The following is a 111,821-nucleotide window of genomic DNA, read 5'->3' on the forward strand; positions in this document are numbered from 1 at the left end:
AGTCCGCACACCGGCCTCCCGCGTGTAGTACCGGATCAGGTCACGCAGGCCCTCTTCGGTTAGCTCAAATTCTTCGGGCTTAAGCCCGTGATCCTTCACCTGCTTGGGCAGCAAGTGACGCGTCGCAATCTCGACCTTTTCATCCTCGGTATACCCCTCAAGCCGAATGATCTCCATCCGGTCCAGCAGTGGTTGAGGCAGGTTCAGACTGTTCGCGGTCGTCACGAACATGATGTCGGACAGATCCAGATCGAGTTCGAGATAGTGATCCTGAAACTTGCTGTTCTGTTCGGGATCCAAGACCTCAAGCAACGCAGATGCCGGATCGCCGCGGAAATCCTGACCGAGCTTGTCGATCTCATCGAGCAGGAAGAGCGGGTTGGACTTGCCAGCCTTTTTCAGATTGGTGACGATCTTGCCGGGAAGTGAGCCAATATACGTCCGCCTATGGCCGCGAATCTCCGCTTCGTCGCGCACGCCGCCAAGCGACTGCCGTACAAACTGCCGGCCGGTAGCCTTCGCAATCGATTTGCCGAGCGAGGTCTTACCCACACCCGGAGGGCCGACGAGGCACAGGATCGGGCCCTTCAGCTTGTTCGTGCGCGCCTGCACAGCGAGATATTCAATGATGCGATCCTTGACCTTCTCAAGGCCATAGTGATCCGCATCAAGGATCTCCTGAGCTTTGGTAATGTCTTTCTTGACCTTGCTCTTTTTGCCCCATGGCAGGCCGAGCAACACGTCCAGATAATTGCGAATGACGGTCGCCTCAGCGCTCATCGGCTGCATGGCCTTGAGCTTTTTCAGCTCGCTTTCTGCCTTCGCCTTCGCCTCTTTAGACAGCTTGGTCTTGCCGATCTTCTCGGTCAGCTCGGCAATCTCGTTAACGCCATCCTCATCGCCATCGCCCAGCTCGTTCTGGATCGCTTTGAGCTGCTCGTTGAGGTAATATTCGCGCTGCGTTTTTTCCATCTGGCGCTTCACGCGGTCGCGGATTTTCCGCTCTACCTGAAGGACAGAGAGCTCGCCCTCCATGAAAGACATGACCATTTCGAGGCGCTTCAGCGGATCAGCTTCGGCCAGCAATGTCTGCTTGTCAGAAACCTTAGCGCCAATCGCGGCGGCAATCGTATCAGCCAATTCGCCAGCATCATCGATTTCGCCAAGTTCCTCGGCAGCTTCATCGCCCAGCTTCTTGTTGAGTTTCGCATAGTCGCCGAACTGTTCGACAACCTGCCGCATCATGGCGGACACTTCGCTGCCCGATGCCGTCACCGGCTCAGAAAAAGTAACGTCTGCGATGACGTGATCAGCTTCGTCTCTCAAGCCGGTTAGCATCGCCCTCGCCGTGCCCTCGACCAGCACGCGCACGGTGCCATCCGGCAGTTTGAGCATTTGCAGTACCTGCGCAACGACGCCCATATCATAAAGGTCATCGCGCACCGGATCATCGCAGCCTGGATCAAGCTGCGACAGCAGGAAGATATCCTTATCGCCCTGCATTGATGCTTCCAGCGCGGCGACCGACTTGTCCCGCCCGACAAACAGCGGAACGACCATGCCGGGAAACACGACGATGTCGCGCAGAGGGAGAAGTGGGAAAGAGGTGCTCATACTATCAAAAATCCATATCTGCGCGCTTCTTTATGAGATTGCGACTTCATCGCGCGCCTGTGTTGTGCCAAGATATGGGAAGCCCATCGCCAAGCTGCAATGGGAGTCTCGAACCGGCTGTGGACTAGCCATGGATCGCATGATCCTCGGGGCGGTTTATCCCATGCCCGGCAGATTGAAGCCAGGTGGCAAGCCCATGCCGCTCTGCATTTCCTGCATTTGCTCGCTTGAAACCCGGTCCGCCTTGTCGCGCGTGTCGTTAAAGGCTGCAGTCACCAGATCCTCAACCATATGCTTTTCTTCCGGTTTCATCAGGCTCTCATCAATGGTCACGCCCAGAATGCGCCCTTTGGCAGTTGCCTTGACCTTGACAAGGCCGCCGCCAGCCTGACCCTCAACCTCGATAGAATCGAGCTTGGTCTGCATATCGTTCATCTGGTTCTGGATGGTCTCGGCGGCCTGCTGCGCCGCCTGCATCATTTCTTCCATGGATTTCATGTTTCTATCTCCAGTATTTTAGGCCGACCTACGCTTTGGAGGATGGAGGTCCGCAACTTCCTTCGCATCTAAGATCTCGGCATCGGGGAACGCTGTCAAAGCAGCTTTCACCATTGGGTGTTCGCGCATGGCCGCCTCTGCATCAGCGCGTGCAGCGTCATCGTGTTCCGCAAGAGATTGAATAGCGCCGCCTTCGCTTTCGGGCGCTTCTTCCAATACCCACCGCTCACCCGTCGCGGCCAACAAGGCATCACGCATCAACGCGGCGACATCGTCGCGATACTTAGCGGCGCGGGTATAGCGCAATTTGCCCGGTTCAATCGCAATCGGGCGGACCTGCAATTTCATGATGCTTGCGGCCAGATGATTTCCGCCCTGCTCAACGCGCTCCACCAATTCGGGCCAGCCGATAGCAGCAACAGACTGCACGGTCGGCGTGCCGCCGCCGCCCTCCGCAGCGCCCGCGGATGGAGCGGGCGCTTGTGATGTCAGTTGCTCAAGCTTCTTCACCAAACCGCCGGGGTCGGGCAGGTCATGCGCATGCATAACCCTCAGCAACGCCATCCGCGCGGATACCAGCGGATCGGGTGCCAGTCGCACTTCCTCATGCCCCTTCAGCAGCAATTGCCAGAGGCGATGGAGTTGCGGCGGCGACAAACGCTTGGCCCAATCGGTCAGCTGCTCGCGTTCCTCTGCGCTGGGCGCATCGGCCTCTTGCTGTCCAACCTGCGCGACTGTGATACGGTGCACCAGATCCATCAGCGCCCGCATCACCGCGAGCGGTTCGACACCCAGCGCATATTGATCATCTAGGCCCGCCAAGAGCGCCTTCGCATCACCCTCCAGCAAGTGCCCCAGCAAGGCCCGCTGTGCGCCTTTATCAGCCAGGCCGAGCATATCGCGGACGCGCGCGGCGGCGACTCTACCCTCTCCGTCCAGATCCGCGTGCGCAATCGCCTGATCCAGGATCGACAGACCATCACGGACCGAACCCTCAGCGGCGTTCGCGATGATATGCAGTGCCTCGTCCTCGGCCTCAACGCCCTCAAGCCCGCAAATCTTGCCAAAGTGATCGCGCAGCAATTCCGCCGGTATCCGCCGCAAGTCGAAACGCTGCGTCCGGCTGAGCACGGTCACGGGCAGCTTCTCAACCTCAGTTGTAGCGAACAGGAATTTCACATGCGCGGGCGGCTCTTCCAGCGTCTTGAGCAACGCGTTGAACGCATTGCGCGACAGCATGTGCACTTCGTCGATGATGTATATTTTATAGCGCGCGCTCACGTGCCGCATAACGCACCGCCTCAATAATCTCCCGCACATCATCAACGCCGGTATGGCTCGCGGCGTCCATCTCGATCACATCGATATGGCGACCCTCAGCGATCGCAGTACACGGTTCACATCGTCCGCACGGATCAATCGTCGGCCCGCCCTGTCCATCGGGACCGATGCAATTGAGTGCCTTTGCAATCAGGCGCGCGGTCGAGGTTTTACCGACCCCGCGAACGCCGGTCATCAAAAAGGCATGCGCCAGCCGGTCCCGCTCAATCGCATTGGCAAGCGTACGCACCATTGGCTCCTGCCCGATCAACTCGGCAAAAGTCTGCGGGCGATATTTGCGCGCAAGAACGCGGTAAGGCTGGCTCTCCGCGCTGCCCTGTGATGCCTGCTCGTTCACTACTGGCGTTTCTGGAGCTGGCGTTTCTGTTTCTGGAGTTGTTTCGGAACTGCCCTGGACTTGCTCTGGCTCAGCTTGGTCAAGCGCATCCGTATCTGGTTCTCTCTGCTCGCTCGGCGCTGGTGCAGGCTCAGGATCGCCAAACATGGAGTTCTGGCCAGCCGCCTCCAATTCAGCCGCCGTTGGCTGCTCTTCCGCGACATCGGCGTCACCACCCCCGTCTTCCCAAGGCAGTGCATCAGCGTTTTGCGAACCCGTGTTTTCCGGTGAATCACCCATGCAGCGATTGGTACGCGCTGGCGGCGCATTTGTCATGAGGTGAGCGAGAGAAATCGGGGCGACTAAAGAGTTAGCCGGTATTGCTCCGGGTGGCCGTCCTCAAATAGCGAAGCGAAAGGACACGAGAACGCGCGGAGGGAGCGGGTGGCTAGGTAATACAAAATAGGGATAAAAAGGAGCCGAGCGACCCGTCGCAATTCACCTGGGCTGCTTCCTTCCGGACCTGACCCGGTGAGCGAACGCAAACGTCCACCCGACTCCCGCGACGCCATATGGAGAGCAGAACAATGATTGGCAAGATGCGATCCCTACCCTACGCTCTCGAAATCGAAATATCTGAAAGGTGCGATTTTGAAACCACACACGCCGCTGGCCGTCCTCGCTGCTCTTTCACTGAGCGGCACTGCAATCGCACCGACTCGCGGCTCAAGACACACCTGATAGCGGACCGGACTTCGGCGCGAACACCAGCGAATGGCGCGGTGACGGTGAATGCGATGATGCACGTTTTGTTGGTGAGGGAATGTCGGCAAGCCTGATCACTGATAATATCGGACGCGATGCGACGGATTGTCGCGCGGCCTATGATCAGGGCAGCATCACCCTAAACCCATTTTTCGACGAACCTGCCGACCCAGCCTCGATAGATTACGGCGATAACACGTCGGAATTCGCACATGACGGATCTTGCGATGATATACGCTTTACCGGGTCATATGCGGTAGAGATGGTCTATCTGGTCGAGGATATCGGCCACGATGCGGCGGATTGTGAAGCGGCAGTTTCTTCTGGGAATGCCCGCTGGCAAGGCGCGGTCGCCAACCCCAATCCAGGGGTGACCGTCACAAACCCGCTCCCTGATAATGGGAACGGAACGATTTAAATCGTTTGGTTGCTTACGACGCGGGGTCAACCCGAATGCCATCCGGGTGACTGCCCTCATTCAGCGAAGCGTAGGACATAAGAACGCGTGTAGGGAGTGGGTGGCTAGGTCACCAAAAAACAAAAAAAGTTACCTGAAATTATCAGCGTAGGCCTGTAGTTTCAGCGATTTACGGGGTGTCGCATGAACTCGCGCCGAGATGCCGTGTTTTTCCGCGTAGGCCTTGGCGGCATCTTTGTTCTGAAATGTGAGCGAAACCTGCGCTTGCGTATCACCGCTGCCCGCCCAACCCATCAGCGGGTCCGGCTTGCGAGCCTCCGACTGCTCGAACTCAAGCACCCATTCATCGGTGCGGGCTTTGCCCGATTGCATGGCGCTTTGTGGTTTTTGAAAAATGCGTGCTGACATAACATTTGCGCCCTAATTCACTCATCTGATTTTGAAAAGGCGTTCTTCGTCCTCAGGCTCGGCTTTTCCGTCCATGGCTCGTCAGGCCAGCGATGTTTGGGATAGCGGCCCTTCATATCCTTGCGCACATCGGCCCAGCTGCCACGCCAAAATCCATGCAGGTCGCGGGTCGATTGGATGGGGCGGCCCGCTGGACTGGTGAGTTTCAGGAGCAAGGGGGTTACGCCGATCATAGGCTGAATATCAAGGCCAAACAACGCCTGCACGCGCACCTCAACGCTGGGTGCGTCATCACCCACATAATCAATCGCATGTCGCGTATCAGCAGGTGATGTGAAATGACGGGGCGCGGCCTTTTCCAAACGCTGCTGCGAGTCCCAATCCAGCGTGGTCAGCGCCGCCTCTGCATAGCGGGCAGGAGGCAACCCCAAGTCGCGGCGCCCATGCAGAAGCGGCAATAACCATTGGCCCGCGCCTTCGCGCAAAGCATCCTCAGACAACGCCTCAATGCCCGCAAAACGGGCTCGGGCCAGAAACCCAGCTGGGAGTAGCGTCCCCAGCCTATCCTTCGCCTTATCGACAAGTATATCCACAACCCGGTCAGGATCAGGACTAGGGTCCGGTCCAGTTTTCAGCAGGATCGCGCCGAGCCGCCGTTCCTAGCGCGCCTCCACCCGGCTCTCGCTCTCATTCCAGCGCAGCACAGATTTTGCGTTGATGCGATTGCTGAGATGCGTTTCCACGTCTTCACTGGTTACCTCAGCAGCCGCGGTAATCCGCGCGCCCTTCGCCTGCCCCTGAGCATCAGCAATGATCAGCCATTCGGCACGAGAAAGCGACGACGTCGGATCAAGAAAGAATCCTCGCCCTCCAGCAGTTACCCAATTTTCTCCAGACGCATCGCGCCGCTTGGCGATCATATCGGGACGAGCGAAGGCAAGGAAAAGCGCAGGGTTCACAATCTCTTCATCAGCGCCCGAAACGAGCTTCTCCGCCTTGCTCGCCCAGCCTTTTGCCAGCTTGCGTGATGCGTTGGCCCGCTTGCCGTTGTCCGCATCCCAACTCGACAAACGCCGCAACAAATCTTCCCCGCGCCCACCAAGGCCGCGCTCCTGCATCAACAGCACCAGTTTCGCCGCCGCGTTCGCCTGCGAAAGTTTGGCGCCGAACAGGATCGCTGCGGCTGACACCGGATCCATTGGCAGTGACGCAATTTGCGCGCCCCACGGCGTGATTGCAGCGGCATCGTCAAGCGCGCCAGGCGCCTTCAAACGATCTTGTGCGCTTGCCAGCGCGCCAGGTGGCGGCGCATCGAGCCATTGCAGACTGGCCGGATCCGCTGCGCCCCATTGCGCCAGCCGCAACAGCATCGGCGCAAGATCGGCAGTTTCCATTTCCGGCGGAGCGAATTCGGGCATGCCACCATGGCCCGCCTCCTCCCAAATACGATAGGCTACGCCGGGGCCCTGACGCGCGGCTCGCCCTGCCCTTTGTGAAGCAGAGGCCTGACTCGCCCGATGCGTGACGAGCCGCGTGGTGCCAGCAAGCCCATCAAACTCTGCGCTGCGCGCAAGGCCGCTATCAACCACCACCGAAACCCCATCCAAGGTCAGCGAAGTTTCCGCAATCGAAGTGGCGAGTATGATGCGACGGCGCCCCTGAGCGTCCTTACGAATAGCAGTGCGTTGATCAGCAGGCTGAACCTGACCGTGCAGAGGCAGGATCGGGACATCTCTAAGGCGCTCTGCGAGCCGTTCTCTAGTCCTCTCAATCTCGCGCACACCGGGCAGGAAGGCGAGAAGATCACCAGTCTCTTCCCCGCGCCAAGCTGTTAATATCGCACGCTCCATCGCCTCTTCGACGCGCAGGTCGGGTGAACTGCCAAGCCATTCGATCCGAAGCGGGTAAGCGCGCCCCTCGCTCTCAATCACAGGTGTAGCGTCACCCATCAGCCCGGCGAAACGCGCGCCGTCAATCGTCGCCGACATTACCACCAAGCGCAGATCTTCTCGAACTATCGCTTGGCTTTCCAGCGTCAGCGCCAAACCCAAATCGGTATCGAGATGCCGTTCATGCGCCTCATCCAGCAGAACTGCAGAAACGCCATCAAGCTCCGGATCATCAACCAGCCGGTTGACGAAAATCGCCTCCGTCATGACCAGAATGCGGGTTCTGGCCGACTGCTTACTGTCCATCCGCGTGAGATAACCCACCGTCTCGCCCGGTGTCTCGCCGAGCATTTTGGCCATACGCTCCGCCGCTGCGCGCGCGGCCACCCGCCTTGGCGAAGTAAGAATGACCAGCCCGTCGCACCATGGTTCGTCAATCAGTGCGGGCGCAACAGCGGTGGTCTTACCAGCACCCGGTGGCGCAACGAGAACCACGCCGTTGCGATCATGCAACGCAGCGAGCACGTCTGGTAAAACGGTATGGATTGGCAGCGTTGTACTCAAGGCATGCCTCGCCAAATTTGGCGCAGTCTAAAACTCTCGCGCAACGGCAAACCGAGCCGCTTCGCCCATGGCAGAACGCGCAGTGCTGTCCGGAAAAATCGAGATCGCATCGATCGCGCGCTGCGCAAAATGTCGGGCACGGCTGCGCGTGTCGGCAACAGCATTGTATTTGTCGATCAGCGCAATCGCCTCCGCCAAATCATCATCGCTGGTACGATGGCCAGAGATCGCGGCTTCCCAGAACTTGCGTTCTTCATCGGTCCCGCGTGCATACGCGAGAATAACGGGCAGTGTCATCTTGCCCTCACGAAAATCATCGCCGCGTGTCTTGCCCATTGCCTCTGCATCAGAGGCATAATCCATCGCATCGTCAACCAGTTGGAACGCCACACCCAGATTGCGGCCATATTCGTCAAGGGCGCGCTCCTGACTGTCATCACACTCCGCAACAACCGCTGCAATCCGGCTGGCGGCTGCGAACAGGGCCGCTGTCTTCGCACGGATAATCTGCAGATACCGTTCTTCGCTCGTTTCGATTTTGCGCTGCGCGGTGAGCTGATCAACCTCGCCCTCTGCAATAATCGCACTCGCGCCGGAGAGGATTTTGAGAACTTTTAGGCTGCCATCCTCTGTCATCAGTTCGAAGCTGCGGCTGAACAGAAAGTCACCAACAAGAACCGTTGCCGGATTTCCGAAGATGATGTTGGCCGCCGCTTTCCCGCGCCGCAGATCGCTGCCATCGACCACATCATCATGCAGCAAGGTTGCCGTGTGAATGAATTCCACCGCTGCCGCTAGCTTGTGATGCCGCGTCCCCTGATAACCCACCAGCTCAGCCCCGGCGAGCGTCAACATCGGGCGCAAACGCTTTCCGCCGCCAGAAATCAAATGCCCTGCAAGCGCCGGGATCAGCGGGATTTCACTCTGCATCCGGTCAAGGATCACGGCGTTGACTGCATTCATGCCCTGAGCCGTCAAGGCCATCATCGGGTCCAGTGAGGGCGGCTCTGCGCCCCGCCGAGAGAGAGGAATTATTTCAGCGCTCATTGCAAAAGCAGCCAATGCGCTGCGACGGGCCGGTTGGCAAGCGATGAATTACTGCTAGCGTGATCGATTATGGCAATAGAAACAAACTCGACAGCGAATGGGGACATGACCGAAACCGGAGGCGCAGATCCCGTGCTCGCGGGATATCGCAAGAGCATTGATAATATCGATGCTGCGCTGATCCACATGCTGGCCGAACGGTTTCGCATCACGCAGGCTGTTGGCGAATATAAGGCAAAGGTGACGCTGCCGCCCGCCGATCCCAATCGCGAGAAAATCCAGATTGAGCGCCTGCGCAAACTCGCGATTGAAAGCGACCTCGACCCGGAATTCAGCGAGAAATTCATCCGTTTTGTGATCGAAGAGGTCATCCGACATCACGAAAAGGCACGCCTTGGATAATCGGCGATCGGTCGGCGCGCCTGGCGAATGGCCAAGTAATAATTGTTGCTAAATAGCCGCAATCGTGTCGTTTTTGCGGTGAATTATTGCGTGAATGCCTATTGAGGGGTTGAGCCGTGTGAACTGGCGCTCTATTGGCTATGGTGCGAGTTTTTAAAGGGGAAATTACCATGAAACTTGGCAAACTGGCTCTGGCTGCTTCGGCAATCAGTCTTGCTGTTGCACCAATCGCTGGTCAGGCAATCGCTTCTGAGCGTGTTGCTGCTCCGGTTGAAGGTGAAAGCGAAGCGGGTGGTTCATCCATCCTGATCGTGCTGGCAATCGCGGCTCTGGGCATCGGCATCTTCGCCGCTGACTCTGACCCGGTTAGCACCTGAGCAAACAGCTTAGCTAATCAAACATGAGACGGGGTCGGGTTTCCGGCCCCGTTTTTGTTTGTGGCATTACTTAGATCGGTCAGGTCGCGAGTTGATCGGAACGCGGCAGACGCAACACGACCATCAGGCCGCCCAAATCTTCGCTTTCGTCCAGCTCAACTGAGCCGCCATAAATCTCCACCACATCGCGCACGATTGCGAGCCCCAAACCAGTGCCCGGTTTGCCCGTGTCGAGGCGCGCACCGCGGTCAAAGATGTCCTCACGATTGGCCTCCGGAATGCCCAGTCCGTCGTCTTCAATCCAGATGGCGCATTGCTCTTCGTCGGGCTCCGCATCGATCGTGACGAACACGCTGCCACCGCCATATTTGGCCGCGTTCTCGATCAGATTGCCGAGGATTTCGTCGAGGTCTTGCCGCTCGATAGCGACATTGGAGTCCCGTCGACCGTCAATGTCAAACCGCGTGTCGGAATAGAGGCGCTCAACCGCGCGCCGCACAGCCTCTGCACTCTGGACCACGCTCGTCCGTGCATGGCCAATTGCGCGCCGACCCACGGCCCTTGCCCGCGCGAGGTGGTGGTCGACATGGCGCTGCATCGTGCGCGCTTCACGAATGGCGGTGTCCGCCAGATCGGGCGCTCGCGCCGTCGCCGCGTTGGTCAGCACTGTCAGCGGTGTTTTGAGTGCATGGGCGAGATTGCCTGCATGCATCCGCGCCTCTTCGGCTTGCTGTTCCGTGTGCGCAAGCAGGCCGTTGATCTCTTCGACCAGCGGCTCGACCTCCAACGGCAATGGCTCCGTAATTCGGTTGGCACCAGTTGATCGCAGCGATTGGATGGCCGCACGCACGCGCCGCAACGGCCCAAGGCCGAACCAGTTTTGCAACGCCACCAGCACCATCAAACCGATCCCCAAAGCGGCAAAGCTCCAGATCAGGATCGAACGAATGCGCGTGATTTGAAAGTCGAGCTCTTCCCGGCTTGCCGCGACTGTAAACCACCACTTGGTCTCGCTACCTGGCAAATAGACAGCGCGTTCGGCAACGCGCAGCGGCTCGTTGGCGAACTGACCGGAATCGCGGAAGTGTATGGCGTCATCCTGATAGCCGGTCTCAACCTCCAGTGTGCGATCCCACAGGCTTCGCGAGGGATAATCCTCAAATCCATCCCCGCTGATTTGCCAGTAAAGGCCGGAGTTTGGCTCGAGAAAACGCTGATCACCGAGAGGACGATTGAAGTACACCTCGCCGCCAAAGTCGATCTCGGCAGACGAAATCATCGCAGTGAGCATGTACTCAAGCTGCTCATCAGCGTTGCGTTCGACCAGATTGACGAGAGTGCGGTCCAGAGCAAAACCGCCAGCAAGGAACAGGATCAGGATCCAGCCAGCAGCAATCGCCATCATCCGACTGGCGATACTGCGCTTGGCAGGCGGCTTTGACACCGGACCCGCCGGGTCGCCGTCGGCAGCAGCGTCTACGGAGCTATGACCATCGCCAGAACGCGCCGTACTGGCGGCATTGTCGCCGCCAGCTAGAACCTCATCATGAGGCTCGCGGTGCGTCTTCGGGGTCGTCGAGGCTGTAACCGAGTCCACGGATTGTCGTTATCACTTCTGCGCCCAACTTTTTGCGGATACGCGTCACAAAGACTTCGATCGTATTGGAATCGCGATCAAAGTCCTGATCATAAATATGTTCGATCAACTCAGTGCGGCTGACCACCTTGCCCTTGTGATGCATCAGATAGCTGAGCAGCTTGTATTCCTGCGCAGTCAGCTTCACCGGTTCACCGCTCAGCGTGACGCGGCCAGAACGGGTGTCGAGCCGGACATTGCCAGCGGTCAGCTCACTTGAGGTGTTGCCTGATGCGCGGCGGATGAGCGCCCTCAAACGCGCAATAAGCTCTTCAGTCTGGAATGGTTTGGCTAAGGTAATCGTCCGCGCCCGCATCAAGCCCGGCAACCTTGTCAGACCAGCTATCGCGCGCTGTCAGAACCAGTACGGGGAAGTCGCGCCCTTCTTTGCGCCACATACCCAACACGGTCAGACCATCGATTTCCGGCAAGCCCAGATCAAGAATGACTGCGTCATAATCCTCGGTACTTCCGAGAAAATGGCCGTCTTCACCATCGGTCGACAGGTCCACAGCATAGCCATTTTGCTCTAGCGTAGACTTGAGCTGCTGGCCGAGTGTCGGTTCATCCTCGACGATCAGAATTCTCATTGCGGTATTCCCCTTAGTGGCTCATCCGCGCGGATTCTATCCGCAGGCCAAACCATATGTTGTTCATGTACATGAACAGGTCAACCTGAACGGAAAATTGTCAGCGGAAGAATTTTGGAAACTATCGGCTACGACGCAGAACCCGGCCGGTACGCGCGTCGACATCGACAAACATAACCTTACCATCGCGAATGAACTTGAGGCGATAGGCCTTGGCCGTGGAATCGTAGGCAGGGCCGAGATATTCTGCGTCACCCATGGTCGGCAAAACACGGCGTTCAATCGTTCGGAGAGAGAGCACATTGCCCGCCCGCATCTCTTTACGCGCATCGCTCTGATCATCACGAGACTGCGCGTGCACGGCGGGCGTCACCAGCATCGGTGACACTAACGCGGCGCAGATCGCGCTGATCAGTAAGGGGCGCTTTGTGCTCATAATGTTGCTGTACTGGCTCAAAAGCGTTGAACAAGGTCTGAATGTCTACGTTGTCATCGCTTCAGATGTGTAAACGCACGTTAACCGCGTGAATGGCGAAGCCTAGGATGGATTTGTCATCTCATATTTGACCGAGATGGATACGCCCGTGCCCACTTCACCAGCCGCGATTGGGGTAGCAGCGGTTTCCATAACTGCATCGGCGCGCATCATCATCGCCTGAGGTCGTGGGCCGGCATTGTTCACGCTCTCTGTCACTTCCAAGACGCGAACATCGGAGTAACCCGATAGTCGCGCATAATCGCGCGCCATTTCCAGTCCGCGTGCAAATGCCTTGGCCCGCGCCTCGGCCTTGACCTCAGAATTGTCTTCCAAAGTGAAGTTGGGTCCAGAGATGCTGTTCGCGCCAACCGTCACCAGCGTATCGAGTGTATCGCCGACCCGGTCCAAATCGCGCAGCCGCACTGATACGGAATTGCTCACCTGATAGCCGGTCAGGATCTGCTGTTCACGCGGCTAGATCATACCGATATTGTGGGCTGACATTGAAATTGCGCGTCTGAATATCGCGTTCGGCAATGCCCATCTTGCGCAGCTCGGAAATCACCGCATCCATCTTTACCGCATTCTGCCGCATCGCGGCGCTGGCGGTTGGCGCACTGGTCACAACGCCTGCACTGATCTGCGCCAGGTCGGGTGCAGATTGGATGGTCTCACTGATCCTCAACTCAACGACTGGCCCGGTCGTTTTGATCTCAATCGTTGCGGCATGCGATGGTGCCACCACAGCGCTCATCATCAAAAACGGGACTGCGTAACGGATCATTGAAAACCTCCTGTTGCTCGCGAAACTCATCGGTTGTGTTGACTTACCAACGTCTGAACAACCTTGCGGGTCCGAGACACTCTCACTAAGCGGCGCAGCCTATGGCGCAACCTCCCATCCTCAGCCTCGAAGGCATCGGCTTGCAGCAAGGCGGACGCTGGCTGTTTGGCGGACCCGGTACTGAGGGGCTGAACCTGCACGTTGGGCCGCGCGACCGTCTGGCGCTGATTGGCCGTAATGGCGCGGGCAAGACAACGCTGATGCGGCTGATCCAGGATTTGATCGAGAGCGATCTGGGCACGCGCAAGGTCAAGCCGAACATGCGTATCGTGATGCTGGATCAGGAACCTGATTTTGGCGGCTATGCAACTTTGATGGATTGGGCTCTTGCAGGCGAAAACGCCCCGGCGGAGCATGAGATCGAGGCGATTGCCGGTCAACTCGGCATCGAAATGAGTACAGTAGTGGATGGCTCTAGTGGCGGCGAAAGACGCCGCGCGGCCATCTCTCGCGCACTGGCGCAAGATCCCGATCTGCTGCTGTTGGATGAGCCGACCAACCACCTGGACCTCAGCGCGATTGACTGGCTTGAAGATTGGCTGACCCGCTATAAGGGGGCGTTTCTCACGATCAGCCACGACCGAACGTTTCTTAAGCGTTTGACCAAAGCGACATTGTGGCTGGATCGCGGAACGCTGCGCCGCAAAGAGGTGGGCTTTGGCGGCTATGAAGCGTGGGAAGAGCAGGTCTATGCCGAGGAAGCGCGGGCCGCTGAAAAGCTCGACGCCAAGCTGAAATTGGAGGCGCATTGGCTGGAGCGCGGCGTGACTGCGCGGCGCAAACGCAACCAAGGCCGCCTCGAAAAACTCTACCAAATGCGCGCCCAACGCGCGGCGATGATCAGCGATAGCGGCACGGCAAAGCTGAAGCTGGCAACGGAAGAAGACTTCAAGAGCAAGTCAGTCATCGTCGCGGACAAGGTATCGAAATCCTACGATGGCCGCGCGATTATCAAGCCGTTCTCTCTGCGCATTCAGCGCGGCGACCGCATTGGTATTGTCGGGGCCAATGGGGCGGGCAAGACAACGCTGCTCAAAATGCTGACCGGAGAGTTGCAACCTGATAGCGGCACGGTGACGATTGCCAAAAACCTGACCGGTGTGATGATCGATCAACAGCGTGCCCTGTTGTCGGATGGCAAGACGGTGCGCGATATTCTGGCCGAAGGTGGCGACTGGCTGGATGTGCGGGGAAATCGCAAACATGTTCAGGCCTATCTCAAGGACTTTCTGTTCGATCCCAAGATCGTCGATACCAAGGTTGGCATATTGTCTGGCGGCGAGCGATCCCGCCTTTTGTTGGCGCGCGAATTTGCCAAGGCCAGCAATCTGCTGGTGCTGGATGAGCCGACCAATGATCTCGATCTGGAAACGCTCGATCTGTTGCAGGAAGTGATTGCCGATTACGATGGCACGGTAATGATTGTCAGTCACGATCGCGATTTTCTCGATCGCACCGTTTCGGTAACTTTGGGGCTGGATGGCAGTGGCCGGGTCGATGTGATTGCGGGCGGTTATGCCGATTGGGAGGCAAAACGGCGCAAGCCTGTCGCTCAAAAGGCCAGGAGCGGCAACAAAGCCGCCGAACCCGTCAATGATGGCAACAACATCGACAATGCGGTCACACCTCAATCAAGCAAGCTATCGTATAAGGATCAGCGCGATTACGAGCTGCTTCCGGCGCGGATAGAAGAGCTGGAGACGGCCATTACACGAGGAGAGGAAATCCTCTCCGATCCTGAATTATTCACTCAGGACCCGCAGAAATTCGCCAATATCTCCAAAGGTTTGGAGAATGCCCGCGCGGAGAAAGACACCGCCGAGGAACGCTGGCTGGAGCTAGCCGAAAGGATCGAGGGCTGACGACTGTATTGCATCAGGAAATTGCCGCCTGCACGCTTTGCGCAGAGCACCTGCCCCTTGGCCCACGCCCCGTGGTGCAATTCTCTGACACATCGCGAATTCTGATCATTGGTCAGGCGCCCGGTACGAAAGTGCATGCCAGCGGTATTCCGTGGGACGATGATAGCGGCGACCGGTTGCGCGATTGGCTGGGTCTCGAAAAATCCGATTTCTACGATGCGAAAAAGATCGCGATCATGCCGATGGGCTTTTGCTATCCGGGCAAGGTCAAGGGAGGCGACGCCCCACCGCGCAAGGAATGCGCCCCGCAATGGCACGACAAAATCCTGTCAGTTCTGCCTTCCGATCGACTGACTCTTGTCGTGGGCACCTATGCACAAAGCCACTATCTGCCCGAGGCCAGGAGGCTCTCCATGACGGCCCGGGTCCAGGCGTGGCGAGACTATTTTCCGGACGTGTTACCTCTGCCCCACCCCGCATGGCGAAGCGCGATCTGGATGAAGAAAAACCCGTGGTTCGAAGAGGACGTACTGCCTGCTTTGCGCCGTCGCGTTGCTGACATAATTCGTCAGTAATAGCTCTATCAGAACACTCAGGAGGCCCAGAATGACAGTCGAACAAGTTGCCCAGGATTTCTTCAATGCGGTTAAAGAGGACCGCGAGGCCGATTACCAGGCGATGTGGTCAGACAACATCGTTAGCATGGAGCCGGGCAACGGCCCGATGAACCGTGTGGAAGGGCGCGAGCAATTGCTCGAAAAGCACAAATGGTGGAATGAGAATGCTGAGATGCATGATTTCAGCATGTCCGGGCCTTTCGTGGTCGGCGAGCAGTTTGCGGTGAATTACTCGATGGATGTAACCATGATGGGCGAGCGCAGCCAATCATCTGAGACCGCAATCTACACCGTTCAGGATGGCAAGATTGCAGAAGAGCGGTTCTTTTACGAACAACAGGAAATGCCGGAGTGATGCTGAGCCGCATCACCTGATCCTGTAAAAGTCCGCCACCCGGTCCAGCGCCAGTTTCAGCACCAGCTTGCCGCTGCGCGCAGGCCATTGCAGTGCCTTTTCCGCTTCGGGCAGGCCTTCGCCTGAGCAAACCACGCGCCAGAGCACGTCTTTCAGACCCTTGCCCGCCTCAAGCATGGCTGCGTCGAAGCGCTGTTTGGCCGCCAATTGTCGTTCTGATGCGGTGAGGTCTGCTTCACCGGTTGAACGGATACGCACCGGCTCCCACCGCATCGTGATCGACGGTGCAAGCTGAGCGCGCTCAAAATCTGCACGAAGCCGCTCGCCAGCATCGAACAGTCGGTCATCGATATGGCCGCGCGCATGCAGCCAGGTGAGCGGCGCTTCTGTGAGATTCATGGTCACGGTGCGACGTTTCCCCTTCGCTCCACTGCCCCGACGTGGCCCCTCCTCGGTCAGTTCCCGCTCAATCAAAACCGGCTTTTGATCCCCTTGGGCCATGTCGTCTCCTTCACCTGTGGAAACCGCCCCTTGCAAAATAACGGTTCCTGTAGGAAAGAGAAAAACCAATTTGGTTATCACGTCTGATCTTCCAACTGACTATCAGGGGCCGAAATATGATCAATCGCATCAGAACCATTCGTAAGGATCGCGGCATGACATTGGCCGATCTGGCTGAGGCCTGCGATCCGCCAACCACGCCGCAGACCGTTGGCCGATTGGAAACGGGCACGCGCAATCTGTCGCTTAAATGGATGGAGAAGATCGCCCGCGCACTCGGCGTTGATCCAGAGATGCTGGTTCGTTCAGAGGAAAATCAAGCTGCGCAAGTGGTTGCCACGCTGGAGGCTGGGGGACCGGAAGCGCTGGAAAACCCGCGCGATGCCTTGCTGGCAACCGATATGGGCGGCGACGGCGCGTTGATGGTCCTCGAAGTCACGTACCCTCATGGCGAGTATCGCCCCGGCGATCAGTTATGGCTGCGCCAGATTGACCCAGAAGACGCGCAGAAAGCTATAAACCGCGACGTTCTGGTACCCAAGAGCGCCTACCGGTTTGCGTTCGGCTGATTGATTGATCGGCAAGCCAATCTGGTTGGCATTCTGCCCCCCGGTCATGGAGAAAAGCAGGAGGTCGTTACCGATCCGCCATGGATTGGCATGGCCGAAATGCTGGTTCGCCGCCTCTGAGCGGCTTGCGAAATGCCGCCTGACAAAACTCGCCGTGTCCTTAGCATTGCAACGCTTTGGCCCAATGCAGCACAGCCTCGTTTTGGCACCTTCGTCGCGCGATCGGTCGAGGCTTTGCAGCGCGAAACACACTGGGATGCGACAGTCATTAACCCCATCGGTCTGCCGCCACTCGCCCTTGGACGTTACGGCGCGATCAAGCGTGCGGCGGTGAGCGGCGAAGAGAGCGGAGTGATGGTGCACCGCCCGACCTTCCAACTGATCCCGGCGATTGGCGCACGATTCAACCCCGGGGCGATTGCACGGAAGGTGCTGCCGCTGGCGCGCAGAATGCACGCAGAGCAGCCATTCGATGTGGTTGATGCTCAGTTCTTCTGGCCGGATGGACCGGCGGCGGCGCATATTGCCAGGGCGCTGGGTCTACCCTTGTCCATAAAGTCGCGTGGAGCCGACATTCATTACTGGGGTCAGCAGGATTTCAGCCGCACAATGATGCTCGATGCTGCCAAGCAAGCCGCTGGCCTTTTGTCAGTCAGCGAGGCGCTAGCCGCCGATATGACAGAGCTCGGTATGCCTCGTGAGAAGATCACGATCCATTACACCGGATTGGATCGCGACCGGTTCCACCCGCGCGAGCAACCGGAACTGCGTGCCCAGCTAGCATCGCAATTGAACCTTCCACTGAATGGCGCTACCCCACTACTTGCCACCGTCGGCGCGCTCATCCCACGCAAGGGGCAGCGCTTTGTCATCGGAGCATTGGCGGGCATTCCAGACGCCTGTCTGCTACTGGTCGGACAGGGTCCTGATGAAACTGAGCTGCGCGCCTTTGCTGATGAACAGGGTGTGAGTGACAGGGTCCATTTCCTTGGCCTGCTGGATCACGATATTGTGCCGCTGATCCTGTCGGCAGCCGATGCGATGGTGCTGCCATCGGCTAGCGAAGGACACGCCAATGCGTGGATCGAAGCGCTTGCATGCGGAACGCCGATAGTGATCTGCGCTGCAGGCGGCGCGCGCGAACTGATGACGCGCCCGGAGGCTGGCGAAGTTGTAGCGCGAGACGCCAATGCAGTTAAGACCGGAATTGAGCGAGTACTTGCCGCTCAATATTCAGCGTCAGATGTCGCCGCGACTGTTGCCGATTTCAGCTGGGCGGAAAATGGACGACGATTGGCTGCTTATTACGACCGTGTGATCGCCGCTTAGCTCTCGCCCCTAACTCTCACCTCGGGCGATCCGTTCCTGCCTGTCCGCCACGGTTTCTTCCGGTACAAAGCTGGTGGAATTCACACCCAGCCAGATGAGCAAAGGCGCGGCCATATAGACCGAGCTGTATGTGCCAACCACCAAACCAAGGAAGATCGCCGCGACCAGTCCAAACAGGCTGGCTGGACCAATCAGCAAGAGCGGCAACAGCGCGACAGCCAGCGTCAGAGATGTCATCACCGTACGCGCCAAAGTCTCATTGACGGACAAGTCCAGCAGCTCGACCAGTGGCATCTTGCGATACTTCTTCAGGTTCTCACGAATACGGTCATAAACGACGATCGTATCGTTCAGCGAGTAGCCGATAATAGCCAGAATCGCCGCGATAATCTGAAGGCTGAATTCCAGTTGGAACAGCGCAAACATGCCCAGCGTCAGCGACACGTCATGGAACAGAGCGAACAGAGCGCCCGCACCAAACTGCCACTCAAAGCGGATCCAGATATAGAGCGCCACGGCAAGCATGGCCGCGACCAGGGCCAGGATCGCATCCTGGCGAAACTCGCCGGAAACCTTGCCCGAAACCGAGTCCACACCATCAATCCGCACACCCGGATGGCCATCGCGCAAGGCAGTGGTGATCGATTGCGTCATCCGGTCCGCAAATTCCTTGTCGCCCTCCGCCTCTGGCGGCAGCTTGACCCGGATTGAGACCTCGTTCGGCGCACCGAAACGTTGGATGATGGGATCACCGATATTGGGCAAAGACCCCACGGTTTGACGGAGCTCTGGAATGGGCGCTTCTTCTTCACCAACAAATGTGGCGCGAATTTCCTGACCACCGGCAAAGTCGACGCCGTAATTGAGCCCTTGCGTGAACACGAGTGCCCAGCTGGCAATAATCAACCCGATGCTGACCACGAAGAACGGCACGCGCAGTTTCAGGAATTTGATGTTTGTATCTTCAGGGACGAGCTTGAGCAGTTTCATGGTTTCTCTCCCCTCACAGATTTATGTCGCTAGGGCGTGTTTTGCGCAGCCAACCGGCCACCCACATGCGCGTCAGCACAACGGCGGTGAACACGCTGGTGAACAGCCCGATAATCAGAACGACCGCAAAGCCGCGGATCGGGCCTGAGCCGAACAGGAACAGCAACACGCCAGCGATGAAGTTGGTTATGTTGGCATCGTAAATCGCACGCGTCGCCTCTTTATACCCATTCTCAAATGCTGCGATGACCCGTCGACCGCGCTTGCGCTCTTCACGAATACGTTCGTTGATCAGGACGTTGGCATCGACGGCTGCACCGATGGTCAAAACAAAGCCGGCAATACCCGGCAGCGTCAGCGTGGTGTTGAGGACAGCCATAATGCCAAGGATCATCATGACGTTGATCACGAGTGCGATCGTCGCGTAAATCCCAAACCGGCCATAGCAAGCCACCATCAGCGCGATCACCGCGACCGAACCAATCATCATCGCGAGCATACCCTTGCGGATCGAGTCCGCACCAAGGTCTGGGCCAACGGTACGCTCTTCAATCACCGCGAGATCAACCGGCAGTGCACCGGAGCGCAGTGAGATTGCGAGCTGGTTTGCAGTCTCAACCGAAAAACTACCTGATATCTGTGCAGTACCGCCAAGGATTGGCTCGTTGATGTTCGGCGCCGACAGGATTTGCCCGTCGAGGATGATCGCGAATGGCTTATTCACGTTCTCCGTGGTCAGTTTCGCGAAACGCGCCCCGCCCTGCTGATCGAATGTGATGTTTACCACGGCCTCGTTAGTTTGCGGATCAACACCTTGCTGAGCATTGATCAGATTGTCACCGCGAATACCGCCGAGCCGCTCCACCGCCAGCGAGGTACCAGCCTGCGGAGAGTCTTCAACAAACGGGAAAATCTGGCTCCCCGGAGGCGCGATGCCCTGCGCCACATCAGTGGGCAGCGCGGTTTGATCGACCAATTTGAACTCAAGCTTTGCGGTCTGACCCAGCAACGCCTTCAGCGCGTCGGGATCTTCCAGACCTGGCACCTGTACCACGATGCGCGTATCGCCCTGACGAATGATCGTCGGCTCGCGTGTACCAAGCGCATCAATACGTTTGCGCACCACTTCGGTCGCGCTATCCATCGCATCCGTCACCGCTTGATCAAGACCGGCACTAGTTGGTTCAAGCACGAAGCGGTTTTCGTCGAGAACCGACAAATCCCACTCGCGAACCAGACCCGTGCCATTCATCAGCGGCAGGATCAGCTCACGCGCACGATCAACCTGACTTGGATCGTCGAGAATGAAACTGAGTTGTCCCTCGCGGGTCGAGACATCGCCAATGCGGATGCGCGGCTCGGCCTGACGGAGAATAGCACGAACGCCTTCCTCCATATTTTCAAGCCGCTGTGCCGCAACCTGCGCGCGATCCGCCTCCAGCAGAATATGACTACCACCAGCAAGGTCGAGACCGAGATTGACCGTGGGATCAGGCAGCGCATCAGGCCATCTGGCATCGGTCATCGACACAAGCGATGGCAAAGCCGCAAGTACGGCAGCGGCAGTAATCAGCCACAGCCAAACTTTCTTCCAAGTCGGGAAATCAAGCATCGTCTCGCGAACCTCTGCGCGTCAATCAGTCGTTCGCTGCGGGCTTGGCGCCCGGCTGAATTACGTCGCCGATCGTGTGCTTCACCGCGCGAACGCGAACACCCTTGGCCAAATCGATCTCGACATAAGTATCGTCGACCTTAACAACTTTGCCCACGAGGCCGCCGGCTGTGACTACTTCATCACCACGCTTCAAGCCTTCGACTTTTTGGCGGTGCTCCTTCTGCTGCTTCCACTGCGGACGCAGGATCAGGAACCAGAAAATCAGGACCATCCCCAAAATCGGGAGCCAGGTTACCCAAGCGGGTGGCGGGGCAGCTGCTGTACCGGCGGCGAGAATTTCTAGCATGGACGAACCTTGTCGGACTTAATTGTGTATTTCGATTGGCTGCAATTGGGTGTGGGCGTAGCGATTGCAAGCCACCTCATACGCTTTTGCAACATTGGTGTGGCCCGCTAGCAGCATTGCCCACTCAGAGCAACGCACACAAAACTAAGGTGATACGCCGCGACCATTGAGCTTCACGCTTGCCATGGCACACACCCCCGCTTATAGCGCCGCCTCCACTGGATCCGGGACGTAGCGCAGTCTGGTAGCGCATCACACTGGGGGTGTGGGGGTCGTAGGTTCGAATCCTATCGTCCCGACCAGTGGGAAATCCTCGACCAAACAACCCCATAGCCGTCCGGTAAAGGACCTGGCTTTCCTACACGAACCTATTTGGTTAGCCCGCTCGTTCTTTTTGATTTAGGAGAACGTTCCATGGCATTGATTGAATCGCTTATTGGCCCAGTTGCATCGATCATCGACAAGATCATTCCCGACAAAGAAGCTCGCGCGAAGGCGAAGCTTGAATTGATCAAGCTGGAAGGGACGCAGGACCTCAAGGCCATCGAGGCGCGCCTCTCTGCAATCGTGGCTGAGGCCAATTCAACAGATCCATGGACCAGCCGCGCCCGCCCCAGCTTTCTCTATGTTATTTACACGCTAATTCTGTGGGCCTTGCCCATGGGCATCCTTGCGGCGTTTCGCCCTGATGTTGCCCGCGATATCGGCGAGGGAATGAATGCGTATCTCGGCGGACTGCCGGAGGAACTCTATGCGCTGTTTGGCACTGGCTATCTTGGCTACACCGCCGCGCGCCAGTGGGGAAAGATCAAAGGCGTTGATAAATAGCATCCCTGCGAACAGACAAAAGTTGAACGGCCAGACGCGCTAAGATCAGGCCACTGCCGACAAACCGACCTAACGGCTTGTAAGCGCCAAGGCGCGTCACCATATTAGGTAGATCGAGTGTCCATCTAATGCGCCATCTTGACTGAGAGACAATTGTGCTCCCGCATTGGGAGAGCACAATTTGGGCATCGAAATAGCTCTCTGTGGCAGAGTCATTGGGCCATTTTACACGCTGCGATCCGCATTAGCGCAGCATTTTGGCCGAGGTCGGCGGACCTACATCGCGCATACTATTCCCAAAAGCGGTTCAAAACAGCGTAGCAGACGGCGCCTGCGTGGCGACTACCTGTGCCCTTAATCTGAGGCCGCAACATACAGCTGAATATCGCCCAACAACCGAGGAAACCCACATGCCCCCCATTATCGAGCAGCGCGAAACGCCCAGTCGCGGTCAAGGCATCTTTGCCCTCAAAACATTCCGGCGAGGGGAAACTCTTTGTGTCGGGCGCCTTGACCACAGCTCAATCGAGAATCATTCCCATGCATCCCAGCTCAGTGCCACCAGATTTGGGTTTCACGCAGGGCTAAGTTCCAAATTCAACCATTCCTGCGACCCGAACTGCGGTATCGTGCTGAATGATACAGGAGCGCATGATATCGTTGCGATGCGCGGTATTGCCACAAGTGACGAAGCGACATTTGACTATGCCATGCGTAACTACTCGATAGAGCATTTTTCAGGACCGTGTCGGTGCGGGAGTGCGAATTGTCGTTCAGCAATTACCGGATGGAAAGATCTGCCACAGTCGCGCAAGGATGCGTATGTCGGCTTTATCGCTCCTTACTTGCTTGAAATGGACAGTCGACGCAAATCAACTGAACGCAAGAAGCTGAAGGTACAGCGTTGGGGTGCAAAACGAGAATTACCAAGAGCAGTTCAGCTCAAACTGTAAGTTTCCCGTTCACGCCCACTTACAACGGCCCGCTTTTCCCTTCTGGCACAACGCGCTAGAGGATCGTTATGGCACAACAGATCTTCGTCCTCAACGGCCCCAACCTGAATCTGCTCGGCACCCGGGAGCCGGAGATTTATGGCTCTGATACGCTGGAGGATATTGCAGACCTGCTTGCCCAGCGGGGGCATGAGCTGGGTCTGCACGTAGATATGCGTCAATCCAATCACGAGGGGCAATTGGTCGATTGGCTGCATGAGGCGCATAAGAAAGGCATCAAAGCAGTGTTGCTCAATGCCGCAGCCTACACGCACACTTCCATCGCACTGCTCGACGCGATCAAGGCGATCGATGTGCCTGTAATCGAGGTGCATTTGTCCGATCCGAGCGCTCGTGAGGAGTTCCGTCACACCTCTTATGTGGGAATGGCGGCCGCCGATGTCGTTCAAGGTTTGGGACCACAAGGCTATGTGGTCGCGCTCGAAAAAGCCGCCAAGCTCTAGCGGAAACCTGTTCCAGCACCTCTTGTCATTGCGCCGCGCTCAGCCCATAGGCGTGGCATAGCAATTACAAGGGTATTCATGGCCGACAGGAAAAGTACCGCTGGCAAGAAAGCTGGCATGAATGTCGACACCGCGCTGGTTCGCGAGCTTGCAGAAATGCTCGGCGAAACGGGGCTTACAGAAATCGAAGTCGAGGATGGTGACCGTAAAGTGCGGGTCTCGCGTGGCGGCGGCGTTGCGGCTTCGGCGCCTGCGCCGATCGCAGCCGCTCCTGCACCAATAGCAGATGCACCAACCGCCGCTCCCGTCGAAGCAGCGGCGACGCCCGCTGCTGATCATGCTGACGCTCTCAAATCCCCGATGGTGGGCACGGCCTACCTTGCACCTGAACCGGGTGCCGCAGACTTCATCAGCGTTGGCGACAGCGTGAAAGAGGGGGACACACTCCTCATCGTTGAAGCCATGAAAGTGATGAACCCGATCACCGCTGACAAGGCCGGCACCATCAAAGCCATTCTGATTGAAAACGCGCAGCCGATTGAGTTTGATCAGCCGCTCGTCGTGATCGGCTAAGGCTGTCCGATGACGATTAAGCGTATCCTGATCGCCAATCGTGGCGAAATCGCATTGCGTATTCACCGCGCTGCGCATGAGATGGGAATTGAAACGGTTGCGGTACACTCCACCGCAGATGCCGATGCCATGCATGTACGGCTGGCCGATCACGCGGTGTGTATCGGCCCGCCATCGGCGACCGACAGCTACCTCAATCATGCTGCGATCATCTCAGCTGCGGAGGTGGCGGGATGCGATGCCATTCACCCTGGTTATGGCTTCTTGTCGGAGAACGCGCAATTCGCCGAGATCGTCGAAGCGCATGAGATCAAATGGATCGGCCCCAAACCAGAACACATTGTCACCATGGGCGATAAGGTTCAGGCGAAGAAGACCGCTGGTGATTTGGGCTTGCCGCTGGTCCCCGGCAGTGACGGCGCTGTTTCTGATCCCGAAGAAGGGCGCAAGATCGCCGCAGAAATCGGCTATCCCGTTATCATCAAGGCGGCGTCTGGCGGCGGCGGACGCGGCATGAAAGTCTGCGAAAGCGAAGACCAGCTCGAAACGCTCATGAAGCAGGCCGGCAGCGAAGCAAAAGCTGCTTTCGGCGATGCCACCGTCTATATCGAGAAGTATCTTGGCAATCCCCGTCACATCGAATTTCAGGTGTTTGGCGACGGCAATGGCCATGCGATCCATCTGGGTGAGCGTGATTGCTCATTGCAGCGCCGCCACCAGAAGGTTCTGGAGGAAGCCCCCTCACCAGTTTTGTCTCATGAAGAACGTATGCGAATGGGCGAAGTCTGCTCAAAAGCTATGCGGGATATGGGCTATCGCGGCGCAGGTACGATCGAGTTTCTGTGGGAAGATGGCGAGTTCTATTTTATCGAAATGAACACCCGTTTGCAGGTCGAACACCCGGTGACCGAAGCGATCACCGGCGTTGATCTGGTGCGCGAGCAAATCCGCATCGCAGCTGGCAAGAAATTATCCGTCAAGCAGGACGAAATCGAGTTCAATGGCCATGCCATCGAATGTCGGATCAATGCCGAAGATCCCTGGACCTTCGCGCCTTCCCCTGGCGAAGTGACCTATTATCATGCGGCGGGCGGCATGCATGTGCGCGTCGATAGCGGTCTTTATGCCGGCTATCGCATACCGCCCTATTACGACAGCATGATTGCCAAGCTGATCGTCTATGGGCGATCACGCGACGGCTGCATGATGCGCCTTAAGCGGGCGCTGGAAGAAATGGTTGTCGAAGGGGTGAAGACAAACATTCCATTGCATCAGGAACTGATCCTGCAAAAGGATGTTCAGACCGGCGATTATTCAATCAAGTGGCTGGAAGAATATCTGGACAGCCGCGAGGGGTAAAGCCTCAAAAATCCACCGTCAGGGTGACCAGCGCAGCATTGGCTGTATGCCCGCCGACGGCCTTCTCCTTAGCATCCAGCGATATCGCACTGCTCTCTGATAGCTTGAGCTTAGCTCTGGGAATGGCGTTTCCGAACGCATCAACTGATGGCTCGGTGTCCACTCTCTGATCCCTGCTCTTTGTTCTGCAAACGACAATCGTCGGGTTGATCGGGTCCGGCTGAGTGCCTTGGCATTGGTCGTTAAGCGTCATCAGATCAATCACAAGCGAGCCGTCTTCACGCTCTTCCATCGGAAGGTGTTGTTCCACATCTGCCTGCACGACCGACACTGCCGGAGGCTGTTCTGGCGGGATGTCTATCATTCTCACCTCCCGTGACTTGCTAGCGCATAATGGTACGGGATGAGGGAGTTGCGAACAAGCGAGCGTGCACTCAGCTTACACAAAGCATCGATCGTAAACTATACTGCATGTATCGATCATATCGCTCAAGACTGCCACGTATGAGCCTGTTTCCAAACAAGCGGCGGCAGATACGGAAGTGCCGATTAACACCGCGCTCGAGACCATTGAAATCGACATGAGATGTGCACGAATATAGGTCATCACAAAGGCACGCCCGTACCGGTGCTTCGCAGTACGGATCGTCAAGGAAGTCTTGACGCTCGCGACATTAGGCGCGGGTGTTAGCTTGCTCGTCAGGAACTCTTGGAAGCTCTGCAAATCGCGGCTGACGATTTTGAGGATGAAGTCAATCTCGCCATTTAGCATGTGCACTTCGCGTACCTCAGGCAGATCACGCATATGCTCCTCAAACTCGCGCAGATCGTCTTCCGCCTGGCTCTTGAGGCTGACCATCGCAAAGACCGTGATCGCATAGCCGAGCTTGGACGCGTCAAGGTCCGCATGATAACCACGGATCACACCATCCTCTTCCAGCGCCCTCACCCGCCGTAAACAGGGCGGCGCAGTCAGGCCAACGCGCTGAGCAAGCTCGACATTGGTGACGCGCCCCTCTTCCTGCAATTCAGCTAGCAATCGGCGATCAATCTCATCGAAATTTGCCATATGGCACGCTCCACCTGCGGCTATCAGTCTACGTATGAGGTCATTTGACGAAACTAATGCCCCGCAAATACGCACTCAAACCTAATATTATTGTTGTTGCCAGCAATTGTCTCGCTTTGCAACGTAAGCCACAGATTCCGTTCAGCGTTCTTTAGGACATTGTAAAGGATAGGCAGTAAGAGAAGTTAAGACGCGCGGCCAGCCCCCGATCGCGCTTTAAAGTGCCCGGAGAGATGATGCATTTTGACGACCGCCTCGCCACCGTATTGCGCCACCGCGCAACCGGCGAGTTCGCGGTACGCACGCAGTATCGCCAGCTGCTTGACCTGCTCGGCGAGCCTCCACGAGGGCGCGATGAGAGCCTTGAGGCGGCCGCGTTTCTGAGGCTAGACGCCTTGGCAAACACGGTACCTTTGGAACACCGCACGCGCATAGTGGCTGAAGGTGGCACGCGCATTCGCAACCCGGCATTGGTTCAATATCTCGGTGAGGCGGAGCCGGACGTGGCCGCTGCCGCCCTCGCGAGAGCGAGCCTAAGCGGCGAGGATTGGTCGCGCATCATCCCAGCCCTGCCGATCCGCGCAAGAGGCTTCTTGCGACACCGTCAAAGCTTGCCCCGCGAAGCCACAGAGATACTTGATCGGCTGGGCGTTCAGGACCGCGTGTTGCCCAGTATTACAGCCGAGCAAGAAGTGCCCTCAGATCAGCCAGGCGAAACCCGAGAACCTGACGAACAAGCAGCCGTTTCATCTGACACTGTGACGGATAGCCCGGGCAACACCGTGCCAAGCTCAAGGGCCAAAGAAAGAACTGAAGAGAAACCCGGAATCCGCGAACTGGTGCAGCGCATTGAGGCCTTCAGCCGCGCCCGTGAGGTGCGCGACACGACCAACGATAATCCGGTCGAAGATGCCCCACTCCTGCCATTGGGAGAGAATGGTGGGAAATCGGGCCGTAAAACCATCATCGCTTTCAGTTTCCGTACCGATAGCAAGGGCCGCATCGATTGGGCTGATCCTGAAGTTGCGCCGATGGTTGTTGGCACCGTCTTAGGCCAGGATTTGCGCGCCGTTCCCGGCCTCGCACGCGCCATTCGCGATCGCCAGCCTGTCGGCAATGCCCTTGCAGAGCTCGATGGGGCAAGTGCTATTGCAGGCGCATGGGCCGTGGACGCCATGCCTCGCTTTCTGCCGGGAGACGGACGCTTCGCGGGCTTCATCGGGCGCTTTCGGCGGGTCACGGAGGACTCTGCGCAAGCCCGTGCCAAGGCAGAAGAGGATCGCGTTCGCCAATTGCTGCACGAACTGCGCACTCCGGTGAATGCTATTCAGGGGTTTGCCGAGGTCATTCAGCAGCAATTATTTGGCAACACTCCGCATGAGTATCGCGCGCTGGCCGCATCAATTGCAGGTGACAGTGCACGGATGCTGGCGGGTTTCGACGAACTAGACCGGCTGGTCCGGTTGGAGAGCAATTCGCAAGCGCCCGAAACCGGCCAATGCGATTTCTTCGAAATTGCCACGCGTCAGGTCAATCAACTGCAAACAGTGCTATCGCCGCGCGTCGCCCGTTTTGAGGCAGTTAGGCCGGCTGGTGCTGCTATTATACAGGTTTCGCAATCTGACGGCGAGATGCTGGCCTGGCGCATCTTGGGAGCGATTGCCTCAGGCATGAGTGCGGGAGAGGAAATCCCGTTGCTGCTGGACAATCAGGAAGGGCAGCTCGCAATGCGGGTCGCGCTTCCCGCCAATCTGAGCAAGGTCGACAACATCTTCTCGACCGAAAACCGCCTCAGCAACAACACGGTGAGTGCAGGCATATTTGGTACCGGGTTTGCGCTGCGGCTTGCTCGCGCAGAAGCCCGCGCAATGGGCGGCGATCTGGCGCGTGTGGATGAAAATCTGGCGCTTAACTTACCACTCTTGACCACCGCACAGAGCGAACCTAGCCCGGAACCGACGCCTGACCGCGCAACCGGCTGACGTTAGCTGGCGCGGCTACGGTCGTGTGGCAAAGTGGGGAAACAGTATTCGCGAGCCATCCATTCTGGATCTGCCGCCAGCGGGCAATATTGCGCGGTTTCAGCGAGGGGTTGGCCAGCGCGCGCTGCTGACTGTCGATACGGAGGAAGAGTTCGACTGGAGCGGCTCTTTCACGCGCGACGAATATAGCCTTAATCATGTATCCTATCTCGCCCGGTTCCAAGAATTTTGCGAAGGGATTGGGGTAAGCCCCGTCTATCTGGTCGACTGGCCCATCGCGAACTCACAGCAGGCGATCGAGATCATTGGCGAGGCAATCCGTAAAGGCACGGCAGAGATTGGTGTGCAACTGCATCCATGGGTCAACCCTCCGCATGAAGAAGACATCAGCGATTTCACGAGCTATGCTGGAAATTTGCCACCTCAGCTGGAGCGTGAGAAGTTTGCGCGGTTGTACGAAGCGATCTGCACCAATTTTGACACGCGCCCGCTCATCTATCGCGCGGGCCGATACGGGCTTGGGCATGCAACGAGAGCCATTCTGAAAGATCATGGGATAGCGATTGATACCTCGGTGCGCGCCGGCTTTGACTACCGCGATGGCCACGGTCCAGACTACACGCGGCACCCGCAAGCGCCGTATTGGATCGATCCAGATCATTCGCTGCTCGAATTGCCGCTGACCACGGTATTTTGGGGAATGTTGCGACGCCAGGGGCGGTTGCTGCAGCCAATGATCGACAAATTGCCACATATCGGCGGCATCGCAGCGCGGCTGGGATTGCTCGAACGGATTTCCCTAACGCCAGAGGGCGTCACGGTTGAGGAAGCGCTGCGGGCCATTGATATTGCGCTGGACGACGGCTTACCCATGCTTGTCCTCAGCTTTCACAGCCCGTCTTTGCGACCCGGGAACACCCCATATATCCGCACAGATTCGGATCTCGACAAGTTCTATGATTGGTGGCGATCGGTCTATGCGTATCTCGATCAACGAGGGGTCAAACCAACGACAGTCGCGGAAATTCTGGATTCTGTTCAAGATTAGCGAATATTCCACTCAGTAACGCTTGCCTCTTCAGCAAACCCACGCTACGCGCCTGCCCTCGCCATTGGCGTGTCCACTGTCGAATCGTTCGATTATTCGGTAGAGGGCCTGTAGCTCAGTTGGTTAGAGCTGGCCGCTCATAACGGCTAGGTCGCGGGTTCGAGTCCTGCCGGGCCCACCGAATGGGTGGACTGGCAGATACGGACACAAACTGAGTGGCGAAAAATCGGTCGGGGAGTGGCGCAGCCTGGTAGCGCACCTGTTTTGGGTACAGGGGGTCGCTGGTTCGAATCCAGTCTCCCCGACCAGATTTTCTTCGCAAGAGTGTGAGGAGCATTCTTGACCAATTCACCTCAGTCCAGAGCCATCGACACTCGTGTTATCTGGGCGATTGCCTTGCCCGCAATGGTTACCAATGTTGCGACCGCCCTGATCGGGCTCGGCGATATGTGGATAGTCGGGCAACTCAACAATGCAGCGACGCAGGGTGCGGTTGATGTGGGCGCGCGCCTGTTTGCGGTGCTCTTCACCGTGATGAACTTCCTGAAAACGGGGACCACTGGCCTCGTCGCGCAATCCGGCAAACGCGATGGCGCAAGTGAGCAGCATCGCGTGCTGTTGCGCGGTCTGACTGTGGGTCTGGGCATCGCGGCACTGTTACTCCTGCTGAAACCGGTACTTTTACCGCTCTTGCTAACAATGCTGGGCGCGGAGGAGACTGTCTTCAGTCAGGCGATGATATACGCGGAAATCCGCTATTGGTCGGCGCCCGCTGTGATGGCCAATCTGGCGCTCATTGGCTTTCTGGTGGGCCGACGGCAGATGCGCACTGTCCTGGTGATCGAGGTCGTCTACAATTTGCTAAATGTCGGGCTGGGCCTGTGGTTCGTTCTCGATCTCGATATGGGAATTGCCGGGATCGGCTGGTCGAGCCTGATTGCTGAAATCGCTAAGTTAGCCCTGATCGTGGTGGTGTTGGCAAAGGCTGGCGATTTGAGGGCACTCGTCACAAGCGCTGGCAAGTCAAACGTACTGCAATGGTCCGCCCTTGCACCATTTCTGTCGGTCAATCGCGATCTTTTCCTGCGGACGCTGGTATTGATGATAGTTCTTGCCACACTGACACGGCTATCCGCCGAGCGTGGCGAAATAGTGCTGGCGGCCAATGGCATCATCTATCAGCTGTTTGTGCTCACTGCCCTGCTGCTCGACGGGTTTGAGAATGCCGCGCAGGTTCTCAATGGTGAACGGTATGGCGCGCGCGACCGGGAAGGTTTCAAACGATACGTAAATGCAATCCTGCTGCGCGGAATGGCCATCGCGGCTATCGTCTCAGTCGCGTTTATCGTGGCCGCCGGTCCAATCCTCGATAGCTTTGCCGCCACGCCAGCGGTGGCCGAGATTGCGCGTGATAACGCGATCTGGCTCGCAATCATCCCGATCGCCGGGCTGGCAGGCTTCGTTTATGATGGCGTATTCGTCGGCGCGAGTTGGACGCGCAAACTGCTGATCTCCATGGGCGGAGCAACAGCCGTGTTTGCACTATCGCTGTGGCTCACATGGCCGCTAGGCAATGCAGGCCTATGGGGCAGCTTCGTTCTGTTCTTGGTCGCAAGAGCAGCGATCCAAGCGTTTATGATGCCAGGCCTGGTGAGGCGCAGCTTCTGACTTCAGAAATCTAGCGCGCTTGCTGTTTTGCCCACGCAAAAAAGTCTTTCTGGTTCTTTTTCAGCTTCTCAGTCGCCACGCGATATCCCTCCGGATCCTTGCTTATAGCGGAAAGCATCCAGTCCGCCTGATGCCGTGACAGCTCGTTCTGGATCTCGCGATGTCGAGCATTAAACGCAGAAAGGCGCTCGCGATCAGAAGACAAACTCGTGTCTTCCCGCGCCTGTGAACCAAGCCGGAGGAGTCCCATTGAGAAGCTGCTGCGAAGCCTTGTGAGTTCGCGAGCATCAATCTCATCACCCTGCAAAACGGCTCGCGAGAGCTTTGCCTGAACCTGTTCAAGCTCTTGAATTGCTGAAAGTAGGTTACCCGCCATCCTGAACCACCCTTGCTTCAGTCTGTTCGACCAAAAATTGTCCGGACAATTTCTTAAGCAGGTGAGCCTCTAATTTAAAGTAAATTTGGCGCAATAGAGCTGACTAAAAGAGCGCGGCAATCCAACCTCTATTCACCGGATTGAATGCTCGCCGGTTCATTCGCGAGTAAACCCACAACCTGCGTCCACACCGCAACATTTTGGCGCAGCTGAGCCTGGTCGATCTTATCGAGCGTATCGTCTGGCGTATGATGCAGGTCAAAATAGCGCGTACCATCCTGCTGCAAATCAATGATCGCCCCGCCCTGATCGCGAGAGATATTGAGGTCCGCGCCCCCACTTGCGACTATTGACGAGTTTGCAACGCCAAACCGCGCGACGGAATTCGCCAGTTTCATGTGTAAAGCTTCATTGGTGTCGCGAAAATTGCTCTCGAAACGCCAGATGCGGTCCGCACCGAAATCGCTTTCTATGCCGACACCAATGGGCTCATCAATATGCGCTTCAGAATATGCGCGGCTACCCCATAGGCCAGTTTCTTCTGCCCCTGCCATAAGCACCCTGATGGTGCGTAGCGGCTGGCCAGAGCGTGCCACATGGAGCGCCGCAGCAGCAACAATGCCGCACCCTGCCCCATCATCAAAAGCACCCGGCGCATTCCACCAGCTGTCGATATGACATGCGATCAAAATCGGAGGCAAGGATGAGTCACGCCCCACAATCTCGCCCACAACATTGCCGCTCATCGTCGTGCCCAGACGTTCTGGCGTTAGCGTCAATTTCAACATGATCGGACGTTTGCCGGCGCGATCAAACATCCTTTCAAGATTTTCGGCATCCGGCAACGGCAAAGCACCGGCAGGGATCGGGCTGACGCCCTCGGGAAATCCAGCTCCGCCCGTGTGGGGGTTGCGATGATAATCAGTACCGACAGATTTGATCACGGTGGCCACTGCGCCCTTCTGTGCAGCGATCCCCGATGCCACCCAACGCGTCGGCCCGGCAAAACCGTATTGCGAGCCGTCCTGCGTCGGCGTCATCGAATGCGAGATATAGGCGATTTTGCCATCAAGGCTCATAGCAGGGGCTGCGGCGAGCGCCGCGACGTTCTCAAATTCGACTACTTCGGCAGTAATCCCCTCAACGCCAGTCGACGCTGAATTGCCGAGCGGCTGGACCACCAGCGGTTGTGGGAATGGGCTCAGGACTTCTGCTTTGTGGAGATCACCGGGCACCCAGGTTTCCATCTCGAACGGCTCGTTCGCGACATTTTGAAAGCCGCGTGCCGTAAGCCATGCGATCGCCCAATCACGCGCCCTTGCCTCAGCCTCTGTGCCGGCCTGACGTGGCCCGACCTCTGTCGTGATCCCCTCAACAAAGTCCCAGGCTATGGTGTCCTTCTCAAGAGCTTCATCTGCGACTGTCGCGAGACGATCAGGGGCTTGTGCCAGTGAAGGAACTGAGAGTGAAAGCGCGGCCAGCGCGAAGAGAGGTTTTTGCATTCCTCCCTGCTAATGACCCCGCCAGGTTAAGTCTAGTATGCCTTCGTTTCTGCCAGAATCGCCTTGTTTGACCGGGCACCTGGAACCAAAGCACCTCGGCACTCTATCTTTCACGCTACACCAAAATCATGATGCCATCATCTGCGTCAACGCAGTTCAATTTGACGCGCAGAGGTGTTGATTATTTGGCTGTCACAACGGGTCGCAGTGGGATCACTTTATCAGCGTCCTCATCTTCAATGACACCATCAACAGAGACCCGGTTTCTGCCTGCATCCTTGGCGCGATACAGCGCGCTATCCGCCCGCTCAAACAATTGTGCGTAGCTTTCGCCAGAGCGGCATTCAGCAACACCAAAGCTCGCTGTAACCGGGACGGCATCTTCGCCAGAACGACCCTGAATGTTCTGAGTTGCTGCCCGAATGCGCTCAGCCAGACGTGCACCGCCATCCACGGGGCAGTTCCAAACGAGAAGGCAAAATTCCTCCCCGCCAACTCGCCCGACAATGTCAGACTGACGGACCTTGCCCTCCAGCAATTCGCCGAAGCTCTTAATCACGCGATCGCCTGAGGCATGCCCCCAAGTGTCATTGATCTTCTTGAAGTGATCGAGGTCACAAACAATCATTGTCACCGCGACGGATCCCGCATCAGCTTTGGCCAGCATTTCCTTGGCATGGCTTTCAAAAACACCGCGCGTATGCAGACCTGACAAGGCGTCGATCCCGGCCTTGTCACGCTCGCTCTCGATACTTTCAGAGATAACCGTGGCAGCCAGACAAAGAGCCATCGCAGTCAGCAAAGTTGCAAGCGCAAGCACATGAATCGCCGTCAGCAGCGCTGCCCCCTGTTCGCCTGCGCCAAAAATCAGCACAGAGAATTCGGTTATCAGCGGACGCACAAAGCCGAATGCGGCCAACAAAGAAGTGACCCAAATCAGCGCCCGGTCCGCCCAATGGGTGACACGCCAGTTCCACAGATTGTGAGCGATGAAGGCGAGCAGAAGCGCCGAATTCACATTCTGCGCCATTTTCACCGCATTGACCTGCCCAATCGAACTCCCGAGCCAAAGGAACACTGATGTCAGTGCAACGGTGAGTACGTACAGGCCCAGCGGAATTGTGCGATCATGGCGTTTGGCCAGTCCCCATATCAATACGAGAAGCCCAGCCATTGAGATCAGGTGATAGCTAACGATGCCCAGCGGGGGGATCGTTTTGCTGATCCAGATATTGACCGCCACACCAAGCGCAATCGATCCATAACAGGCAGCATAGGCAAGCACATACAATCGCTCGCGGCGATTCCACCACAACGCCAGAAACAGCGTCGCGAAAATCATGGCCATCGCGGGCACCATGAAGGAGAGGATCTGTGTCTGCATAGTTCTACCCTCCTTCTATAGCCCCAATCATATCAACGAGCGGTAAATGCTATTGTGCTGCCGCCGGTAAGTATTTGTGCCTAATGCCCCTGGCGCCCAATGACCGTGTATCCGCATTGGTCACAAAAGGTATGAGAATATCCTAACGCCGACCCCTAAAAAGGGTTCTCGCAACAAAGTTTTGCACTTCGCGCTGCAGCCACGCCGATATTTAACGTGTCCGCAGATTGGCGGATTATCGATCCGCGGCGGCGTGCTTCAACCCAAACAACTCCGGCATGGTTTCGGGCATAGGGCCGTCACGACCGCTTTTCTCGGCATTTTGAACCATGTTTCTTCCGCTTGATTTCGCTTGGTAAAGCGACGCATCCGCCCGTGCGAACAAGCGCTGATAGCTCTCTCCGGCACGCGCAGTGGCCACGCCAAAGCTCGCGGTCAGCCGGATATCCTCGCTCAGCGCGGGGTGCTCAAGACGCGTGAATGCCTGCCTTATCCGGTCCGCGAGACGTTCAGCAGCGTCGTTTTCACAATTCCATACCGCGATGCAGAACTCTTCGCCGCCGATCCGGCCAGCCGTGTCGCATCCCCGCACAGTCTGCTCAATCAATTCGCCAAATGCGGCAATCGCCTGATCGCCAGCCTGATGCCCCCAAATGTCGTTCACCTGCTTGAAGTTATCGATATCGGCCACCACAAGGCTGAGCGGTTGTCCTTCGTTCTGAGCGCGCTGTATCAGGCCCCGCATCGTATCTTCAAACGCGCCCCGGTTTCGTAAGCCTGTCAGGGAATCACGCTCTCCACTTTCACGAACCGCAGTCATCCATTCCATGATAGAGGACCCGATCAGCACGATCGCAGTGGTGACGCCCTTCACACTGAGGGCAAGGCCAATCAAGGAATAGTAGATCGAATCGCGATAGACCGCCGTTGGTATCGAGTGCTCGAACAGCAAAGTGAGTGTCGGTCTGACGAAGAAGTCGGCGGCCTGAAAAGCCATGATCGCGATAATCGCGACGTCAATCAGTTCTCTTTTTCGTGAGGCGAGAAGGGTCGTCAAACCCATCGCAAACATCACGCCATAGCCCATATTGATGATGATCAACCGGGATGAGACATCATCTGACAGATTAACCGCGACCGCCAAAGTCAGTGCGCTGATCAGGTAAACTGCGGCGTAACTCCACAGGCTGATCCTTTGACCAGCCCTGTCGCAAACAGACGCGACCATGATCGTCGAGCCGAGACTGTAGAACGCCTGCGTTGCATGAAAGACGTAAGTCGCCTCGGCAGGCGCGAAATGCGTGATCAGAAACCCAACCGCAGACAAAGCATAGGCAATAGCAAAGCCGAGCACGTGCCGTTGCAGGCGCCCAACGCGCCATAGCACCGCGAATGTCGCTGCAAAAAACAGCGCCATCAGAGGCGTCACCAACCCTAAGATTTGCGTTTGCATTGACCCGTTTAGCTCCCGTCCAACCGGGCTAAGCAGATAAGGTTAAGGTCACCTTTAGGAGAAGCGCGTGGTCGGCAAATTATTTGGCGATTGCACGCACCTTTCCATCACTGTTCTTTCACTGCAGAGTCACCTTGCCCCGGCGCGCTTGCACGCCTATCTGAGCGCGCAAAGACACCACACACATTCTCGATCTGAAGGAACTGCCCTAATGGCTGCGCAATACGCATATGTCATGAAGAACATGACCAAGACATTTCCCGGTGCGCCAAAACCGGTCCTCAGCAATATCAACCTGCAATTCTATCAGGGCGCGAAGATCGGTATCGTTGGCCCCAACGGCGCAGGCAAGTCGACGTTGATCAAGATCATGGCAGGCATCGATACCGACATCACTGGCGAGGCGTGGCCGGGCGAAAACATCACGGTCGGCTATCTGCCGCAAGAGCCGCAGCTTGATGAAAGCAAAACCGTGCTCGAAAACGTCAAGGATGGCGCCCGCGAAGTCGCCGACAAGGTCGACCGCTTTAACGAGATCACCGGACTGATGGGCGACCCCGATCGCGATGATTTCGACGATCTGATGACCGAGATGGGCACGTTGCAGGAAGAGATTGATGCGGTGGACGGCTGGACGCTCGACAACCAGCTGGAAATCGCGATGGAGGCGCTGCGCTGCCCTCCGTCAGACATGGGCGTGGAAAGCCTGTCCGGTGGTGAGAAACGCCGCGTCGCCCTCACCCGTCTGTTGATCCAGAAGCCATCGATCCTGCTGCTGGACGAGCCAACCAACCATCTTGATGCGGAAAGCGTCAACTGGCTGGAAAACCACCTGAAAGAGTATGCGGGGGCCGTGCTGATGATTACGCACGATCGCTATTTCCTCGACAACGTGGTGGAGTGGATTCTCGAGCTGGATCGCGGGTCATATTATCCATACGAGGGGAATTACTCGACCTATCTCGACAAGAAGGCCAAGCGGCTGGCGCAGGAAGACCGCGAGGAATCCGGTCGCCAGAAAGCGCTCAGCGAAGAGCTCGACTGGATCAGGCAGAACCCCAAGGGTCGCCAGACCAAGTCCAAGGCGCGCCTGCGCAAGTTTGAGCAGCTGCAGGACGCGCAGAATGACCGCAAGCCAGGCAAGGCGCAGATCGTTATTCAGGTGCCCGAACGGCTCGGCTCCAAGGTTATCGAGGCCAAGGGTCTGAGCAAGGCATTTGGCGACAAGCTGCTGTTCGAAAACCTCGATTTCACGCTGCCACCAGGCGGCATTGTCGGTATTATCGGCCCCAACGGCGCGGGCAAATCAACGCTGTTTAAAATGATCACCGGTCAGGAAGAACCCGATAGCGGCTCCATCAGCATCGGCGACACGGTGCATCTGGGCTATGTCGATCAAAGCCGTGATGACCTGACCGCGAGCAATAATGTGTGGGAGGAAATCTCCGACGGGCTCGATTACATGCAGGTCAATGGTCACGACATGTCGACCCGCGCCTATGTCGGCGCGTTCAATTTCAAAGGCAGCGACCAACAGAAAAATGTCGGCAAGCTGTCGGGCGGTGAGCGCAACCGCGTGCACATGGCCAAGATGCTGAAACAAGGCGGCAATGTACTGCTGCTGGATGAGCCGACCAACGACCTTGATGTGGAGACGCTGCGCGCGCTGGAAGACGCGATTGAGAACTTCGCTGGCTGCGCCGTGGTGATCTCGCACGACCGCTTTTTCCTGGATCGCCTCGCGACGCATATCTTGGCGTTTGAAGGCAACTCACATGTCGAATGGTTTGAAGGTAACTTCGAGGCTTACGAGGAAGATAAACGTCGCCGTCTGGGCGATGCCGCAGATCGGCCTACACGGTTGGCTTATAAGAAATTGACGCGGTGAGTGGTTCTCTATGAAGACTCTTGACCTAACCACTCTTGGAGCAATCTTGTCGTCCGTAGAGTCCGTGTCTTTCGATGAGTATCTCTATCTTCCTCAACACGGCATTTGGTCTACCAACTCACCTGCGATTGCGCTGAAGAGCGAAGAAGTGCCCCCCGAAGAGGAAGATCAACCAGATGCTGGTGTACCAAAATTCGCCAAAAAGAATGGCCTGCGCCAAACCCTTGAGGGAGCAGCTGTTCTAAGTATTATTGAGAACGCCATGATGCAGAAACCGATGGCGACAGTCGACGATCTTTTCGACGCATTTGAATACTACTGGCAGAACGACGCGTTTATCGTTCTTGAATAGCTTAGCCTTCCTTACTTTCGTCATTCCCGCGAAGGCGGGAATCCAGGATGGAACTGTGCGACATCGCTTTCTGGACTCCCGCATGCGCGGGAGTGACGGATAGATTGAGCTCGGTGTGCTGTAGATAAGAAACACCGTCATTCCCGCGTAGGCGGGAATCCAGTCTGAGCGAGCACGAGACCACCTTCTGGACTCCCGCCTGCGCGGGAGTGACGAAGGAAGAGCGGAAGGGACTATGAACCTTAAGAAAGCGGCTCAAACCCAAAGTCCTCCGCCAGATCGCGCCAATCAGGATTGGCCTCTTCGATCAGACGAATCTTCCAAGCGCGGTTCCATTTTTTCAGCCGCTTCTCACAAACGATGGCCGACTCCATTTCCTCGTGTGGCTCAAACCAGACGAGCCGTCTCACATCGTATCGCTTCGAAAAACCTTCGAATGTACCTTCGCGATGCTGATCTATCCGGGCAACCAAGTCGGACGTGACGCCGATGTAGAGCGTTCCATTGCGGGCCGATGCGAGAATATAGACGCAGGGCTGGCGTTCAAATGTCATAAGTATCGCTTACTGGATCCCCGCCTTCGCGGGAATGACGAAATCTGTTAGGTCAGCGCTCATGCCCTCCTCATCCTTTGACCGCACTGTTTCCGAATGGCTTGAGGCTGAGGGGATTGTCGAGATCTGCGTCTTTGGCCTCACCCGGTGACATTGCTGACACGGCCCACGTGCGCGAGTTGTTGATCGCCGCCGCTAAAGACGAACGCGCGGTTTCCTATTCCGAAATGCTGGGCATGCTCGGCCATCGCTTTACCCGGCCCAAGATGCGCGCGCTGTGCAAGACGCTGGACGCGATCGACGCAGACGGCGCGGCAGCGGGCGAACCTGAACTCGCAGTGCTGGTCGTGCGCGAAAGCGACCGACTACCCGGCCAAGGCTGGTGGGTCGGCGTTGCGGAGCGGCATGGCTACACAGGCAATTGGGAAGGTGCACAGGCCGCCAAACTCGTCCGCAAGGTCCAGCAGGCAGCCTTCGATTATTGGCGCGTCAAAGACAGCTAACCCAATTTTCCTACTGCCACCTGCGGCGCTAAGTCGCGCGACATGGAAAACCGCGCCGCATCCTCAAAACCCCATGAATCCAGGCCCGTTGCATGTACTGTTTTGAGCAGCGTGGGAGAAGGCCGGATTTCTTACTCTGGACCGTGTTCCATGTGTTCCATCGTGACGGGGTTACCGCGGCGCAATCCAACACCTGCGCGCTATGGCTTATGGCGAGACCCACCGTCCCGCCCAGCCGTCACCATCGCGGCTAAACTGAGCCCTGCGATGCCCGGTATGCGCGAGAGTGAACCAGTCCAGCTCCTCCAACTCGACCATCAGGATGGCAAAGTTCTCTCGCCCCGAAACGACCTGTTCCTCGGTTGGCTCAACCCCTTCAAACTCGGTTGGCAGGCCGCTGGTCGGCTCGTCAGAGGCGGCACCCGGTCCCTCCCCCATATAACAGCGCCGCGCGAAGTTGGTGCTCTCGGCCCAAGCCGCATCAGCCGCTGGCGTATCCGTCTCAATCCGGGCCGTGCCGCGTACGCGGATCTGAACCTTCTGCGGTTTGTCATAGAACAGCACGCCGACGGGCGCGCCATCCCCGATCACGCCGCATTTGGGCGCGCGCGCATCAGTGTGGAAACGCAGAGTCCAGTATTCAGGGTCAAACCGGCGCATTACCATCACCCGCGCATCCGCATCAGCCGTCGCGACAACCGGCGACTGCATGGGCGATTTGCGATCCTTGCACGCGCGCGAAAGGCGCCCCGATACATCGCGCAGGATACCTTCAAAACTCTCAGACATGCGGCCCTCAACGCGGCAAAGCGCCGGCAAAGTCAAGTGTCCTCCGCCTCCAGAATGGGCGTTCAGTAAATGCGTCGCGAACATGAACAGAAGCCGTAATGACTGGTTAAGGTTCGCGTCAGGCCATCTGCTATATACCACATTTCATCGATACAGAATGTGTCGGCGTCGCAGGTGGTGGAGCGGCTTTCAACAGTTAGGAGAGACGCTCCATGTCTTCTGCACAACACTCAATAGCAAACCTCTCGTTTGCAGATTTCCTGAAAGGAAGCGCGCTCAGCGCATTGGCTGTTGCCTTGGCTTTCGCTCTGCCTGCTTCTGAGGCGGAAGCTGCCGAGGCTGAACAGCGTTTCGAACAGCGCCAGGATCGCCAACAGGCGCGCCAGGAACGGCGTAGCGAGCGCCGTGACACGCGCCGCGGTAACCGCACTGAGCGGCGCGAGACGCGTCAGGGCAATCGTGGTGAGCGCCGACAGGTCCGCCAGGAACGCCGTGGCTCTATACGCGATGGTCAGCGGCAACGCGAACAGGTTCGGGCAGAGAATCGCCGCGAGCAAGCTCGCCGTGGCAATGGCGATCGCAGTGCACGCAGCGGTGCACGTTATATGCCGCAATATCAGGAACGTCGCGCTGATCGTCGCCAGGAAAGGCGCGATACGCGGCAGGATCGCAGAGCGGGCAATCGCGACGCACGTCAGAACCGGCGCGCAGAACGGCGTGATGTTCGCGGTACGCAGTGGCGGGAGAACCGCCGTAACTACCGGGATGGACGCCGCGACGGGTATCGTGATGGTCGCCGGGCTGATCGTCGTCGGGATTATCGTGACAACCGTCGGGCCTATCGTGATGGCAGGCGCGATGGATATCGTGACAGTAGTCGTCGCAAGGGTTACCGGGATGGCCGCAATTATCGCGATGGTCATCGTTATGGCAATCACCGCAAGTGGAACCGCCGGGCGTGGCGCAAGCACAACCGCTATAACTGGCATCGCCACCGGTTTAACAACCGCAGCATCTTCCGACTGGGACGGTATTATGCGCCCTATCGCGACTATCGCTATCGCCGGTTGAGCATCGGGTTCTACCTCGACAACCTGTTCTTCTCGTCGCGGTATTACATCAATGACCCATGGCGGTATCGTCTGCCAGAGGTCTATGGCCCCTATCGCTGGGTCCGCTATTATGACGATGTAGTTCTGGTGGATATCTATAGCGGCGAAGTGGTCGACGTCATTCACGACTTCTTCTGGTGATGTAGATCAACCCGAACAATCAGCCCCCGCCACCCGATCAAGGTTGGCGGGGGTTTCGTTTGCGATGAAGAGCGACCCGCAATCTTGCGAAGCTGATCCGCGCTGGTAACACTCGGCCCATGGCGAAGACGAAGACAATACCGGATCAAGATGCCCTAAAGCGGGTTGGCGCGTCGGTGCGCAAACGGCTTGAAAACGACAGCGCGATTTACAAGGTTCCGACAGAGAAGGCGGAGATTTTCGCTGTCGGCGACTTTCTCTCTGCCGATGAATGCCAGCGCCTGATCGCAATGATTGATATGGTCGCAACGCCTAGCACACTGCATGAGCAGGCTTATGAAGACGGGTTCCGGACATCCTATTCCGGCAATTTTGATCCCGCTGATCCATTTGTGTTGGCAATCTCCCGCCGGATTGATGACCTTTTGGGGCTGAACTCGATGACTGGCGAAACCATTCAGGGCCAGCGTTATCAGCCAGGGCAGCAATTCAAGGCCCACAATGACTGGTTCTATGTTGATCAACCCTATTGGCAACAGGAGCGAAAGCGTGGCGGCCAGCGGTGCTGGACCGCAATGGCTTTTCTCAACGAGGTTGAAGAGGGTGGGCACACACATTTTGCGAATGTTGGCGCGTCGATTGAGCCCAAACCCGGCGTATTGCTGGTCTGGAACAATGCCAAACCTGACGGCATACCAAATATCGACACGCTGCATGCCGGCATGCCAGTGGTGCGTGGCTCAAAGTATGTGATCACCAAATGGTACCGGACGCGGGCGTGGAAGTAGGAGTCTTTTTCCTAGCGCGCTAGCCCTCCACCCTTCCGCCCGGAGCCTACCGGGATATCATCCGGGCGGAAGGGTGGAGGGTGCGGGTGGCTAGGCCATTATCGAGAAAGTGCCTCAGCAATCAACTTGCGACTGTTCGCGATACCATAAAGCGCGATAAAGCTGCCCATGCGCGGTCCCTGATCTGACCCGAGCAATGTCTGATACAGCGCCTTGAACCAGTCGCGCAGATTCTCGAACCCGAACGTCTCGTCCTTTCCGATCTCGTAGACGATTGTCTGGATGTCTTCAGCTGGCGTAGCTGGATCCATGGCTGCGAGCGCTTCGTCGAGCTTGCGCAATGCCGCCGCCTCGCGATCATCGGGCGGGCGCTTGTTCAGCGTCGGCACGATGTAGTCGCGCGTATAGGCGACCGCTGATGCGATAAGCCGATCCAGCTCTGGCCCGCGCTTCACATCACCCAGATATGTATCAAGATATTCCGCCAGATTGGCTTCTGTCGCCTCCGCGCCCAGCACGCTCGCAAGGTTGAGTAGCAGGCCATATGTCACCGGTAGAGTATCACCTGCTCCCAGCGCTTCGCCTACGTTTTCCCCCTCTGGCCAACCGCCATTCGCACGGAGCAAATGCCACACGGGGTTGCCGAGTTGCTTATCCAGCGGCTGCCCCGCTATCCGCTCACGAAATTGCCAATAGTCATCAACCGCACGCGGTATCACGCCAACATGCAACTGTTTCGCGCTTTTCGGATTGGGGAAAATGTAAAAGCCCAGGCTCTCTTCACTGCCATAGGTCAGCCATTCCTCAATCGTCAGGCCATTACCCTTCGATTTGGAAATCTTCTCCCCATTGGCATCAAGGAACAGCTCGTAAATCAGCCCCTCCGGCTTGCGGCCACCAAGCACTTTGGCAATCTTGCCTGACTGTATGCCGGTATCGGTGAGATCTTTGCCATACATTTCATAGTCGACGCCCAGCGCGACCCAGCGCATTGCGAAATCAACTTTCCATTGCAGCTTGGCCATACCGCCCAGCGCGGATTGCTCGATCACGGTGCCGTCTTCGTCAGTGAAGCGGATCGTGCCTGCATCGGCATCGACCACCTCAACCGGCACTTGCAACACATGGCCGGTTGATGGGCTGATCGGCATGATCGGCGAGTACGTCGCCGCACGTTCCGCCCGCAAAGTCGGCAGCATGATGTCGAGAATCGCCTGATTGTTGCGCAACACATTCTTCAGCGCATCATCGAATGCGCCGGAGTTATAGCGATCACTCGCGGCAACAAATTCATATTGAAACCCGAATCTATCGAGAAACTCGCGCAGCATCGCATTGTTATGCGCAGCAAAACTCTCATACTTTTCAAACGGATCAGGAATACGCGAAAGCGGCTTATGCAGACTTTCCGTCAGCAGCGCCTGATTGGGCAGATTATCAGGAACTTTGCGCAGGCCATCCATATCATCGCTGAAAGCGACGAGCCGCGTCTTGCCGTCCTCTGGTCGTGCCCCAATCAACGCCTCAAACGCGCGGCGCACAAAGGTGGTGCGCAACACCTCTTGAAACGTGCCAATATGTGGCAAACCTGACGGACCGTATCCCGTTTCAAACAGGATCGGTGAGCCATCAGGCTTTGTGCCGCTGGGATACCGTTTGAGCAGTCGCTGTGCCTCCTGAAAAGGCCAGGCTTTGGAATCTTTCGCGGCGTCCATCAGATCTTGCATACTCATAGCGCTAGCCCTTCGCTCAAGGCGTATGGGGTTGCAAGCGCGAATTGTCGCTGTGCTTGGCGCTATGGTTTGTCCGGAGAGCTCTCTTCGATCGTCACCCGGCAATGATCTATCAGCAAATTTTGCCCGGTTCCCGCCACTGGTCGAGTATCTCTTGCAAACCAGATAGGTCAGGCTAAGCTGCCGCCATGCGTCCCCCGCGCCATCCCATTTTTCTGAGCATGCTCTTGTGCTCAATCCTGTTGCGCGTGGCTTTGGGTGCGCCCTGTTGCCTACCGGGTTCTACGCACATGTCTGCTGGTGATCAGGTGGGACACGCAGAACACCAAGAGCACGCGCTGCACAATATGGCACATCATGAGCCTGAAAAGATGGCGTCCAGCAACCCGCATGAGGGCCATGGCGAAGATAACACGGCAAATCCGTGCTGTTCTGCATGCGGGCCGACATTGCCATCCAGTGATGTGGTTTTCGCCGCGCGTGCCGCTCCGCAAGCGGACTACACAGCGCAGCGTCTGCGCGATCTGGCTGCACCGGCACCTCCACCTGCTTACGAAGCAACAGGGCCACCGCTCCACGTCTGATTCCAACACAATCAGTTCTACGGAGAATACAGATGAAATACGCTTCTAAAGCGGTACGTTCTGGCTGCTTGCGCGCTCGCGGGCGTGCAATCCCCTGCACTTGCGGATCCCAAAAACGGTGAAGGAGAACACAGCATCAACTCACTCGACCATGCGCCCATTGGGGTCATGGGCGATCACCGCCATGCGAAGGGCGAATGGATGATCAGTTATCGCTTCATGCATATGGACATGGGCGGTGTGCAGATCGGCACCGATGATGTTGCACCAGAAACCGTGGTAACAACTATTCCAAACCGGTTTTTCGGTGTGCCGATGCAGCCGCCGACCTTGCGCATCGTCCCCACCTCCATGCGGATGAACATGCATATGGCGGGTGTGATGTACGGCGTTTCTGATCGCGTGACCGTGATGGCGATGGCCAATTACGTGACCAAGGAAATGGATCACATCACTTTCCGAGGCGGCATGGGCACCGATCAGCTGGGCACTTTCCGCACCAGTCCCGCTGGCTTTGGCGACACCAAGTTGGCGGCGCTGATCGGACTGACGGATAGTGTGCATATCAATGCAGGTGTATCGATCCCGACCGGTTCAACCACCGAGACAGATGATATCCTGACACCGATGGGCGGGAATCCGACAGTTCGGTTGCCCTACCCCATGCAGTTGGGCAGCGGTACGTGGGATCTGGAACCGGGCATCACCTGGCGCGGCAATACCGACACTCTTGGCTGGGGTGCACAGGTGAAAGGGACTGTGCGACTTGGCGACAACGACCAGGGATATTCCTATGGCAATCGCGCCATGGCGACCGCGTGGCTCGGCTATGCCCTGACACCCGGCGTGTCCGTTTCAGGGCGTCTGCAGGCCGAGACGATCGGTACCGAATTGACGGGATTGACCCGATGATCGCAGGCCCTGTGCAAACTGCCAATCCAGACTTTCATGGCGGTGAGCATGTGACCGCCTTTGCTGGGGTAAACTTCGCCGCAACGGGCGGCCCACTGAAAGGCTGGCGGCTTGGCATTGAGGGCGGCATCCCGATGGTTCAGGATTTGAACGGGCCGCAAATGCCCAGTGATTGGTCATTGACCGTAGGCGTGCAAAAAGCGTTCTAAAAAGATCATGTAAGGAGGCGGGGCACAGCGCCGCTCCGCCTCTCAATCGCTAACAAGCATGTTTGCGGATCAAGCCCGGTATCAAGAACGCGTCTGCGAGTATCCAGAGCATCCAACCAGCGAGAACGCACAGCCCTACTGGAGGATAAATCCAAGTCACCAGCAGCCCGCCGAAAAACAGGCTCACCTGATAAATCGCGGACTCCTTTGCACCAATGTAGAACCTGTGCATAGATATCTGGCCAAGAATAAACCACCATAAGTACGCCATGGCCATGCTGCGCCGGGGCTGGCCGTTCTGATATTGAAATGTCTCGTGCAGATTTTGAACCGCTTGTCTTGATCGCTCATTTGCTTCGCGATCTGCATAGTCTTGGCCGTCAGTTGCGCTTTGACGCGCCCGCTCCTGTGCCAGAAACGCATCGCGTTTGCGCTGCATTTCGTCTGCTTCAGCGCTGCTGGCATGAACTTGCACATCGCCAAACCTACGTGTTTGTGGTCGGGCTGCCTCGCCCGATCCCAACCCCTTGCGTCCAAATGTCATTAATACCCCCTTTGCTCCTTCTTGCTCCTTCGCGAAAAAGTAAGCTGTATATCCTAAGAAGATGTTGAACATTGTTCGCGCACTCAGCTGCCTTGTTTACTTTTCGTTCCGCCTCCCGCATCGATACGGACGTGACCGAAACGGACATTGTCCCCCTGCCCTTGCCCGCTTTGCATGCCAGCCATGCTGGTACATGGCTGCGCGATACGCCGAGAGAGAGTGGCACACCGACGCGCGGCGTTTCCAAGGGCGAGGCGGTGATGGCAGCGGCGGATACACCGCTGTTGATCCTCAATGCGCCACTCGTCGCCAGTCGACTTGGCTACCCCGATCTGTCTGGGCTCGACCTGCTGGAACTCTTCGCCTTTATCCATCCGGCAAGGTTCTGCGTGCCTACGCCAAAGGGGCTGGCGGCGGCGCTCGATCTGGACGAGCCTGAAAGCGATGATGCCATACCTGCTATGCTGCAAATGGCGGGGGCGCGGCTTGTTGCAAAGTGTGAGAGCCAGGACTGGTCAGAGCGGGAGGGCGCTTGGAGCGCATTGCAATCCCTCACCAAGCTACGCTGGCCCTGGGCGCAGCTGCTGTCGGCCCATATCAAACGCCCGGAGCGTGCCGAGAAGTGGCTGTTCAGTCGCCTGCCCGAATGGGAGGAGACGCCCGAACGGCCACAACCTGCACAAGTGACCCTGCCAGAACCCGCGATCGAGACACATCTGGAACGGCTCACCGGCGAAGGTGCGGAGCGGCGCGATGGCCAACGCGATTATGCGAAGGCAGCAGGCAGCGTGTTCGCCCCCGATCGGGAGACAAGCGCCCACATGTCCTGCTCGCACAGGCCGGGACCGGGGTCGGCAAAACGCTCGGCTATCTGGCGCCGGCGTCGCTTTGGGCGGAACAATCGGGCGGCACGGTTTGGGTCAGCACCTATACCAAGAATCTTCAGCGCCAATTGCGGCAGGAAAGCTCGCGCGCATGGGCAGATCGGCGTGCAGACGGCACGCGCCCCGTTGTCGTACGCAAGGGTCGCGAAAACTATCTCTGCCTGCTCAATCTTGAAGACGCGTTGCAAGGCGGTTTCAATGGGCGGCCTGCAATACTGGCACAGCTGGTTGCGCGTTGGGCGGCATACTCGCGCGATGGCGATATGATTGGCGGCGATCTGCCTGGCTGGCTTGGCACCTTATTCCGCAAGCGCGGGATTGCGGCGCTCACCGATCAGCGCGGTGAGTGCGTCTATGCCGGGTGCCCGCATTACAAGAAGTGCTTTATCGAGCGTTCGGCCCGCGCCAGCGCGCAGGCTGATCTGGTGATTGCTAATCACGCGCTGGTGATGGTCAATGCTGCGAGAGGGCGCGACCATGCACAACGCCCCACCCGCATCATCTTTGATGAGGGGCATCACGTTTTTGATGCCGCGGATTCGACCTTTGCCGCTGCACTTACGGGCCAAGAAACGATTGAGCTGCGCCGCTGGATCATCGGGCCAGAACGCAACAGCAGAGGCCGCCGCAGGGGTCTCGCGGCACGGCTCGCAGACGTTGCCAGCTATGATTCAGACGGCGGCGACGCGGTTGAGGCAGCTGTGGAGGCAGCACATGCCCTGCCATCAGACGGATGGATCGGGCGGCTGGCGGAAGGTGAACCTTCGGGGCCGCTCGAGGCGCTGCTCGCACAGGTGCGCACCGCAACCTATGCCCGCGATGAGAGCGGCGCTCAAGACGCAGGCTATGGTATCGAGACGGAGGCGGCACAGCTTCCCGGTGAGCTGGTCGAAGCCGCCAGCGAAGCAGCGGACGCTCTCGCGGCAATCCGCCAACCTCTGATGAAGTTGGGCGCGCGGCTCGAGGGTGTGATCGAGGATGCGCCCGACTGGCTTGATGCGCAAGGCCGCGCCCGCATAGAGGGCGCGCGCCACTCGCTTGCATGGCGGATTGATTTGCTAGCCGCTTGGGAGGCCTTGCTCGCAAGGCTTGGTGGCCCCGCCGATCCCGAATTTGTGGACTGGCTCGCGGTCGACCGAAATGATGCGCGAGAGTTTGACATTGGCATTCATCGACACTGGCTCGACCCGATGAAGCCGTTTGCCCATGTCGTACTGGAGCCGGCGCACGGCGTGATGCTGACCAGTGCGACCCTGACGGACAAGGACGAAGGTGGCGCGGATTGGGACAGCGCCATCACCAAGAGCGGTGCGCCGCATATCGAGCTAATGCCAAAAACCGCTTTTGCGGAGAGTCCGTTTGATTATGCCAATCGGGCTGAGGTTCTGATTGTCACAGACATAAAGCGCGGTGATATTGCCGGTCTTGCAGGAGCCTATGCACGCCTGATTGAAGCGACTGATGGCGGCCTATTGGGCCTGTTCACCGCCATTCGTCGGATGCGCGCCGTCCATGGCAGGATAGCCGACCGGCTCGCCCGTGCAGGCCTGCCACTATACGCTCAGCATGTGGACCCGATCGACACGGGCACTCTGACTGATATCTTCCGCGATGACCCGCGCGCCAGCCTGCTCGGCACAGATGCCTTGCGTGATGGAGTCGATGTGCCGGGGCAATCGCTACGTTGCGTTGTGATGGAAAGCGTGCCTTGGCCACGCCCCAATATTCTGCACCGTGCGCGCCGGGCCGCCGCCGCTGACTTGCCGGGCGGGGCAAAGCTTTATGATGACCGAATGATCCGGGCGCGGCTGGCTCAGGCCTTTGGGCGTCTGATCCGCATGCGCGATGATGCTGGCCACTTCGTGGTCCTCTCTTCCGCCTTCCCAAGCAGGCTGCTCTCTGCCTTTCCTGACGGCACTCCAGTGCATCGCCTGACTCTTGACGAAGCGCTGTTGCGTGTCGGCCAAGGTGCTGGTGTTTCGCAGGACGTAATTGGCGATACGCAGACAGATGCAGCGCAAGCAACGCAATGATCGAATCAATCCTCACCATGATCAGACTGATCGCAGCGGGAGCAAACTCGCTGTTTCTTATACTGCTGCTGGCGGGCAACGTCCCTGGATCGCTCAAATTCCCCCTGGCTGGCTTGATGTCTTGATGTTGCAACACCGTCAGCAGAAAGGGGTGCTGGACAGATGACGTTCGGCACCCCATTTTGTTACCTGTGTGTTACGAAGGAATCTTATGAAGCGTCTGGGCCTCTTGCGTCATGCCAAATCCGATTGGGGTGAGAGCGACAAGCGCGATTTTGATCGCGGCCTGAATGATCGCGGTCGGCGTGGTTCGAAAGTCATCGGCGACCACATTCGCAAGCACGGGCAGAAGTGGGATCGGTTGATCGCAAGCCCAGCTGAGCGCGTGAAGCTGACGCTGGAGCAAGGTCTGCCAGAAATGGATGCCGCTTGGGATCGGCGGCTCTACCTCGCATCGGCAGATACTATCATGGATGTCTTGCGCGAATGCGATAACGATGCAGAATCAGTTCTGATCGCCGGGCACAATCCCGGCCTTGGCGATATGGTTTTGGAAATGGTGTCGCCGCTAAATGAGAACAAGGCTTTTGACGAAGCGAAGGTGAAATTTCCAACCGCTGCGTTCGCAGTTTTCGAGCTAGACATCGACGACTGGGCCGAACTCAAATCGAGCAATGGCACCTTAATGCACTTTATGCGCCCTCGCGATTTGGATCCTGAGCTGGGGCCTGAATACTGATTTAACTTTGTAAGATGCGCGGACCAGGGCCCTCTTCAGCGGCTTCGTCCATCGGGTTATAGAGTGCGCATTTCTTGAGGCTCAAACAGCCGCAACCGATGCAGCCATCAAGATTATCCCGCATGCGTTCAAGCTGCGCGATCTGAGCGTCCAGTTCCTTGCGGATCGTCCGACTGATCTTGGACCAATCGCGCGCCGTAGGCGTTCGCTCGTTCGGCAAGCTGGCAAGCGCCTCCTCAATCTCCCCCAATGACAGCCCCAGCTGCTGAGCTATCAAAATGAAGCTCAGCCTGCGAATATCCGATCGAGGAAAGCGTCGTTGATTGCCCGCCGTCCGCCAAGCCTCAACCAAGCCCTTTTCCTCGTAAAAACGGATTGCAGACACGGATAGCCCGGTCCTGCGCGCAAGTTCGCCAATCGGCAGAAGATCACCAGCTTTCATGATTCGGCTCTCTAACGAAGAAAGCCCTTGATCTCAAGTTAGCTTGAGGTTTCATAAGACTGTGCATCCGAGTCGCGCCAACTATTCTGGAGCGCCAAACATGGAGCACACACAATGCTAAAGGGCCAAATTGAACACGCTAATCTGTCAGTCACTAACCCAGAACGTAGTGCACAATTATTCAGGCACTTGCTTGGCTGGAAAGAGCGCTGGCGCGGTCCGAGCCAAAAATATGGCTGGAGCCTACATGTCGGTGCCCCCGGGAATGGTTCGACCTATCTAGCGCTGTACACAGGTGAGCATGTCAAAGGTGATTTTGCAAAAGGCCACCCACTCAACCACGTCGGGTTGCTTGTTGATGATCTCAGTGCCGCACAGGAGATCGTGAAACAACACGGCCTCAAACCGTTCGGCCATGATGATTACGAGCCGGGCGAGCGATTTTACTTCTTCGACTGGGACGGCATTGAGTTTGAAGTGGTTAGCTATGCGAATGGCACCGCCGGAGACGCGGCATGAATGAGCCGATGCTGCGTGAGCCCATATTTGGCGATCTGTTCCGACACTGGAGGCGCTCCAAAGTGAAGGAAGCTACGCATTCCCCACCACAAAACAGGCCGCCGCGACCAGTGCGCCGGTCAGCCGGTTAGATCGGAACCGCGCAAGTGGATTGCCCGGGTCGTCCGGGTCCAGCGTTGCAACTTGCCACGCCAGGTGCGCTGCCGCAGGGATCAGAGCGAGCAAGGCAACCCAATCGTCCCGATACAGCCATAACGCCACCGCCCACAGCGTAATCGCAGCGCCGTAACACAATGTCACGCCCGCGTTGACGTGCGAACCCATGCGCAACGCAGATGAGCGGATGCCAACCAGCGCATCATCCTCGCGATCCTGCAACGCATAAATCGTGTCATAACCGATCACCCAAAGCGCCGCACCTGCATACATCGCTGCCAGCGCATCCCAATTGTCCGCCCGCAGCTGCGTCCAACCGACCAGCAAACCCCACGTAAACACCATTCCCAGCCACGCCTGCGGCCACCAAGTAATCCGTTTCATGAAAGGGTATGCTGCCACGAGCGCAAGGCTTGCAAGCGCAACGATCTGCGCCATTGGCCGCAATTGCAGTAGGACGATCAAGCCGATGAGGCACAGCGCTATGAGCCAGACCCATGCGAGCTTTTTGGATACGCGGCCACTCGCGATGGGTCTAGAAGCCGTGCGGGCGACCTGCCGATCAAGGTCCGCATCGACGATATCATTATAGACACAGCCCGCGCCGCGCATCGCTATACTGCCGAGCAGCAGCCATGAGAGTAGCGCCCATTGCCACCCTGCCCCGGCCAGCCAGACACCCCAAACGCAGGGCCAGAATAGCAGCCACCAGCCAATCGGACGATCAAGTCGCGCCAATTGTGCCAAGTCGCGCGGCATTTGGGGTAGGCGCGCAACAATACCGCGATGCTGGCTATCGGGTACGATAGTTTCGGGTGCGGATGTCTCGCTCATTCCTCTGCCACCCGCCATCCATGCCAGCAAAGCGCGATCATGATCGTGTTGCCGACGAAATCCAGCAGGCCAACCTTGGTGAGCACCGGCACAACAAAATAGAAATAATAATTGAACACGAAAAACGGCAGCAAGACGATCCCGTATGCGAGAAAAGTCAGCCGCGTGAACCGCGCGGTAAATGCAACCAATGCAAAAAGGCACGCCTGCGCGCCGAAACAGGCCATGGCAAAAACACTCAGAAAATCCTCGCTCTGATAGGCAGGCCGGATCGCCAGATCGATCACCGATTGCGGGGCTAACAGCGCCCAACCGCCCAGAATGGCAAATACGGTGCCAATCAAATATTGCGTTACGCGTGCGCTCATACTTGCTCCCTAACGCTGCCAACGCCTAGGGGAAAGGGATGAGCTCTGGTCCTCGCCCGAAAACTCCGAACTGGCCCCCCAAAAGTGCGCCGCGCCTGTTTGTTGAGCACGCAATTGCAAACGGTGAGCAACTGCAAATCTCAGGAAATCAGGCGCACTACCTTAACAAAGTCATGCGGATCACACCCGGCGATGTTGTCATCATTTGCGACAATGTCACTGGCGAATGGGCGTGTACTGTCAGCGAGGTGAGCAAACGCGAAGTTCTGCTCGAAGCAACCGAGATGCTACGGTCGCGTGAGGAGGTGCCCGATTTATGGCTTTGCCCGGCCCTGCTAAAGAAAGACCGGTTTGATGTTGTGCTCGAAAAGGCGACCGAACTGGGGGTGCGATCAATACAGCCCATAGTCATGCGGCGCTGCGTTGCGGATAAACTCAATCTTGACCGCGCGCATACCCTCACGATTGAGGCCGCTGAGCAGTGCGCACGCACCGCCCTGCCCCAAGTCAATGAACCGCAAAAGCTCGAAACGTTGCTGCACAATTGGCCCGAAGACCGCGTCCTGTTTTTTGCTGACGAGGCACGCGATGCGGATCCTGCGGCGACGGCGTTCGCCTCGCGCACAGGCCCAGCTGCACTTTTGATCGGGCCGGAAGGCGGTTTCGACGATGCGGAACGTGACAAATTGCTCGCTCACCCCCAAGTGAAACCAATCACGCTGGGGCCAAGAATATTGAGAGGCGAGACCGCCGCGATTGCAGCGACGGCCCTGTGGATGGGCTCGAATGGGGACTGGGTGAATGCAGAATAAGTCTTCACAATGCGACTTAAGTTGCATAGAGAAACTGAAATGAGCACACGCGAAACGTCTGACAAAGCTGATCCGACCATTGAAAGCCGTGATCAGCTGGTCGCGCCGATGCAAGCCGGCGAAAAGCGCAGAGAAGACTGGCGCATCGGCACCGAGCATGAAAAGCTCGTCTACTGCACCAAGAGCTTCAAGGCGCCGTCTTATGACGAAAAATGCGGTATTTGCGACCTCCTGTTGGCGCTCACCGAGTTTGGGTGGGAGCCAGTCGAGGAAGACGGTCATGTCATCGCGATGCGTAGCGAGGATATGGGCACAGTTAGTCTTGAGCCCGCCGGTCAACTCGAATTGTCTGGCGCACCGCTCGAGAACCTGCATCAAACCTGCAATGAGACCGTACCGTCACCTTGAGCAGGTGAAGGCGATCGGAGAGCGTTGCGGTGTTGGCTTCCTTGGCCTCGGCATGTGGCCTGACAAAACACGCGAAGAACTGCCTGTGATGCCCAAAGGGCGTTACAAGATCATGATGCGACATATGCCCAAAGTCGGCAATCTCGGCCTCGACATGATGCTGCGAACCTGCACCATTCAGGTCAATCTCGACTATTCATCTGAGGCTGACATGGCGCAGAAATTTCGCGTCGGTTTAGCCTTGCAACCACTTGCCACTGCGCTTTTTGCGAACTCTCCCTTTACTGAGGGCAAACCCAACGGGTATCTCTCCTATCGCAGCCATATATGGTCTGACACGGACCCGCACCGCACCGGCATGCTGCCCTTCGTTTTTGAGGACGGCTTCGGGTATGAGCGCTGGATCGATTACATGCTGGATGTGCCGATGTATTTCGTGTTCCGCGATGGCAAGTATATCGACGCGGCGGGGCAGAGTTTCCGCGATTTCCTGAATGGTGAACTGCCCGCATTACCCGGCGAGAAACCGCGTGAGAGCGACTGGTGGGATCATTTAAGCACCGCATTCCCTGAGGTGCGGCTCAAGAGTTTCCTTGAAATGCGCGGTGCCGATGGCGGCCCGTGGAGCCGGATCTGCGCGCTGCCCGCGTTTTGGGTGGGTTTGATGTACGATCAGGGCGCGCTCGACGCCGCGTGGGATTTGGTCAAAGGTTGGAGCATGGAAGAGCGCGAGGCGCTTCGTAATGCCGTGCCTAAGTTGGCTCTTGACGCTCCTCTACCAGGTGGCGGCGTTCTGCGCGATGTTGCTGGAGAGGTGCTGAGCATTGCAAGGTCAGGGCTCGCAGCGCGTGGCCGCTTGGGGCAGGCTGGCGATAATGAAACGGGCTTTCTCGAAACGCTCGACGAAATCGTATCAAGCGGCAAGGTCCCTGCGCAGCGTCTACTCGATCTGTATTATGGAGAGTGGGCAGGCGATATCACGCGGGCCTACGAGCATAGCTTCTAGTGCTCAAAACCGCTGTTATTCCGCTGGCTGTCTAGCCTGAGTATGGCGCGGTTGCCGTTGTCCTCTAAGCAAGCGCTCCAGCTTGGCGAACCGCGATGTGAAAACTCCATGCTCGTTCATCCAAGCATGATAATCGCGATACTTTGCATCCTCAGCGAGCAAATGCGCTTCTTCGGTTTTGGCGCGCCACAGGTAGATTGCGTTGACGCAAATGAGGCAAAACACATTGCGGACCGCATCAGCAGCCGAATTCGACGTGACCAGGAATGGCATCACAGAAAACCACCAGAACAGGTTCTTAGAAAGATAGGCTGGGTGCCGCGTAAATCGATATGGGCCGTGAGTGATCACCCCTCGGTATGTCAGGTTCGAAAAGCGGATGCCAAACACAACGGTTGCTGAGGCATAGACTGCGGTGAGGAACACCAACCATGCCGCCCAGCCCCACAGCAACACATCATTGCCGCTCAGCCAATAGGCCCAATCCTTGGTGTTATTCTCGTAGTTGAGAACAAGCCCGTTGCCGATGATGCCCCAAACGAAGGGTGGGTAGCAAATGAGGGCCGCTAGCCATCCGCCCAAAAACGGATTGCCGCTGCGGATATGGGCATCAAGCGGTACGCGCAGTCAGAATATATCCAACCGTGCCGATCTGGACGTCGATGACGAACAGCAATTCGATCAGCAGTACACCCAAAGTGACAGGGTTGCTCAGGATCGTTTGCATGTCAGCGTTCACGACATAGGCAAAACCGCCGGGAATAATCGAAAGCATAAAGGCAGTGAAAAAGCCTTTGATGATCCAGGCACGCCAATGCTTTTTCACCTCGCTAGCATGCCAGCCATCGCGATTGATCAGCATCGCACCGAAGTGCCAACTGTGATCGCGCGGCTCGATCATCACGCGGTCGAGCCACAGGACATAGGGCACAGACAGCACGACAATAGGCCCAATCGCCCAACCGATCAGAGTCAGGGCGAACTCGTAGTTGCCGCTCCAATACCAGCGGCAAACCGCATAAAGCAGCCCGATGATCAGCCACGTCACCCACAGGCCAAGTATCTTTGTTGCCGAGGTTTCGTAGTCGGGTGCTCGTTGTCCGCGTAGCGACCAATTCAGTCCAGTTGAGGGACGCAAATGCACCTTGTCGACAAACACTGACCACAGCACCATCGGACCAGCCGATGCGGCCAAGGCCAGAACAGCTGCTCGCGCACCAGAAAGCGGCTCATGTGGCCCCTCCAGCCCTATTGCGGAGGCAATCTCCGGCCAGCTGCGACAAAACGCTATCCACGCAAATAGGCCAGCAAGTCCCACCAGTCCAACGAAAGGTGAAACGTCACTGCGCGGTACCGCTCATCCGGAATAGGCTGTGATTGCGCTACATCCATATGCGCGCCCCATACCCGGATATTGGTTAATTGTCCGGCAATTTTCGCGTTTTCGGCCTAGCGGAAGGCGGTGATGCGTCCGCTATCGTCCAGCACATACAACGTGTTGTTCGCCACAACGGGCGCGAGCGAGACTGGCTGCTTCAGATCGACAAAGCTACTCGCAGACCCTTCACCAGTGCTTACGCGCCACATGTCACCTTCGGAATTGGCAAGCCAAAGCGAGTTGCCAGCCAGCACCGGCCCAACCCAAAAAATCTCGCCTTTGCGGTCTTCCTCATCGCGGTACCGCGGCAATTGCGTGAGCCAGCGAACTTTGCCGGTTGATCGGGCAATTGCCAGCAAACGCGCGTCGTCAGTCAGCGTGAATATCCACTCACCAGCAATGGCCGGGGTAGAAATACCCGCAAGATTTAGCTCCCAAATGCGCTGACCAGTCACCAACTCATAGGCTGCCATCCGGCCACCTTGACCAAGCGCATATACCCGGCCAGCATCAACAATCGGATCAGCATCAATATCTGTCAGCGAACCCACAGAAGTCGATATGCTGGTGCGGGCCAAAGCATCGGCCCACAGCGTGCGGTACGTTCTCGTACCGGTATGCCGCGAGTTCGCCCGAACTGTATCCGGCGATTACAGTCCCTTGGCCGACCGCCGGTGCCGCAACACCAAACACACCAGCCTGTGTCGATGAACCAGATTCCTGCCACTGTTGCGCGCCATCGACCGCGTCGAGCGCAATGATCTGGTTATCCTGAGTCATCACGAAGACCGATCCAAACGCGATGGTCGGCGATCCACGCAATGGCCCAGCTGGGTTCACCTTCCAGATTTCTGCGCCAGTAGCCGCCTCCAGAGCGCGAACTTCGCCCGCGCCGTTAGTCGCGTAAACCCTAGCCGCCATCAAAGCTGGCCCCGCCACCAAAAGTCGACGGACGCATATCGCTTTCAACGTCAGCCCTTACTGACCAGACTTTTGAACCGCTCTGGGCGTCAAAGGCGTGGATTGTGCCCTCGCTGTCAACCACGAACAGCTTGCCATCGCCAATCACCGGCGATGCGCCCAAGCGAATACGGTTCGTTGACCCTGCGATGGTGGCCGACCAAGCTCGCGTTGGCGCATCGCCAATCGCCAAGTGGCCATAAGCTTTGCTTGCTGTGCCGCCCGCCTGCGCCCATTCTTCATTAGTCTGCGCCGGCGGCAAGACCACGCTGACACTGGCTAGTGATGGGTCAACTTGCGCACCGGTCTCAATACGCGAGAGGATGGGTTCACGGTTACCGATGGTCGGCGTTTCTTTCTCGCCATCTCCACCGCCAAACAATCCGCCTGCGCACGCGCCAAGGCTGGCAATCAATGCGCCGCCGAGGACTGCTTTCGCTAGCGAGGTCTTAAACTGGGTATGTTTAGAGCCGGTCATTAAGGTCATCTCTCAGGTTATTTTCTCTGCGCCGATATTGATCGGGGCGCTATTGGGCTGCAGCTTGCGCATCTGTCTCGACGCTATCAACATCGACGCCCTGCTCTTCCAGCAGTTCATCGACGCTCTCAATCGCATCAACGCCCAGCAGACTTGCCATCTGGCGAGCACGCGATTTGAGGCTTTCGGGAGTCTGATCGTCTTTTGCAATTTGTGCGAACAGCGCGCCAGCCTCATCATTATTGCCCTGGTCGAGATGCGCCATAGCCACAAGTTCACCGGCGCTGCCAAAGAACGGATTTCCCGGCGCGGCCAGCGGTTTGAGTTTGGCGATCACGTCTGCGGGGCTCATTGTGTCATAAGACGCAGCGACCTCGCGGATCCGCGCCAGATCGCGTAGTTCCGCTGGGGCGCTCTGATCCTCAGCAAGTGCCGCGAAAATCGTCGCTGCTTCTTCACTGCGGCCCTCTTGTGATGCTATCGCGCCACGCAGCATTTGCGCATTGGCAGAAGCGCCATCCTTGCCTTCGCCAGCAAGCGTTTCCAGCTGATCGAAGCCAGTCTGCAAATTACCCGCCTCAACCTGATCGATCGCGCCGACTAGAATTTCGCTGTCGGCCTCGCGCGCGGCATCCTGTTGGTTCTGCCAGAACAAAAACCCGCCAAAAGCAGCAAGCGCAAGCACGACGACGCCTACGGTCTGCTTGCCATAGTTTTTTGCAAAACTTTCCAGATCGCCCTGACGCACCGCATCATCTACTTCGCGCAGCAGCGCCTCTTCTTCGGCCGCCTTGCGGCGTGCAGCAGCCTCTTCTCGTTCAGACGCCGTTGTGGGTGGGGTGTTGCTGGCCACGTGCTGAAACAATCCTCTGGTAGCTCAAAACAATTCTCGAAGGCCTTTAGTCGGCACATTTGCCGAGGGCAATGGGCGGGAGCTTTTCAGATAAGGCCTGTCCCCGCCTCGGTGCTGTGATCGGTGAGTGAGCTGGGGTGAATAGAGCATGAAAGGGCAAGTGAGCGCGATTCTAGATCGTGGTGGAATCAATCGTCGACATATATAGCCGCTCGTAACTCGTGATCATCGCAGCCTCATCAAATTGCGCACGCGCTTTCTTCTGATTGGCTTTACCCAGAATCTCCCGCAATCGCTGATCGGAGGCGAGCGCGCCGAATGCAACGACCAGATCATCATTGGCGTAAAAAGGCCGAAGGAACTGTTGGTTCTGATCTGCAAGCATGACGCTGATATCACCGACATCGGGCGCGGCAACAGGCAGCCCCGCCGCCATCGCTTCAACGACTGAGATCGGGAATTGTTCGCTATCGCTAGACAACGCAAAAATATCGAACAGGCCGACCACTTTTGCGGGGTCACGAACAGCCCCCGGCAGATGCACCCGGTGATTGACCCCCAACCTGTCTGCTTCGGCGAGAATGCGCTCTCGCTCGGGCCCATCACCCAGAATTACCAATTTCCAATTGTCAGGCAATGAGGAGAAATCACGCACCAGGCTGTGGCAGGTTCTTGACTTTCCTGAGGCCCGCCAGCGTACCCACCCATTTTTCATCAGGCTGCTTTACCAGGCCGGGGATTTCGTCGTGCTTTGGCTGTTCGGCGAAGCTTTTGGTGACAATTCCGTTTGCAATGCGCTTCACACGGCCAACCGGTTGGCCCCATTCCGTCAATGCAATGCCCTCAAGTGTTTCCGATGGAACGACCAGCCGCGATGCTTTGCTCAGAGCGACCTTGCGGAACCAATTGCGTCGCCTTTTGCGCTTGACGACCTCTTGTTCGTCAAAGCCATCTTCATGATGAATTAACGGCGGCAATCTCATCCCTACGCCAAACAACGCATGGGCCATCACTGCATCCATTGCACCCCAATTGTATGTGCAAATGAGATCGTATCCATGCATCGCCCGCGCAATCTTTCGCAGGCGTCCGGGCAGTGGCTGGCCTTTGAGGGAGGGGAAATCCGGTTGCACGGTCACTTTCAGTCCGCGATTGAGACGTTCCGCTGCGCCCAATGCCTCTGGCTCAGCCGATACAATAGTGTGCTGCATCGCCGCCCCGAAGGCATTGATGAGCTGCACAGTGCGGAGCTCCTTTCCACCCGGCGCAAAGCTCGATTGAAGATGCAGAATGTGCGGCTTTTTCTGATTCATGCAATGTTTGACAGCATTGCGTCGATAGCAGCGCGGACTTCTAGTTCATCCAACGTCGGGGCATGACCGATTTGTTCGACCGTCACCGTTTTTGCATCGGGTATGCGGCGCCGCATCTCTTCGAAAGTATCTTGCGCGAACAGACCTGATAACTCGCCGCGCACCAGCACCAGTGGCTTTCCGGAAAGTGCCTCATAAGCGGGCCACAAATCGGGCGGAACAGCCGCAGCATCAGCGGCCATAATCGGCTCAGCGATCTTCATATCATAGTCGAAATTAATCCGACCATTGCTGCATAGCGACATGCTGCGCTTGGCCATGGTCAACCAGTCATCGAGCGTAAAACGCGGGAAGTTGGCTCCATGTAATTCCTGCAGGCTGCGCGCGGCATGCATCCATGTCGGGAAGCTGCGCGCCTGCCCGACATAGGATTTGATCGCATCGAGTCCTGCGGTTTCTATGACGGGGCCAATATCATTCAGCAACGCGCCCGCGATCCGCTGAGGAGCGAGGCTGGCCAACGCCATGGTCATCAGGCCGCCCATTGAGGTGCCGATTGATACGAAGCGATCAATGCCCTGATCATCCAATAGGGCGATCAGATCGCCGACATAAGTTGGCAATGCATACGTTTCGCTATTGCCCGCATATTCGCTCTTACCCCGCCCGCGCATGTCGGGTGTCAACACACGCCAGCCATGAGCGCTGAGATGATCTGCGAGATCGTCAAAATCGCGGCCATTGCGGGTGAGCCCATGCAGGCAGATAACCGGCGGTCTGGCGGGATTGGCATCGGTACCGCGTGCTGGATAATCGCGGAAATGTAAGCTCAACCCATCGGCGCTTTGCCAAGTCTTGCTGTTGAAGTGTTTTGTCATGAGAAAGAGTTGGAAATCCCGAGAAACCCGAAGAAACGCAGCACATTTTGTGGCTGCGCCTCTTGAACGCAAAAACCGTTGCGCACACTATTGCTTCATGCGCGACGAACCGCAACCCGCGACCTATCGCGCCGACACCCCGATTGCTGATTTGGCATCATGGCTGGGCGATCCTGTTGCACCTGCCGATTTTCCGGAAACCAAGCTGAGATTTCGTAACGATCGCTGGGCCGCGACGGTTGGCCTGAATGATCTAGGTGATTCGGACTGGACTCGGCATTTTGGGAGGTTTGAGGCGCTTGCCGACAATTTGGCGCAGCCACTGGCCCTGCGGTATCACGGGCATCAGTTTCGCAATTACAATCCTGAGATCGGCGACGGACGAGGTTTTCTGTTTGCCCAGCTGCGCGACAGCGACTGTCGGTTGCTCGACCTGGGCACCAAGGGATCTGGTCAGACACCTTGGAGCCGCCATGGCGATGGGCGACTGACGCTGAAGGGCGCCGTCCGCGAAGTGCTGGCGACGGAGTGGCTGGAAGCGCTTGGCGTCAGCACATCCAAGACGTTTTCGATCGTCGAAACGGGTGAGCAGTTGATGCGCGATGATGAGCCATCGCCGGCGCGCTCGGCAGTTTTGACCCGCCTTAGCCATGGGCACATCCGCATCGGCACATTCCAACGCCTGTTGGCTTTGGAAAAGCCTGACGAAATGGTGCAATTGGTCAACTATTGCCTGTCGCAGTTTCCCGGGCCAATGCCGCCCGAGGATACGACAGAGCGCGATAATCCCGCCGTCATTCTGATGCATCAGGTGGTTGAACGTCTGGCCGATCAAGCCGCGGCCATGATGGTCGCTGGCTTTGTTCATGGGGTTCTCAACACCGACAACATGAACATAACGGGCGAATGTTTTGATTACGGTCCGTGGCGGTTTCTGCCAACTTGGGCCCCAGGGTTCACTGCTGCCTATTTCGATCATGCGGGTCTCTATGCGTTTGGTCGCCAACCCGAGGCACTGCATTGGAATTGCGGCCAGTTTGCTGTGGCGCTCCGCCTAATTTGTGATGCGCCGCCATTGATTGCCGCGCTTGAACGGTTCGGGCCACTCTACATGGAGGCCGTCGGACGGCGTTGGTGCTGGCGTCTTGGGCTCAAACCACAAGGTCTGGAAAAAAACGCCCAGCTGGTCGGAACCTGCGAAGCGGCGATGCAGGACAGCAAAGTCTCCCCAGATCATTTTTTTCATACTCACCGTGAAGGTCGCGCAGCGTCAGGAGAACTAGCCCGAGCGCTGTCAGGCTATGAATTGGTGAAAATTGAGCATCCCTATTGGGAGGAGAGCACGAAGCCATTCGCCCTGCATATCGAGACTGTCGAAAATATCTGGGATGCCATTGATCGCGACGATGATTGGAGCACGCTTAATTCGACAATTGAAAACATGCGTGAAATTGGGCGAGCACATGGCGAGCCTCTCTTGCCGTTGGGCCACGAGCCAGATAGAGGATCGTTAACAGCGTAGCTATCTTTCGGAATATTCGTGTCAGACACTGAAATTGTATCGTTCGAGCCTGCAACCGGTACGGAGCTGTGGCGGGCACCAATTGATGACGTTGATGCGGCAGTGGCCAAAGCACGCGAGGCTTTTTCAAGCTGGGCGAATGAGCCACTAGCCCGCCGGATTGAGCTTATGCGTCGGTTTGCCAATGAAGTGCGTGCAGCAAACGACCAATTTGCGGAAATCATCGCCCGCGAAACTGGCAAGCCACTTTGGGAAGCGCGCACCGAAGTCGAAGCGGTCATGAATAAGGTCGAGATTTCCGTCACTGCCTATGCAGAACGGACCTCGCAAAAGAAGCTGGACAGCGCATTGCAGGGGACCGCAGCAGTCCGGCACAAACCGCATGGCGTGATGGCGGTCTTGGGGCCGTATAATTTCCCGGCGCACCTGCCCAATGGACATATCATTCCCGCGTTGATTGCTGGCAATACAATCGTATTCAAGGCCAGCGAAAAGGCGCCAGCAGTCGGCGAGTTTCTCGTGAAATGCTTCCACACCGCAGGTGTGCCAGAGGACGTAATTCAGCTGGTCGTTGGCGGACCCGATGAGGGTAAGGCGCTCGTCGAGCACGATGACATCGCCGGTGTGCTTTTCACCGGCTCGGCGCGCGCAGGCATTGCGATCAACCGCAAACTTGCGGCCAATCCGGGCAAAATTCTCGCTCTCGAAATGGGCGGTAACAATCCGCTCGTCGTGACTAGCACGCCCAAGATTGACGATGCGGCGGTCACCATCATCCAGTCAGCGTTCACGACTGCGGGACAGCGATGCACCGCTGCGCGGCGACTGGTCATTGTTGAGAGTATGTATGACGAGATCGTTGAGGCAATAACGCAATTGTCAAAGCGTCTGATCGTTGGAGAGCCGATGGCTGATCCGCAACCCTATATGGGCTGCGTAATTGATAATCCGACTGCGGATTTGCTGTGCGAAAGCTACGTCGCCCTAATGAGCCGTGGCGGTAAACCCATCACGCATATGCGGCGCCCGGATTCTGAAAAGCCGTTTCTGATGCCGTCAATCATCGACACAACGGAGATGGACGAACGCCCCGATATTGAGCTGTTCGGGCCGCTGCTGCAGATCATCAAAGTTCCTGATTTTGATGCTGCGATCGTAGAAGCGAACAATACGCGTTACGGCCTATCGGCATCTCTGATTGGTGGGAATCCCAAAGACTATCAGCGGTTCTGGAACGAAGTGCGCGCAGGCATCATTAACTGGAACCGGCTAGACCAATGGCGCGTCATCAGCCGCACCTTTCGGCGGATTGGGATTGTCGGGCAATCATCGCCCCGCAGCATTCTATGCAGCGGACTATTGCGCTTATCCGGTGGCGAGCACGGAGATGGAGCAGCCGCGCGCAACCCTGGGTATTGGGCTTCGCGACGACTGATCGCCTCTTTTCCAGGCTCTCAACAGCGCCGCGCGCGCATTTTTACTGAGCGCTGGTTACGAGATCGATTTCCGTCACGCCTGATGGCAGGCGGCGGCCATATACTACGTAAGCCGAAGAACCCTTCGTACCGCTGAGGATATTGTCACCTGCGGCGCGGACATGTTCAGCGGAATAGCCACTGCCGACCGCGCGTGTGTGATAAAATGCCAGCACATCGTTGAGTGGCACAGGCGAGCGGAAGGTTACCACACGCAAAGCGCATGCGCCTTCATCCGTGCCGGCTGCTTCTACAGTGCTCCCACGCGGATAAACCGGGAAAGTTTCGGGGAGTTTCGCGGCCCAGCTGGTCGTGTACTCCACTTTCTCGCCGCAACTCGCGCCGCCCGGTGCAATCGCAGCTTGCGCGGCCTGACGCATCCCTGCGGTCACATTGTCATTGCTCGCAAGCGCTCTCGGAGCAGGAGCGGGCTTGATCGCATCATTCCCGCCAACCAGTTCCGCGGCGCGAGCACGCGCTGCGGCAATTGCTTCTGGCGACCGGTTAATCGTCGGGAGTGAACCATCACCCGATCCAGACAACGCCGCATTCGCTTCATTACTGCCTGCAAGATCAGGGTCGGTCGCCAGGTTTTCGTTCAGGCCCTGCTGGCTTGCTGGATCCATTTCTGGATCAATATCGCCGTCGGGTGCTTCGCTGCTGCATGCCGCAAGCAGAGCAATCGGGGCTGATAAAGCTAGTACATTCAGGCGCATGGCTGACCTCATAATTCCTAATCCGAATTCTTTGTGCCAGCATTCTGCTTGATCTTCCAGCCGTAGTGAGCACTTGCATCAATCCGGGACAAGGCTCTGCCCAACAATGAAAGCGCCCTCCCCACACGAAACCGTGCGAGAAGGACGCCCCTTGCGGCCTAGTGGTACCGCTGATCAGCCGTGGGTGGGCACGACCGAACTTGTCGGATTTCGCTTAGCGACAGCGGCGGTTGCCGCGGTCAATTGAACGGCCGAGAATCGCGCCGCCAGCCGCGCCAAGAATTGCGCCAAGCGTGCGGTCTCTCGCAATTTCGCGGCCAATCAAGGCGCCAGCTGCACCGCCGATAAGGAGGCCGGTCGTGCCGTCTTTGCGTTTGCAGTAATAGCGACCGTCACGACCACGCCAGACGCGGGTGTTGCGGTATACTGGCTCATCATAGCCGTAATCGTCATCATCATAGTCGCGATAGTGGCGGTGATGACGCTTACGCTTATGCTCATAGGTCAGTTCGCCAAAGCTTGGCGTTTCAGCAAACTGGACAAACGAATTTGTGGTTGGTTGCATCGGTGCAATTTCGGCAGCGGACGCAGGCATCGCGACGGCGAAGCTTGCTGTCGCAACTGCAAGACCAGCTGATTTCATTAAATGTGTCATGGCGTTTCTCCTCCAGGCGGACGGGCATTGGGGCATCATCGGGAGACCGAAGGGCCGTTGGGGGTCTGAGGTATTTAGCTCCTCGAGCTCCCGATGTGTTAATGAATAAGCCTCTCAACCTGAACGGAATGCAACCGCGCTGTCAGATTGAAGATTTGCGATAAATTGAGCGAAATTGACCGATGAAATGAGCGCTTGCGCCAGGTATCTGGCAGGCCTAGCCCCCATTCATGACGCAATCAGGCAATTCCAGTGGTGGAAATCCAGCGATCTCTGCTTCGCCCCAAAGCGATCTCGCCTACAAGTTCGGGGTTACCACAAGCACTCGGTGCCTACGTCCTTTGGGGACTGCTGCCGCTTTACCTGATCCTGGTGGCCAGCGTCCCTCCGTTCGAATTCGTTGCCCTGCGGATTATATGGTCTGTGCCTGTGTGTCTCGTCATCATTGCGGCTCGCAATCAGTGGCCCGCCCTGAAGGTTGCGCTGAAGAACTTCGCGACCCTTCGTTGGCTTTTCCTCAGTGCGACGCTGATCGGTGCAAACTGGCTTATTTACATATGGGCGATTCAGAACGGATATATCTACGCTGGCAGTTTAGGCTATTACATCAACCCACTGTTGAACGTTGTTTTGGGCACCGTTTTGCTGGGTGAGCGCCTTTCGCGACTGCAATGGTTTGCGGTCGCGCTAGCGGCCACGGGGGTTGCACTCTTGTTGGCTGGCGCGCTCACGACCTTGTGGGTCAGCCTCAGCCTGGCGTTCACCTTCGCATTTTATGGGCTGGTGCGGAAACAGGTCGATGTGGGCGCGGTTCCCGGCCTGACGATAGAAACCATGATCCTGCTGCCATTCTCATTTGGCATCGCAGGCTATTTCGCGACGACCCAAGGGTCATCATTCACTGAAACGCCTTCGCTTAGCCTGATCATCATGGCGGGCGGGATCGTTACTGCCGCGCCGCTATTGCTGTTTGCTGTCGCGGCCAAACGCATGGACTACTCAAAACTAGGCTTCATTCAGTTCCTCGCGCCCAGCATCATCTTTATTCTGGGCCTGACTGTGTTTGAGCAGCCATTACAACCCGTGCAAGCCGCCTGTTTTGCCTGCATTTGGATCGCCGCTGCCGTTTTCGTTTACGACCTGATCAAACAGTCTCGACAAACTGCCAGTTGAGCGTTTGACCAGCGTGAAACGGTACGATCTCTGCCGCGCCGCCATCAACCTGATCCGGGACAGTCACGTGTGTTCGCTCAAGTGTGATGGTGGTTTCATTGAGCGGTAGTCCATAGAAACGTGGGCCATTTTCAGAAGCAAAGGCTTCGAAATGTTGGATCGCGCTCTCTTCCTCAAACACAGTCAGATAGCTTTCGAGCGCGAACGGCGCATTGAATATGCCCGCGCAGCCGCACGCGCTTTCCTTGTCATGCCGGTGATGCGGCGCGCTATCTGTGCCTAAGAAGAACTTGGGCGAACCTGATGTCGCGGCCTTGCGCAATGCCAGACGATGCTCCTCGCGCTTCGCCACGGGCAGACAATAATTATGCGGCTGAATGCCACCCACCAGCATCGCGTTGCGATTGATATGGAGATGCTGAGGCGTGATTGTCGCGGCTATGTTCGGGCCGGATCGCATTACGAAATCGACCGCTTGCGATGTCGTGATATGCTCGAAAATTACTTTCAGATTGGGCAGACGGGCAACCAGTGGCTCAAGGGTGCGGTCGATAAATTCCGCCTCGCGGTCAAACACATCGATATGACTTTCAGTCACTTCGCCATGGACACATAACGGCATACCAATTTCCGCCATGCGTTCGAGCACCCCGCCGATCTTGGCGACATCAGTCACACCGCTGTCGGAATTGGTCGTCGCGCCTGCTGGATAGAGTTTGGCAGCGGTGAATACGCCATCAGCAAAACCTTGTGCCAAATCATCTGCATCGGTGCTGTCAGTCAGATAGGCAACCATAAGAGGCGTAAAGTCCATGCCATGTGGCACCGCCGCAAGGATACGATCGCGGTAAGCCGCTGCCATCGCCGCTGTCGTTACCGGCGGGGTTAAATTGGGCATGACAATCGCGCGGGCAAATTGGCGCGCTGTATGCGGGACCACCGCCCGCATTGTCTCGCCATCGCGAAAATGGAGGTGCCAGTCATCGGCGCGACGGATGGTTAGCGAGTCAGGCAAAGTATCAGCTGAGGAATTCATGCCATTGCCTATGGCGCGCGCGGCCCTATCTGTCACGCATGACTGCAACACTGCTCACCAACCGCGCGATTGTTCGCGTGTCTCCGCACGATGATGGCGAGAATGTCGCCGACTTCCTGCAAGGTTTGGTCACCAATGATGTGACAGGCGATATGCCTGTATATGCTGCATTGCTATCTCCGCAGGGTAAAACACTGTTCGATTTTATCGTGTGGCGCGATGGCGAGGAATTGCTGCTGGATTGCGAAGCAAAGCTGGCAGAGGAGTTGATAAAGCGGCTCTCGCTCTATCGATTGCGCCGGAAGATTGCGATTGCCCGCGATGATGACTTGGCGGCGCACTGGGCCAAAGACGGCACCGAAGGACAGCCCGATCCACGCCTGCCGGCGCTCGGAAATCGCTGGATTGCAGCTGCTGGCGACGCAGAAGCAGCAGACGACGCATGGCTCAAACACCGCCTCTCGCTCGGCGTACCAGAAACCCGTGCCGAATTGGGTGACATCCTTTGGCTCGAAACCAATGCGGTCGAGCTCAATGGCGTGTCTTTCGACAAAGGCTGCTATATTGGTCAGGAAAACACCGCGCGGATGAACTGGCGGTCGAAGGTCAACCGCAGGCTGGTCGTACGCCCAATCGATGAAACGGATGAGAAACGCCAGAAAGCGGCATATCCTGACCTTGGGCTGGCCGTCGATCATTTACGCGTCGCCGATCTGGACCCCGCAACCCTACCCGATTGGCAAGCGAGCGCGATTACCGCTGAGGGCTGAGACGCGCCATTGAGGTTTCGAGCATAAGCTGAGCGCGGTTTCTCGCCGCATCGGCAGGAAGGCCGAGCGACTTGGCCAGCGCTTCGCCAATCAGCGCATCACCCATGGCTATCAGAACAAGGGCATGGGTTTCTTCGTGCACACGCATGATATCGTCGTGTGTCTCGGCCTCTTCGGGCGCGATTTCGTCAACCAGTTGATGAATGGTCTCAACAATCGGGGTCAATGCATCCTCATTGCCGGTCAGGATCATCCAACTGGCAAGCGCGCCTGCACCTTCCTTGTCGAAGGCATCGAAGGCCAGATCGACCACCTCACGCGGTGAGCCAAGACCGGCACGGCTTGCCCGCACAGCATCAGCTATCGTGGCGCAAACAGTTTTCGCCAAATGACCAGCAAGGGCTTTTTGCAAACCCGCCGCTGAGCCAAAGTGATGTAGCAGATTGGCATGTGTGCGCCCGACTCGGGATGCCACAGCCTTCAGAGTCAAAGATTGGGGGCCGGTTTCGATCAACAGACCTCGCGCCGCTTCCAATGCGGCAAGGCGAGACTCTTCGGGTGACAGTCGCTTTCGAGTGCTCATTGCCAATATTCCTAATGACTTACCGGACACGAAGCAACCAATCGCCGCTCTAAGTGACGCTGATTGATCGTGCGATCATATATTGACATTAGTGTCAGTAGTAGATTACTTATAACAATGTCAGTATTAATTCGGCTACCAATCCACCTGAGGAAACTTGCATGAACGCGCACACTTCCATCGAAACACCCGAAAGCCAGAAGGTGCCAACACCCCACGATCTTGAGATTGTCGTCCGTGATGAGCGCTTCAATCGCAATGACACACCGAAGCGGTGGTGGGCCGGCGATGCGTTTGGCACGGCTTGGCACAACGCACTGTCCGCAACTTTCCCGCGTGGCGAGGCATTCTTTATCGAGGCGGTGAAGGCCCATCGCGAAGGTGCTGACCCAAAACTGGCCGAGGAGATCCGCGCATTCGTCAAGCAAGAGATCAATCATACGCGAGAGCATATTGCCTTCAACAAACTCGCCGAGAATGCTGGATATGACATAAAGGCGATTGATAAGCGCGTTGAGGAGATGCTCGCGCTAACCAAGGGACGCCCGGTCATCATCAATCTTGCCGCGACGATGGCGCTAGAACACTACACCGCGATGATGGCGCATGAATTTCTCGCCAATCCTCGGCATTTCGAGAATGCCGATCCAGAGGTCCGCGATATGTGGCGCTGGCATGCTGTTGAAGAGGTCGAGCATAAAGGCGTTGCCTACGATACCTGGAATCACGCCACCCGTGACTGGACACCATGGCGCCGGTGGAAACTGCGCAGCCTGATGATGGTCATCATCACTGGCCGCTTTTTCAAAAACCGCTGGCAGGATACGATCAATCTACTCGCGCAGGATGGCATTACCGGCTGGAAGGCACATTGGGGCCTCTTCAAGTATCTCACAGTGTCGCCCGGCATAGTCCGCAGGATTTTCCCGGCATGGCTTTCATACTTCAAGCCCGGCTTCCATCCTTGGGATCATGACGACCGTGAGCTGATCGGCAAATATGAAGGTGAGTTCCCCGACGCCCTAATGCCTGCTGAGTAGGCCGACCCAACATTCAAGTTCACCGAGTAAGGGCTTCCTCCTCCTTACCCATACGGAAGGCCCCGTTTTTATCGGCGGGGCCTTTTGTTCGACGAACACATGGTGCTGGCCAGTCAGTGTTGGCCAGTCAGTGCTGGTCAGTCAGGCGGCCTGATACATCACTGGAACTTTATCGTCATTGCCGCCGCCGTGCCGTGCCGCGGCAAGAATGATCTCGAAACACGCCACCTGATCATGCCGCCCGCGTGCCAGGCTATATGTCGGGCGAACATCACCGGTAGCCTTGAAACCTGCTTTTTCAAGAACCCGACCCGATGCAGGATTGTCGACAAAATGGGATGCAACGACGCGGCTGTAGCCGATCGCCCGCGCTACTTTGAGAACGGCGCGTGCAGCCTCTGACGCATAGCCATTGCCCCAATGTGAGCGCGCGATCCAATAGCCCATCTCGACCTCACCATTTGTGAGATCGAGCCCGATACAACCGATCAGCGCCGCGTCTGCAGCCCGCGTAACAAGGAAACGCGGAAACATCGGATTAACTGGCAGAGCAACGAACCTGCGCGCATCATCTGCGCCGTAAGGCCAGGGTGCGCTGGCCAGATTGCGCACCACACCTTCATCCGCGATTGCGGATAGAACCTGCTCCCAGTCTTCGGGCCAAGGTGGTCTCAACAGCAATCTTTCGCTGCGATGGAACATGAGCTTTCTCTCCTCATCGCCCCGCTTCGGCCTTTATCGGCCCTGCGTGACGGTTGCATTGCGACGAAAAATTATTTCGTCAGTATGTGAAGGAGAAACAAAAAAAGGGATCAGGGCTCCCTAGTATATCAGGAAAGCCCCATCTCCCTCTTTGGTTGTCAGCGATTTGCCGACTGGGACCATCCTGTTTGGACGATCCCTTTATCAAATCGTCCGGTTATTCGGCTGCTTGGGCCATCATGTCGATTGAGACATATTTGCGGCCAAGTTTGCCTTTGTGGAATCGCACAATGCCGTCATTGAGAGCGAACAGCGTGTGATCCTTGCCCATACCCACATTGGTGCCCGGGTAGAATTTCGTACCGCGCTGGCGCACGATAATATTGCCGGCGACCACTGACTGGCTGCCGAACTTTTTCACGCCAAGGCGACGGCCTGCTGAATCGCGACCGTTACGCGACGAACCGCCTGCTTTCTTATGTGCCATCGTCCGTGATCCTTACTTCTTGTCAGTCTTCTTGGCCGCTGCCTTTTTGGCAGGAGCTTTTTTCGCTGCGGGCTTTTTCGCAGCTGCTTCTTTCTTTGGTGCGGCCTTTTTGGCCGGAGCTTTCTTAGCCGCCGGCTTTTTCTCAGCTGCTTCCTTCTTAGGAGCGGCCTTTTTAGCTGCAGGCTTTTTCTCTTCAGTCTTCGGTGCCGCTTCCTTCTTTGGGGCAGCTTTCTTGGCTGGAGCCTTCTTGCCTTCACCAACATCCGTGATGCGCAGCAATGTCATCTGCTGACGGTGACCAGCCTTGCGGCGATAGTTATGGCGACGACGCTTCTTGAAGACGATCGTCTTTTCGCTCTTGGCCTGCGCGATAATTTCAGCGGAAACGCTCACTTTCGCAGCGTCAGCGATTTTGTCGCCTTCGCCAGCCAACAGAACGTCGCCCAGAACGACAGTGTCACCCGCTTCACCAGCGAGTTTTTCAACTGCAATCTTGTCTCCGGCGGCGACCCGATACTGTTTACCGCCTGTGCGCACTATTGCGAACATGGTGCTTGTCTCTCAATCAAATTGCTATGCCCGCCGCGTTTGCAACAGGCGCGTGCCGAATCCCGCCGATACGCGGTCTTCCGGAAAGATGGGTGCCGTTAAGGGAAAGGGTGCCTCAAGTCAACGGCGCTACGGGGCTTTTTTGCATCCGTGCCTTTTCAATTGTCTGGGCTATCATGCCAGCGTGCCCATGGTATGTAGCGCAGCGATGTTGAATAAACGATCACTTATCTGCTCAGTGCTTCCCATCTCGCTTCTCGCAGGGTGCGTGAGCGCTGACACATCCTACCCATCACTGGCAATCCGTGATTTTGAGCGCGCCGAGGGGCAGTTTGAGCCCGCCGAGAAACAACAACTCGATGTGCCCGAGATCATTACGAACTTCGATGGCGATCTGGAAACTCACCTCGCTGGCTTGCTGTCGCAAGCGCAAGCCGCTCATGAACGTTTCGAGAAGAACAGACAGAGCGCGCAATCGACCGTTCTTGCTGCGCGAGGCGCTAGCGTGGAAAGCAATGCATGGGCGGCTGCGCAGGTAGCGGTCGCAGACCTCGATTCGCACCGCAGCCAAACTGCGATTGTCCTGGCTGAGCTTGATACGTTATTCACCGCAGCCTCCATCCAATATGAAGATAATGCGCAGATCTCTGACACCCGCAGTCAGGTCGCTGCGCTGATTTTACAGGAAGATGCAGTGCTTAACGGACTTCGTAGGGCGCTGCGTTGATGTCCCTCGCATGTGAAACCTGCCCAATCAGAGAGAGAGCTGCGTGTGCAGTTCTGTCCGACAGCGACCGAGAAGATTTGGCTCGATCAGGACGAACCCGCAAACTCAGGCGCGGCGAAACCCTATTCTCTGCAGGCGACGACACCTCGATGTGCGCAACGCTCCAAACGGGTGCTCTCAAGATTTCACAAACCGACGCCAGTGGTGAAGAGCACATTCTGGCGCTGGTTCACCCATCCGGTTTTGTCGGAGAGATGTTTCGCCCCTTTGCACAATCAGACGTCATCGCACTGACTGACAGCGAGCTATGTCTATTCGCGGGTTCGACCATCGAACAGACGATTGACCGCCATCCCGAATTGGCCAAGGCCTTACTGCGCCGAAGCCAGGAAGATCTGCATGCTGCACGCGATCTCTTGGCGCTTACGGGCAATCATTCGGTACCGCTCACAAATTGGGTGGTTTGATCCTCGCTTTCGCGCGCGCGGCAAGCGATTCGCCATGCCATCCAGCCAGCTATTTTGAGTTGCCACTAAGTCGTGGGGAAATCGGCAACATGCTGGGTCTCGCGATTGAGACCATTAGCAGGCAGCTTTCCCGGTTCGAGAAGAAGGGAGCCATTCGCCGAACCGGCTCGCGCGGGATCGAATTGCTCGACCCCGCGCTGCTCTCCACCACGACTTAGCGACTAAGTGCTAAACTCAGACTGATCACCTTCGCGATCAGGAAACGATGGCTGCGATAGTGATGGTGGCTAGCCCCCAACACACGATTAGCACTGGCAGAATGAGCATCTGGACGGCAGCGTCTTTGCCCGAAAGCAATCCAGTATTGGTCATGATGCCGCCGTTCATGAGTTTGCTCAGAGTTTTTTGCTTTTTCTGCCCCGTCTTTGGCTCAAGACGCGCCCATAGCGCCGGCACCCCAAAACCCGCAACGATAAAAACTGCGAAAATGACCATAGGCAAAATCATGCCAGAGCTTGGAAAGCCAATCGCCATAATGGCGATGAAGCCAAGATAGAGCGCGACGGTTGCACCATACAGCGCCTTTGGCATTTCAAAGCTGCGATCAACCTCAACGGACTTGCGTTTGCTGCTCTCCGGGGCCTCGGCACGAACAACGGCTTGTTCAGCGATTTGCTCACGAGTGAGAAGTTTTGACATGATGTATGCTCCCTTGCGTTACGAGAGCTTTGTCGCGCGCTTTTGCTTAGCGCGCTTTGACTTGAGTCAAATTTCGCCGATTTTTGCGCGATTATTTCCAGCGAGCGAGGTCGGTATGGTCCCGCGCGCGCGGCTCAATCCAATGCCATCCACTACCAGAAACGTCAGTGCGCTTCTCACGCTTCCAAAACCAGGCCGCACTTTTGAGATGGTCCATCATGAAATCGACCGCCTCAATCGCCTCGCGACGATGGCGGGCGGCGGCGGCCACACAGACGATAGGTTCACCGGGCTGTAACATTCCAATGCGGTGGATGATGATCAGGCCCATCAACGCAAATCGATCGGACGCCTGATCCGCCAGAGCCTCCATGCCGGGAAGAGTTAGTGGCTCATAGTGCGTAAGTTCCAACGCCTCGACGCCAGAAGCACGAACCTGGCCAATGAAACTGGCAATCCCGCCTGCATCGGGCAATGCCTCGGCGAGCGCGTCGCATTCCATCATTGGCTTGAGCGGTTCGTTATCCAGCCGCACGACACGCATGGCCTTCAGCCGCCACTCACGGGAGGAAGCAAGGCGACCTCGTCGCCGTCCTTCGCGGCAAGAGCGCGTTTGTCGCTCAGCACTTTGCCCGCACAGGCCACGTTTACGCGGTCATCGCTAAGCTGATCAGCGACCGCTGGGCCAATTGCGTTTATCAATCCTGCCCAGTCTAGCGGCCCGTCGACCTCACGCTCCGCCTCGCCAGCGATATCCTGAAGCGGTCCCAAAAAGAGTATGCGCACGCTCATCATCCACCCGTCACGGACATATGGCGCAGCTGCGAAGGCGCTTCACCGGCTTCGGAAATTGCAAAATGATGCTTTTCAGGTTTGATGGCCAGGGCGCGGTCAAGCGCGTTATTCAAACTGGCGTCGGTGTCATCTTCGCGTAGAGCAGCGCGCAAATCCACACGTTCGCCGCCACCCAAACACGGATAAAGCTGACCAGTGGTTGTAACGCGCAATCGGTTGCAGCCATCGCAGAAATTTCCGGTCAACGGAGTGATAAGCCCCAAGCGCCCGCCGGTTTCGGTAATATCGAAATAGCGAGCTGGTCCGCCAGTACGATGATGAGAGGGTGTCAACGTCCAGCGCTCATCAAGCTGATCTTTTACAGCAGTCAGCGGCAGATAGTGATCGATCCGATCGCCATCCACTTCCCCCAGAGGCATGACTTCGATCAGAGTGACCTCATGACCTTCTCCATGCGCCCAGGCGATTAGATCGGGCAGTTCAACCTCGTTGAGGCCCCTGAGTGCAACGGTATTGAGTTTGATCGACAGACCCGCTTCTTCAGCGGCGGCGATCCCCTCCAAGACTTGCGGCAGGGCGTCGCGTCGCGTGAGTTTAGCGAACTTTGTTCGATCAAGTGTGTCGAGCGAGATATTAACTCGGCGAATTCCGGCGCTGGCCAACGCGTCTGCGTATGATGCGAGTTGTGTCGCATTGGTGGTGAGGGTGAGCTCCTCCAACCCGTCACCGATCTTGCGTCCAAGGGACTGTACGAGATCAATCATGTCGCGCCTGACCAATGGCTCCCCGCCGGTCAGCCTGATCTTGGTCACCCCGCGCGCGATGAAAGCAAGCGAGAGCCGATGCAATTCTTCAAGGCTCAGCACCTCGCGCTTTGGCAGAAACCTCATCCGCTCTGGCATGCAATAGGAACAGCGCAAATCGCAGCGATCAGTCACCGACAATCGCAGATACGTAATCCGTCGCTGAAACTGGTCAATAAGCGGGGCCGACGTCATAGGGAGATGCTTACCTTATTCGGCGGCTTCAAGATACTGCCCAGTGATACCGGGCGCGCCTTTGAGATAATCCAGGATCGGTTTAGCGTCATTGTAGTTGGTAGCAGCCACAACATTAACCCGTGTCGGCGCATATTGCCGCGCCAGATCACGCGCCATCGTTCGACGCCAGTCGCGATGATCATAGGGCGCAGATGGCAACAGGATCATTAGCCCATCGCAAGCTTCGTTGGCGATTTTTTCCGTAACGTGAGATAGATAGCGCCGTGTAAATGTTGCGGCTGCGTCCAACGCGGCGGCAGGCAATTCGTCAACAATGTGCACTATCTGCGATGTCACTCGCGCCGTTCCCGATGCAGGGTGATGCCGATCTTCTCATTGGCCTCAGCAATCGCAAGCTTGACGATCTTCACTGTAATCGCCTCAATTCGCGCGTCTTGTACAAACAGCGTCTCACACACGTGATCAGCCACCGCCTCTATCAGTTTAAAGTGAACCCCTTCTGGCAGCGCCTCAGACGCCGCGAACTTCAGATCCATGTAGTTCTTGCTCGCATCCAGCGCGGTATCCGCATCGTAGCGGTCAAGCGGCTTCAATCGCACTTTGATGGTAAAGCGTAACGGTTGGGGCTTGCCGGTTTCTTCGGAATAAATGCCGGTGAGCACATCATGCTCAAAATCGGCCACTTCAAGGATCAGCGAATCGTTCATTGCGCGCCTATACCGGATTTGACCACCTTGCGAAGATCGCGGTGGGCAGCATGCGCGCGCCCTCCCCCACTTCGCTTACCGCTAAGTCGCCATGCTCGATCGTGCCAGGGAGGTCGGCAAAGACCTCATTTAGCAGACCGCCAAGCGCCAAGCTGCTCATTCGCACTGCGTAGACGGTCAAAAACAGAAAGCGGCTGTGGGCGTCAAGCAGCCTGCGGCAATCGCGAACGAGGTCTGGCAGGCCCTCTTCCAACCGCCAGGTTTCGTTTTTGGGGCCTCGCCCAAATTTTGGCGGGTCGAGAATAATCCCATCATAACGGCGCCCGCGCCGCACCTCACGCGCTGTAAACTTTGCAGCGTCATCGACCAGCCAGCGAATGGGCTTGTCTTCCATGTCCGAAAGTGCGGAATTTTCCCGCGCCTGCGCGACCGATTTCTTGCTCGCATCGACATGCGTAACACGGTACCGTGCCTGGATAGAGCGAGCGACCCGACGCCAGTGTATCCAAACAGATTCAAAGCTTCGGCATCGCTGCGACCATCCAGTTGCGCCCTCATCCAGGCCCACACCGGTGCCATATCGGGAAAGAAAGCAAGGTGGCGAAAAGGCGTAGGCTGAGCCGTGAACGTCACCTCGTTCCAGGACACGGGCCAGCCCTGTTCAGGCAAACTATCAATTCCATGCCAACGCCCTCCGCCATCTTCATCGGCACCGGGCAGGAATTCACCATTCGCCTTCCAATCATCGCTGCGCGGTGCCCACATTGCCTGAGGTTCTGGACGGACAAAACGATAGTCGCCAAAACTCTCATACTTGCGGCCATGGCCGCTATCGAGCAGGCGATAGCCATCCCAGCCCTCGCCCACCATCAGTACAGGATCGTGACGCAGGTCAGCCATCAGGCAGAAGCGCTCGCATGATTCGTTATGTGATCGCGTACGGCATCATAGGTTCCTGGCAATTCCACATAGGATTCTTCGCGCGAAAACAGATCGCCGATCCGCGCGGGTAGCACCGGACGCACACCGGTCGCCCGTTCCACCGCATCACGGAACTTCGCCGGGTGCGCCGTTGCCAGCGTGACCATTGGGGTACCCTCAGGCAGAACGGTCTCCCGCGCCGCGTAGAGCCCAATCGCCGTATGCGGATCGATTACTTGCCCGGCTTGCTCATGTGCCCAGCGCAGCGCCTGGGCCATCGCGCTTTCGTCAGCTCTCGCACTGGTAAATAAGGTCGATGCTCCGTCGCGCTGCGCATTGGTCAGGTGCATCGCGCGCGCTTTTTCAAAGCTACGCATCTGCTCGGCCATCGCGCTGCCATCGCGGCCGCCAACATCAAACAGCAGCCTTTCGAAATTCGAACTGACCTGAATATCCATGCTCGGTGCCGCAGTGGGTGTGACTGACCCGGTAGAATAATCGCCATTGGTCAGTGCGCGGTGTAGAATGTCATTCACATTAGTTGCCACCACCAGCTGTTCAATCGGCAGCCCCATGCGCGCAGCCACATGTCCCGCAAACACATCACCGAAATTGCCAGTCGGCACGCTGAACGCGACTTTCCGCTCTGGTGCGCCAAGCTGTAACGCAGCAGCGAAATAGTACACAACCTGCGCCAGCAACCGCGCCCAATTGATCGAGTTCACCGCGCCAATGCGATACGTCGCAGTCACATCACTATCGTTGAAAATGCGCTTTACCATCGCCTGCGCATCGTCAAAACTGCCATCAATGGCGATATTGTGCACGTTCGGCGCAAGCACAGTAGTCATCTGGCATCGCTGGACATCGCTGATCCGTCCCCTGGGATGGAGCATGAAAATCTCGACCCGATCACGGCCCGCAACCGCATCGATCGCCGCGCTGCCGGTGTCACCGCTCGTCGCGCCAACGATGGTCAGATGGCTGCCGTCGCGTTCCAGAAATTCCTCAAACAACAGCCCCAACAATTGCAACGCCACATCCTTGAATGCTAGCGTCGGGCCGTGAAAGAGCTCTAGCAGCCATTGCCGCTCATCCAACTGCACCAACGGTGTGACCGCCGCATGGGCGAAACGGCCATAGGCTTTCTCGCATAGCTCCAGCAGACGGTCAGGAGACAAGCTGTCGCCTACAAATGGCTGCATCACCCGCGCAGCGAGTTGAGGATAGGGAAGACCGCGCATCGCCGCGATCTCGTCAGTCGTAAATTGCGGCCATTCACGCGGAACATAAAGCCCGCCGTCATTGGCAAGGCCAGCCAGCGTGACCCCAGCGAAATCCAGCGCCGGCGCGCTTCCTCTGGTTGAGATATATTCCATAGTGTTTGCGCGGTTAGCTGCGCGGAAGCAGGTGGGCAAGCAATCGCGAGTTTATCCGAGAGAAGTCTAGCAAGCGACGCCACCCGCACCCTCCGCCCTTCCACCCGGAGTTTGCCCCGGTAGGCTCCGGGCAGAAGGGCGGAGGGAGTGGGTGGCCAAGGCACATACTAAGACAAATCCTTGCTCCGTTTCCTCAGAGCAACAACGTAGATCACCAACGCCGTGAGCGCGAAAAAAAACCATTGTCCGGCATAGGCAAGGTGATTGTTCGGCAAGTCTTTGGGGTCGGGCTTCGCTAGTGGCTCGAGGCCTGCAACCGGCTCTGACAGCTGCAAACGAACGCCCAATTCGCCGCCCGGTGCGATAAGACCTGCCGCCTCTCCGCCATTCCAATCCGGCGCTTTGGGGTCCCGCGAAAAACCAACCTTGAATTCATTGATGCCTCGCGGTGTGTCGCACGTAATCACATGCACGAGGCCGCTTTGCCCCTGAGCATTATTGCCAGCAATCGAAGTAGCGCCGCGTACTTCGGAGCATTCCAAGGATGAGCGTCGGAAAAATACGGCATCATCCGGCTCTTCGCCTGACGCGACCCGCGATGTATCAGGAAAAACGACCACATCGGGATTAGCTAGCGCCGCCTCATACTTGGCGATGAGTGCCTCTTTTTCGTCCGCACGGCCTAGCTGCCATACGCCCAGCGCGATCATTGTCGCGATTGCCGCCGCAACCAGGATCGTCGGAATGATTGGAATGTCGCGCATATTCATAAGTCCGACTTATCCCGCTCCGCTTCAAAACGCGCATAGAGCAATACGGTCTTCAGCAACCGAACACTGCCCAAAACCGCGCCGATGGTCAGGGGTATCCAGATGATCGCATGCAGCCACAGCGGAGGCCGCAAGGCCTCATCGACCCACCATGCCAATCCGATCAAGATCGCAGCAATGAGCAGAGTCAGAACCCCAGCCAAACGGGCGCCGCGTTCCAGCTTGCCAAACTCCAGCCCACAGATTGTGCAGCGATTAGCAACCTCCAAAGGCGCATCGAACAAAGTTCGCGATGCGCATTGAGGGCAACAACCGAAAAGGGCAGCCTCCACGATCGAGGGCTGCCCTTTCTGAGAGTGTGAACTGTCGTCAGTCACAGGTACATAATGGGTCAGATCGCTTCTGCGCCCCAACCGCCCCAGACATAAACGGCGATGAACAGGAATAGCCATACCACGTCGACGAAGTGCCAATACCACGCAGCAGCTTCAAAACCGAAATGCTGCTTCGGAGTAAAGTGGCCCGCATAGGCCCGCACCAGACAAACAGCGAGGAAGATCGTGCCCACCAAAACGTGGAAACCGTGGAAGCCAGTCGCCATATAGAAAGCTGAGCTGTAGGTGTTCTGACCGAATACGAACGGCGCGTGGCTATACTCATATGCCTGCACCATGCTAAACACGACGCCAAGCGCGATGGTCGCCCAAAGGCCTTTCTTGAGGCCCTCTCGATCACCATGGATTAGGGCATGGTGCGCCCAGGTTACGGTGGTGCCCGAGCACAGCAAGATCAGCGTGTTGAGCAGCGGAAGTGAGAAGGCATTCAGTACCTTCATACCTTCAGGCACCAGCGTACCCAAAGCCGTCTCGCCTTCGGAAATGAACCGGTTTGTGGTTAGCTGTTCGCCATCGATAAAGCTAACTTCGAGCGGTGCAGGAAACAGAGCGAAGTCGAACCAGCTCCAGAACCACCCGACGAAGAACATCACCTCCGAGGCGATGAACAGGATCATGCCATAACGCATGTGAAGCTGAACCACCGGCGTGTGATCGCCGCGCTCCGCCTCTTTCACAACATTGCTGAACCACGCAAAGAATGTCGCAATGAGACCAGCAATGCCCAGTCCCAGCACCAGATGCGCCGATGCCATTTCGTGCATGTACAGCACCATGCCGCTGGTAAAGGTCAGCGCCGAGATCGAGCCGATCAGCGGCCAGATATCGGGTTCAAGAATGTGATAGTCGTGATTGACGTTGCCAGCCATGGGTTACCCCGTCCTCTTAAAATTCTTCGCTACGTCTTTAGAGCGCAGCGCGTACATAATCTAGGCCTTATCAGCCCGGTTTAACTTTCTTCTGCGGAAGCCTAAGGCACTGCAGCAGCCTGATTCATTTCCGGTTGTTCAGGCGCCCGGTGGAAGGTGTAAGACAGAGTAATCTGTTCCACATCCTTCGCGTTATCATCCTCTAAAATCGCCGGATCGACGTAATACAGCACAGGCATGCGGATTTCTTCGCCGGGCTGCAGAGTTTGCTCTGTAAAGCAGAAGCACTGGATCTTGTTGAAATAGCGTCCAGTTTGTTCCGGTTCGACGTTGAATGTCGCGGTCCCGGTGATCGGGACATCGCTGTTATTCTTCGCGATGTAGAATGCCATATCGCGCTGACCGATGCGAACCGAGTCTGTTGATTGCTCAGGTCGGAAAGTCCACGGGACCTCGCGCGATGTGCTCGCATCAAAACGGATAGAAATCGGCGGCGCGCCCGCGAGCGCAGCCTGCTGTTCCGCCAGGGCAGCTTCGCCTTCGGTTGCCTGCTGCGTCGTCCCGCCAAAGCCGGTAACACGGCAAAACAGATCGTATAGCGGCACCGCCGCATAGCCCATGCCTAACATTGCGAGCGCGCCAATAATAGCGAAGGCGCCGGTGCGGGTATTGCGTTCATCCATAGAGGCGTCGGTGGTCGGAGCAGTCGCCATGCTATTGGGCTCCAATCCGCGCAATTGTGATGAGGTAGAACAAAATCACTGCACCAATCAGCAAGCCACCCATCACAAGGTTGCGGCTCTTTTGACGGCGTTTAAACTCGGCTTCTTCCTCTGGGGTCATCATGCAATACCATTCTGACGCATCACCGCGTCAACCACCAAAGCCGCGAACAATGCAAACAGGTACAGAATGCTGAATGCAAAGAGCCGCTTTTCCGGCTTCATCCTATCGTGCTCGACAGATTGCCGAAATGCGACCGGAACTGAAAGCGCAACGAATGCACTGCTCAGCGCAAGCGCTGCAAGCCCGTAGAACGCCCCAGCTCCGCCGATGAACCATGGTGCGACCGCGACAGGCAGCAAGAGCACCGAATAGATTAGTATCTGCGTGCGCGTAGACTTCTCACCGCGCGCGACTGGCATCATAGGGATACCGACTTTCTCGTAGTCGATCTTCACGAACAGCGCGAGCGCCCAGAAGTGCGGCGGCGTCCACATGAAGATGATCGCGAAGAGCAAGATCGGCATCGCTGTGACCTCGCCGGTCACAGCAACCCAACCGATCAACGGTGGAAATGCGCCCGCACCGCCACCAATAACAATGTTTTGCGGAGTGCGTGGTTTCAGCCAAATTGTGTAGATAACGGCGTAATAGACAATCGAAAAGGCGAGGATGCCCGCCGCGAGCCAGCCCACGGCTAGGCCCATGATCCCAACCGAAAATGCCGATAGAGCAATGCCAAAGTCGCGCGCATCGTCAGGGCGAAGTCTACCAGACGGCAATGGACGCGCCTGAGTACGCTTCATGCCCGCATCAATGTCTGCTTCCCACCACATATTCAAAGCGGTCGCGCCCCCGGCACCCAGTGCGATGCACAGGATCGCGCTGAAACCGAGGATTGGGTTGATGCTACCAGGGGCTGCGAGCAAACCGCATAGGCCCGTGAAAATCACCAGCGTCATGACACGCGGCTTCGTCAGCGCGAAGAAGTCGCGCCAATCAGCCGGAAGTGTCTGCGTCGTGGTGCCGGTCATTTCCATCTAGCTCTGGCCGATTGGCCAACTCTCTCAATATGCGGAAGGCGCACCTGAACGGCGCGCCCTCCCAATTTATTTCACTCCTGAAGCGCCCATCCCATAACGCCTCAATTGCTTAAACAGCTTACGCAGTCGCCGGTTCGCCATCACGCGGCATGTGATCGTGATAATCGTGATGATCTTCGATCACAGGCAGCGTTTCGAACTGGTGGAATGGCGGCGGGCTCGACAAAGTCCACTCGAGCGTGGTCGCGCCTTCACCCCAAGGGTTATCTCCAGCCTTGCGGCCTGCAACAAATGCGTAGGCAAGGTTCACGAAGAAGATCACCATTGAGAGCGCCATAATGGCATAACCAAAGGTGCTGACCTCGTTCCAGAAAGTGTACGCCTCTGCATAGTCAGGATAACGACGCGGCATACCTTGCATGCCCAAGAAATGCTGAGGGAAGAAGATGATGTTCACGCCGATGAAGAATACCCAGAAATGCAGGTGCGACAGCAGCTCGGAGTGCATCTTGCCGCTCATTTTCGGGAACCAGTAGTAGAAGCCCGCGAACAGCGAAAACACAGCACCCATCGACAGCACGTAGTGGAAGTGCGCGACCACATAGTATGTGTCATGCAGGTTATCGTCGATGCCGCCATTGGCGAGCACAACGCCAGTCACACCGCCAACGGTGAATAGGAAGATGAAACCGAGCGCCCAAACCATTGGCGATTTGAATTCAAGTGAACCGCCCCACATCGTGGCGACCCAGCTGAATATCTTCACGCCGGTTGGAACCGCGATGACCATAGTCGCAGCGGTGAAGTACATCTTCGTATTCACGTCGAGACCGACAGTGTACATGTGGTGCGCCCAGACGATGAAGCCAACCACGCCAATCGCAACCATCGCATAAGCCATGCCGAGATAGCCAAACACAGGTTTACGACTGAAGGTCGCGACAATCTGGCTGACCATTCCGAAGCCCGGCAGGATCATAATGTACACTTCTGGGTGACCGAAGAACCAGAACAAGTGCTGATAAAGAACAGGGTCACCGCCGCCAGCAGGATCAAAGAATGTCGTGCCGAAGTTGCGGTCCGTCAGCAGCATTGTGATAGCTGCAGCGAGCACTGGCAGCGCCAGCAGCAGCAGGAACGCTGTGACCAGAACCGACCATACGAAGAGCGGCATTTTGTGCAGCGTCATGCCCGGCGCACGCATGTTGAAAATGGTAGTGATAAAGTTCGTCGCACCAAGGATCGAGCCAGCGCCCGCAAGGTGGAGCGAGAAGATTGCGAAATCGACTGCCGGACCAACCGAACCGGTGGTTGAAAGCGGTGCATAAACCGTCCAGCCAACGCCCGCACCCGGTCCTGTACCACCCGGCACAAAGAGCGACAAGAGCAAGCTCACAAAGCCAGCAACGGTCAGCCAGAACGAAATGTTGTTCATGCGCGGGAACGCCATGTCCGGAGCGCCAATCATAAGCGGCACAAACCAGTTACCAAAGCCGCCAATCATCGCAGGCATGACCATAAAGAAAACCATGATCAGGCCGTGCGCGGTGATAAAGACGTTCCACATATGTAGCGAAGCATTGAGATCGCCTGCCTCGGCACCCATAAACTCAGCCCACCAGCCGAGATATTGAATGCCCGGAGCCGCAAGCTCCATCCGCATAATGCCAGAAATCGCACCGCCGATGATACCCGCACAAATCGCGAAAATCAGATATAGCGTACCGATATCTTTGTGGTTGGTTGACATAAACCAACGGGCGAAAAAGCCGGGCTTGTGATCCGCATCATGGGCGTGATCATCAGCGTGGGCCTGGAACTGTTCAGCGGTGGTAGCCATCGTGATCTGTCTCTCTCGTCGGCGTAAAATCAAGTAGTTTCTAGAGCGTCTTGCGCAGCTTCTGCGCCGTCTTCGTTTGCTTCCGGCGAGGCCTCAAGCTCGACACCATCCATAGTGTCATCCGCATCAGCGCCATCTGCAGCACCATCTGCACCGGGCATTGAGCCACCATTTTCGCGGACCCATACCGCAAACTCCTCCATCGGCAGCGCCTCGACAGTGATCGGCATGTAGGCGTGACGTGCGCCGCACAGCTCTGAGCACTGACCATAATATACACCAGGTTCCTCGATAACGAGAAGACGTTCGTTCAAGCGGCCCGGAACAGCATCAATCTTAAACCACAGGCTTGGCACGGCAAAAGCATGGATCACATCAGCAGCAGTTGTCTGGATACGCAGCGGGACACCGGCAGGCACCACCATGCGATTATCCACGGCCATCTGGTAAGGCTCACCACGCGCATTTGCGGTCTCCTCATCCATCATGTTTGAGACCACCTCAAATTCGCCGTGATCGGGATAAGTATAGGTCCAATACCACTGATAGCCGGTCGCCTTGATCGTCACCGCATCTTCTGGCGGTGTCTCATACTGGCGGGCAAGCAGAGAAATTGAAGGCACCGCGATAACCACCAGAATGATAACCGGAACAGCGGTCCACACAACCTCGATAAAGGTATTGTGCGTTGTCTTCGATGGTGTCGGATTTGCCGCCTTGCGATAGCGAACAACCACCCACAGCAGCAGACCCAGAACAAACAGGCTGATGACTGTGATAATCGGAAGCAGAACGACATCGTGCATCCACAGCGCGTACCGACCATCGGCGGTATACTGATCCTGGAAAGTCAGGCTCTTCAGCGCATCGTCTTCATATGCGGTCGGCATGCCCTTACCCTCGGTCGGGGCCATCGGCACATACGCACCCTCGCTCGCGACTTCTGCCTCTACTGCACCTGCATCGGCGGGACCTTCATCACCAACTGTGACCGCATCGACAGGGGCTGCCTCCTGAGCATATGCTGCATTGTTCAAGGATGCCAATGCCAGTGCGGCGCTCATCACAGCGATTGCGGCCAAAAGGCGATATTGGATAGCTGAGATCGTTTTAGAGATGCTCATATGTAGTCTGCTGTCACTCTCTTACTCGGGCAGGATAGCCCAGAATTTGGCGTGCTCACGAATTGTATAAAGACATGCAACCCACGCCATCTTTCCGGTGCCCTATAACAGTGTTGCCAGATGCCTCAAGTCAATGGCGGAGAAAAATACGCAACCTTGCTTGTTCAAGATTCATGCATCTTGCCGCAACTGGTGCACAATCCGCTTGCACTATCTCGCGCAACTCGCTTTGGAAGACCGTATGACAGACGAAGATATTCTCTCGGAATTTCGTGCCAGCGAAGCGTTGCTGGAGGGGCACTTCAAACTCTCCTCTGGGAGGCATAGTGGGCATTACTTGCAATGTGCACGGGTACTGATGAACCCTGATCGGGCTGGGCGACTCGCCCGCGCTCTGGCACAGAAAATCCCGCGCGAGATCCGCAGCGAGATCGACACCGTAGTGAGCCCTGCCATGGGAGGCATCATTATCGGCCACGAAATGGGTCGTGCGCTCGAGAAAGACGCTTTGTTTCTCGAACGCCCCGATGGGGAATTTCATTTGCGTCGCGGTTTTCGTCTTGAGCCAGGTGCAAAGGTTCTGATGGTTGAAGATGTCGTGACCACTGGGCTTTCGAGTCGCGAAGCCATAGCCGCCGTTGCAGCAGAGGGCGGAGAAGTCATCGCGGAAGTATCTCTAGTTGATCGATCTGCTGGCGAAGCGGATTTGGGCGTGCCCTTCTTCCCTCTGATTGAACTCACCTTCCCCAGCTTTGCCGATGACGAGATACCAGAAGAACTGGCCGCGATCCCGGTAACCAAGCCAGGTAGCCGAAGTTAGAATGGCCGCCCCCCTGCGTCTTGGCGTAAACATTGATCACGTCGCAACCATCCGCAATGCGCGCGGTGGCGATCACCCTGATCCCGTACGCGCTGCGGAGATCGTAGCGGCAGTTGGTGGTGATGGCATCACCGCGCATTTGCGCGAAGACCGTCGCCACATCCGCGATGCTGACTTGCAGCGCATTCAGGATGCGACGGATCTGCCGCTCAACCTCGAAATGGCTGCTACGCAAGAGATGCTGGACATCGCACTGCGCCACAATCCACATGCGGCCTGTATCGTGCCTGAGAAGCGTGAAGAGCGAACCACTGAAGGCGGACTTGATGCCGCTGGCCTACACAACACGCTGGTACCGATCATTAGCGCGCTGAAGGATGCGGGCATTCGCGTGTCGCTATTCATCGAAGCAGAAGAACGACAGCTCGACGCGGCGCTGCGTCTTGGCGCCCCAGTCGTTGAGTTTCATACGGGCGAATACGCCCATGCTTTTCTCGACGGAGACAGCGAACGCATTACGAGCGAGTTGAAACGGATCAGCGATATGTCTGCGTTAGCGGCGAAGAACGGCATTGAGCCGCATGCTGGCCATGGCCTCACATATGAGAACGTGCAGCCGATCGCCGCCATCCCGCAGATCGCCGAACTCAACATCGGCCACTATCTGGTCGGCGAAGCGGTGTTCGTCGGGCTTGAAGCTGCTGTGCGAAAAATGCGCAACTTGATGGACGATGCGCGTTGACGGAAAGGCTTGACCCAAGGCAGGCAAGCTGGGCGATCATGGCCATCATACCATTCCTCTTAAGTATCGGATTGCTCGGTTTCGCTCTCAACAACCGCATTTTTCTGGAGTTTGCGATTGGATGGCCAGCGCTGCAGGTTTTTGGTTATGTCGGCGCGCTCACGCTCGCTAAGGGTAATCTGACCCACTATCTCTTCAAGTCACAAGTACTGCTCAACTACATGGTGTTTGCGCTGCTCGTCATGATCCTGGCAAAGGTGTTTTGAGAATTCTTTTGATAGCGACCAAGCCACCCGCGCCCTCCGTCCTTCCACCCGGATTATGTCCCGTTAGGCTCCGGGTGGAAGGACGGAGGGCGCGGGTGGCTTGGCACGAAACCGGAAAACTCCCATGATCATCGGACTTGGCTCTGACCTTTGTAATATTGAGCGCATACAAAACTCTCTCGATCGGTTTGGCGAGCGGTTTGAAAACCGTGTGTTTACCGAGGTAGAGCGCGCCAAAGCTCGCAAGCGCCCCTTCACCATCGCGGGCACATACGCGAAACGCTTTGCCGCCAAAGAGGCCTTTTCCAAAGCAGTCGGCACCGGTTTTCGCCGCGGGGTGTTCATGAAAGACATCGGTGTCGTAAATGCGCCATCGGGCGCGCCGACCCTCTCATTATCGGGCGGTGCAGCAAAGCGGCTTGAAGAAATGATCCCACCGGGCCATGAGGCCTCCATTCATCTGACTCTCACTGACGATCATCCATGGGCTCAGGCCTTTGTGATTATTGAGGCAATCCCCAAAGACAATTCATGACCACAGATAACCATCCTGCTGCTGACCTGAAAAACAAGCGCGAACCTGCTGAAGAACCTATTAACTGGTTCGCCGAAATTCGCGGCCTTGCGCTGATGCTTTTGGCTGTGGTTGCGTTTCACAGTTTTGTGGCGAAACCATTCTACATCCCATCCGAGTCTATGATGCCGACACTACTCAAGGGCGATCGGCTGGTTGTCAGCAAGTATCCCTATGGCTGGAATTGGTCGTCGATCAGCTTTCACCTTGCGCCGCGCGCTGATTGGCGCGTTTGGGCTGACGCGCCGGAATATGGTGATATCGTCATTCCTGTGCACCCGGAACGCGATGAGGACTATATTAAACGTGTGGTCGCCCTGCCCGGTGACACAATTGCAGTGCGCAACGGCCAGATCATTCTGAATGGCGAGCCGGTGCCACAATCTGTCGAACCCGCGATCGAAGTGCCGGTTGACATCAACTCACCATGCAGTTCGTTTGACTACCCTAGCATGAAAAGCAAAAACGATGCGGGCGAGCCTATCTGCGAAATGCCCGTATATCGCGAAACACTGCCTAACGGCGCAAGCTATCTGATCATTGACCATACCGACCAGGGATTGGACAATTTCGATCCGGTCACAGTGCCGGAAGATCATGTATTTGTGATGGGCGACAACCGTGACCATTCCGCAGATAGCCGCGCGAGCCTAGTCGCCAAGGGACTGGGCGGCGCAATTCCGCTTGAAAATATTGGTGGGCGCGCTGAATTCATTACCTTCTCACTCGATGGGACAACCAATTGGAACCCAATCAGTTGGTTCACATCACTGCGCAGCGGACGCGCCTTGGTCAACCTTACGACCGGCGAAAACCGAAAACGTCAGCGAATAAACAACCGCAATGGCGCGCAAGTTTCTTTATCTTATTGCGGTTATCATCGTGGCGCTGATTGCCGGCGCCATTGCCCTCGCCATTTGGTCACGCGAGGCGACTGCAATTGCATTCGTGCCGCGCGGCGAGTTTGTTGAACAAGAAGCGCTACAGGCGAACGCCTATCAAGACCCGAACATGTGGTATTCACGCCCTGGCATCGGGACAAGCGACCCCTCACGATATCAACCGGCCATCGCGCAAGCAGGCGAAGATATCGCAGAGCGAGAGCCATCGCCAGATACGCCAGCGGCAGAGCGGAGTCTCGCCGACAACACCGATCCCTTCGACACTGTCGGATCAAGCCGCGCAGAGATTCTCGACCCGACTGAGATTCCGGATTTCGCCGTCTTCTTTGTGCATCCGACAAGCTACATCCCGCTTGCGGTGACCGAAGATGCACGGTGGAATGCTGCGCTTGGCAACGATGAGGCAGAGGCACGCGCAAAGCTGTTCCTGCGCGGAATGGCCAGCGCGTTCAATCGTGCCGACGAAATCTGGGCACCGAAATATCGGCAAGCAGTGGCCGGTGCTTTTCTGACCGATAAGCCAGAGGCGCAACAGGCTATTGATGCAGCCTATGCCGATGTGCGGGAAGCTTTTCGCTATTTTGTCGAGAGTATCGACGATGACAAAGCAATCGTGCTTGCCGGACACAGTCAGGGTTCGCTGCACATCCTGCGCCTGCTCCGCGAAGAAGTTGCGGGGACCGAACTGGAAACCCGCGTCGCAGCCGCTTACCCGATTGGGTGGCCGATTTCGGTAGAGGATGACTTACCTGCCCTGCCACTGCCTGCATGTGCATCAGCAAATCAGCCCGCCTGCCTGACGACCTGGTCGAGCTTTGCGGACAATCCGGACACCTCGATGATCATGGACCGCTATCGTTCCACGGAAAGCCTGAGTGGCGGCCCGCGCGGCGATGGCCCCATCCTGTGCGTCAATCCGTTGACCGGGGTAGTGGGTGACGAGGCCCCAATGGATGCCAATTTGGGCACTCTGGTCCCCAATAACGATATGTCAGCGGCAGAATTGGTTGCAGGTGCTGTTCCGGCCCGCTGTGACGATGCAGGCTTGCTGATTATCGGCGATCCACCTCAATTGGGGCAGGGTGTGCTGCCAGGCAACAATTACCACGTGTATGATATCCCGTTGTTTTGGGCGAACTTGCAGGAGGACGTGGTGCGCCGCGTATCAGCATGGGTGGAAGCGCGCTGATTACAGAAAAGGCGCCGGAGTTTTCTGCGGCGCTTGCTGATGGCGGCGTTCTGCTGGCATTGGATTTAGGCACAAAGACTATCGGGATCGCAACATGCGATGCAGGTTGGCGCTTTGCCACCGCTGGATCGACGCTACCGCGCGGCAAATTTTCAAAGGACGCAGGCAAGTTGAGGGATTTGGCGACCGCGCGAAACGTAACGGGCGTTGTCCTCGGATTGCCGCGCAACATGGATGGCAGCGAAGGGCCGCGCGTGCAATCGACCCGCGCATATGCACGGAACCTAGCCGAAGCCCTTGGCCTACCAATTCTATTATGGGACGAACGTTGGTCAACCGCGAGCGCGGATGCAGCGATGATCGGACAGGATATGAGCCGCGCCAAGCGCGCGGAGAAAATCGACAGCCATGCCGCGGCAATCATCCTGCAAGGTGCAATTGACCGGTTAGCCGGAGGAACTCTCTGACGCCGTTACTCGGCAGGCTCCAGCATACGGCGGCGGACTAACGCCTCTTGGGAAACCATGCGCGAGCTGCTGGTTTCGGCCTCTCGCCATAAATCATCCGCTTGCTCTTCATCCTGCGTCAGAAGAGACCGCGCCTCATAACTGGCCAGTCGCATACGGTCACTCGGGTGGGTCCGGCCAAAATGATCCGCCAGATCAATCGCATTGCCGCTACCCAATCCGACCGCACAGCGCAAAAACGCTTCGGTCGAAGTCGGGTTCAAGATGCCGGTGATCTCGCCGGTTTCCAGCTCGAAACCATATTGGTCGAACCACCCCTGACCCGGGTCAATCTGCATGATATTGAGAGAAACGGACATGCTTTCAGGCGCAATCTGCGAATGGATGTCACGATGGGCACGGTATAGCATTAACTTGCCTTCGTGCAGAGTGCTGCGTTCGACAAACTTGAGACCCGGTTTCTCACCTACAAACCCTGCGGTCTGATCGTATTCATATTCATAGTAGTCACTGGCATAGCCAGGACCGAAATAACCCGCCGTCAGAAAGCTGAAATTGTGGTCATGCGGCACGCCGTAGACAAAAGTTTTGGCACCGCTGGTTTGGAAACAGGCGTCGCGCGCCGATGGCCAGATATTGGCTCGTAAAAAACAGCCGCCACGCAGTCTTGAGAGAACTATAGCCTGTGGACCATAGCCCGTCTGCTCCCCTATTGAGCCATCGCCGTCACGCAATTGCTCAACCAGCAAATCACCCAGAAAGTTGCGGTTATTGGCCAGACGCCTTAGCGCTAATGCTCCGTGTGCGAGGCTCTCTTCATCAGTAACATCGACACCTGCATCGCCAAGCATGTCGAGGCAGTCGGGTACAGAAATTTGCCGAGTGTCTTCGCATTCAAGTAATAACGGCATGCTTTGCCTTCCGTCTATTTTTGCAAGAGTTCAGCCAGTTGGGGATGCGTTTCGATGAGACGTGCACGCAAGGTTCCAGCAAACTCGCTGAGCGCGTCACTCGGGTTGGATGCAATTTTACATAGCGCCGCGAAGCCGCCAGCTGTGTCTAACGCGAGAAACTCTCGCACCGCTTGCCAGCGCAAATGCTCACTTCCCGAAAATGCAATGCGTTCAAACACGTCACCGGCGTCGGTGCGGCCCATCTTGCCCAGCAATGCCATCGCCAGTTCCTGATGACTTTCCTTGCGCAATCCGCTCGCCCGGTGGACCAGTTTCCCGTCAGAAATGCGATACTCCCTCGCGGGATCAGGTTTCACCGGCGTTCGTCCAAGTCGCAGCATCACAAGTCGCCCGTGAACACTGCTCACAATCTTGGTTTTTCGCTCGCCGACAAGTCGCAGTGTGCCGCCTTCTCTGAACGTAACGGGCTGGCGATCCAGCACAGCCTCGCCATCGTCTTCTCTAATTATCTCGAAAATCGCGCCCCGTGCCGATCCTGCCAGATAGCATTCGTACCGTTCACCGCCGGAAAAGCACACCGACTGCGGGGTCTTACGCCGTTCGATTGGTAGCTCTTCATATGTGACGAGCGAGAGAATTGCGCGGCCCGACTGCCCCAATTGCATCACACTAACCCCGTCGGAGTACTGATGCCGAAACGGCACATGCCCAAGTGGCTCTTTAAACAGCGCATCACTGATCGCATCTGTCATGGCGTTAACGATGGCTCTCGCGCGTTCAGGCTCATGCATCAGAGTGTCGAGCATCGGGCAATTGGCTAAGGGAGTGCTTCTTCCAAAGGCTTCCAGCTCTTCAAACATAAGCGAGACATCCTGACGCTTCCGCCAAGCGTGAAGGGCGTTCTCAAGCTCTCGCTGCGCACGCTGCTGCGGGACAGAGCTATCCCGCAGCAGACGCAGTTTTGGGTCAATCCGCATGACGTCGCAGTCAGCAGATTAAAGTACGGCGTCAGGTGGCAACGTTTCGTAGACATACGTCATGATAATCACCACGCGGTCATCGACAGTGGCTGTTGCCAGATCCGACAGACTCCCAAAAATGCCCGAGGCAGCTTCCAAGCTAGGCAGGCTTTCCAAGTCAATTTTTGGCAGATTCATCGTCTTTCTCCGTTTGGGGTCACGAGCACGACGTTGCGTTGCGCCCGGTATTTCGAAAAGTGACGACACCGCCGGAGAGTTTGAAATTAAAACATTGTAATTGGGAAAAGTCAGCTGCAGAGCCGCACTGAGATGAGCAAGCTCCAGCACTTTGATCCAGCACTCGCTGCGCCTTTTCTTACAACCCGAGCTCACAATGGTTGGCTTGGCCTAAAGTACTGTGATCACGGCGAAGATTGGGTGAAGCTTGAGCTTCCCTGGCGCCAAGATCTGGTTGGGCAAGACGGCGATGATGTCATCGCATCTGGCCCTGTCATCAGCCTGATGGACATGGCCAGCGGGCTCGCAATCTGGAACACCAAGAAAGAATTTACTGCAATCGCGACATTGGATTTGCGGGTTGATTATGTCCGCCCTGCCCGTGCTCAGTCCAGCATCTTTGGGTGGTCACAATGTTATCGGCAAACGCGATCGGCAGCCTTTGTGCGCGGCTATGCCCACGATGGTGATCCCGATGACCCGGTCGCGAGAATTCAAGCGGTCTTCATGTCGATCAAGACCGACAAGCGGTTGGTGCCAGATGGCTGAGCTGTCCGAAAGCGCACTCCTCACTCCTTACGCACGCTCTTTGGGCGTGGAATTTGATCGTTGGGAGGCAGAAACCCCGATCCTACGTGCAGAATACGCCGAGCGTCTCTCGGGACGGCCCGGAGCCTTACACGGAGGCGCGATCAGCGGATTGCTGGAAACCGCTGGCTATGCCGTATTACGCAGTGCCCTTTCGGCTGAAGGGCCGCATCAGCTCAAGCCGATAAACATCACGGTACAGTTTTTGCGAACGGGAAATCTGGAAACGACATACTCGTGCGGACGCATTGTGAAACTGGGCCGACGCACTGCCAATATCAGTGTCGAAGCGTGGCAGGATAAGCGCGATAAACCTATCGCGTCAGCGATCATGAATGTCATGATCGTGCGCGGCTGAGGACGATCTATCTGGGGTCACGCAAACTTATCGATTGCGTTCTTCAAGCCTGCGTCGTCGCGCTTCGATCTCCTGCTCAACCCGGTCAAATCGATCTTGCGCGTCATCGCGCATTTGCTCGATTTGTTCGCCAACGACATTGAGGCCATCTTCATTCAAGGTGATATCAACCGGAACACCTTCAATCTCGGTTGAAAGCACCAATTCACCATCGCGGATGCGCAAATTTGCATCATCGCCAAGAGGTATATCTTCCAGTTCTGGCACATCGAGCGGTTCAATCGGGCCACCTGGGTCTGCATTGTCCGTCGCCGCAGGGCGCGGTGTTGGCGTACTGGTTACCGCCTGACGCATGAAGTTGCGCCATATCCGTGCCGGCATTCCGCCACCGCTAATCCCATCGAGCGGGGAATTGTCATCATTGCCAATCCACACACCCACCACCAGACGCTCATCACCTTGGCCAGCATAGCCCACGAACAGCGCGTCGCGATTGTTCTGGCTCGTACCAGTTTTGCCGAAATTCGGTCCCGCCAGGGTAGCGGCCTTGCCCGTCCCATTGTTCACCGCATTACGCAGCATATCCTCAATTTCATCGTGCTGTCCGTCGGAAAGGCTGGATGGGCCATCCCACAAATCATCCCACCAGCTGCGCTCTTCCCGCACAAATGCGGTGGGTTCGACCGGGAACTCATTGGCCGCAATCCCTGCATAGGCCGAGGTCAGCTTGATTAAAGTCATGCTGGTCGAACCGAGCGCTATGCTGGGGTCACCTTGAGGCAGGTTTGCGCCGATCCCGTAATCGCGTGCAGTCGCGATCACTTTCTCTGAACCCAGCGCGTTGAACAGGCGGAGGGTCGCGACATTGCTCGATTGGGCTAGCGCGTTTCGCAGGGTGATTTCATCAGAATACCGCCCATTCGCGTTCTTCGGCCTATAGCTGCCCTCAGTGATTTCGGTATTGGCCACGGTGCTTTCCGGCGCCCACCCATCGCGCAGCGCCGCCAAATACACGAATGTCTTAATAGTGGATCCGGGCTGTCGTTTGGCCTGGCTGACACGGTTAAACGGACTTTGTGCATAGTCTTTGCCGCCGACCATGGCGACCACTTCGCCGTTGGGTCGCATCGCAACCAAAGCCACTTGCGCCTCTCCCAAATTTGCGCGCGCGACAACGCGACGCGCCAATTGCTGTAGCCGGGAGTCGAGAGTGGTCGTCAGGGTCTGACGCGCATAGCCAGTTTCGGTGCGTTCCCGCGCCTGCGGCAGCGCCCAATCCGCAAAATAGGTGCCGGTTGGCAAATCGCTCTTCAGCCGAACATCCAGCGCTGGTGGGCGAATGCGTTCAGCCTCTGCCGCGCTTATATAGCCCGCAGCGACCATCGCATTGACGACCATTTTCATCCGTCGTTCCGCACGCGGGTAATGCTTCACCGGATTATAGCGCGAAGGCGCCTGCACCAATCCAGCTAGCATCGCGGCTTGCGAACGGGTGAGGTTTTCCGGTTTGCGATAGAAGAAGTGCAGACTGGCCGCACGCAGGCCATACACATTGTCGCCGAAATAGGCGTTCGATAGATATCGCGCGAGGATCTCGTCCTTGGTCAGCCAGCTTTCGAGCCAGAATGCGATCAGCATCTCCCGCGCCTTGCGGCTCAGCGTTTGGTCAGGCGTCAGAAATGTGAACTTGGCCAATTGCTGTGTAATAGTGGAACCGCCCTGCATCGGCCCACCAGATACTCTGGCCCAGACTGCACGACCAAGGCCGCGTGGATCAACACCCCAGTGCGAATAGAAACGGCGATCCTCAATCGACAGGAACGCCTCCACAACATGCGGAGGTAACTCATCAATTACCACGGGTTGGTCGGTAATCGCACCGTTACGTGCAATCGGGGTGCCGTCGGCGGCCAGCAGGGTTATCTGCGGCGGTGCGATCGGCTCCAACGACTTGTTTAACGGCGCAGTGAAAGCGAGCCAGCCGACCGTCAGGATAAACAGGAAAATGAGCCCAGCCACAATCCGCAGCGCCCACCAGCGCTTGCGGCGCTCGCGCCAATGCGATGGCTGCCACCAGCGGGTCCGACGCCTTTCATCCTCCGCCTTGAAGTGCGCATCCAGCCGGTCAAGCCGTGCATCCCAATCATCATAGGATAGTCGTGAAGATCGCGATGAAGATGAGGCGAAGCCATCGTCCGGACCGTCATCATGCAGAGAATAATACCCTCCGTACCGGATGATGTTCAGGCGTGCCCTGGCCCCGTTTGAAAAAGCGATTGATGAACGACATGGAATAACTGTATTAGCGGAACAACACAGTTATTGGCAAGACTTGGGTGAACTATGGCTGTACCGCCAATGGTCTAGCCTTTGCTGACAACACTTTCAGGCAGGTCTTCGCCAAAGACGCGCTGATAATATTCAGCCACCAGCATCCGCTCTTCCTCGTCGCATTTGTTCAGGAAAGAGAGGCGGAAGGACATGCCAATGTCTTTGAAAATTGCGTAATTCTGCGCCCAGGTAATCACGGTGCGCGGACTCATGACGGTTGAGATATCGCCATTGATGAAGCCTTGCCGCGACAAATCGGCCACCTTGATCATGTTTGCAAGCACTGCCGGATCGGTATCGGGATTCTTTGCCGCAACAATATCCTGCTCAACATCCGCGGGCAGATAATTGAGGCCAACGACGATATTCCAACGGTCCATCTGCCCCTGGTTGATTGCCTGCGTGCCGTGGTACAATCCGCTGGTATCGCCCAGCCCGACAGTATTGGCGGTCGCGAAAAGTCGGAAATTGGCGTCGGGGCGGATCACTCGGTTCTGGTCAAGCAGGGTCAACTTGCCCTGCTGTTCTAGCACACGCTGGATCACGAACATCACGTCTGGGCGGCCAGCGTCGTACTCGTCAAAAACTAGCGCGACAGGGTGTTGCAGAGCCCACGGCAGCAGGCCCTCGCGAAACTCGGTCACTTGCAGGCCGTCACGCAGAACGATTGCATCGCGTCCAACCAGATCAATACGGCTGATATGCGCATCGAGATTGATTCGAATACATGGCCAGTTCAGCCGTGCGGCGACCTGTTCGATATGAGTCGATTTGCCGGTACCATGATAGCCCTGAACCATCACTCGCCGATCATGCGCAAAGCCCGCCAGAATCGCCAGAGTCGTGTCAGGATCGAACACGTAGGATTCGTCCAGATCGGGCGTACGCTCATCGGGTTTGGAAAAGGCGGGCACTTTCCAGTCAATATCGATGCCAAAAACTTCGCGCACATCAACTTCCGTGTCGGGTGTGGCGAGAACGGTTTTATCGCGGGAATCGAGCGGCGTGTCAGTCATGTCATTCATTACACTCGCGAGTTAGGGATTTATCCTTCACCAGCCAACCCCTATATTGGGGATTATGCCACCTCGCCCTTCAGAGTTTTTTCGCGAACGTTTGGTCTCCGGCGTCCGATCCGTCTTTAACGACGTCGATAGCGGGCAAAAACCGGTGCCGCCGTCCGACGATGCGCTGTTTGAAAAGGACAGCCCGATCCGTATGGTCCATGCCGATGTGGTTAGCATGATGGTCGGCGGGATCCGCAGCCTGCTGATCCAGATGCTGCACCCAAGTGCGCTGCAGGGTGTGCTCGATCACTCCAATTTTCGGCAGGATATGCATGGCCGGCTGCGCAGAACGGCGCGTTTCATTGCAGTCACCACGTTCGGCCATCGTAATGAAGCACAAGCAGCGATTGAGCGCGTTAACCTGATACATATGCAGGTGAAGGGAACACTGCCTGATGGAACGCCATATTCCGCACGCGACCCGCGCACCCTTGCGTGGGTGCACGTTGTGGAGGCGACCAGTTTTCTTGAGGCCTACCTGCGCCATGTCCGCCCAGATATGCCGGGTCACGAACAAGATGAGTATTACCATCAGTTTGCAATGATCGCGCGCAGGCTGGGCGCTGATCCTGTGCCAATTACGCGGCGCGAGGCCGAGGCGCTATTTCGCGATTTCCGCGATGAGTTGAACGCCAGTCCTGAAGCCCGCGAGGTTGCCAATTTGGTTTTGAACCAGCGCCCCAAGGGCGCCCCGCCAATGGTTCAGGCATTGCTGGGTACTGAGGCTGTTTCACTGCTTCCTGCGTTTGCTCGCACGATGCTCGCGCTTGAGGATCCCGGCCTTGCCGCCCTTCCGGCGCGCGCAGCGACATGGGGAATGGGCAAGACCTTACGCTGGGCCTTTCGGCAAAATTGACGCTCAATTGTCGCGAATTCGTGCTAGTTTCTACGCCGGAAGGGAGATTAGCTATGTATGTCCAAGGATTTCTGATCGCGGTCCCTGCGCATAAAAAAGCAGCGTACCGAGAATTGGCGGAAAAGTCTGCTGGCAAGTTCGCCGAATATGGCGTGACCGAAATTGTCGAGACTTGGGAGGACGATGTTACTGACGGGAAAGTCACGGATTTCCGCCGCGCAGTAAAGGCGGAGCCTGGCGAGAAGATCGTGTTTTCATGGATGATCTGGCCCGACAAGGAAACCTGCGAGGCGGCTCACAAAAAGATGGAACAGGATGAGTTTTGGACACAGGACATGGGCGAAATGCCGTTTGATGGGATGCGCATGATCTATGGTGGTTTTGAGCCAATGTTCACGCTCGACCGCGATTGAACGGGGCGCCCAATATGGCAGACTTCACGTTTTTCGCGCATCCACAAAGCCGTGCATGGGTCGCTTGGTGGGCATTGAATGAGGTCAGTGCTGACTTCGATCTGCAATTGATTGAATGGACTGACAAACCACAGGCGCTGCTCGACGCAAACCCAATGGGCAAAGTTCCCACCCTGATCCATCACCTTGGCGGCGATGATCATGTGATTACCGAAACGGCGGCGATTTGCCACTATCTGGCAGAGGTTCATTCAAACTCTGACCTGCTACCAAATGATGTCGAACGCGCATCGTACTTCCGGTTGATGTTCTACGTCGCCGGGCCAGTGGAGCAGGCACTGGTCGCGGACGCTATGGGTTGGAAAGCGGACGACCCACAAAAGCAGGCAATGCTGGGTTTTGGCAATTACTCCAAGGCCATGGACACGCTGGAGAATCTGCTTTCGGGCCGTGACTTTGCATGCGGTGATCGATTTACCATGGCCGACGTTTATGTAGGCGCGCAGGTCGATTGGGGCCTGCGATTTGGCACCTTACCGGATCGCCCGGTTTTTAAGGCCTATGCTGATCGCGTCAGGGCACGCGACGCCTATAAGCAGACGGAAGCGGAATGCGCGGAGCATATACCTGCACAAGCTGGCTAAGCGAAAGCACGGCTCTTCCTCAGCAACTGATACGCCTCGACTACCTTGCTGAGCCGTCCTTCAAATTGGCGGTCGCCGCCATTGCGGTCTGGGTGATAGCGCCGAACGAGTTCTGAATAGCGGCTTCGCAAGCGCTGCCTGTCGGTATCGAGGCCAAGGCCCATAGTCTCAAGCGCACCCGCTTCTTCTTTCGAAAAGCGCCCATCCATGGCCATGGCTGCCTCACGTTGCGTGCGGCTTTTTATGCCATTCGCCCGTGCCGAAATCGCATCCAGTGGATCGTCAAAATCCGCCCAGCGAGGCATGCCGTCCACTCCAGCTGTCGGCCTGAAGGATGGGCTTTCGGTACGCCATCCGGATGTCGGACCTTGCGCATCCAATATCTCTTCTGCGCTCATGCCTTCGAACCAGTCATAGCCAGCATTAAATTCGCGAATGTGCTCAAGACAAAACCAACGCCATTGACCCGGACCATTGAACGAATGCCCAGCAACACCGGGTGCACGAAATTCTCCAGGTTTCTGGCAAACTGGATGATCGCAAACCGCGTCCACCCCTTCGTGCCTTCCATGGAATCTGCTTTGCGACATTGGCTATAGGATGGGGATAATAATGCGCTAAGTGAAGCCCCCAATAAGCCATTAAAACAGGAGAAATCACCATGGGCGGATCAGTAGCGACCGAAATGCACGACTTGCTCACCGCGGCATTCGCGCCAACAAAACTCGACATCGTTAATGACAGCGCCAGCCACCACGGGCACGCAGGTGACGATGGCAGCGGCGAATCTCACTTCACTATCGTCATTGAGGCGGCCTCTTTCACGGGTGTCTCAAGATTGGAACGTCAGCGAATGATCAATCGTGCCCTGGGTGACATTCCCGGCGAACGCGTGCATGCAGTCGCGGTTAAGGCAAGTTCGCCAGACGATTGAGGGCAAAGAGGGATCAATATGGGGTCGCAGCTTTATCATGCTGACCCGCGCGCTATGCGGGGCATGCACTGATGCTTTCGCGCACCTACTGCCCCTCGCCGCGCCTGCGCCCTTACATTCGGCGATTCTATGTATTCGAAGCTGAATTGCCCGATGAGATCGTCATTGAGGACTTTCTTCTCGCAGAAACCGCCTTTGTACGCTGCCTAATCAAGGGGAATTGGTCCGGCGAAGTTGCACCGGGCCGATGGTCGGACCACAGCCGCGTGCTGTTCTTCGGGTCTAACGAGTTGCCATTTCGCGTGCGCGTTCAGGGCAGCTTTGCCGTAGCTGGCTTCGCAGTTCGGCCTAGTGCATGGCATTGTCTGTCAAAACTCCCCCATTCCGACTTCGTCGACAAACTCATTTCTTTGGAGGATTACGCGGGCGTCCGCGCCACCGAAATGTATGATGCAGTTGCTGCTGCTCCTGATGATGAGGGCAAAGTCGCAGCGATGGAGCACTTCATTCTTGATAGGATTGAAACCATCGCAAACCCAGAACCTGATGCTCAGATGGCGGTTTTCGAGAGGATCGCCCGCCTCCACAGCACAATGCGGATTGAAACCGCCGCCGACCATCTGGGCTTGTCCACCCGGCAAATGGGGCGGCGTTGTAAATCCTCATTCGGTTTGACGCCGAAATCCGTGCTCAGACGTAGCCGTTTCCTCGACATCGCCACGGCCATGCGGGGGTTTTCAACGCCGTCAGAGGGCGATCTGGCCGAGCTACGTTACTATGACCAGTCGCACCTCAACCGCGAGTTCAAACGTTTCACGAAAATGACCCCGCGCATGTTCAAAGAGACGATGACTCCGCTACAAACGGCAGGTCTCAAACTGCGCCAGGAAAGTCTTTATGAGGATTAGGAGAACATAGTCTTGGCCTTCTCTGACAAAACCATCTGGATTACCGGCGCAAGCAGTGGGATTGGTGCAAGCCTTGCCACCGCGTGGGCCGAGCGGGGTGCCAGCATTGTGCTGTCCGGTCGGAATGCGGAACGCTTGAAGGAGGTCGCTGAAAAATGCGCCTCACAAACTCTTATTCTGCCATTCGATGTCCGCGACGAGGCAGCACTAACAAATGCGGCCTCAACGGCGATAGATTGGAATGGCGGCGTGGATATAGCTGTGGCGAACGCAGGTGTTTCGCAGCGCAGCCGCGCACTCAAAACAGACATGCAAGTCTATCGCGATATCATCGAAATCGATCTGACGGCACAAATCGCGTTCAGCCAAAGCCTTGTCGGTCATATGGCCGAACGCGGTAGCGGCGGCTTGGTGTTCATTTCATCCATTGCGGGCAAGGTCGGTGTTCCAATGCGCACCGCGTATAGCGCTGCCAAGTTCGGCCTGGCTGGCTACGCCGACGCGCTGCGGGGCGAATTGTCGATTAACGGGATCGACGTGCACGTTGTCTATCCCGGTTCCATCGCTACGGATGTCAGTCGAAACGCGCTAACTGCTGACGGCAGCGCACGCGGGCGAAGTGACAAGGTCATTGATGCCGGAATTCCACCTGATAAGGCTGCCAATATAATGGTTGAAGGCATCGCTAAGGGAGAGCGTGAGATCATCGTGGCGCGCGATATGGAAGAACAAATGGGCGAGATGCGCCGCACGCCGGACACGCTGTTCGATCAAGTCGCGGCTATGGTCGCAAGCGGTTATATGGACCGGATGGAAGAGGATAGATGATTGCGCTTGAGCAAAACCGGGTCGAACTTGCCAATGGCATTCACCTGGACGTGGTCGATGTCGGCCCGAAAAATGCGCCAGCGCTCATTTTCCTGCATGGCTTCCCCGAAAATCACCGAACCTGGCGGCATCAGATTGGCCATTTCAGCGACCGTTTTCGCTGCATCGCGCCGGATCAGCGCGGCTATCGCGGATCATCCAAGCCGCAAGAGGTCGATGCGTATACGCCCGATAAGCTCGCGGGTGACATATTCCTGCTGGCCGATGCTTTGGGCGTCGAGACCTTTACTATCGTTGGCCACGACTGGGGCGGCGCGATTGCATGGGGTGTTGCTTTGGCGGGGCAGGCAAACGGACGGGTGGAACGCGCGATCATCGCCAACGCCCCGCACCCGATCATTTTCCAAAGGATGCTCTGGATAGATCAGGAACAACGCGAGGGTAGCCAGTATATCCGCGCTTTCCGTGATCCGGCGAATGATGAACTGGTTCGCGAGAGAGGTCTGACCGGGCTGATGCTGAAGGCTGTCAAATGGGACAAGCCATCGGCTATGCCTCAGGAGGAGCGCGATATCTTGCTCAATGACTGGCAGGACCGAGATGCCGCGTTTGGCATGCTCAATTATTATCGCGCAACACCTCTAACTGTGCCGACAATGGACGAGCCGTTCGAAGTGCCAACGGACTTCAAATTCGCGTCAGTCCCAAACCTTGCCATTCCCACGCTTGTCATCTGGGCGATGGATGACCTTGCCCTGCCTTCGCGCAATCTGGAGGGACTTGAGGACATGGCCGATGACTTAACCATCGCAAGGGTGCCTGATTGCGGCCATTTCGTACCGTGGGAAACACCCAAACAGGTGATTGTAGCTATGGAGGAATTTCTGGCTCGCGAGAGTTAACTGACGAGCCATTCGACCCAGGCGCCGTGCGGATGAGCAGTCGCCAGCAGATGCGGTTCGCCGTTTCCAGGCCAAAAACGCGCTATCAACTCATGTTGAAAGGTCTCGCGGTTAGTCTCCAGCATGAGCCACGCCAGCGGTTTGTCCTTGCTTGCCTGCTCCGCCGTACGAGCCATTTCAGCCTGAACCATCGCTTGCTGCTCGGGCGGCACGTATTGCCAGACAATCGAGTGAAACAACACGCGGGTCACGCCAGACTGCTGTGGCTGTGCCAAAGCTTCCGTCACAAAACTCGCAGCATCGGACTGCACAACATCTGGAGCACGTTCGCCAGCCAACGTTACCGCCGCATCGATCCGCCCCATCCTTTGCGAGGCTTCGGGCCAGACATAGCTCTTTAGCCTCAGAACCGCTTCGGGATTAGTGAGATCGACCGGATCGACATCACACCCACGGATCGAAACAATCTCTGGGCTATTTGCGGGTGGGCAAGACCCTTTCCATTCTGGTACAATCTGCATCGGGCTATCGGGAGGCCCCACTTCCACCCCGCCGACGTTATAGCGATATCGCTCCATCATCGTGTTTATGCCTGCACTCGCGCCCAGCTCCAGCATATCGAAACGTGGCGCAACGTGATCGCACAGCCACATCAACCCTGCCATAAGGCTGGCAGATCGCCCTGCTTCATTGGTTTGTGGGGGACCATCGAGCCACGGCAAGAGCCGCGTGTCATATGTCTCGACCAGTTCGCAAACCAACGCATCAACGCTCGCCTGATCGGTCATCCGTCCGGCATAAACATCGGCTAGGCGGGTGTCAGCACCAGTCAGCACCAAATTGTGCAACCCACCCGCAATACGCAGCGGCATTGCATCTTTCACCACCAAGCCATGCCAACCAGCGATCCGGCGGCCTGTAGCGGTTTCCCCTTCCAGCAACGCTAGACATGCACGAATGACTTTCGCGGTTCCGTGTGCCCCGCCCTTTTCCGCATGGCTTGCCTGCCATTCAATCCCCTGGGGCACAGAAGCCATGTCCATCAATGCACTATCTGCCATCCAAAGCTCCTTTCACATTGCCCTTTAGCAGAGCTGTGCCTATTTGCCCGTTGCATGTCGAAACAGCTTACCTTTGCCGTGCCCAAGGGGCGAATTCTGGACGAGGCGTTGCCAGTCATGGCGCGCGCCGGCGTAGTTCCGGAAGATGCCTTTCACGATAAGGCTAATCGCTCTCTGACCTTTCGTACCACGCGCGACGATATGTGCCTGATCCGGGTGCGCGCATTTGATGTGGCTACGTTTGTCGCCCATGGCGCAGCGCAAGTGGGCATTGTCGGTTCTGATGTGATTGAAGAATTCGATTACACCGACCTGTACGCGCCGGTCGATCTGGACATTGGCCACTGTCACTTGTCCGTGGCTGAGCCGTACCGATCAGGCTGGCTCCGTACGCGGTGCAAGCCATTTGAGCATTGCGACAAAGTATCCAAACATCACGCGGCGCCATTTCGAAAGGCAAGGCATCCAAGCTGAGTGTGTGAAACTGAATGGTGCAATGGAAATTGCACCGGAGCTGGGTTTGGCAGGTCGGATCGTCGATCTGGTTTCGACCGGGCGTACGCTCAAGCAAAACGGCTTGGTCGAGACTGACAAGATCATGGACATTTCTGCTCGGTTGATCGTTAATCGTGCCGCGCTGAAAACCGACGCGCGCGTCGCGGAACTGGTGGAAGCATTCCGTGCCGACGCGAGCGAGCGGAAGGCAGCGTAATGCAGTTTCTTAATGTCAGTGATGCCGGTTTCGAGAAAGCCTTTACGCAGATTGTTCGGGACAGGCGAGAAAGCGACACGAGCGTCAGCCGCGACGTAGCGGACATCTTGCACGAGGTACGTCAACGCGGCGATGATGCGGTGGTGGAATACACAACCCGCTTCGACCAGCATCATTTGACCCACGACGTTGACTGGCGCGTTTCAGCGGAGCGATGCGAGGCCGCATACCGAGATCTGGATGTCGAATTGCGTGATGCCCTGCAATTGGCTGCAGACCGCATTCGCGCTTATCACGAAGGGCAAGTGCCCGAAGATCGCGACTACACTGATGCGATCGGCATGCGGCTGGGTGCGCGCTGGACGCCAGTAGAAGCGGTACGGGCTATATGTACCGGGTGGGCGAGCTGCGTACCCTTCTTCATTGTTGATGAACGCGATCCCTGCAAGGGTTGCTGGCGTTGAACGCTTGGTTGTCACCACCCCGACACCCAAGGGTGAAATGAATCCGTTGGTGCTGGCTGCCGCGTATATCGCCGGTGTCGACGAGATTTGGCGGGTGGGCGGCGCACACGCCGTTGGCGCACTTGCTTATGGAACTGATCGGATCAAGTGCGTTGATGTGATTACAGGTCCCGGGAATGCCTATGTCGCCGAGGCCAAGCGGCAGCTGTATGGCGTAGTCGGCATTGATATGGTCGCCGGGCCGAGCGAGATTCTGGTGATCGCAGATAAAGATAATGATCCTGACTGGATCGCAGCTGATCTGCTGAGCCAAGCCGAACACGACCCATCGAGCCAGTCGATCTTGATTACAGATGACGAGACTTTTGCGCGCTTGGTTGAGGACGCCGTCGACGTGCAATTGGGGACTTTGGAGACCGGAAAGCGTGCCCGCGAAAGTTGGGATGAGCATGGGTTGATCGTCGTTGTCGATAGCCTTGCAGACGCCGTACCCTTGTCCGATCGTCTGGCCGCCGAACACACGGAACTCGCGGTGGCTGATCCAGAAGTACTGTTCAAAACCATGCGCCATTCTGGCAGCGTTTTCTTCGGTCGGACCACCCCAGAGGCTGTCGGAGACTACATCGCTGGCCCAAATCACGTGCTGCCAACCGGACGCCGCGCACGTTTCTCCAGCGGGCTGTCAGTGCTCGATTTTATGAAACGCACGAGCTTTATCGATGCAAGCGAAGAAGCGCTGAAAGCAATAGGGCCAGCCGCCATAAAACTGGCGGAGGCTGAGGGGCTGCCCGCTCATGCAAGATCTATTGAATTGAGATTGAAATGAATACTGCTCCGCGTTCCCAGGCTCGTTCGGCTGCACGATTGGCCGCAGTTCAGGCGCTTTATCAGCAGCAGATGGAGAGCACTGCGCTCACCAAATTGCTTGATGAGTTCCATCAGCATCGGCTGGGCCGCGAGATTGAAGACGATCACTATGCCGATGCAGAGGTCGATTTCTTCGATGATGTGGTGAGTGGTGTCGATGCGCGGCGTGAAGAGATCGACGTGCTGTTAATGGCGCGTCTTGCCGAGGGCTGGACGCTCGCGCGTCTGGACAAGACCATGCTGCAGATTTTGCGCGCTGGCACCTATGAGCTGCTAGCCCGCGCTGACGTGCCCAAAGCTGCGGCCATCAGTGAATATGTTGATGTCGCGAAAGCATTCTTTGACGACCGCGAGGCGAAATTTGTGAATGGCATTCTTGATGCAGTGGCGAAGGAAGTCAGGGATTAAACGGACGGTCCGTTCATGCTGAGCTTTTCGAAGCATCGCACGTCTCTTTGTGACATACCAAAAGTGAAGAACGGCCCTTCGACAGGCTCAGGGCGAACGGCTATTGGGTCCGTCAGATGACCGAGACTGACTTCATAACCGCGTTACGCAAGCTCCCGCTGCATCTTGGCGCTCGCGGGCTTGGTGATGATTGCGCAGCTCTAGAGTTTGGCAACGAAACGCTCATCCTGACGCATGACGCGATGGCCGAGGGTACACATTTCCGCAGCGATGCGGATATGGCGGACGTTGCGTGGAAACTGGTTGCGACCAATCTGTCCGACTTGGCAGCAAAGGGCGCGGAACCGATTGGAGTCATGCTGTCTCACACACTCTCGAAAGGCGATGAAAGGTTCCTGGAAGGCCTTTCTGCTGTCCTCAACAAATATGGCGTTCCTCTTTTGGGTGGAGACACGATTTCCACCGATGGTCCACTCACGCTTGGCCTCACGGCAATCTACTGCGCAACACACACGCCGGTGCCATCGCGCGTCGGCGCGGAGGTCGGCAACGACATTTACGTAACTGGGCCGCTCGGCCAGGCGTTGCTGGGCTTTGAGGAAGACAGCGCACACCTTGACGCCTACAACCGCCCCACACCCTTGCTGAAGGAAGGCCAGGCGCTCGCGCCTTACGTCACTGCCATGATGGACATTTCAGACGGCCTCTTGCTCGATTGCTGGCGCATGGCGGTCTCCAGTCTTGATGTTGCATTCGAACTAAAACGTGAACTCATCCCGGTTGCAGACGAAAACAGATCTCGATGAATGCATCCGATGGGGTGATGATTATCAGTTGCTATTCACCGCAAACCCGGGGGTCCAACTGCCCGTGACTGCAACTCGGATCGGATCGGTAACTGCGGCAGATTCTGCCCCATTATTGCTCGATGGTGAGATCTTCGCGACATCAGACGGATTGGGCTATCAACATGTCTAGCCGCTCTGCGCACTCTCTCGACTGCGGACACGACTGACATTCCCCTTGCCAGCACGTTAATGGACGATATACCTTCGCAATCAAGCGCATCCGCAAAAGCGAGAGCGCTTTTTATGTATTAGAGGGGAGTTTTTTGTGAACTTAGTTCTCATTTCAATCGCACTGGGCGTGCTGGCCATCATTTATGGCTTTGTGACCAGTCGACAGGTTCTCGGCGCAGATGCCGGAAACGCGAAAATGCAAGAGATTGCTGGCGCCATTCAAGAAGGTGCGCAAGCTTATCTCAATCGTCAATACACCACCATTGGCATCGTTGGCGTAGTTGTCGCGATCCTTGTCGGGGTTTTCCTTGGTGCAGTTCCGGCAATCGGCTTCGTCATTGGCGCGGTGCTGTCCGGTGTTGCAGGCTATATCGGGATGAACATCTCTGTGCGCTCTAACGTGCGCACAGCCCAAGCAGCGAGCACAGGTTTGCAGCAGGGATTGACCATCGCATTCCGCGCTGGCGCGATCACTGGCATGCTGGTGGCTGGCCTTGCATTGCTTGCGATTGCGGTTTTCTTCTATGTCCTCGTCGGCCCGATGGCCCTCGCGCCGGATAGCCGCACCGTTATAGACGGGCTGGTCGGCCTCGCCTTTGGCGCATCGCTAATCTCGATCTTTGCGCGTCTTGGCGGCGGCATCTTTACAAAAGCTGCAGACGTCGGCGCTGACCTTGTGGGCAAGGTTGAGGCAGGCATTCCAGAAGACGATCCGCGCAACCCAGCGACTATCGCCGACAACGTGGGTGACAACGTCGGTGACTGTGCTGGCATGGCCGCAGACTTGTTCGAAACCTATGTGGTAACTGTGGGTGCAACAATGGTCCTCATGGCCTTGCTGCTCACCAGCATCGGCGATCTGCTGCTTCCGCTGATGGCTTTGCCGCTTTTGATCGGCGGCGCATGTATCGTAACGTCGATTATCGGCACCTACTTTGTCCGTCTCGGCAATGGGACGAATGTCATGGGTGCGATGTATAAGGGTTTCATCGTCACCGCCGTACTTGCGGTGCCGCTGATCTGGTTTGCAACCTCTTACGCACTGGGTACCGTTGGTACGGACATGAACACAGTGCTCAATCCGGGGCTGGGCAAGGTAGAATTTACCGGCCGTGACCTGTTCTATTGCTCGCTGATTGGCCTCGTACTGACCGGCGTTATCATCTGGATCACAGAATATTATACCGGCACAAACTTCCGCCCGGTAAAATCAATCGCCAAGGCTTCGGAAACGGGCCACGGCACCAACGTGATCCAGGGTCTGGCGATCAGCCTTGAATCGACGGCACTGCCAACCATTGTCATCATCGCTGCCATCATCGGCGCGTACCAGCTTGCTGGTCTGCTCGGCCTTGCCTTCGGTGCGACAGCGATGCTGGCGCTTGCCGGAATGGTTGTGGCGCTCGACGCTTATGGCCCGGTCACCGACAATGCCGGTGGTATTGCCGAAATGGCCGGTCTGGACGAAAGCGTTCGGGAAAAGACCGACTTGCTCGATGCCGTCGGTAACACCACAAAAGCTGTGACCAAGGGGTATGCGATCGGTTCAGCTGGTCTGGCGGCGCTCGTGCTGTTCGCGGCGTACACCGCTGACTTGCGGGCGTACTTCCCAACTGCGGAGGTCGATTTCAGCCTTGAAAATCCGTACGTGATCGTCGGGCTGCTTCTCGGGGCTTTGCTGCCATATCTCTTCGGAGCGATGGGCATGACCGCAGTTGGTCGTGCCGCTGGCGACGTGGTTGTCGATGTGCGTGATCAGTTCGCCAAAGACAAAGGCATTATGGATGGCACCAGCCGTCCTGATTATGCCCGGACGGTTGATCTCGTGACGAAAGCTGCGATCAAGGAAATGATCGTGCCTTCGCTGCTTCCCGTTCTGGCACCGATCGCGACTTACTTCGTAATCTACCTGATTGCCGGTCAAAACGAAGCCTTTGCAGCACTGGGCGCATTGTTGCTCGGTGTGATCGTTGGCGGTCTGTTCGTCGCGCTTTCCATGACCGCCGGTGGCGGCGCATGGGACAATGCGAAGAAGTATATCGAGGATGGCAATCACGGCGGCAAAGGCTCAGAGGCTCACAAGGCTGCTGTCACCGGCGATACCGTCGGCGATCCCTACAAGGATACCGCTGGCCCCGCCGTCAACCCGATGATCAAGATCACAAACATTGTGGCTCTGCTGCTGCTTGCCGCGCTTGCGGGTACGCACTAAGCGCGACCCGTCGTTGATCGGAATTGCCCCGCTGGACTTCGGTTCGGCGGGGTTTTTCTTTGCCCTTAAGATATTGCTGCTAAACACCCTGCCGTGGGCGATATGGGGCGCAAATCACACATGCACGGCAATGCCGGGGATCACGAGGCGGAGCTGCGCCTTGTTGTGTTGGCCGCGCGTGATCTCGACATGGCAGCCATCGCGCCAAACTGGCAAGCACTCGCTATGGAAGCGAGCGAGCCGAACCCCTTTTTGGAGAAGTGGTTTCTCGTTCCATCACTTAAGCACTTTGATCCAGAGGGTAACGCGCAGCTCGTTCTGACTTACTACGGCCATCGCCTTGTCGGATTGATGCCGATCATATCCTCCAAAGATTATTACAGTCTACCGCTTCGACACTTCGCGAACTGGCAGCACGACAATATGTTTTGTGGGACTCCCTGGTTGCCGCTGGTTTCGAACAGGCGTTTTGGACAGCGCTGGTCAAATGGGCCGACGCGCAAGCTGATAGAGAGCTATTCCTTCATCTGCGCGATGTACCTGCGCGGCGGGCCGCTCCTTACCGCATTACTCGAGACCGCCTCGCCCCGTATTGTCGCGCAATCTCAGCGGGCGATGCTCCGATCAGGTCGCAATCCGCAAGAACATCTTGAACGGGCCTTCTCTAAAAAGCGTAGAAAAGAGCTGGGCCGAAAACGCAGACGCTTAGAAGAAAGCGGCGATTTCGCTTTTCAGCGGTATAGTGATGATACGAACTTATCAGATTGGATCGACGCCTTCCTCGACCTTGAGAAGCAAAGTTGGAAGGGGGATGAGAATTCAGCTTTAGCCAGCACAGTCCAGACAGCCAGTTTCTTTCACGACGTGGTGAAAGGCGCAGCCGAAGCGGGCAAGCTGGAGAGACTGGCCTTTCAATTGGATCGCAGGCCTGCAGCAATGCTTGCTCAGTTTCATACTGCGCCCGGTGCCTTCAGCTTCAAAACCTGCTTTGATGAAAGTCTGCACTCTCTTTCCCCCGGCATGCTCTTGCAGGTCGAAAACCTTGAGCTGCTTAACAACCCTGAAATCGAATGGTGCGATAGCTGTGCGGCGCCGGATCACCCAATGATTGACCGGATATGGTTTGATCGTCGGGAAATCGTAAGTGTGTCAATTCCGGTCGGGCGCGGAGTTCGCAGATTGGCGGCGCGCGCGCTGACTGCTATTGAAGCACGCAGAATGAAGGCAAGACCATGACGGCGCATGATCACACGCTAACTCCAGACAGCTCTGAGAAGGTGTTTTCTTCAGAGGCGCGGGCAAAGTTTGCTGAGAGCTATCCTGAAACGCCGCATGTCCTGCCACATGGTCTTGCCAGTCATGATCTACTGACCCTGCCAGCCTTGGCGAGTTTGGCCAGTGCGCTGCCCGAGGGCAGCATCGAATATAATCGCGGTGACTTGCCAATCGGTGTTGACGGCAAACCTGATAGCAGCGGAATGTCGATTGAGGAAACGATCCTGCACATCGCCAGCGCCAATAGCTGGGCAGTGCTGAAAAATATTGAGCAAGTACCTGCTTACGAAGCTCTGCTCGCTGGACTGCTGAACGAAGTTCGCAGCGAGATCGAAGCAAAGACGGGCGCGATGCTGCGACCGCAAGGCTTTGTTTTCATTTCAAGTCCGAATGCCGTCACGCCCTATCATTTCGATCCGGAGCATAATATTCTGCTGCAACTCGTTGGCGGTAAGGTGATGACGCAGTTTCCCGCTGGCGATCCACGCTATGCGCCTGACAGCGTGCATGAGGCCTACCACACCGGCGGCGCACGGGAACTCACTTGGAATGATGATCTGGCAGCTGGCGGAAGTGAGTTTGCTCTCGGCCCGGGAGAGGCTGTTTTCGTGCCCGTCATGGCGCCCCATTTTGTGCGCAATGGACCGGAAAGCTCGATTTCGCTCTCGATTACCTGGCGCAGCGATTGGAGCTTTGCTGAGGCGGATGCCCGCGCTCTCAACAAAAGGCTGCGCGAGTTTGGCATGAAGCCCGCTGCGCCCGGCCGCTGGCCGTCGAGCAACATGGGCAAGGCCTATGCGATGCGCGTATTGCGGCGTCTGGGGCTATCCGGCTGATCCGCGTTGACGGCACGTCGTCCGCGTCGCAATGCAAGCGCCATGAACGAAACACCCGATCCCGAAAAGCTGGTCGCTGGACTTGTGCAATTGCTGACCGTGCGCCGCGATGGCGAAGACGAGTTTACTGGCGCACAACAGCCCGGCGGAATGGGCCGCGTCTTTGGCGGGCAGGTGATTGCACAGGCTTTGCAATGCGCCCAGGCAACCGCGCCGGATGAGTTCGCCGCGCATAGTCTCCATGCATACTTTTTGCGCGGCGGCGAAGAAGGTGTTGATCTGAAATATGAAACTGCGCGCGATTTTACCGGACGCAGCTTTGCAAATCGCCGCGTCGTGGTGAGCCAAAAAGACAAGCCGATTCTCAATCTGACTGCCAGTTTTCAACGTCAAGAGGACGGTTTGGAACACGTAGATGCCGTAATGCCCGACGTGCCGCCGCCCGAAAGACTAAAGCCTGATATGGACATCCGCCGTGAATATGCAGACAAAGCGGGTATCACCGATACCGCCCGCGAGATTATGCTGCGCCCGCGCCCGATTGATATGCGTACGAGCGACAAGCTGCATTGGATGAATGATCAGCCGCGGGAACCGAACGCGCATAGCTGGTTTCGAGCGGTAGCACCTTTGCCAGATGATCCGGCCATGCATCGCGCTGTGATCGCCTATGCCAGCGACTTCACACTCCTTGGCACAAGCGCCCTGCCCCATGGCCTGTCATGGATGCGCGGCGAACTGGTCGGCGCTAGCCTGGATCACGCGATCTGGTTTCACCGTGAAGCACGCGCGGATGAGTGGTTGCTCTATGCCACAGACAGCCCCTGGTCCGGATCTGGCCGGGGCTTTAACCGCGGGCGCATATTCAATCGTGCGGGTGAACTTGTCGCGAGCATCGCGCAAGAGGGTATGATCCGACGACGGGATCGGGGCTGAAGGCTTCATTTGCAAAGTCGGTCAATGCGCTAGAAATACCGGCAGCTTGGGATCGGACAGCGCCTTGCGAGTCACTCCGCCCAGGATCATCTCCGACAAACGTGAATGCCCGTAGGCACCCATGACGACCAGACCACATTTGCGCTTCTCAGCTGCTGAGAAAATGAGATCAGCGACCGCTCCGCCTCCCTTCGGCAGCTCGACTAGCTCCGCCTTGATGCCATAGCGGCTAAGGTACTCGGCTCCATCAGTTGGAGGGAAATCGGAGCGATCCTCCTTTTTCGCTTCATCGACATAAGCCAGGGTCACCTCTTTGGCAGTGAGCATAAGTGGCACCGCTTGCCGCAGCGCCAGACATGCTTCTTGCGACCCGTTCCAAGCCACCATGACGGGTGCGCTTGTGTCGAGCGAGCTCGTCGTGTCAGGCACCACCACCACCGGGACGTTAGCGCGGATCAGCAAGTCCCCAATCATGCGAGACGGCCGTCCCTCGGCCTCGCCAATACCGTGTGCCCCCACTACAATCACGTCATGCAGGGCGGATTGTTCGAGGAGGTGAAATTCAGCCATTCCATAGTGAAATTGCCATTCCCAAGACACATCCTCATTAGCTAGATCAGCTTTGATTTTCTCCTGCAGTTTTTCAGCTGCCTTCTTAATTTTCGGCATCGCAGCGGCCATCACTGAGCCATAGAAATCGCCGGGAGCGTAGACTTCGTAACTGA

Annotated in this window: 111 protein-coding genes, 3 tRNA genes, 1 other RNA gene and 14 pseudogenes (2 of these 129 cut by a window edge); 64 read left to right on the forward strand and 65 right to left on the reverse strand. The window is 56.9% G+C overall.

Going from position 1 to position 111,821, the window contains the following annotated elements:
• From lon to ffs, 4 genes and pseudogenes are all read right to left on the reverse strand, one after another.
• Positions 1–1,614: pseudogene (gene lon / locus ACZ1GM_RS11330) on the reverse strand (endopeptidase La) (it extends 784 nt beyond the left edge of the window).
• A 156-nt stretch (positions 1,615–1,770) separates the two neighbouring features.
• The gene (locus ACZ1GM_RS11335) at positions 1,771–2,112 is read right to left on the reverse strand and encodes a YbaB/EbfC family nucleoid-associated protein (RefSeq protein ID WP_472676551.1); all 342 of its coding nucleotides are present in this window, start codon (positions 2,110–2,112) and stop codon (positions 1,771–1,773) included.
• 18 nt (positions 2,113–2,130) lie between these two features.
• Positions 2,131–4,069, reverse strand: a pseudogene (locus ACZ1GM_RS11340) (DNA polymerase III subunit gamma/tau).
• A 169-nt stretch (positions 4,070–4,238) separates the two neighbouring features.
• Positions 4,239–4,333, reverse strand: an RNA gene (ffs, locus tag ACZ1GM_RS11345) — signal recognition particle sRNA small type.
• A gap of 259 nt (positions 4,334–4,592) precedes the next feature.
• On the opposite strand from ffs, the gene ACZ1GM_RS11350 reads away from it, so the two are divergent.
• On the forward strand, positions 4,593–4,952 hold the full coding sequence (locus tag ACZ1GM_RS11350; protein WP_472676552.1) for a hypothetical protein: 360 nt from the start codon (positions 4,593–4,595) through the stop codon (positions 4,950–4,952).
• Positions 4,953–5,081: 129 nt separating this feature from the next.
• On the opposite strand, the gene ACZ1GM_RS11355 is transcribed toward ACZ1GM_RS11350, so the two are convergent.
• The 3 genes and pseudogenes from ACZ1GM_RS11355 to ACZ1GM_RS11365 all read right to left on the reverse strand — a co-directional run bounded on the left by ACZ1GM_RS11355 (position 5,082) and on the right by ACZ1GM_RS11365 (position 8,860).
• Positions 5,082–5,360 carry an ETC complex I subunit gene (locus ACZ1GM_RS11355; RefSeq protein ID WP_472676553.1) on the reverse strand — a complete coding sequence of 93 codons (279 nt, stop codon included), beginning with the start codon at positions 5,358–5,360 and terminating at the stop codon, positions 5,082–5,084.
• A gap of 17 nt (positions 5,361–5,377) precedes the next feature.
• Positions 5,378–7,813, reverse strand: a pseudogene (gene hrpB / locus ACZ1GM_RS11360) (ATP-dependent helicase HrpB).
• 27 nt (positions 7,814–7,840) lie between these two features.
• Positions 7,841–8,860, reverse strand: coding sequence for a polyprenyl synthetase family protein (locus ACZ1GM_RS11365; protein WP_472676554.1), 1,020 nt, complete (start codon positions 8,858–8,860; stop codon positions 7,841–7,843).
• Positions 8,861–8,965: 105 nt separating this feature from the next.
• On the opposite strand from ACZ1GM_RS11365, the gene ACZ1GM_RS11370 reads away from it, so the two are divergent.
• A complete protein-coding gene (locus tag ACZ1GM_RS11370; RefSeq protein WP_472676555.1) occupies positions 8,966–9,262 on the forward strand; it encodes a chorismate mutase in 297 nt (98 codons plus the stop codon).
• 170 nt (positions 9,263–9,432) lie between these two features.
• Positions 9,433–9,639 (forward strand): hypothetical protein, encoded by a 207-nt coding sequence (locus ACZ1GM_RS11375; protein ID WP_472676556.1) that lies wholly within the window; start codon positions 9,433–9,435, stop codon positions 9,637–9,639.
• Between the two features lie 79 nt (positions 9,640–9,718).
• Here the strand turns inward: ACZ1GM_RS11375 and ACZ1GM_RS11380 are convergent, their stop codons facing one another.
• The 5 genes and pseudogenes from ACZ1GM_RS11380 to ACZ1GM_RS11400 all read right to left on the reverse strand — a co-directional run bounded on the left by ACZ1GM_RS11380 (position 9,719) and on the right by ACZ1GM_RS11400 (position 13,127).
• Complete coding sequence (locus ACZ1GM_RS11380; RefSeq protein WP_472678557.1) at positions 9,719–11,044, reverse strand: sensor histidine kinase; 1,326 nt, start codon at positions 11,042–11,044, stop codon at positions 9,719–9,721.
• Between the two features lie 139 nt (positions 11,045–11,183).
• Positions 11,184–11,865: pseudogene (locus ACZ1GM_RS11385) on the reverse strand (response regulator transcription factor).
• A gap of 121 nt (positions 11,866–11,986) precedes the next feature.
• Entirely contained in the window at positions 11,987–12,301 is a 315-nt protein-coding gene (locus ACZ1GM_RS11390; RefSeq protein WP_472676557.1) for a PepSY domain-containing protein, read from the reverse strand.
• 102 nt (positions 12,302–12,403) lie between these two features.
• On the reverse strand, positions 12,404–12,802 hold the full coding sequence (locus ACZ1GM_RS11395) for an SIMPL domain-containing protein (protein ID WP_472678558.1): 399 nt from the start codon (positions 12,800–12,802) through the stop codon (positions 12,404–12,406).
• Positions 12,803–12,809: 7 nt separating this feature from the next.
• Complete coding sequence (locus ACZ1GM_RS11400) at positions 12,810–13,127, reverse strand: SIMPL domain-containing protein (protein WP_472676558.1); 318 nt, start codon at positions 13,125–13,127, stop codon at positions 12,810–12,812.
• Between the two features lie 101 nt (positions 13,128–13,228).
• Between ACZ1GM_RS11400 and ACZ1GM_RS11405 the strand changes: the two genes are divergently transcribed.
• The 3 genes from ACZ1GM_RS11405 to ACZ1GM_RS11415 are packed head-to-tail and all read left to right on the forward strand — an operon-like array spanning position 13,229 to position 16,021.
• Positions 13,229–15,049 carry an ABC-F family ATP-binding cassette domain-containing protein gene (locus ACZ1GM_RS11405; RefSeq protein WP_472676559.1) on the forward strand — a complete coding sequence of 607 codons (1,821 nt, stop codon included), beginning with the start codon at positions 13,229–13,231 and terminating at the stop codon, positions 15,047–15,049.
• Between the two features lie 50 nt (positions 15,050–15,099).
• Complete coding sequence (locus tag ACZ1GM_RS11410; protein WP_472678559.1) at positions 15,100–15,624, forward strand: uracil-DNA glycosylase family protein; 525 nt, start codon at positions 15,100–15,102, stop codon at positions 15,622–15,624.
• Between the two features lie 31 nt (positions 15,625–15,655).
• Positions 15,656–16,021, forward strand: a complete 366-nt coding sequence (locus ACZ1GM_RS11415) for a SnoaL-like domain-containing protein (RefSeq protein WP_472676560.1) — start codon at positions 15,656–15,658, stop codon at positions 16,019–16,021.
• A 12-nt stretch (positions 16,022–16,033) separates the two neighbouring features.
• Here the strand turns inward: ACZ1GM_RS11415 and ACZ1GM_RS11420 are convergent, their stop codons facing one another.
• Complete coding sequence (locus ACZ1GM_RS11420) at positions 16,034–16,522, reverse strand: DUF6456 domain-containing protein (RefSeq protein ID WP_472676561.1); 489 nt, start codon at positions 16,520–16,522, stop codon at positions 16,034–16,036.
• Positions 16,523–16,638: 116 nt separating this feature from the next.
• On the opposite strand from ACZ1GM_RS11420, the pseudogene ACZ1GM_RS11425 reads away from it, so the two are divergent.
• Together ACZ1GM_RS11425 and ACZ1GM_RS11430 are read left to right on the forward strand one after the other, a co-directional pair.
• A pseudogene (locus ACZ1GM_RS11425) lies at positions 16,639–17,211 on the forward strand (helix-turn-helix domain-containing protein).
• Positions 17,212–17,223: 12 nt separating this feature from the next.
• Complete coding sequence (locus ACZ1GM_RS11430; protein WP_472676562.1) at positions 17,224–18,420, forward strand: glycosyltransferase; 1,197 nt, start codon at positions 17,224–17,226, stop codon at positions 18,418–18,420.
• 9 nt (positions 18,421–18,429) lie between these two features.
• Here the strand turns inward: ACZ1GM_RS11430 and secF are convergent, their stop codons facing one another.
• From secF to yajC, 3 genes are read right to left on the reverse strand one after another with little or no spacing between them, the layout of a single operon-like run.
• Positions 18,430–19,410 (reverse strand): protein translocase subunit SecF, encoded by a 981-nt coding sequence (secF, locus tag ACZ1GM_RS11435; protein WP_472676563.1) that lies wholly within the window; start codon positions 19,408–19,410, stop codon positions 18,430–18,432.
• A 13-nt stretch (positions 19,411–19,423) separates the two neighbouring features.
• Positions 19,424–21,022 carry a protein translocase subunit SecD gene (gene secD, locus ACZ1GM_RS11440; protein ID WP_472676564.1) on the reverse strand — a complete coding sequence of 533 codons (1,599 nt, stop codon included), beginning with the start codon at positions 21,020–21,022 and terminating at the stop codon, positions 19,424–19,426.
• 25 nt (positions 21,023–21,047) lie between these two features.
• On the reverse strand, positions 21,048–21,371 hold the full coding sequence (gene yajC, locus ACZ1GM_RS11445) for a preprotein translocase subunit YajC (protein ID WP_472676565.1): 324 nt from the start codon (positions 21,369–21,371) through the stop codon (positions 21,048–21,050).
• Between the two features lie 225 nt (positions 21,372–21,596).
• Between yajC and ACZ1GM_RS11450 the strand changes: the two genes are divergently transcribed.
• From ACZ1GM_RS11450 to accC, 6 genes are all read left to right on the forward strand, one after another.
• Positions 21,597–21,673 (forward strand) — tRNA-Pro (locus ACZ1GM_RS11450).
• Between the two features lie 112 nt (positions 21,674–21,785).
• Positions 21,786–22,199: a holin family protein gene (locus ACZ1GM_RS11455; protein ID WP_472676566.1), complete on the forward strand. Its 414-nt coding sequence runs from the start codon at positions 21,786–21,788 to the stop codon at positions 22,197–22,199.
• A gap of 410 nt (positions 22,200–22,609) precedes the next feature.
• Positions 22,610–23,152 carry an SET domain-containing protein-lysine N-methyltransferase gene (locus ACZ1GM_RS11460; RefSeq protein WP_472676567.1) on the forward strand — a complete coding sequence of 181 codons (543 nt, stop codon included), beginning with the start codon at positions 22,610–22,612 and terminating at the stop codon, positions 23,150–23,152.
• 68 nt (positions 23,153–23,220) lie between these two features.
• Positions 23,221–23,655, forward strand: a complete 435-nt coding sequence (aroQ, locus tag ACZ1GM_RS11465) for a type II 3-dehydroquinate dehydratase (protein WP_472676568.1) — start codon at positions 23,221–23,223, stop codon at positions 23,653–23,655.
• 78 nt (positions 23,656–23,733) lie between these two features.
• On the forward strand, positions 23,734–24,228 hold the full coding sequence (accB, locus tag ACZ1GM_RS11470; protein WP_472676569.1) for an acetyl-CoA carboxylase biotin carboxyl carrier protein: 495 nt from the start codon (positions 23,734–23,736) through the stop codon (positions 24,226–24,228).
• Between the two features lie 9 nt (positions 24,229–24,237).
• Positions 24,238–25,587, forward strand: coding sequence for an acetyl-CoA carboxylase biotin carboxylase subunit (gene accC, locus ACZ1GM_RS11475; RefSeq protein ID WP_472676570.1), 1,350 nt, complete (start codon positions 24,238–24,240; stop codon positions 25,585–25,587).
• Between the two features lie 4 nt (positions 25,588–25,591).
• On the opposite strand, the gene ACZ1GM_RS11480 is transcribed toward accC, so the two are convergent.
• A complete protein-coding gene (locus ACZ1GM_RS11480; RefSeq protein ID WP_472676571.1) occupies positions 25,592–25,951 on the reverse strand; it encodes a hypothetical protein in 360 nt (119 codons plus the stop codon).
• Between the two features lie 255 nt (positions 25,952–26,206).
• Positions 26,207–26,656, reverse strand: a pseudogene (locus ACZ1GM_RS11485) (Lrp/AsnC family transcriptional regulator); the annotation flags it as partial.
• 233 nt (positions 26,657–26,889) lie between these two features.
• On the opposite strand from ACZ1GM_RS11485, the gene ACZ1GM_RS11490 reads away from it, so the two are divergent.
• The 5 genes from ACZ1GM_RS11490 to ACZ1GM_RS11510 all read left to right on the forward strand — a co-directional run bounded on the left by ACZ1GM_RS11490 (position 26,890) and on the right by ACZ1GM_RS11510 (position 31,354).
• On the forward strand, positions 26,890–28,638 hold the full coding sequence (locus ACZ1GM_RS11490; RefSeq protein ID WP_472676572.1) for a sensor histidine kinase: 1,749 nt from the start codon (positions 26,890–26,892) through the stop codon (positions 28,636–28,638).
• A gap of 25 nt (positions 28,639–28,663) precedes the next feature.
• A complete protein-coding gene (locus ACZ1GM_RS11495) occupies positions 28,664–29,686 on the forward strand; it encodes a polysaccharide deacetylase family protein (RefSeq protein WP_472676573.1) in 1,023 nt (340 codons plus the stop codon).
• A 104-nt stretch (positions 29,687–29,790) separates the two neighbouring features.
• Positions 29,791–29,864, forward strand: a tRNA-Ile gene (locus ACZ1GM_RS11500).
• A gap of 53 nt (positions 29,865–29,917) precedes the next feature.
• Positions 29,918–29,994 (forward strand) — tRNA-Pro (locus ACZ1GM_RS11505).
• Positions 29,995–30,025: 31 nt separating this feature from the next.
• Complete coding sequence (locus ACZ1GM_RS11510) at positions 30,026–31,354, forward strand: MATE family efflux transporter (RefSeq protein ID WP_472676574.1); 1,329 nt, start codon at positions 30,026–30,028, stop codon at positions 31,352–31,354.
• A gap of 10 nt (positions 31,355–31,364) precedes the next feature.
• Here ACZ1GM_RS11510 and ACZ1GM_RS11515 read toward each other — a convergent pair whose 3' ends face one another.
• The 4 genes from ACZ1GM_RS11515 to ACZ1GM_RS11530 all read right to left on the reverse strand — a co-directional run bounded on the left by ACZ1GM_RS11515 (position 31,365) and on the right by ACZ1GM_RS11530 (position 36,069).
• On the reverse strand, positions 31,365–31,730 hold the full coding sequence (locus tag ACZ1GM_RS11515; RefSeq protein WP_472676575.1) for a hypothetical protein: 366 nt from the start codon (positions 31,728–31,730) through the stop codon (positions 31,365–31,367).
• 128 nt (positions 31,731–31,858) lie between these two features.
• Positions 31,859–33,232 carry a M20/M25/M40 family metallo-hydrolase gene (locus tag ACZ1GM_RS11520; RefSeq protein WP_472676576.1) on the reverse strand — a complete coding sequence of 458 codons (1,374 nt, stop codon included), beginning with the start codon at positions 33,230–33,232 and terminating at the stop codon, positions 31,859–31,861.
• A gap of 181 nt (positions 33,233–33,413) precedes the next feature.
• Positions 33,414–34,616: a GGDEF domain-containing protein gene (locus tag ACZ1GM_RS11525; protein WP_472676577.1), complete on the reverse strand. Its 1,203-nt coding sequence runs from the start codon at positions 34,614–34,616 to the stop codon at positions 33,414–33,416.
• Between the two features lie 235 nt (positions 34,617–34,851).
• A complete protein-coding gene (locus ACZ1GM_RS11530; protein WP_472676578.1) occupies positions 34,852–36,069 on the reverse strand; it encodes a GGDEF domain-containing protein in 1,218 nt (405 codons plus the stop codon).
• A gap of 211 nt (positions 36,070–36,280) precedes the next feature.
• Between ACZ1GM_RS11530 and ettA the strand changes: the two genes are divergently transcribed.
• Both ettA and ACZ1GM_RS11540 read left to right on the forward strand, forming a co-directional pair.
• Positions 36,281–37,957: an energy-dependent translational throttle protein EttA gene (ettA, locus tag ACZ1GM_RS11535; RefSeq protein WP_472676579.1), complete on the forward strand. Its 1,677-nt coding sequence runs from the start codon at positions 36,281–36,283 to the stop codon at positions 37,955–37,957.
• Between the two features lie 10 nt (positions 37,958–37,967).
• A complete protein-coding gene (locus ACZ1GM_RS11540) occupies positions 37,968–38,309 on the forward strand; it encodes a DUF7716 domain-containing protein (protein WP_472676580.1) in 342 nt (113 codons plus the stop codon).
• 242 nt (positions 38,310–38,551) lie between these two features.
• Here the strand turns inward: ACZ1GM_RS11540 and ACZ1GM_RS11545 are convergent, their stop codons facing one another.
• Entirely contained in the window at positions 38,552–38,863 is a 312-nt protein-coding gene (locus tag ACZ1GM_RS11545) for a GIY-YIG nuclease family protein (protein WP_472676581.1), read from the reverse strand.
• A 116-nt stretch (positions 38,864–38,979) separates the two neighbouring features.
• Between ACZ1GM_RS11545 and ACZ1GM_RS11550 the strand changes: the two genes are divergently transcribed.
• The gene (locus ACZ1GM_RS11550; RefSeq protein ID WP_472676582.1) at positions 38,980–39,366 is read left to right on the forward strand and encodes a ribose-phosphate pyrophosphokinase; all 387 of its coding nucleotides are present in this window, start codon (positions 38,980–38,982) and stop codon (positions 39,364–39,366) included.
• 207 nt (positions 39,367–39,573) lie between these two features.
• Here the strand turns inward: ACZ1GM_RS11550 and ACZ1GM_RS11555 are convergent, their stop codons facing one another.
• A complete protein-coding gene (locus tag ACZ1GM_RS11555) occupies positions 39,574–40,155 on the reverse strand; it encodes a flavin-binding protein (RefSeq protein ID WP_472676583.1) in 582 nt (193 codons plus the stop codon).
• A gap of 212 nt (positions 40,156–40,367) precedes the next feature.
• Here ACZ1GM_RS11555 and ACZ1GM_RS11560 point away from each other — a divergent pair, with 212 nt between their 5' ends.
• Both ACZ1GM_RS11560 and ACZ1GM_RS11565 read left to right on the forward strand, forming a co-directional pair.
• Positions 40,368–41,408 carry an RcnB family protein gene (locus tag ACZ1GM_RS11560; RefSeq protein WP_472676584.1) on the forward strand — a complete coding sequence of 347 codons (1,041 nt, stop codon included), beginning with the start codon at positions 40,368–40,370 and terminating at the stop codon, positions 41,406–41,408.
• Positions 41,409–41,527: 119 nt separating this feature from the next.
• Positions 41,528–42,196 carry a prolyl hydroxylase family protein gene (locus ACZ1GM_RS11565; protein WP_472676585.1) on the forward strand — a complete coding sequence of 223 codons (669 nt, stop codon included), beginning with the start codon at positions 41,528–41,530 and terminating at the stop codon, positions 42,194–42,196.
• A 98-nt stretch (positions 42,197–42,294) separates the two neighbouring features.
• Here the strand turns inward: ACZ1GM_RS11565 and ACZ1GM_RS11570 are convergent, their stop codons facing one another.
• Positions 42,295–43,929, reverse strand: a complete 1,635-nt coding sequence (locus tag ACZ1GM_RS11570) for a lysine--tRNA ligase (RefSeq protein WP_472676586.1) — start codon at positions 43,927–43,929, stop codon at positions 42,295–42,297.
• 347 nt (positions 43,930–44,276) lie between these two features.
• Between ACZ1GM_RS11570 and ACZ1GM_RS11575 the strand changes: the two genes are divergently transcribed.
• The 3 genes from ACZ1GM_RS11575 to ACZ1GM_RS11585 all read left to right on the forward strand — a co-directional run bounded on the left by ACZ1GM_RS11575 (position 44,277) and on the right by ACZ1GM_RS11585 (position 45,634).
• Positions 44,277–44,513: a hypothetical protein gene (locus ACZ1GM_RS11575; protein WP_472676587.1), complete on the forward strand. Its 237-nt coding sequence runs from the start codon at positions 44,277–44,279 to the stop codon at positions 44,511–44,513.
• Positions 44,514–44,597: 84 nt separating this feature from the next.
• Entirely contained in the window at positions 44,598–45,425 is an 828-nt protein-coding gene (locus ACZ1GM_RS11580) for a transporter family protein (protein ID WP_472676588.1), read from the forward strand.
• A complete protein-coding gene (locus tag ACZ1GM_RS11585; RefSeq protein WP_472676589.1) occupies positions 45,422–45,634 on the forward strand; it encodes a hypothetical protein in 213 nt (70 codons plus the stop codon). The genes ACZ1GM_RS11580 and ACZ1GM_RS11585 overlap by 4 nt, the downstream gene beginning before the upstream one ends.
• Before the next feature lie 49 nt (positions 45,635–45,683).
• On the opposite strand, the gene ACZ1GM_RS11590 is transcribed toward ACZ1GM_RS11585, so the two are convergent.
• Positions 45,684–46,178 carry a TM2 domain-containing protein gene (locus ACZ1GM_RS11590; RefSeq protein WP_472676590.1) on the reverse strand — a complete coding sequence of 165 codons (495 nt, stop codon included), beginning with the start codon at positions 46,176–46,178 and terminating at the stop codon, positions 45,684–45,686.
• 146 nt (positions 46,179–46,324) lie between these two features.
• Here ACZ1GM_RS11590 and ACZ1GM_RS11595 point away from each other — a divergent pair.
• Positions 46,325–49,095: pseudogene (locus ACZ1GM_RS11595) on the forward strand (ATP-dependent DNA helicase).
• 211 nt (positions 49,096–49,306) lie between these two features.
• On the forward strand, positions 49,307–49,834 hold the full coding sequence (locus tag ACZ1GM_RS11600; protein ID WP_472676591.1) for a SixA phosphatase family protein: 528 nt from the start codon (positions 49,307–49,309) through the stop codon (positions 49,832–49,834).
• A 1-nt stretch (position 49,835) separates the two neighbouring features.
• Here the strand turns inward: ACZ1GM_RS11600 and soxR are convergent, their stop codons facing one another.
• Complete coding sequence (gene soxR, locus ACZ1GM_RS11605) at positions 49,836–50,276, reverse strand: redox-sensitive transcriptional activator SoxR (RefSeq protein ID WP_472676592.1); 441 nt, start codon at positions 50,274–50,276, stop codon at positions 49,836–49,838.
• Between the two features lie 114 nt (positions 50,277–50,390).
• On the opposite strand from soxR, the gene ACZ1GM_RS11610 reads away from it, so the two are divergent.
• Positions 50,391–50,795: a VOC family protein gene (locus tag ACZ1GM_RS11610; RefSeq protein WP_472676593.1), complete on the forward strand. Its 405-nt coding sequence runs from the start codon at positions 50,391–50,393 to the stop codon at positions 50,793–50,795.
• Positions 50,796–50,867: 72 nt separating this feature from the next.
• Here ACZ1GM_RS11610 and ubiA read toward each other — a convergent pair whose 3' ends face one another.
• Positions 50,868–51,785, reverse strand: a complete 918-nt coding sequence (ubiA, locus tag ACZ1GM_RS11615; protein WP_472676594.1) for a 4-hydroxybenzoate octaprenyltransferase — start codon at positions 51,783–51,785, stop codon at positions 50,868–50,870.
• On the reverse strand, positions 51,782–52,153 hold the full coding sequence (locus tag ACZ1GM_RS11620) for a hypothetical protein (protein ID WP_472676595.1): 372 nt from the start codon (positions 52,151–52,153) through the stop codon (positions 51,782–51,784). The genes ubiA and ACZ1GM_RS11620 overlap by 4 nt, the downstream gene beginning before the upstream one ends.
• A gap of 38 nt (positions 52,154–52,191) precedes the next feature.
• On the opposite strand from ACZ1GM_RS11620, the gene ACZ1GM_RS11625 reads away from it, so the two are divergent.
• Together ACZ1GM_RS11625 and ACZ1GM_RS11630 are read left to right on the forward strand one after the other, a co-directional pair.
• Positions 52,192–52,965, forward strand: coding sequence for a 16S rRNA (uracil(1498)-N(3))-methyltransferase (locus ACZ1GM_RS11625; RefSeq protein ID WP_472676596.1), 774 nt, complete (start codon positions 52,192–52,194; stop codon positions 52,963–52,965).
• Positions 52,966–53,004: 39 nt separating this feature from the next.
• A pseudogene (locus ACZ1GM_RS11630) lies at positions 53,005–54,379 on the forward strand (glutamate--cysteine ligase).
• Between the two features lie 15 nt (positions 54,380–54,394).
• Here the strand turns inward: ACZ1GM_RS11630 and ACZ1GM_RS11635 are convergent.
• The 6 genes and pseudogenes from ACZ1GM_RS11635 to ACZ1GM_RS11660 all read right to left on the reverse strand — a co-directional run bounded on the left by ACZ1GM_RS11635 (position 54,395) and on the right by ACZ1GM_RS11660 (position 60,239).
• A pseudogene (locus ACZ1GM_RS11635) lies at positions 54,395–55,700 on the reverse strand (methyltransferase family protein).
• 128 nt (positions 55,701–55,828) lie between these two features.
• Positions 55,829–57,195 (reverse strand): annotated as a pseudogene (locus ACZ1GM_RS11640) (outer membrane protein assembly factor BamB family protein).
• 49 nt (positions 57,196–57,244) lie between these two features.
• Complete coding sequence (locus tag ACZ1GM_RS11645; protein ID WP_472676597.1) at positions 57,245–58,048, reverse strand: tetratricopeptide repeat protein; 804 nt, start codon at positions 58,046–58,048, stop codon at positions 57,245–57,247.
• Positions 58,049–58,220: 172 nt separating this feature from the next.
• Positions 58,221–58,703, reverse strand: a complete 483-nt coding sequence (locus ACZ1GM_RS11650; RefSeq protein ID WP_472676598.1) for a glycosyltransferase — start codon at positions 58,701–58,703, stop codon at positions 58,221–58,223.
• The gene (locus ACZ1GM_RS11655; RefSeq protein ID WP_472676599.1) at positions 58,696–59,361 is read right to left on the reverse strand and encodes a glycosyltransferase; all 666 of its coding nucleotides are present in this window, start codon (positions 59,359–59,361) and stop codon (positions 58,696–58,698) included. The genes ACZ1GM_RS11650 and ACZ1GM_RS11655 overlap by 8 nt, the downstream gene beginning before the upstream one ends.
• Positions 59,358–60,239, reverse strand: a complete 882-nt coding sequence (locus tag ACZ1GM_RS11660; RefSeq protein ID WP_472676600.1) for an alpha/beta fold hydrolase — start codon at positions 60,237–60,239, stop codon at positions 59,358–59,360. Before ACZ1GM_RS11660 ends, ACZ1GM_RS11655 begins: the two co-directional genes overlap by 4 nt.
• A gap of 97 nt (positions 60,240–60,336) precedes the next feature.
• Here ACZ1GM_RS11660 and ACZ1GM_RS11665 point away from each other — a divergent pair, with 97 nt between their 5' ends.
• Positions 60,337–61,761 carry a protein adenylyltransferase SelO family protein gene (locus ACZ1GM_RS11665; RefSeq protein WP_472676601.1) on the forward strand — a complete coding sequence of 475 codons (1,425 nt, stop codon included), beginning with the start codon at positions 60,337–60,339 and terminating at the stop codon, positions 61,759–61,761.
• Positions 61,762–61,779: 18 nt separating this feature from the next.
• Positions 61,780–63,196, forward strand: a pseudogene (gene astD / locus ACZ1GM_RS11670) (succinylglutamate-semialdehyde dehydrogenase).
• A gap of 42 nt (positions 63,197–63,238) precedes the next feature.
• Here the strand turns inward: astD and ACZ1GM_RS11675 are convergent.
• Both ACZ1GM_RS11675 and ACZ1GM_RS11680 read right to left on the reverse strand, forming a co-directional pair.
• Complete coding sequence (locus ACZ1GM_RS11675; protein WP_472676602.1) at positions 63,239–63,952, reverse strand: hypothetical protein; 714 nt, start codon at positions 63,950–63,952, stop codon at positions 63,239–63,241.
• Positions 63,953–64,166: 214 nt separating this feature from the next.
• Complete coding sequence (locus ACZ1GM_RS11680; RefSeq protein ID WP_472676603.1) at positions 64,167–64,607, reverse strand: glycine zipper 2TM domain-containing protein; 441 nt, start codon at positions 64,605–64,607, stop codon at positions 64,167–64,169.
• A gap of 252 nt (positions 64,608–64,859) precedes the next feature.
• Between ACZ1GM_RS11680 and rarD the strand changes: the two genes are divergently transcribed.
• Entirely contained in the window at positions 64,860–65,780 is a 921-nt protein-coding gene (gene rarD, locus ACZ1GM_RS11685) for an EamA family transporter RarD (protein WP_472676604.1), read from the forward strand.
• On the opposite strand, the gene pyrC is transcribed toward rarD, so the two are convergent.
• Entirely contained in the window at positions 65,752–66,795 is a 1,044-nt protein-coding gene (pyrC, locus tag ACZ1GM_RS11690; protein WP_472678560.1) for a dihydroorotase, read from the reverse strand. The genes rarD and pyrC overlap by 29 nt on opposite strands.
• 59 nt (positions 66,796–66,854) lie before the next feature.
• On the opposite strand from pyrC, the gene ygfZ reads away from it, so the two are divergent.
• On the forward strand, positions 66,855–67,586 hold the full coding sequence (gene ygfZ / locus ACZ1GM_RS11695) for a CAF17-like 4Fe-4S cluster assembly/insertion protein YgfZ (RefSeq protein ID WP_472676605.1): 732 nt from the start codon (positions 66,855–66,857) through the stop codon (positions 67,584–67,586).
• Here ygfZ and ACZ1GM_RS11700 read toward each other — a convergent pair.
• A complete protein-coding gene (locus ACZ1GM_RS11700; protein ID WP_472676606.1) occupies positions 67,570–68,169 on the reverse strand; it encodes a TetR/AcrR family transcriptional regulator in 600 nt (199 codons plus the stop codon). The two genes, ygfZ and ACZ1GM_RS11700, sit on opposite strands and share 17 nt — an antisense overlap.
• 161 nt (positions 68,170–68,330) lie before the next feature.
• Between ACZ1GM_RS11700 and ACZ1GM_RS11705 the strand changes: the two genes are divergently transcribed.
• The gene (locus ACZ1GM_RS11705) at positions 68,331–69,209 is read left to right on the forward strand and encodes a metal-dependent hydrolase (RefSeq protein WP_472676607.1); all 879 of its coding nucleotides are present in this window, start codon (positions 68,331–68,333) and stop codon (positions 69,207–69,209) included.
• Between the two features lie 141 nt (positions 69,210–69,350).
• Here ACZ1GM_RS11705 and ACZ1GM_RS11710 read toward each other — a convergent pair whose 3' ends face one another.
• The 3 genes from ACZ1GM_RS11710 to rplU all read right to left on the reverse strand — a co-directional run bounded on the left by ACZ1GM_RS11710 (position 69,351) and on the right by rplU (position 70,947).
• Complete coding sequence (locus tag ACZ1GM_RS11710) at positions 69,351–69,911, reverse strand: GNAT family N-acetyltransferase (RefSeq protein ID WP_472676608.1); 561 nt, start codon at positions 69,909–69,911, stop codon at positions 69,351–69,353.
• Between the two features lie 217 nt (positions 69,912–70,128).
• Positions 70,129–70,398 (reverse strand): 50S ribosomal protein L27, encoded by a 270-nt coding sequence (gene rpmA / locus ACZ1GM_RS11715; protein ID WP_472676609.1) that lies wholly within the window; start codon positions 70,396–70,398, stop codon positions 70,129–70,131.
• 12 nt (positions 70,399–70,410) lie between these two features.
• Positions 70,411–70,947 carry a 50S ribosomal protein L21 gene (gene rplU, locus ACZ1GM_RS11720; RefSeq protein WP_472676610.1) on the reverse strand — a complete coding sequence of 179 codons (537 nt, stop codon included), beginning with the start codon at positions 70,945–70,947 and terminating at the stop codon, positions 70,411–70,413.
• A 268-nt stretch (positions 70,948–71,215) separates the two neighbouring features.
• Between rplU and ACZ1GM_RS11725 the strand changes: the two genes are divergently transcribed.
• From ACZ1GM_RS11725 to ACZ1GM_RS11735, 3 genes are all read left to right on the forward strand, one after another.
• Positions 71,216–71,674, forward strand: a complete 459-nt coding sequence (locus tag ACZ1GM_RS11725) for a hypothetical protein (protein WP_472676611.1) — start codon at positions 71,216–71,218, stop codon at positions 71,672–71,674.
• A gap of 149 nt (positions 71,675–71,823) precedes the next feature.
• Positions 71,824–72,141 (forward strand): Crp/Fnr family transcriptional regulator, encoded by a 318-nt coding sequence (locus ACZ1GM_RS11730; protein ID WP_472676612.1) that lies wholly within the window; start codon positions 71,824–71,826, stop codon positions 72,139–72,141.
• The gene (locus ACZ1GM_RS11735) at positions 72,138–72,359 is read left to right on the forward strand and encodes a helix-turn-helix domain-containing protein (RefSeq protein ID WP_472678561.1); all 222 of its coding nucleotides are present in this window, start codon (positions 72,138–72,140) and stop codon (positions 72,357–72,359) included. Before ACZ1GM_RS11730 ends, ACZ1GM_RS11735 begins: the two co-directional genes overlap by 4 nt.
• A gap of 37 nt (positions 72,360–72,396) precedes the next feature.
• Here the strand turns inward: ACZ1GM_RS11735 and ACZ1GM_RS11740 are convergent, their stop codons facing one another.
• From ACZ1GM_RS11740 to coxB, 15 genes and pseudogenes are all read right to left on the reverse strand, one after another.
• Positions 72,397–72,840, reverse strand: a complete 444-nt coding sequence (locus tag ACZ1GM_RS11740) for a hypothetical protein (protein WP_472676613.1) — start codon at positions 72,838–72,840, stop codon at positions 72,397–72,399.
• Between the two features lie 91 nt (positions 72,841–72,931).
• A complete protein-coding gene (locus ACZ1GM_RS11745; RefSeq protein ID WP_472676614.1) occupies positions 72,932–73,384 on the reverse strand; it encodes a molybdenum cofactor biosynthesis protein MoaE in 453 nt (150 codons plus the stop codon).
• A gap of 5 nt (positions 73,385–73,389) precedes the next feature.
• Positions 73,390–73,632 carry a MoaD/ThiS family protein gene (locus ACZ1GM_RS11750; protein WP_472678562.1) on the reverse strand — a complete coding sequence of 81 codons (243 nt, stop codon included), beginning with the start codon at positions 73,630–73,632 and terminating at the stop codon, positions 73,390–73,392.
• Positions 73,632–74,633, reverse strand: a complete 1,002-nt coding sequence (gene moaA / locus ACZ1GM_RS11755; protein ID WP_472676615.1) for a GTP 3',8-cyclase MoaA — start codon at positions 74,631–74,633, stop codon at positions 73,632–73,634. Before moaA ends, ACZ1GM_RS11750 begins: the two co-directional genes overlap by 1 nt.
• A gap of 15 nt (positions 74,634–74,648) precedes the next feature.
• Complete coding sequence (locus tag ACZ1GM_RS11760; RefSeq protein ID WP_472676616.1) at positions 74,649–74,972, reverse strand: Rossmann fold domain-containing protein; 324 nt, start codon at positions 74,970–74,972, stop codon at positions 74,649–74,651.
• Positions 74,969–75,343, reverse strand: coding sequence for a dihydroneopterin aldolase (locus tag ACZ1GM_RS11765; RefSeq protein ID WP_472676617.1), 375 nt, complete (start codon positions 75,341–75,343; stop codon positions 74,969–74,971). The genes ACZ1GM_RS11760 and ACZ1GM_RS11765 overlap by 4 nt, the downstream gene beginning before the upstream one ends.
• Before the next feature lie 7 nt (positions 75,344–75,350).
• Positions 75,351–76,243, reverse strand: a pseudogene (locus ACZ1GM_RS11770) (RsmD family RNA methyltransferase).
• Entirely contained in the window at positions 76,243–77,643 is a 1,401-nt protein-coding gene (gene thrC / locus ACZ1GM_RS11775) for a threonine synthase (RefSeq protein WP_472676618.1), read from the reverse strand. Before thrC ends, ACZ1GM_RS11770 begins: the two are co-directional and overlap by 1 nt.
• Positions 77,644–77,810: 167 nt before the next feature.
• On the reverse strand, positions 77,811–78,407 hold the full coding sequence (locus ACZ1GM_RS11780) for an SURF1 family protein (protein WP_472676619.1): 597 nt from the start codon (positions 78,405–78,407) through the stop codon (positions 77,811–77,813).
• A gap of 2 nt (positions 78,408–78,409) precedes the next feature.
• Positions 78,410–78,745 carry a DUF983 domain-containing protein gene (locus ACZ1GM_RS11785; protein WP_472676620.1) on the reverse strand — a complete coding sequence of 112 codons (336 nt, stop codon included), beginning with the start codon at positions 78,743–78,745 and terminating at the stop codon, positions 78,410–78,412.
• A 59-nt stretch (positions 78,746–78,804) separates the two neighbouring features.
• The gene (locus tag ACZ1GM_RS11790; protein WP_472676621.1) at positions 78,805–79,677 is read right to left on the reverse strand and encodes a cytochrome c oxidase subunit 3; all 873 of its coding nucleotides are present in this window, start codon (positions 79,675–79,677) and stop codon (positions 78,805–78,807) included.
• 101 nt (positions 79,678–79,778) lie between these two features.
• Positions 79,779–80,390, reverse strand: coding sequence for a cytochrome c oxidase assembly protein (locus ACZ1GM_RS11795; protein WP_472676622.1), 612 nt, complete (start codon positions 80,388–80,390; stop codon positions 79,779–79,781).
• Between the two features lie 129 nt (positions 80,391–80,519).
• Positions 80,520–81,434, reverse strand: a complete 915-nt coding sequence (locus ACZ1GM_RS11800; protein ID WP_472676623.1) for a heme o synthase — start codon at positions 81,432–81,434, stop codon at positions 80,520–80,522.
• 127 nt (positions 81,435–81,561) lie between these two features.
• Entirely contained in the window at positions 81,562–83,283 is a 1,722-nt protein-coding gene (gene ctaD, locus ACZ1GM_RS11805) for a cytochrome c oxidase subunit I (protein ID WP_472676624.1), read from the reverse strand.
• A 29-nt stretch (positions 83,284–83,312) separates the two neighbouring features.
• Positions 83,313–84,407: a cytochrome c oxidase subunit II gene (gene coxB / locus ACZ1GM_RS11810; RefSeq protein WP_472676625.1), complete on the reverse strand. Its 1,095-nt coding sequence runs from the start codon at positions 84,405–84,407 to the stop codon at positions 83,313–83,315.
• A gap of 241 nt (positions 84,408–84,648) precedes the next feature.
• On the opposite strand from coxB, the gene pyrE reads away from it, so the two are divergent.
• From pyrE to ruvX, 7 genes are all read left to right on the forward strand, one after another.
• Complete coding sequence (gene pyrE / locus ACZ1GM_RS11815) at positions 84,649–85,227, forward strand: orotate phosphoribosyltransferase (protein ID WP_472676626.1); 579 nt, start codon at positions 84,649–84,651, stop codon at positions 85,225–85,227.
• A 1-nt stretch (position 85,228) separates the two neighbouring features.
• Positions 85,229–85,969, forward strand: coding sequence for a pyridoxine 5'-phosphate synthase (locus tag ACZ1GM_RS11820; RefSeq protein WP_472676627.1), 741 nt, complete (start codon positions 85,229–85,231; stop codon positions 85,967–85,969).
• Between the two features lie 38 nt (positions 85,970–86,007).
• Positions 86,008–86,235 carry a pyridoxal phosphate biosynthetic protein gene (locus tag ACZ1GM_RS11825; RefSeq protein WP_472676628.1) on the forward strand — a complete coding sequence of 76 codons (228 nt, stop codon included), beginning with the start codon at positions 86,008–86,010 and terminating at the stop codon, positions 86,233–86,235.
• Between the two features lie 124 nt (positions 86,236–86,359).
• A complete protein-coding gene (gene acpS / locus ACZ1GM_RS11830; protein WP_472676629.1) occupies positions 86,360–86,770 on the forward strand; it encodes a holo-ACP synthase in 411 nt (136 codons plus the stop codon).
• Positions 86,767–87,780, forward strand: coding sequence for a signal peptidase I (gene lepB / locus ACZ1GM_RS11835; RefSeq protein WP_472676630.1), 1,014 nt, complete (start codon positions 86,767–86,769; stop codon positions 87,778–87,780). The genes acpS and lepB overlap by 4 nt, the downstream gene beginning before the upstream one ends.
• Complete coding sequence (locus ACZ1GM_RS11840) at positions 87,692–88,900, forward strand: DUF3089 domain-containing protein (protein ID WP_472678563.1); 1,209 nt, start codon at positions 87,692–87,694, stop codon at positions 88,898–88,900. Before lepB ends, ACZ1GM_RS11840 begins: the two co-directional genes overlap by 89 nt.
• Positions 88,882–89,367 carry a Holliday junction resolvase RuvX gene (gene ruvX, locus ACZ1GM_RS11845; RefSeq protein ID WP_472676631.1) on the forward strand — a complete coding sequence of 162 codons (486 nt, stop codon included), beginning with the start codon at positions 88,882–88,884 and terminating at the stop codon, positions 89,365–89,367. Before ACZ1GM_RS11840 ends, ruvX begins: the two co-directional genes overlap by 19 nt.
• Before the next feature lie 5 nt (positions 89,368–89,372).
• Here the strand turns inward: ruvX and ACZ1GM_RS11850 are convergent, their stop codons facing one another.
• From ACZ1GM_RS11850 to ACZ1GM_RS11860, 3 genes are read right to left on the reverse strand one after another with little or no spacing between them, the layout of a single operon-like run.
• Positions 89,373–90,278, reverse strand: coding sequence for a transposase (locus ACZ1GM_RS11850; protein WP_472676632.1), 906 nt, complete (start codon positions 90,276–90,278; stop codon positions 89,373–89,375).
• A 14-nt stretch (positions 90,279–90,292) separates the two neighbouring features.
• Complete coding sequence (locus ACZ1GM_RS11855; RefSeq protein ID WP_472676633.1) at positions 90,293–91,258, reverse strand: hypothetical protein; 966 nt, start codon at positions 91,256–91,258, stop codon at positions 90,293–90,295.
• Positions 91,259–91,276: 18 nt separating this feature from the next.
• Complete coding sequence (locus tag ACZ1GM_RS11860; protein ID WP_472676634.1) at positions 91,277–91,438, reverse strand: hypothetical protein; 162 nt, start codon at positions 91,436–91,438, stop codon at positions 91,277–91,279.
• 132 nt (positions 91,439–91,570) lie between these two features.
• On the opposite strand from ACZ1GM_RS11860, the gene ACZ1GM_RS11865 reads away from it, so the two are divergent.
• Both ACZ1GM_RS11865 and ACZ1GM_RS11870 read left to right on the forward strand, forming a co-directional pair.
• On the forward strand, positions 91,571–92,026 hold the full coding sequence (locus ACZ1GM_RS11865; RefSeq protein WP_472676635.1) for a PaaI family thioesterase: 456 nt from the start codon (positions 91,571–91,573) through the stop codon (positions 92,024–92,026).
• Positions 92,019–92,423 (forward strand): PaaI family thioesterase, encoded by a 405-nt coding sequence (locus ACZ1GM_RS11870; protein ID WP_472676636.1) that lies wholly within the window; start codon positions 92,019–92,021, stop codon positions 92,421–92,423. The genes ACZ1GM_RS11865 and ACZ1GM_RS11870 overlap by 8 nt, the downstream gene beginning before the upstream one ends.
• Positions 92,424–92,450: 27 nt before the next feature.
• Here the strand turns inward: ACZ1GM_RS11870 and ACZ1GM_RS11875 are convergent, their stop codons facing one another.
• Positions 92,451–94,442, reverse strand: a complete 1,992-nt coding sequence (locus ACZ1GM_RS11875; protein WP_472676637.1) for a transglycosylase domain-containing protein — start codon at positions 94,440–94,442, stop codon at positions 92,451–92,453.
• Positions 94,443–94,786: 344 nt separating this feature from the next.
• Entirely contained in the window at positions 94,787–95,779 is a 993-nt protein-coding gene (gene cobS / locus ACZ1GM_RS11880; protein ID WP_472676638.1) for a cobaltochelatase subunit CobS, read from the reverse strand.
• Positions 95,780–95,834: 55 nt separating this feature from the next.
• Here cobS and ACZ1GM_RS11885 point away from each other — a divergent pair, with 55 nt between their 5' ends.
• From ACZ1GM_RS11885 to ACZ1GM_RS11895, 3 genes are read left to right on the forward strand one after another with little or no spacing between them, the layout of a single operon-like run.
• The gene (locus ACZ1GM_RS11885) at positions 95,835–96,677 is read left to right on the forward strand and encodes an oxygenase MpaB family protein (protein WP_472676639.1); all 843 of its coding nucleotides are present in this window, start codon (positions 95,835–95,837) and stop codon (positions 96,675–96,677) included.
• A 53-nt stretch (positions 96,678–96,730) separates the two neighbouring features.
• Complete coding sequence (locus ACZ1GM_RS11890) at positions 96,731–97,090, forward strand: DUF1428 domain-containing protein (RefSeq protein ID WP_472676640.1); 360 nt, start codon at positions 96,731–96,733, stop codon at positions 97,088–97,090.
• 14 nt (positions 97,091–97,104) lie between these two features.
• Positions 97,105–97,734, forward strand: a complete 630-nt coding sequence (locus ACZ1GM_RS11895; RefSeq protein ID WP_472676641.1) for a glutathione S-transferase family protein — start codon at positions 97,105–97,107, stop codon at positions 97,732–97,734.
• Here the strand turns inward: ACZ1GM_RS11895 and ACZ1GM_RS11900 are convergent.
• The gene (locus tag ACZ1GM_RS11900) at positions 97,731–98,324 is read right to left on the reverse strand and encodes a J domain-containing protein (protein WP_472676642.1); all 594 of its coding nucleotides are present in this window, start codon (positions 98,322–98,324) and stop codon (positions 97,731–97,733) included. The two genes, ACZ1GM_RS11895 and ACZ1GM_RS11900, sit on opposite strands and share 4 nt — an antisense overlap.
• Positions 98,325–98,395: 71 nt before the next feature.
• On the opposite strand from ACZ1GM_RS11900, the gene ACZ1GM_RS11905 reads away from it, so the two are divergent.
• The 4 genes from ACZ1GM_RS11905 to ACZ1GM_RS11920 all read left to right on the forward strand — a co-directional run bounded on the left by ACZ1GM_RS11905 (position 98,396) and on the right by ACZ1GM_RS11920 (position 101,306).
• Positions 98,396–98,668, forward strand: coding sequence for a BolA family protein (locus ACZ1GM_RS11905; protein ID WP_472676643.1), 273 nt, complete (start codon positions 98,396–98,398; stop codon positions 98,666–98,668).
• A 71-nt stretch (positions 98,669–98,739) separates the two neighbouring features.
• A complete protein-coding gene (locus ACZ1GM_RS11910) occupies positions 98,740–99,576 on the forward strand; it encodes a helix-turn-helix domain-containing protein (RefSeq protein WP_472676644.1) in 837 nt (278 codons plus the stop codon).
• A gap of 12 nt (positions 99,577–99,588) precedes the next feature.
• Positions 99,589–100,404, forward strand: coding sequence for an SDR family NAD(P)-dependent oxidoreductase (locus ACZ1GM_RS11915; RefSeq protein ID WP_472676645.1), 816 nt, complete (start codon positions 99,589–99,591; stop codon positions 100,402–100,404).
• Positions 100,401–101,306, forward strand: a complete 906-nt coding sequence (locus ACZ1GM_RS11920) for an alpha/beta fold hydrolase (protein WP_472676646.1) — start codon at positions 100,401–100,403, stop codon at positions 101,304–101,306. The genes ACZ1GM_RS11915 and ACZ1GM_RS11920 overlap by 4 nt, the downstream gene beginning before the upstream one ends.
• Here the strand turns inward: ACZ1GM_RS11920 and ACZ1GM_RS11925 are convergent.
• A complete protein-coding gene (locus tag ACZ1GM_RS11925) occupies positions 101,303–102,367 on the reverse strand; it encodes a DUF2332 domain-containing protein (protein WP_472676647.1) in 1,065 nt (354 codons plus the stop codon). The genes ACZ1GM_RS11920 and ACZ1GM_RS11925 overlap by 4 nt on opposite strands.
• A gap of 54 nt (positions 102,368–102,421) precedes the next feature.
• On the opposite strand from ACZ1GM_RS11925, the pseudogene hisG reads away from it, so the two are divergent.
• The 8 genes and pseudogenes from hisG to ACZ1GM_RS11965 all read left to right on the forward strand — a co-directional run bounded on the left by hisG (position 102,422) and on the right by ACZ1GM_RS11965 (position 111,096).
• A pseudogene (gene hisG, locus ACZ1GM_RS11930) lies at positions 102,422–103,079 on the forward strand (ATP phosphoribosyltransferase).
• A pseudogene (gene hisD, locus ACZ1GM_RS11935) lies at positions 103,079–104,369 on the forward strand (histidinol dehydrogenase). The pseudogenes hisG and hisD overlap by 1 nt, the downstream one beginning before the upstream one ends.
• Positions 104,366–104,818, forward strand: a complete 453-nt coding sequence (gene nusB, locus ACZ1GM_RS11940) for a transcription antitermination factor NusB (protein ID WP_472676648.1) — start codon at positions 104,366–104,368, stop codon at positions 104,816–104,818. The pseudogene hisD and the gene nusB overlap by 4 nt, the downstream one beginning before the upstream one ends.
• A 116-nt stretch (positions 104,819–104,934) precedes the next feature.
• Entirely contained in the window at positions 104,935–105,624 is a 690-nt protein-coding gene (gene thiL / locus ACZ1GM_RS11945; protein ID WP_472676649.1) for a thiamine-phosphate kinase, read from the forward strand.
• Between the two features lie 307 nt (positions 105,625–105,931).
• A complete protein-coding gene (locus ACZ1GM_RS11950; protein ID WP_472676650.1) occupies positions 105,932–108,049 on the forward strand; it encodes a sodium-translocating pyrophosphatase in 2,118 nt (705 codons plus the stop codon).
• A 102-nt stretch (positions 108,050–108,151) separates the two neighbouring features.
• Positions 108,152–109,285, forward strand: a complete 1,134-nt coding sequence (locus tag ACZ1GM_RS11955) for a GNAT family N-acetyltransferase (protein ID WP_472676651.1) — start codon at positions 108,152–108,154, stop codon at positions 109,283–109,285.
• A complete protein-coding gene (locus ACZ1GM_RS11960) occupies positions 109,282–110,160 on the forward strand; it encodes a transcriptional regulator (RefSeq protein ID WP_472676652.1) in 879 nt (292 codons plus the stop codon). Before ACZ1GM_RS11955 ends, ACZ1GM_RS11960 begins: the two co-directional genes overlap by 4 nt.
• 42 nt (positions 110,161–110,202) lie before the next feature.
• Positions 110,203–111,096 (forward strand): acyl-CoA thioesterase, encoded by an 894-nt coding sequence (locus ACZ1GM_RS11965; protein WP_472676653.1) that lies wholly within the window; start codon positions 110,203–110,205, stop codon positions 111,094–111,096.
• A gap of 21 nt (positions 111,097–111,117) precedes the next feature.
• Here the strand turns inward: ACZ1GM_RS11965 and ACZ1GM_RS11970 are convergent, their stop codons facing one another.
• Positions 111,118–111,821 carry the 3' portion of a universal stress protein gene (locus tag ACZ1GM_RS11970; protein WP_472676654.1) on the reverse strand. Its footprint extends 112 nt past the window's final position, so the window shows 704 of its 816 coding nt (coding positions 113–816); its start codon lies beyond the right edge, outside the window; the stop codon is at positions 111,118–111,120.

This window comes from Qipengyuania sp. JB2-7 (assembly GCF_055693485.1).

Coding starts and splice junctions, on each gene's coding strand:
- ACZ1GM_RS11335 (WP_472676551.1), bottom strand. CDS start 2,112: ATGAAATCCATGGAAGAAATGATGCAGGCGGCGCAGCAGGCCGCCGAG.
- ACZ1GM_RS11350 (WP_472676552.1), top strand. CDS start 4,593: ATGTCGGCAAGCCTGATCACTGATAATATCGGACGCGATGCGACGGAT.
- ACZ1GM_RS11355 (WP_472676553.1), bottom strand. CDS start 5,360: ATGTCAGCACGCATTTTTCAAAAACCACAAAGCGCCATGCAATCGGGC.
- ACZ1GM_RS11365 (WP_472676554.1), bottom strand. CDS start 8,860: ATGAGCGCTGAAATAATTCCTCTCTCTCGGCGGGGCGCAGAGCCGCCC.
- ACZ1GM_RS11370 (WP_472676555.1), top strand. CDS start 8,966: ATGACCGAAACCGGAGGCGCAGATCCCGTGCTCGCGGGATATCGCAAG.
- ACZ1GM_RS11375 (WP_472676556.1), top strand. CDS start 9,433: ATGAAACTTGGCAAACTGGCTCTGGCTGCTTCGGCAATCAGTCTTGCT.
- ACZ1GM_RS11380 (WP_472678557.1), bottom strand. CDS start 11,044: ATGATGGCGATTGCTGCTGGCTGGATCCTGATCCTGTTCCTTGCTGGC.
- ACZ1GM_RS11390 (WP_472676557.1), bottom strand. CDS start 12,301: ATGAGCACAAAGCGCCCCTTACTGATCAGCGCGATCTGCGCCGCGTTA.
- ACZ1GM_RS11400 (WP_472676558.1), bottom strand. CDS start 13,127: ATGATCCGTTACGCAGTCCCGTTTTTGATGATGAGCGCTGTGGTGGCA.
- ACZ1GM_RS11405 (WP_472676559.1), top strand. CDS start 13,229: ATGGCGCAACCTCCCATCCTCAGCCTCGAAGGCATCGGCTTGCAGCAA.
- ACZ1GM_RS11415 (WP_472676560.1), top strand. CDS start 15,656: ATGACAGTCGAACAAGTTGCCCAGGATTTCTTCAATGCGGTTAAAGAG.
- ACZ1GM_RS11420 (WP_472676561.1), bottom strand. CDS start 16,522: ATGGCCCAAGGGGATCAAAAGCCGGTTTTGATTGAGCGGGAACTGACC.
- ACZ1GM_RS11430 (WP_472676562.1), top strand. CDS start 17,224: ATGCCGCCTGACAAAACTCGCCGTGTCCTTAGCATTGCAACGCTTTGG.
- secF (WP_472676563.1), bottom strand. CDS start 19,410: ATGAAACTGCTCAAGCTCGTCCCTGAAGATACAAACATCAAATTCCTG.
- secD (WP_472676564.1), bottom strand. CDS start 21,022: ATGCTTGATTTCCCGACTTGGAAGAAAGTTTGGCTGTGGCTGATTACT.
- yajC (WP_472676565.1), bottom strand. CDS start 21,371: ATGCTAGAAATTCTCGCCGCCGGTACAGCAGCTGCCCCGCCACCCGCT.
- ACZ1GM_RS11455 (WP_472676566.1), top strand. CDS start 21,786: ATGGCATTGATTGAATCGCTTATTGGCCCAGTTGCATCGATCATCGAC.
- ACZ1GM_RS11460 (WP_472676567.1), top strand. CDS start 22,610: ATGCCCCCCATTATCGAGCAGCGCGAAACGCCCAGTCGCGGTCAAGGC.
- aroQ (WP_472676568.1), top strand. CDS start 23,221: ATGGCACAACAGATCTTCGTCCTCAACGGCCCCAACCTGAATCTGCTC.
- accB (WP_472676569.1), top strand. CDS start 23,734: ATGGCCGACAGGAAAAGTACCGCTGGCAAGAAAGCTGGCATGAATGTC.
- accC (WP_472676570.1), top strand. CDS start 24,238: ATGACGATTAAGCGTATCCTGATCGCCAATCGTGGCGAAATCGCATTG.
- ACZ1GM_RS11480 (WP_472676571.1), bottom strand. CDS start 25,951: ATGATAGACATCCCGCCAGAACAGCCTCCGGCAGTGTCGGTCGTGCAG.
- ACZ1GM_RS11490 (WP_472676572.1), top strand. CDS start 26,890: ATGATGCATTTTGACGACCGCCTCGCCACCGTATTGCGCCACCGCGCA.
- ACZ1GM_RS11515 (WP_472676575.1), bottom strand. CDS start 31,730: ATGGCGGGTAACCTACTTTCAGCAATTCAAGAGCTTGAACAGGTTCAG.
- ACZ1GM_RS11520 (WP_472676576.1), bottom strand. CDS start 33,232: ATGCAAAAACCTCTCTTCGCGCTGGCCGCGCTTTCACTCTCAGTTCCT.
- ACZ1GM_RS11525 (WP_472676577.1), bottom strand. CDS start 34,616: ATGCAGACACAGATCCTCTCCTTCATGGTGCCCGCGATGGCCATGATT.
- ACZ1GM_RS11530 (WP_472676578.1), bottom strand. CDS start 36,069: ATGCAAACGCAAATCTTAGGGTTGGTGACGCCTCTGATGGCGCTGTTT.
- ettA (WP_472676579.1), top strand. CDS start 36,281: ATGGCTGCGCAATACGCATATGTCATGAAGAACATGACCAAGACATTT.
- ACZ1GM_RS11540 (WP_472676580.1), top strand. CDS start 37,968: ATGAAGACTCTTGACCTAACCACTCTTGGAGCAATCTTGTCGTCCGTA.
- ACZ1GM_RS11545 (WP_472676581.1), bottom strand. CDS start 38,863: ATGACATTTGAACGCCAGCCCTGCGTCTATATTCTCGCATCGGCCCGC.
- ACZ1GM_RS11555 (WP_472676583.1), bottom strand. CDS start 40,155: ATGTCTGAGAGTTTTGAAGGTATCCTGCGCGATGTATCGGGGCGCCTT.
- ACZ1GM_RS11560 (WP_472676584.1), top strand. CDS start 40,368: ATGTCTTCTGCACAACACTCAATAGCAAACCTCTCGTTTGCAGATTTC.
- ACZ1GM_RS11565 (WP_472676585.1), top strand. CDS start 41,528: ATGGCGAAGACGAAGACAATACCGGATCAAGATGCCCTAAAGCGGGTT.
- ACZ1GM_RS11570 (WP_472676586.1), bottom strand. CDS start 43,929: ATGAGTATGCAAGATCTGATGGACGCCGCGAAAGATTCCAAAGCCTGG.
- ACZ1GM_RS11575 (WP_472676587.1), top strand. CDS start 44,277: ATGGCACATCATGAGCCTGAAAAGATGGCGTCCAGCAACCCGCATGAG.
- ACZ1GM_RS11585 (WP_472676589.1), top strand. CDS start 45,422: ATGATCGCAGGCCCTGTGCAAACTGCCAATCCAGACTTTCATGGCGGT.
- ACZ1GM_RS11590 (WP_472676590.1), bottom strand. CDS start 46,178: ATGACATTTGGACGCAAGGGGTTGGGATCGGGCGAGGCAGCCCGACCA.
- ACZ1GM_RS11600 (WP_472676591.1), top strand. CDS start 49,307: ATGAAGCGTCTGGGCCTCTTGCGTCATGCCAAATCCGATTGGGGTGAG.
- soxR (WP_472676592.1), bottom strand. CDS start 50,276: ATGAAAGCTGGTGATCTTCTGCCGATTGGCGAACTTGCGCGCAGGACC.
- ACZ1GM_RS11610 (WP_472676593.1), top strand. CDS start 50,391: ATGCTAAAGGGCCAAATTGAACACGCTAATCTGTCAGTCACTAACCCA.
- ubiA (WP_472676594.1), bottom strand. CDS start 51,785: ATGAGCGAGACATCCGCACCCGAAACTATCGTACCCGATAGCCAGCAT.
- ACZ1GM_RS11620 (WP_472676595.1), bottom strand. CDS start 52,153: ATGAGCGCACGCGTAACGCAATATTTGATTGGCACCGTATTTGCCATT.
- ACZ1GM_RS11625 (WP_472676596.1), top strand. CDS start 52,192: ATGAGCTCTGGTCCTCGCCCGAAAACTCCGAACTGGCCCCCCAAAAGT.
- ACZ1GM_RS11655 (WP_472676599.1), bottom strand. CDS start 59,361: ATGAATCAGAAAAAGCCGCACATTCTGCATCTTCAATCGAGCTTTGCG.
- ACZ1GM_RS11660 (WP_472676600.1), bottom strand. CDS start 60,239: ATGACAAAACACTTCAACAGCAAGACTTGGCAAAGCGCCGATGGGTTG.
- ACZ1GM_RS11665 (WP_472676601.1), top strand. CDS start 60,337: ATGCGCGACGAACCGCAACCCGCGACCTATCGCGCCGACACCCCGATT.
- ACZ1GM_RS11675 (WP_472676602.1), bottom strand. CDS start 63,952: ATGCGCCTGAATGTACTAGCTTTATCAGCCCCGATTGCTCTGCTTGCG.
- ACZ1GM_RS11680 (WP_472676603.1), bottom strand. CDS start 64,607: ATGACACATTTAATGAAATCAGCTGGTCTTGCAGTTGCGACAGCAAGC.
- ygfZ (WP_472676605.1), top strand. CDS start 66,855: ATGACTGCAACACTGCTCACCAACCGCGCGATTGTTCGCGTGTCTCCG.
- ACZ1GM_RS11700 (WP_472676606.1), bottom strand. CDS start 68,169: ATGAGCACTCGAAAGCGACTGTCACCCGAAGAGTCTCGCCTTGCCGCA.
- ACZ1GM_RS11705 (WP_472676607.1), top strand. CDS start 68,331: ATGAACGCGCACACTTCCATCGAAACACCCGAAAGCCAGAAGGTGCCA.
- ACZ1GM_RS11710 (WP_472676608.1), bottom strand. CDS start 69,911: ATGTTCCATCGCAGCGAAAGATTGCTGTTGAGACCACCTTGGCCCGAA.
- rpmA (WP_472676609.1), bottom strand. CDS start 70,398: ATGGCACATAAGAAAGCAGGCGGTTCGTCGCGTAACGGTCGCGATTCA.
- rplU (WP_472676610.1), bottom strand. CDS start 70,947: ATGTTCGCAATAGTGCGCACAGGCGGTAAACAGTATCGGGTCGCCGCC.
- ACZ1GM_RS11730 (WP_472676612.1), top strand. CDS start 71,824: ATGTGCGCAACGCTCCAAACGGGTGCTCTCAAGATTTCACAAACCGAC.
- ACZ1GM_RS11740 (WP_472676613.1), bottom strand. CDS start 72,840: ATGTCAAAACTTCTCACTCGTGAGCAAATCGCTGAACAAGCCGTTGTT.
- ACZ1GM_RS11745 (WP_472676614.1), bottom strand. CDS start 73,384: ATGCGTGTCGTGCGGCTGGATAACGAACCGCTCAAGCCAATGATGGAA.
- ACZ1GM_RS11750 (WP_472678562.1), bottom strand. CDS start 73,632: ATGAGCGTGCGCATACTCTTTTTGGGACCGCTTCAGGATATCGCTGGC.
- moaA (WP_472676615.1), bottom strand. CDS start 74,633: ATGACGTCGGCCCCGCTTATTGACCAGTTTCAGCGACGGATTACGTAT.
- ACZ1GM_RS11765 (WP_472676617.1), bottom strand. CDS start 75,343: ATGAACGATTCGCTGATCCTTGAAGTGGCCGATTTTGAGCATGATGTG.
- thrC (WP_472676618.1), bottom strand. CDS start 77,643: ATGGAATATATCTCAACCAGAGGAAGCGCGCCGGCGCTGGATTTCGCT.
- ACZ1GM_RS11780 (WP_472676619.1), bottom strand. CDS start 78,407: ATGCGCGACATTCCAATCATTCCGACGATCCTGGTTGCGGCGGCAATC.
- ACZ1GM_RS11790 (WP_472676621.1), bottom strand. CDS start 79,677: ATGGCTGGCAACGTCAATCACGACTATCACATTCTTGAACCCGATATC.
- ACZ1GM_RS11795 (WP_472676622.1), bottom strand. CDS start 80,390: ATGGCGACTGCTCCGACCACCGACGCCTCTATGGATGAACGCAATACC.
- ACZ1GM_RS11800 (WP_472676623.1), bottom strand. CDS start 81,434: ATGACCGGCACCACGACGCAGACACTTCCGGCTGATTGGCGCGACTTC.
- ctaD (WP_472676624.1), bottom strand. CDS start 83,283: ATGGCTACCACCGCTGAACAGTTCCAGGCCCACGCTGATGATCACGCC.
- coxB (WP_472676625.1), bottom strand. CDS start 84,407: ATGAGCATCTCTAAAACGATCTCAGCTATCCAATATCGCCTTTTGGCC.
- pyrE (WP_472676626.1), top strand. CDS start 84,649: ATGACAGACGAAGATATTCTCTCGGAATTTCGTGCCAGCGAAGCGTTG.
- ACZ1GM_RS11820 (WP_472676627.1), top strand. CDS start 85,229: ATGGCCGCCCCCCTGCGTCTTGGCGTAAACATTGATCACGTCGCAACC.
- ACZ1GM_RS11825 (WP_472676628.1), top strand. CDS start 86,008: ATGGCCATCATACCATTCCTCTTAAGTATCGGATTGCTCGGTTTCGCT.
- acpS (WP_472676629.1), top strand. CDS start 86,360: ATGATCATCGGACTTGGCTCTGACCTTTGTAATATTGAGCGCATACAA.
- lepB (WP_472676630.1), top strand. CDS start 86,767: ATGACCACAGATAACCATCCTGCTGCTGACCTGAAAAACAAGCGCGAA.
- ruvX (WP_472676631.1), top strand. CDS start 88,882: ATGGGTGGAAGCGCGCTGATTACAGAAAAGGCGCCGGAGTTTTCTGCG.
- ACZ1GM_RS11850 (WP_472676632.1), bottom strand. CDS start 90,278: ATGCCGTTATTACTTGAATGCGAAGACACTCGGCAAATTTCTGTACCC.
- ACZ1GM_RS11855 (WP_472676633.1), bottom strand. CDS start 91,258: ATGCGGATTGACCCAAAACTGCGTCTGCTGCGGGATAGCTCTGTCCCG.
- ACZ1GM_RS11860 (WP_472676634.1), bottom strand. CDS start 91,438: ATGAATCTGCCAAAAATTGACTTGGAAAGCCTGCCTAGCTTGGAAGCT.
- ACZ1GM_RS11865 (WP_472676635.1), top strand. CDS start 91,571: ATGAGCAAGCTCCAGCACTTTGATCCAGCACTCGCTGCGCCTTTTCTT.
- ACZ1GM_RS11870 (WP_472676636.1), top strand. CDS start 92,019: ATGGCTGAGCTGTCCGAAAGCGCACTCCTCACTCCTTACGCACGCTCT.
- cobS (WP_472676638.1), bottom strand. CDS start 95,779: ATGAATGACATGACTGACACGCCGCTCGATTCCCGCGATAAAACCGTT.
- ACZ1GM_RS11885 (WP_472676639.1), top strand. CDS start 95,835: ATGCCACCTCGCCCTTCAGAGTTTTTTCGCGAACGTTTGGTCTCCGGC.
- ACZ1GM_RS11890 (WP_472676640.1), top strand. CDS start 96,731: ATGTATGTCCAAGGATTTCTGATCGCGGTCCCTGCGCATAAAAAAGCA.
- ACZ1GM_RS11895 (WP_472676641.1), top strand. CDS start 97,105: ATGGCAGACTTCACGTTTTTCGCGCATCCACAAAGCCGTGCATGGGTC.
- ACZ1GM_RS11900 (WP_472676642.1), bottom strand. CDS start 98,324: ATGTCGCAAAGCAGATTCCATGGAAGGCACGAAGGGGTGGACGCGGTT.
- ACZ1GM_RS11905 (WP_472676643.1), top strand. CDS start 98,396: ATGGGCGGATCAGTAGCGACCGAAATGCACGACTTGCTCACCGCGGCA.
- ACZ1GM_RS11910 (WP_472676644.1), top strand. CDS start 98,740: ATGCTTTCGCGCACCTACTGCCCCTCGCCGCGCCTGCGCCCTTACATT.
- ACZ1GM_RS11920 (WP_472676646.1), top strand. CDS start 100,401: ATGATTGCGCTTGAGCAAAACCGGGTCGAACTTGCCAATGGCATTCAC.
- ACZ1GM_RS11925 (WP_472676647.1), bottom strand. CDS start 102,367: ATGGCAGATAGTGCATTGATGGACATGGCTTCTGTGCCCCAGGGGATT.
- nusB (WP_472676648.1), top strand. CDS start 104,366: ATGAATACTGCTCCGCGTTCCCAGGCTCGTTCGGCTGCACGATTGGCC.
- thiL (WP_472676649.1), top strand. CDS start 104,935: ATGACCGAGACTGACTTCATAACCGCGTTACGCAAGCTCCCGCTGCAT.
- ACZ1GM_RS11955 (WP_472676651.1), top strand. CDS start 108,152: ATGGGGCGCAAATCACACATGCACGGCAATGCCGGGGATCACGAGGCG.
- ACZ1GM_RS11960 (WP_472676652.1), top strand. CDS start 109,282: ATGACGGCGCATGATCACACGCTAACTCCAGACAGCTCTGAGAAGGTG.
- ACZ1GM_RS11965 (WP_472676653.1), top strand. CDS start 110,203: ATGAACGAAACACCCGATCCCGAAAAGCTGGTCGCTGGACTTGTGCAA.